Genomic DNA, 89,075 nt, shown 5'->3' on the forward strand with positions numbered 1-89,075 from the left:
CGCCCCGACCACGGCGGCGAGTACCTGAGCGAAGCGCTGCGCGTCACCCGGACCCTGCACGTCGATCGCCCACGTGCCGTCTCGCTCGTCCACGGCGACCGATACTGTGCCACCAAAAGCGTCGTCACCGAGGGCGGCGTCACCGTGGGCGTCCCACTGCTCCACCACGGCGACGGCACCCTCGCCGAGGCGCTCGACGCCGAGCGGTTCCCGGATCCCGCCCGCCACCGACCACAGGTCCGCCGGACCGCTGTCGGACGCGGCGAGGAAGCGGTGTCTCCGGGACCGCCGAAGCTGCAGTCCGACCTGCCGTGTCAGTGCGTCGAACGTGAGTTGCGTTGTGAGGGAACACCTGACGGGCGTGGTCGCCCCATGCTCCCGGTGTCCGAGTACCAACTCGTCGACATCGGTGAGGCTCTGCCAGTACACCGCGACCGCGGCGAGCAGGACCGCGGCCGCGCCGCCGCCGCTGCGGCGCGCGAGCCGCAGGAGTCGGCCGTCGGCGGGAACGGTCACCCGGCGCGGGTTCTCCCCCGCGGCGACCGGACCGGCCGGTGCCTGCCGGTCCGGAGCCCCGGCGAGCAGGTGTTCCCAATAACGCCGGTCTTCGGGCCACGCATCGCTTTCGCGGTAGCGTGCGTCGGACGTCAGTGGGACGGTGGGCGTCACGAACGGCCAGGACGCCGGCGGCGCGCCGGTGTCCCCCGACTCGTAGGTCTCGGCGGTACGACGGACGATCGCCGTCATGCCCGGCTCGTCGTTGACCAGGCGGTGACAACGCTGGAACCAGCCGTAGCGGCCGTGCGGCAGGCGGAACAGCACGTGCACGGAGAGCGGCCCGGTGGTCACGTCCATCGGACGCACCAGTTCGTCGTCGATCCACGCCCGTACGAAGTGCTGGGGATCTTCGGTCTCCATGGCGTCGACGATGTCGGGGCCGGCCGGCGCGGCCCCGGCGATCTGTCCGGGTTCCGGGCCGTCGAGAACGAAAGTGGTGTGCAGGCATCCGCATTCGGTCAGTGTCTGCCGCAGTGCCCGGCAGAGCCGGTCTTCGTCGAGCGGTCCGTCGAGTTCGAGATACTGGGAAAGCGTGGCGTCCGGGCCGGTGCGGAGCGTTGCGAGCTGATCGAAGGTGAGCGGCAGCACCTCACCGCTAGCCGGCACCTCACCGGTAGTCATGGAAGCCTTGTCCGGTCTTACGCCCGAGGTGACCGGCCTCGACCAGAGTGACGAGCGACGTTGGTGGGCGGTAGTGATCGTCGCCGGTCAGTTCGCGCAGCGCGGTCATGGTGTCGTGGACGTTGTCCAGACCGATCAGGTCGGCCGTTCGCAGCGGCCCCATCGGATGGCCGAGGCAGCCTTCGAACAGTGCATCGGTGGTCTCCGCGTCGGCCACTCCGTCGTCGAGAGCGGCCGCTGCCTCGGCGATGCACAGCATGAGGACGCGGTTCAGCACGAAGCCGGGTCCGTCGCCGACGACGATGCCGGTCTTGTTCAGCGACGCGAGCAGGGCCAGCGCACGGTCCAGCGTGTGCGGCGACGTCCTGGGCCCTCGCACCACCTCGACCGTGTCCTTGAGCGGCGCGGGGTTCATGAAGTGCAGCCCGACGACCTGTTCCGGCCGGGTGGTGCTCGCCGCGATCCGGTCGACGGGGATGCCCGACGTGCAGGTCGCGAGAATCGTCTCGGGTCCGCAGAGGCGGTCGAGTTCGGCGAAGAGCTTCTCCTTGAGATCGATTCGTTCGGGGGCGCATTCGACGACGAACGTGGTGTCGCGCAGATCGGTCATCTCCCCCGTCCACCGCACCCGCGCGCTCACTTCGGCGGGTTTCGGACCTCCCGTCCGCCCGAGCAGGATCGCCAGGCGCAGCGAGTCGCGCATCCGCGCGCGGGCCCTGTCGACCGCCTGCGGGTCGGGATCGACGACGGTCACGTCGTGACCGGCCTGTGCGAGGCATTCGGCCACCCCGGCGCCCATGGTTCCCGCCCCCACCACACCGACTCTCATCGCATTGCCTCTCTCATTGCACGGCCTCCGAGGAGAATCCGGTGTCGTCCTGATGGACGTATTCCGTCGCCACCTCCTGGGCGGGCAGGTCGGGACGAGCCGCGAGTGCCGTCAGCAACCGGCGGAGATCTGCGAGCATCGCGGCGGCGGTGCCGCGGTCGAAGAGGTCGGTGGCGTAGTCGAGTTCGAGGGTGAGCGCGGTGGGGCCGCGGGTCCACGACAGCCCGAGTTCGACTGGCGACGGGCCGGCCGGCTCGGCGGTACCGTCGCGTTCCCCGGTGCAGCGCACCGGGAAGGGCGGTGCTGCCGGGCCGACCGCGGCGGTCTCAGCGGACAGCTCCCGGCGGACGGCCGCCACGAGGTCCGGGAAGGTGGGGTCCTCGGACATGTCCACGGCCACGAGCCGTGGCGGCACTCCCAGTGCCGGGACGGTGTCGACCGCCACCTCGTCCTGCGCGGTGTACCAGGCGAGGAGCGTGAGCCAGGCGGCGAGCAGTTCCGGGAGGCCCGGGGTGCCGTCGAACGGGGCCGTCACCCGCGCCGTCGAGTAGGTCGGTGCCGCGCTTGCCGGAGTGTGTCGGGGCCGGTCGGCGGGGACGTACGGGGGCGACACGGTGCGGGCCGCCGGGACAGCGGATGCGTCGGTGAGGAACACGCCGATCTGCTGTGTGCGAGGGGAATCCGCTATTCCTTGGAGGATGTGGACGTACTCGGCGCACAGCGCGGCCGCGGTCTGTTCGGTGAACAGTTCCGCGCTGAACTCGAGGCCCGCGGCCATGTCGTCCTCGCCGCCCCGTTCGGTGGTGACGAGGGTGAGATCGAATTTGGCCGTGCCGGACGGCACCCCGCCGAACGCGATGGCCGCGGGATCCTCCTGATCGAACAGCGTCTCGGTGAGTCCCTGCTGCGATTGCAGCGCCGGCAGTTCCTGGTGGACGTGGCAGACGTCGAACAGGGGTGTCCGGCTCAGGTCGCGGTCGCCGGTGAGCGCGGTGACGACGCGGTCGAACGGGATCTCCTGGTGTTCGAGGGCGCCCAGCACGACATCCCGTACGCGGGCGCACAGTTCGGTGATGCTCGGCTCCCCGGACAGGTCGGCGCGCAGGGCCACGGTGCTGTTGAAGTACCCGATCATGCCGGCGAGTTCGGACCGGTTGCGTCCGGTCGTCGGTGTCCCGACCACCAGGTCGCGCTGGTTGCTCCGGCTCGCCATGAGGAGGTAGAACGCGGAGAGCAGCACCACGAACAATGACACCGACTCCCGACGCGCCACCGCCCGCAGGCTCGTCGTCAGTTCCTCCGAGATCGTGAACGTGTGGAACGCGCCGGTGAAGTTCTTCCGCTCCGGCCGCGGGAAGTCCGTGGGCAGCCGCAGCAGCGGAACGTCGTCCAGAACCCCGCGCCAGTACTCCAGTTCGGGGGCGAGCACGGCGCTCGCGATCAACTCCCGCTGCCACAGTGCGTAGTCCCAGTACTGGACGGGCAGCGGCGTGAGGTCTGCGGGACGCCCGGACCGGCGGGCGGCGTACAGGGCGGGCAATTCCTGCTCGAAGATCCGCGGGGAACCCCCGTCGTTGACGGAGTGGTGGGTGGTGACCTGCAGGACGTGCTCGTCCGGGCCTATCTTGACGAGCAGCGCGCGGACGAGCGGGTCGGTGGCCAGATCGAACGGCGCGATGGCCGCCTCGTGCACGAGGGCACGCGCCGCGGTCACCGGATCCGGTTCGCCCGACACGTCGGCGGTCCGGAAGAAGTCGCCGAGGGATTCCCGGATCCGGAGTTCGGGCTCCCCGTCGACGTCGACGTAGTTGGACAGCAGCACCCGGTGCCGGGCGGCCAGGTCGTCCCACATTCCCCGGACCGCGGACTCGTCGATCGGCCCGTGGAGTTCGCTGACCATCGGCAGGTTGTAGATGGTCGTCGCCGCGTCGAGTTGGTGGTGGAACCACATGCGTGCCTGCCCGAACGACATCACGTACTGCCCGCGCGGGGTGATCGGCGGCAGTCCGCCCGTCGCGGATGTGCCGTCGTCGAGGAGGGCGGCGAAATCGGCGACCCTGGGTCGCTCGTAGAGGTCGATCAGCTTGGGCCGCATCCCGTACTGCTCGGCCACCCGGTCGACGAGTTGCATGGCGATGAGCGAGTTTCCGCCGAGGTCGAAGTAGTCGTCTTCGGCGCCGACGTCGCTCTCCGTGTGGAGCAACTCCCGCAGGGTCGCCTGCAACCAGTCGAGGCTGTCTTCCGGGGCCACGGCGGTGGATGCCGGGTTCGGCGCGGGCAGGAGCACGTCCGGGGCGTCGTCCCATTCGGGTTGGTCCGGGAGATCGAACCAGCAGCGCGAGCCGCCCATCGGGTGACCGGGTAGCCGGACCCGCCAGGCGGTGTCGGCGGCGAGGTCGACGGCCGCCCAGTCGAGGTCGATTCCGCGCTCGTACAGCCCGGCCAGGAGGTGGGTGACGGCCCAGGACGTGTCCGGTGCCCGGACGATCTCGGCGTCCGGCCGGTCGCCGAGTGCGTCGGCGAGCAGCGTGCCGAGGCGTCCCTGCGGGCTCGGTTCCACGAAGACGACGGGTCCGTCCGACAGCATGCCCTTCGCGACGGCGACGAGCCGATCCGCGTCGATCGACGGGTCAGCGGCCGCGGCGGCGATGTCGGCGGCACCGACCGCCGAGAGGGTTTCGCGCAGATACCGGGCCGCGTAGCGGGACACTCCGCCGCTGAGGACGGCGTCGACGGTGACGCCTGCGGCGCGCAGTTCCCGGTGGACGGCGATCTGACCGGCGAGGAGATCTGCCACGTCGCCGGTGGCGGGGAGCTCCGGCGGGAGGGCGCGGCCACGCAGTCCGGCGGGCATCCGGTCGGGCGACAGCAGGAGAGCCACGGCGGGTGCGCGCCGGGTCGCGGGAGCGGATTGCCCACCGCGGGTGTCGAGTTCGGCGGCGCGCACGCGGAGTGCGTCCGACAGCTCGGCGATGGTGCGCGCCTGCACCGCCACCCGGTGGTCGTGATGCGGGCGGCCGCGGTTGAGGGTGAACGCGACGTCGTCGAGGTCGACCCCGCGCACCGCGGTCGCGAGTTCGGCGCACAGGACGGCCAGCGCGCCGGCGCTCTTCGCCGACACCCCGACGAGTCGCGGTGCGTCCTCGGCTGCGGATCGGGATACCGGGGCGCGCTTCGGCGGCTGCTCCACCACGCAGTGCGCGTTGATTCCGCCGAGACTGAACGAACTCACCCCCGCCCGCCGGGGACCGCTCTCGTCGCTCCACGTCCGGGCCCCGGTGAGCACCTCGATCCCGGTGCGGCCGAGGTCGACACCGCCGGTGGGGTGTTCGAAGTGCAGCGACGGGTACAGCTCGCCGTGCTCCACCCCGAGGATCGCTTTCACGAGACCGGACACTCCGGCGGCGTGGTCGAGGTGACCGATGTTCGTCTTCACCGAGCCGATGGGCAGGGCGCCGGGACGATCCTGGAACGCTGCCGCGATCCCTTCGAGTTCGACCGCGTCGCCGAGCGGGGTTCCGGATCCGTGGGCCTCGAGGTATCCGGCGGCGCTCGGGGCGAGCCCCGCGTTCCGCCAGGCCCGGGAGATGACGGCCACCTGCGCCCGGGCGCTCGGGGAGCTGATGGTTGCGGACGAGTGACCACTGGACACCGTTGCGGTGCCGCGAATCACGGCATGGACGGGGACGCGGTCGGCGCGTGCCCGGGCCATCGTCGTGAGGAGAAGCACCGCGCCGCCCTCACCGACCGCCGTTCCGTCCGCGCTCGCGTCGAACGCCCGGCAGCGTCCGCCGGGTGACATCAGTTCGGCGGATCCCCCCGCCATGTCGGCGCGGATTCCGTTCACGCGCAGACTGACACCGCCCGCCAGGGCGAAGTCGGCGTCGCCGGACCGCAGTTCCCGGCAGGCGTGGTGCACCGCGATCAGCGACCCGTTGCATCCCGAATCGACGGCATAGCAGGGCCCGGTGAGCCCGAGGTGGTACGCGATCCGCGCCGGGACGGCGAACGGGACGTTGCCCAGTGTGCTGAGCACACCCGGTTCCGCCCACATCGCCGGATATGTCGAGGTGGCCCCGCTGAACACCACCGCGGTCGCGCTGTCACGGAAGTCTGCGACGGAGTAGCCGGCGTCCTCGACCGCCTGATGCGCGAGGACGAGGGCGAGGCGCTGCTGCGGGTCGATCAGCGACGCTTCGCGTTTCGACAGGGTGAAGTACGAGTAGTCGAATGTGGCGATGTCTTCGACGAATCCCATCGCGTGGTACTGCGACGGTGGGCCCAGCCCGGTCGCCTTCGCCCGGGACCGCGACAGTGGGCGCACCGAATCCCGGCCGGCGGCGAGGTTGGCGCGGAATTCCGCGAGGTTCGCGGCCTCGGGGTAGCGCGCGGCGATGCCGATCACGGCGATGGCGTCGTCGTCCGGTGTCGGGTGTCGCACCGTCACTGTTGCCTCCTCCCTGCTGGGTCAGAACTCGTAGGTGGCGGGCGTGGACGCGTCACCTGTCCGGGTGGGGTTAGAGATCGCCTCTGCCTGCGCTGCCACTGTGACGAGGTCGAACAGCTGGCCGACCCGCAGAGTCCCGGGCCACCGCTCCTCTAGGCGTCGCTGCAGTTCCACGACGCGGTGCGAGTTGCCGCCGACGTCGAAGAACCCGTCTTCGGGGCCGAAGTCGTCGTGTCCCAGCACCGCAGCCCAGGCCTCTGCCACCGACCGCTCCAGCGCGGTCCACCGTTGCCGCGAACCTCCACCCACAGGTTCGGTTCCGGCGACGAGTGCGCGCAGGGCGTCCTCGTCCACCGCGCCGTCGGCCGATCGCGGGACGGCGCCGAGTGCGACGAACCGTGCGGGCACGAGCCGGGCGTCGAGCCGCTCGGCGCTGAACTCCCGCAGGTCGTCCGCCATCGGAAGCACCGCCGCGGCGGCCGCTGGGACCCAGAAGGCGGTGACCCCGGCCGTGGTCGTGAGCACGACCGCTTCGCGGACCGCAGGGTGGCGTGCCACGACTTCCGTGACCGACCGCGTCGGCGTGTCGGGTGCGGTGACGTTCACCAGCTGCCCGGATCGGTTCCACCGGGCGAGGCCGCCGGTCCGGACCATCCGCGTGCCGGGGGCACCGAACGGGTTCGCGACGAACGTGGTGGCCGCCGCCCGCGCCGAGGTGTGGGGCTCCCGCGTGTCGGCGACGTACACCGCCCCGGTCACGCCCTCGGAGGCCATCCGCAGCCGCGGGTCGAGGACGACAGTATCCGCCGCCGCGCTCCATTCGCGGAGCCGGATCCGCTCGTCCGGGGCGAGCACGTCGATGTCGCCTACGGCTCCGTGCGGATCGGTGACGACCGCGGCGAGGATCCTGGTGAACCGATCGGCGAGCGCCTGGGCCGTCGCCGCATCGAAAAGATCCGTGGAATAGGTGAATCCGGCCGTCATCCCCTCCGGCGTGCCGGACTCGTCGTACCGCTCGCGCACCGTCAACTGCAGGTCGAAGAGGGATACCTCGACGTCGGGTTCGAGCACTTCGGCGTGCAGGTGCGGGAGGGCAAGATCGGGATGTTCGGTGTTCCGGAATTCGAGCAGCACCTGGAACAGTGGTGAATACGACTGGGAGCGCGGGGGGTTCAGCGCCTCCACCACCCGTTCGAACGGCACGTCGGCGTGCGCGTAGGCCGCGAGGTCGGTGTCGCGGACCTGTTCGAGGAGTTCCTCGGCGGTCCCCGACACCCGGGTCCGGAGCACGAGGGTGTTGACGAACATCCCCACCACGTCGTCGAGGACGGCGTCGCCGCGGCCCGCCACCGGTGACCCGATCACCACGTCGCCGGAACCGCCCGACCGCGACAGCAGCACGGCGAGGGCCGTGTGCACGACCATGAATACGGTGCACCGCCGGGTCCTCGCCAGCGCCACCACATCCCGGTGCAGGTCGGCCCCGATGGAGAACTCCACGCGGTCGCCGGAGGGGGAACGACGCTGCGGGCGCTCACGGTCCGCAGGCAACTCGGTCACGGCCGGCGCACCGGCGAGGGTGGAACGCCAGTAGTCGAGTTGCCGCGAGACCAACGATTCGGGGTCGTCCTCCGAGCCGAGAAGTTCCCGCTGCCACAGCGTGTAGTCGGCGTACTGCACCGGCAGCGGCTCCCAGCCCGGCGCGCGACCCTCGGATCGGGCCGGGTAGGCCGTCATCACGTCCCGGGCCAATGGAACCATCGAGAACCCGTCCGCCGCGATGTGGTGCACCACGACGACGAGGACGTGCTCCCGCTCGCCGAGTGCGAACAGCCGCGCCCGCATCGGGACCTCGGCGGCGACGTCGAATCCCGTCGTCACGAGATCGGAGATCTGGTCGCGAACAGGCGCCTCATCCGTCGACACCGTGAGTTGCGCGACGTGACCCGCGCCGACGACGACCTGGGTGGGCTCCGCGTCTCCATACGGGTACCGGGTGCGGAGCGATTCGTGCCGGTCCACCACGTCGCCGAGGGCGGCGGTCAGCGCGTCGATGTCCAATTCACCCGACAGCCGGACGATCATCGCCACGTTGTAGGCGGGCGAGGACGGATCGAATTGATTGAGGAGCCACATCCGGCGCTGCGCCCACGACAGGGGAACCGTATCCGGGCGCCGCGACGCGACCGCCGCGGGCCGGGCCTCCCCACCGGCGGTCTCACGCGCGATCCGCGCTGCGAGGGCCCGCACGGTCGGGGATTCGAAGATCTCGCGGACACCGACGTCCGCGCCGAGAGCGGCCCCCAACCGCGCGACCACCTGCGTCGCGGTCAGGGAGTTGCCGCCGGACGCGAAGAAGTCGTCGTCGGCACCGACCGCACCGATCCCGAGGACCTCGGAGAACACCTCCGCCACCGCCGATTCGAACGGTGTCTCGGGTGGGCGGAAGATGCGGGGCGCGAATTCCGGCTCCGGCAGCGCATGCCGGTCGACCTTGCCGTTGGCGCCGAGCGGGAGGTGTTCGAGGACGGTCACGGACGCCGGCACCATGAACGGGGCCAGCACCGACGCGGCGAACCCCAGCACCTCGGCGGTGTCGAGGTCCGCACCCTCCTCCGCCGTCACGTATCCGGCGAGAACCGCCTCGGCGGCAGGTGTCCGGCGGACCACGACCACGGCCTGCGCGACTCCAGGGCAGCCGGTGAGCGCGGCCTCGACCTCCCCCGGCTCCACCCGCTGACCACGCAGCTTCACCTGGAAATCGTTGCGGCCCAGATACTCCAATCGCCCGTCGCGCGTCCACCGCATGAGATCGCCGGTGCGGTACATGCGGGAACCGGCCTGGTCGAACGGGTTCGCGACGAACGAGGCGGCGGTCGACCCGGACCGCCGGTGGTAGCCGCGCGCCAGACCCTCGCCCAGCACGTACAGCTCACCCACCACACCGACCGGAACCGGGCGCAGCCACTCGTCGAGGACGAGTTCGCGGACACCCCGCATCGGGTGGCCGATGCGCACGGGGTCGCCGGGTGCCATCGGGTCACCGACGTTCGACATCACCGTCGTCTCCGTCGGCCCGTACCCGACGAGCAGGGTCCGCCCGGACGCCCAGCGGGCCAGCAACTCCGGCGGGCAGCGTTCGCCACCGACGACGAGTGCCCGCAACAGGCGTAAGCCGCGCGGGTCGATCGTGGCCAGGACCGCCGGTGTGACGAATGCGTGCGTGATCCGCTCTGCCGCCAGTAGTTCCGTCAGTGCGGCACCGCCGTATACCTGTGGCGCCGCGATGACCAGACGCGCACCGGCACCGAAGGCCATGAGGTACTCGAGTATCGTCGCGTCGAATCCGGGCGACGCGAGATTCAGGACGCGCGACGCATTCGTCGTGGCATACCGGGTGCGCTGCTCGATCGTGAAGTTCTGCAACCCGGCGTGCGGGATCACGACGCCCTTCGGCGTGCCCGTCGACCCGGACGTGTACATCAGGTACGCCGGATGGTCCGGCCGCAGTGGCACCACGCGGTCTGCGTCGGTGATCGCCTTGGACTCCCATCTCCGCGTCGGCCCGGGGTAGTCGAGGAGCAGCCACTCCACCCCGTCGGGCATCCGCTCACGCTGTTCGGCGACGGTGAGTCCCGCCGCCGCCCCGGAGTCGGCGAGGATGTCGGCGATCCTTCCGGGCGGGAGGCTGGGGTCCACCGGCACGAACGACGCACCCGACTTCGCCACCGCCCACACCGACACCACCAGTTCCACGGATCGGAAGAGTCCGATCGCCACGTGGTCTTCGGGTCCGATTCCGCGGCGGATCAGCACCCAGGCCAGGCGGTTCGACCAGTCGTCGAGTTCGCGATACGACATCACCGCGTTGCCGTAGGACAGGGCGACGGCGTGCGGATCCCGCGAAGCCGCGGCCGAGAGGATCTCGGGGAGCAGCCGTGTCGTGCCGCCGGGCCGGCCGCGCACCGGGACGAGTGCGTCGCGTTCCGCGGCGCCCAGGAGATCGATGCGCGCGAGCGGCACCTGAGGGTCGGCGACCACCGTCTCGAGGAGCCGCAGGAACCGTTCGGCGAAGGTCCGGACGGTGGCGGCGTCGAAGATGTCGGTGGCATAGGTGAATCCGGCTCCGATCCCGGCCGGTCCGCCGTCCGCCGCGAATCGTTCGGCCAGTGTCAGCTGCAGGTCGAAGGTGGAGACGGACACACCGAGGTCGATCTCCTCCACCCCCACTTCCGGCAGGCTCGGGGTCGGCCTCGTCACGTCCTGGAACTCGAACAGCACCTGGAACAGCGGCGCGTGCGCGGTGGTACGGGGGAGGTCCAGGGCCTCGACCACCCGCTCGAACGGCACCTCCGCGTGTGCGAATGCCTCCAGATCGCGGTCCCGCACTGCGGTGAGGACGGTGGCGAAGGAGTCGGCGCCGTGCACCGGCGTGCGCAGGGCCAGGGTGTTGACGAACATGCCGACCACGTCGTCGAGTGCGGCCTCCCCGCGCCCCGCCACCGCTGATCCGATCACCACGTCGTTCGTGCTCCCCAGGCGCGACACCAGCACCGCGAGCGCCGCGTGCGCGACCATGAACACCGTCGCGTCGTGTTCTCGTGCAAGGGCGACCACGGCCCGGTGCAGACGGTCCCCGATCTCGAACGACTCCCGCGCCCCGGCGAGCGAGCGGTGTTCGGGGCGGGCGCGATCCATCGGCAGATCCGTCACCACCGGTGCGTCGGCGAGCGCGGACCGCCAGTACCCGAGTTGGCGGGACATCAGCGATCCGGGATCGTCCTCCGATCCGAGTAGTGCCCGTTGCCAGTTGCTGTAGTCGGCGTACTGGACCGGCAGCGGCACCCAGTCCGGCGCGTGCCCGTGCACCCGGGCGGTGTACGCGGCCGTCACGTCCCGGGCGAGCGGGGCCAGCGACAACGCGTCCGCCGCGATGTGGTGCACCACCAGGGCCAGGACGTGTTCACGCGGACCGACCTCGAACAGGTGCGCCCGCAGCGGAACCTCGGTGGTCACCTCGAAGCCCGCCGACAGCGCTCCCGCGAGCCGGTCGCGGAGGTCGCGCTCCCCCGCCACCGCCACCGCACGGAGGGCAGGCACCGCGTCCGCCGCCGGGATCACCGACTGCACAGGCGTGTCCTCCCGCATCGGGAAGACCGTCCGCAGCGCCTCGTGCCGGTCCACCACGTCCGTCAACGCGGCGTGCAGCGCTGCGACGTCGAGTGAGCCGTGCAGCCGGAACGCCGCCGCGATGTTGTAGGCGGGTGACGTCGTGTCGAACTGGTCGAGGAACCACATCCGCGTCTGCGCGAGCGACACCGGGGCGGGTGTGGAGCGATCGGTCGCCACCAGCGGCGGCCGGCCCGTCGCATCCGCCCGGCCCACCCGGGTCGCCAGCGACCGCACCGTCCGCGCCTCGAAAACGTCGCGCACACCCACACCCGCGCCGAGCGCCTGGTGGATCCGCGCCACGACCTTCGCCGCGATCAGCGAGTTGCCCCCGAGCGCGAAGAAGTCGTCGTCGACACCGACGGCGGGCACGCCGAGCAGCGCGGCGAAGATGACCGTGAGCGACTCCTCGACGGCGGTGCCCGGTGCCGCGAATGCGGCACGGGAGTCGGTCAGCGGCGCCGGGAGTGCCGCGCGGTCCAGCTTCCCGTTGACGGTGAGCGGCAGCCGGTCGAGAACGGTCAGCGAGTTCGGAATCATGTACGACGGCAGTGCCGTTCGCGCGTACTCCAGAACCCTGTCCGTCACAGCGATCGCACCCGCGTCGGGAACGACGTACGCGGCCAGTGCCGGACCGGTCACGGGATCGTCGCGCATCGTCACGACCACCTGAGCGACCCCGTCGCACCGGCCCAGCACCCACTCCACCTCGCCGAGTTCCACCCGGAATCCCCGGATCTCGACCTGGAAGTCTTCGCGCCCGAGGTATTCGAGGCTGCCGTCTCGCCGCCACCGCACGATGTCCCCGGTCCGATACATCCGGGTTCCGGCCTCGTCCGCGACGAAGCGTGCTGCCGTGAGCGCGGCGCGGCCGAGGTAGCCACGCGCCACTTGTGTTCCGGCCACGTACAGTTCGCCCGCCACACCGACCGGCACCGGATGCAGGCGCGGGTCCCGCACCGACACGTGCAGCCCGGGGATCGCCCGCCCGATCACGCTCGTCCAGGCGGCGACCGCGAGTCCGCGGTCGAGCCGCAGGTGACTCACGTGCACCGTCGTCTCGGTGATGCCGTACATGTTCACGAGCACGGGCGCGTCCTCGTCGTGCCGGGAGTACCAGCGTTCAAGCTGCCCGAGGTCGAGCGCCTCGCCGCCGAGCACGACGTAGCGCAGCGGCAGGGCGTCGGCACCGTCGTCGGTGGAGGTGGCGTCGATCAGCTGGAAGAACGCGGTCGGGGTCTGGCTCAGCACCGTCACCCGTTCGCGGCGCAGCAGTTCGAGGAACGCGACGGGCGACCGGGTGGTGTCGAAGTCGACGACGACGAGGGTCCCGCCGTGCAGCAGCGCGCCCCACAGTTCCCAGACGGAGAAGTCGAACGCCGGGGAGTGGAACATCGTCCACACGTCGGTGTCCCGGAACCGGAACAGGTCCCGGGTGCTGGTGAACAGAGCGACGACGTTGCGGTGCGACACCGCGACGCCCTTCGGCCGTCCCGTCGACCCCGACGTGTAGACGACGTACGCCAGTGCGCCCGGGTCGATCGGCGCCCGGTCCGCGTCGGTCAGCGGCGTCGCGGGGAGGTTTCCGAGATCGTCGGTCACCGAATCGAGCAGCAGGACGGGAATGTCCGACGTCGGCAACGACGGCGCGGTGTCCCCGGTGGCCAGGACGCACGCCGGGCGGGCGTCGTCGAGCACCAGGGCGGAGCGCTCACCGGGGTGGTCGGCGTCGATCGGGACATACGCCGCCCCTGCCTTGACGACGGCGACGAGCGCGACGACCAGCACCGCCGATCGTGGCAGCGCGACCGCGACCGTCGACTCCGGACCGACGCCCCACGAGAGGAGTTGGCGTGCAAGACGGTTCGACCGGGCGTCGAGTTCCCCGTAGCTCAGCCGCTCGCCACCCGACACGACGGCGGTGGCGCCGGGGGTCCGCGCCGCCCGGGCCGCGAACAGTGCGCCGAGCGTCGTGTCCTGGGCGGGGCCCGCGTGCCGGGTCGACCACTCCCGCAGCAGCGCGTGTTCGGCCGGTTCGACCAGGTCGATGTCCCCGATCACGACGGACGGGTCCGTGGCTGCGGTGTGGGCGGCGCGCACGAAGCGGCGAGTGATTGCCTGGGCGGTGTCGGCGTCGAACAGGTCTGTCGCATAGGTGAATCGGACCGACTCCGCCGACACCGTCACCTGCAGGTCGAGGTCGCCGAGTTCGTGGGGCCGGTCCGAGAATTCGAGCAGCACCTGGAACAGCGGCGCGTGGGACACCGACCGCGGCGGGTCCAGCGCATCCACGATCCGCGAGGCGGGTACGCCGCGGTGAGCGAACGCCTCCGCCTCCGCGTCGCGCACCGCGTCGACGAACTCGGTGAATCGGTCGGCGGCGCGGACGCGGGTCCGCAGCACCACGACGTCCGCGTCCGTCCTCGCCCCGAGGACGATGTCGTCCGTTCGGGCCGAACGAGACAGCACCACCGCGAGCAGCGCGTGCGTCACGGTGGCGACGTCCGTCCGGTGTTCTGCCGCGAATGCCCCCAGGGTGCGGTGCACTTCCGGATCGAGCACGGCGTCGACGACGGCGCTGCGGCCGGACGGCCGGGCCGGACGCGGCCGGTCGGTGGGCAGGTCCAGCACCGGGGGCGCGTCGGCGAGTGTGCGCGTCCAGAAGTCGAGCCGGGCCGTCTCCTCGTGGACGGCGCCGACCGCGTTGTCCGCGTCGGCTGCGAGGAAGTCGCCGAGCAGTTCCACGAACCGCCGGTGGTGCGCGCCGACCTCGTCGGCGTCGTACCGGTTGGGGTTGGCCAGGAAGTGGACGAAGGTCCGGACCGGGGCGCCGCTCTGGTACACGTTGACGAGCAGGTCCTCGACCGGGCCGGACGTGACGATGTGGTACTCGCCGACGAGCTGCCCCAGGGCGAGTTCCTGATGGAAGAGCATCACATTGACCATCGGACCCGACAGCGACTCCGCCGCAGCGGCCCCCGCGTCGCGCCGGATGTCGCCGAGCCCGAGACGCTGGTGCCGCAGCGCACCTAACAGGTCGAGTTGCACCCGCTCGACCAACTCCCCCACCGTGTCCTCGGGACGGATCTGCACGGGAAGCGGCACGATGCCCGCCACCATGCCCCCGGACCGTCGCAGGGTCGCGGTGGTCCTCGCCGACACCGGAATCTTCACGAGCACATCCCGGCGCCCGGTCATCCTCGACAGGTAGCAGGCGAACGCGGCGATGATCTCCGCCGTCCCGTGGGTGCCGGCCTCGCCGAGGGCACGTTCCGCCGCGTCCGGGAGCGGTGCGGCGGCGTCGGTGCTCGTGGCGACCGCGGGACCGGTCCTCCGCGCGAGGCTCGATCCGGGCCCGAGACCGTCGATCCGGTCCGCCCAGAACTGCCGGTCCGCGGCGAAGCGACTCGACGACCGGTACTGCTGATCGACGTCGTACAGGTGTCGGGGGTCTGCGGCCTCGTTCGCCGGCAGGTCCCGGCCGAGGACCGCCGCGGTGTACCGGGCCGCGATGCGGTTGAGCATCGTCATCGCGCCGTAGCCGTCGAGGGCGACGTGGTGAATCTTGCTGTACCACAGGTAGTGTTGGTCACCGACGCGGAGAATCGAGGATTCGACGAGGCGGTCGCGAGTGAGATCCAGCGGCGTCTCGCAGTCTGCGTGCATCCACCGCCGGGCCGCGGCCACCGGCTCGGTGTCTCCGCGGAAGTCGACCAGCCCGATCGACCGGTCCGTGGCCGGGTCGACCAACTGGAACGGCTGACCCTCCCGGTCGATCAACCGCAGGAACGGCGAGCCGAATTCGTCCGCGGTGGCCACGGTGGCCTCACGCAGGAGGTCGACGTCCAGGTCGCCGTGCACCTCGACGTACTGGGCGATGCACAGCGGCACGTCGGGGGCCAGCTGCTGGGCCAGCCACGCCTCGTACTGCGCGGACGACAGCGGGAACGGCAGTTCCTCGTGCTCGGTGGCGGCGTGGTCGGTGGCGCCGGAACGCTCGTCACTCACCGTCACCACCTCCGCCCGGGAGCAGCATCCGGCGCAACGCCGCCTCGTCGACCTTGCTGCTCGGTGCCAGCGGCAACGCGCCCAACGCGAGAAACCGGTCGGGCACTGCCTGCGCGACGAGGCGTTCGGCGCAATGGGCGATCAGGTCGCGCGGTGTGGGCAGCAGGGTCGCCGCGGCCGCGGGTACCCAGAACGCGGTCAGCGCCGCCTCCCCGTACTCGTTGGCGGTCGCGAGGACCACGGCCTGGTGCACCGCGGGGTGGCTCTCCAGGGCGGCCTCCACCGCGTGCCTCTCCACCCGGGCGCCGCGCACCTTCACCTGTCCGTCGCACCGTCCACAGAATTCGATGTCGCCGTGCGGATCCACGCGGGCCAGGTCACCCGTGTGGTACATCCGGGCACCCGTCCCCGCCGCGAACAGGTCGGCGACGAAGCGGGCTGCCGTGGCCGCCGGCCGGGACGCGTACCCCTCGGAGATCTGGGGACCCCCGACGTACAGGTCACCCACCGTCCCGTCGGGCACCACCCCCAGTTTCGCGTCGAGGACGTAGGCGGTGCTCGCCCCGAGCGGTCTGCCGATCGGGGCGATCGAGGCGGGCACTTCGCGCACCGGGTGAGCCAGGCAGCTGACGGTCGTCTCCGTCGGACCGTACTCGTTGCTCAGGGGGACCCCGGGCAGCACCGCGCGGTGCTGTTCGACGAGTGTGCCCGGAAGCGCTTCGCCCGCAAGGGTCACCAACCGCAGATGCCCGCGCAGCGGGGCGAGGTGCGGCAGCAGCAGCCGGTAGAAGGAGGGGGTCGCGACCAGGTGGGTGGTCCGCCACTTCCGTGCGAGTGCGGCCACGGCGTCGGCGTCCATCAGTTCGTGCGCGTCCGGGAGCACACTGGTGCCGCCGGTGCACAGCGCCCACAGGGTCTTCAGCAGGGATCCGTCCCACGTGAGCCGGAACGCGGAGAACGTGACCAGGTCGTCCTCGTCGTAGTCGTAGTTGCGGCCGTCGACCATGCTCGCGAGGTTGGCCCGGCTCGCGACGACGGCCTTGGGGATGCCGGTCGACCCGGACGTGGTGATCACGTACGCAGGGGTGGCGGCAGGCACGTCCTCAGGGAGATCGGCGGACGGTTCGGCGTCGGGTGGGTGGCCGGTGGCCCGGTCGTGCAGCGCCGGAACGTGTTCGCCCGCACTGCGGGCCAGCGTCCGGACCGATTCGGTGGGTGTCTGCGGGTCCGCGGATCCGAAGACGATCGCACCGCAGTCGATGTCGTCGAGGAGGGTACGAAGCAGAGCCGCCGGATGTCCGGGCTCGATCACACACCACGCCGCGCCCACCCGCAGCGCGGCGATCATCGCCACCACCGTGTCGGCACTCTGCCGCTGATGGACAAGCACGACCTGACCGGGCCGCACCCCCTCGGCGCGGAGTTGCCGCGCCAGTGCCGCACTCGCCGAATCGAGTTCGCGGTACGTCAGCGACCGATCGCCCACCACGATCGCGATCCGGTCGGGAACCCGCAGGCACTGGCGAAGGATCTCGGCTGCCACTCCGCCTCGCGCGACCACGTCCGTCATGGGAGCGCACCCTCTCCGAGAACCCGGACGTGACCGGCGCCGGCCGTCGCCCCTCGGGAATCGTCGAACACCAGCATCGTCCGCTCGGCGGCCGAGTCGAGCACCTCGAAGCCCGCGAAACGCAGGGTCACCAGCATGACCCGGTTGACATCGGTGGGCACGAACTCGGCGAGGGCCCGTCTACCGTGGGCACGCGCCCGGTCGACGACGTGCCGGATCAGCGCCGTGCCCACGCCACGGGACATCACCCGGCACGACATCAGCAGCAATTGCAGGACGGAGTTCTCGCCGCGTATCTCCGACACCGCGAGCCCGATCGTGCCGTACCCGCCGAACCGGTCGCCGAGGGACGCGACGAGCACCTCGTGGTCGTCCGACGCACACAGGCGGCGCAGTTCGTCGATGTCGAAAGTTCTTCCCGTCGTGTTGAGTTGGTGTGAACGGACGGTCAGCTCGTGGGCACGGTCGAGGTCGTCCTCGGTCGCTCTGCGGACCGTCATGACCAGGTCGAGGGAGGCCAGGAACTCGGAGTTCGAACCCGGAAAAACCTGTTCGCTCGCCTGCCGGACCCGCTCGGCGTGATACAGCGACCTGCGCTGCCGGGCCTCCGCCGTGACGGCGGGCGGCGTCAGCTCGGGAAGGTCCGGGAACGACGCGATCTGCTCGGCCCGGTAGCAACGCACGGGGGGCAGCGCCTCGGACACCTCGGCACGCTCGACGGGATCGTTGTCGACGAAGGCGATGGTGTCGAGGCCGACGTTCAACATCTCCGAGATGCGGCGCACGGCCTCCGACTTCGGCCCCCAGCCGACGTCGATCGCGCAGAACAGTTCCTCGAGTCCGTGCAGGCGCAGATGCGCGGCGGCGGGTTCGAACTCCCCGCGGCTCGCCACCGCGTGCAGGATCCCCCGGCGGTCGAGCACGTCCAGTGCCCGCAGGGCGTCCGCGTTCGGGACGGGGGCATCCTGTTCGAGGACGACACCGTCCCACAGGGTGTCGTCCAGATCCCAGACCATGCACTTGACCGTCTGCTCCACCGCGATCACGCCCCGTCCCGCGGCGTGTCCGGCAGCCGTCGGAGCAATGCGCTGCTCCACGCCGCGACCGGGCTGCTGTTCATGATCACGCAGTAGTCGCCGGGCATCTGGGACGGCGCCACGCGCTCCAGGTTCGCCGCGACGTCCACGGATCCGAGGTGGCCGAACCGCGCGAGGTTGTCGCCGCACACGGGATCGATGGTGACGTCGAGTGCCTCCTGCCAGAACGCGAACGCACCGACCGACAGGTTCTGCATGAGAAAGACGCCGATCGCGTCCTGCTGCAGTCCGTTCCGGGCCAGCAGTTCGGCGTTGATCTCCGTGAACCGCTTCCGGCTTTCGACCGCGAGGCGAAACGAGTACGTCGGCTCGTCGGCGCATACCTCGGCCCACTCGGCCTCGCGGACGTCGCGGTAGTCGATACGGAAGAGGTCGGCGTATTTCCCGTCGCTGCGGATTATCTGGTCGACGAGTTCGTACCGGCCGGTCCCCGACGTCGTCAGCAGCAGCGCCGCGGCGCCGTCGCCCAGCAACGTCATCGGCGACCGGTACCGCGACCGGGTCGGGGTCTTCGCCGCCGCCACGACGAGCACGTTCCGGCACCGGGGGTCGCCACGGAGCAGCGCCGATGCCAGCGTGAACGCCGCCGACACGGACACACACCCCAGATCCCCCACCCCGGTGGTGAACGCCTGGCTCGCACCGAGCCGGTGTTGCAACCGGGTGGACTCGGACGCGAGCAGATACTGCGGAACCCGGCCCTGGACGAGGAGCAGTGCGTCGAGTTGCGTCGCGTCGAGACCCGACTTCGTCAGCGCATCTTCCGCCGCCGCGTGGGCCAGATCCGCCTCGGCGAGACCGATTCCGATCCGCACCGTGTCGATTCCCAGCGACAGTGCGTGCTCGCGCTGCGCGATCGGCAGTTCGTCGAGTTCCGGCAGGCCCGCCACGGTCACCTCGTCGTCCGGGAACCAGAGCGCGACCGATTCGATCGTGACCGGTCGGTCGGCCGTCATCGCGCACCTCCCCCGAGCACGTAGTCACCGATCTGGAGTTCGGCGACCTCCGTCGCGCCCTCGATGATCTCCATGACCTTGGCGTCCCGGAAGAAACGCCCCACCCGGCTACCGGGGGCGCACCCGGCGGCGCCGAGCACCTGAACGGCCTGCCGGCTCACCGACCCGGCGACCCGGGCCGCGGCGTACTTCGCGGCGATCGTGGCGAACAGCGCGCTCGGCTCACGCGCGTCGCGTTGTTCGGCGGCGCGTTCGCACAGGGCGCGGGCGCCGGCGGCATCCACCCAGCTACGACCGAGGATCGCGCGAACCGAGTCGTGCTCGGACAACACGGCGCTCCCCTGCACCCGGGTGGACGCGTGCGCGACGGTGTCGGCGAGGCACGCGCGCGTCATCCCGGCACACCCCCACGCGATGGTGTACCGGCCGTGGTCCAGGGCCGTGCCCACCACGTGGGACAGTCCGAAACCCGGCGGTGCGATCAGGTGATCCGCGGGGACGACCACGTCGTCGAACGCGATGTGCGCGATCCTCGCGCCGCGCATGCCCAGCTGTCCGTGGATCGGTTCGACGGAGACTCCGGGTGAGTCGGTCTCGACGAGTGCGGTCGTCAGCCCCGCCGGCGATCGGCCGAGGACGAGCAGCACGTCCGCCACCTCACCGAACGTGACCCACAGCTTCCGGCCCGAGATCCGGTGGTCGGAGCCGTGCGGCTCGAAACCGGTACTCACAGACGAGAGGTCGCTGCCGGCACCGGTTTCGGTGGCGGCGAAACCGGCGAGGAGTTCGCCGGTGGTCAGGGCCGGCAGCCACTGAGCCCGCTGTTCCGCGGTACCCCACCGATCGACCGTGGCGTTGACCATCCCCTGCACGGTCAGCAGTGACCGCAGCGACGTGCAGACCGCCCCGAGTCTTTCTGCGACCGAGCCGAGTTCGGCCGCGGTCAGGCCGAGCCCACGGCAGTCCTTCGTCCGGTCGAGGCCGAGGACACCGGCCCGCGCGGCAGCCCCGATGACGTCGACCGGCAGTCCGGTCTCGTCCCAGTTGGCGGCGTCGGTCTCGGCAGAGGCGACGAGCGTGTCGATCCCGATCACGGCGACGCCCCGTCCGTCGCACGAAGCTGCTCGCCCCGCTTTCTCCGTATGAACCCCGCCACCCGGGCCGCGGTGCGGAAGTTGTCGAGGTCGAGATCTTCGACCTCGACCACGACGTCGTGGGAGCCCTCGATGTACGTGACGATCTCCAGGGCCCGCAACGAACTCACCAATCCCAGGGTGAAGTAGTCGTCGTCGGGTCCGAGTTCCGTCGACGTGATCGAGCTCAGGTACTGCCGTAGCTGCTCGACCAGCTCGTCACGGGACTCGGGCACAGGGGCATTTGCTGTGTCCATGAGCCTGGGATTCCCAATTGGACCAGCGTTCAATCATCTCGATCTCAGGCGGCGAGCAGACGTGGCAGTCCCCACTCCGCGGCCAGCAACTCGTACGAGCGCAACCGGTCGCCGTGATCGTGGGTGACGCTGGTGATCACCAGTTCGTCGGCGTCGGTGAGCGTTCGCAGACTGTCGAGTCGGTGCGCGACCGTGGAGGGCGCCCCCACGAACTGGGTGATCAGCCGATCCTCGACCGCGGCGCGTTCCGTCTCACCGAGCGGCGCGGTGTGCGCCGGGTCGGGGTACGGGATGGCACCGTGCCCGCTGCGGATGCTGTGCGTCCAGTGCCCGAACGTCGACGCCAGTTCCTGCGCGGTCGCATCGTCCTCCGCCACGACAGTGTCGGCGGAGACGACGACGTACGGCCTCTGCAGCGTCGCCGACGGGCGGAACGCGGCACGGTAGGCCTCGACCGCTTCGATCGTCGTCGACGGGCTGACGTGGTAGTTCGCACCGAAGGGCAGCCCCAACCGGCCGGCGAGTTCGGCGCTCGGCCCCGCACTGCTGCCGAACACCCACACCTCGACGTCCGCGCCCTCCCCGGGGCTCGCGTGGAGTTCGATCCCGTCCGGAGTGCGGTAGGTGCCGCCGAGCAGGGCCAGGATGTCGTCGACCTGCCCGTCGAACGCGGGTGACAACGCACCCGGCTGCTGCAGGACCGACTGCGCCGCGGTGAGCCGCGGAGACAGCAGGAGACCGGACGGGTCGAACGGCGCCGGGATCACGACACCCTCCCGGATCTCGGTCTCCCGGCGGGGCGCGACCGGCTGGTTGTTGCGATCCGCAACCGCTTTCAACGCCTCGGCCCGCCGCTGACCCGACCGTCCGAGCCCGAGGTCCAGCCGACCCGGATACAGCGCGTCGACCGTGCCGAACGCCTCGACCACGGCCGCAGCGGTGGTATGCCCCAGCTGCACCGCGGCGGCGCCGATCCGGAGCCTGCTCGTCGCCGCGGCCAGGATCCCGACGAGCACGGCCGGTGAGGAGCTGGCGACGCCCACGAAGTGGTGCTCGGCAACCCAGTACCGCTTGTATCCCCACGATTCGGCGTGCTGGGCGAGGTCGACGGTGTTCCGCAGCGCCGTGCGCGCGGTGGCGCCTTCACTGACGGGCGACAGATCGAGGACGGACAGCGGAGTGGTCATGAGGGCACCTTCTGGAGAGAGCGGGGATTGACAGCGCGGTGGCTGCGGGGTGCACCGAGTCCGAGGTGCTGCCGCAGCGTGGGGGTGGTGTAGTCGATGCGCAGAACGCCACGGTCCTGGAGCAGCGGCACCACCGTGTCGACGAACTCGTCGAGCCCGGCCGGGGTGGCGTCGGAGGAGAGGACGAACCCGTCCACCGCCTCCCCGTGGACCCACCGGACGATCCGGTCCGCGACGGACGCGGCAGTACCGGCCGTCGTGTCGAGGAGAATCTGCATCGATGCGGCGGCGAGGACCTTCACCGCGCCGGCGGGCCGGCCGGCATCGACCGTCCGGCGCTCGAGGTCGGCGTGGAACGCGCGGGCGTCCTCGAACGTGGCGAGCGGAGCGATGATGACGTCGCCGTGGCGGGCGGCGAGATCCCGGTCGGCCGGGCGCTCACCCGAGACGATCACCACCGGCTGCGCCTGCGGGCTGCGCGGCACGGTGAACCGTCCGCCGATGCCGAAGTGCCTGCCCCGGTGATAGAACGCGCCGGCGGTGGGATCCGAGACGAACCTTCCCGCGCCGCGGTCGACGGTCACGACGCCCTCGGCCCAGGAATCCCACAGGGTGCGGGCGGTGTCGACTAACTCCGTCGCCCGCTCGTCCGCGGCCGTCACGACGTTCCATGCCGCCCTGCCACCGGACAGGTGATCGAGCGAGGCCAACCGCCGCGCCACGTCGTACGGTTCGGCGGAGGTTGTGCCCAGAGTCGCCGCGAGCCCCACCGTGTCGGTGAACCCGGCGAGCGCGTTCGCCGCGGTGACGCTGTCGGCGAGGAAGAAGTCGAATCTCCCCCGCTCCGCGGTGCGGGCGGCATCCGCCAGGACGGCGAAGTCCGTCCGGCCCGCGGGCGCCGCCGCCCCGAGCACGACCTGCTTCTCGGCCATGCCTACCGCGGGTTCTTCTCGCCGGCCTCGACCGCGAGCGTCAACCGGTTCTCGGCGGGCGCGACCGGGCAGGTGGCGTAGTCGGTAAACGCGCACGGCAGGTTGGCCGCCCGGTTGAAATCGAGGATCACCCGGCCGTCGGCGGCGGGCACGTCCACAGCCAGGGACCGCGCCGCGGGGTACGTGCTGACGCCGCTGGTGGCATCGGTGAACAGTACGTGCAGGCCCCCGTTCTTGCCTGCGAACGCGACGAGTTCGTGTGCGGCGCCGTCGTACTCGAATGCGAGTGAGCCCAGCGCTGTGTGGTGGTGCTCGAGTCCCTCGACGACCGCACCCGTCGTCACGACGCGGGACTGCGGGAACGGGGTGAACGTTGCCGGCACGGCCCACTGCCGCGCGGGCAGGAACGTCGGGATGCCGGTGAACGCGGCGAGGGTGCCTGCCTCGGGATCATGGATCCGCAGGGCGACGTCACCGGTCCTCCGGATCACCTCGATGTTGCGGCTCCCGTGCCGCACGAGCAGACCGGGTGCACCCTCCAGATGTGCGAGGGTCGCCGTGCCGTCGACCGCGTCGCCGTCGATCTCGAGACCGGCGTCGGCGGTGGCCGTGATCACCACCCCGTCCGCGTCGGCCCGCCACTTCCCGGGCAGGTCGGGGAACGTGGTGTCGGTCTCGACGAGCCAGTGCAGGGCAGTGAGGCTCAGCCAGCCCAGCGGGTCGCGGAAAACTTCCTCGCGTGCCGAATGCCAGTCCTGCCAGTCCTGCTCGAATGTCGCGGTGTCGGTGGCTGCGGTCATGATGCCCGAACTCCTTCTGTCTGGTGGTGCGGATGGCGCAGTCCGAGATGGCTGCGCAGGGTCGTCCCCGAGTACTCGATGCGGAAGCTGCCGCGGTTCTGCAACTCCGGGACCACCTTCTCGACGAATTCGTCGAGTCCTGCCGGGGTGAGGTGCGGCACCAGGATGAATCCGTCGCACGCGTCAGCCTGCACGTAACGGTCGATCTCCTCGGCCACCTGGGTGGCGGTGCCGACGAACTGCTGGCGGGTGGTGACGGCGATGATCAGTTCGCGGATGCTGAGTTTCTCGGCCTCCGCCTTGGCCCGCCACTGACCGGCGATCTCACGCGGGTCCTTCGCGTGCCGGACCCGGCCGCGGGTGATGTTCGAGTCCTCGGCCGGTTCGACGTCCGGCAACGGGCCGTCCGGGTCGTACGCGGACAGGTCCCGTCCCCACACCTGTTCGAGGAACGCGATCGCGGTCTGGGGACCCACCTGCTGGTGCCGGATGTGGTCGGCGCGTTCGGCCGCGTCTGCCGCGGAATCCCCCAGCACGAAGGTCGCGGCGGGCAGCACCTTGAGATCGTCGTGGCCGCGTCCGTACTTCGCGAGCCTGCCCTTGACGTCCGAGTAGAACTTCTGGCCGTCCTCGAGGGATCCGTGGATGGTGAAGATCGCGTCTGCCTGCGCCGCACCGAATTCGCGGCCCTCGTCGGAATCGCCGGCCTGCAGCAGGACCGGATGCCCCTGCGGGCTCCGGGGAATCGTAAATCGTCCCCGGATGTCGAATTGCGAACCGGAATGGGTGACTTCGCGGATCGACGCATCCGGGGCGAACACGCCCCGTGCGCGGTCGATCTGCAGCGCAGTCGGATCCCAGCTGTCCCAGAACTTGCGGGCGCCGTCGATCAGTTCGCCCGCGCGGACGTATCGGTCGTTCCAGTCGAGGTAGCCGCCGCGCCGAAAGTTCTCCCCCGTGAACGCGTCCGAGGACGTCACCATGTTCCAGGCGGCCCGGCCGTCCGACAGGTGATCGAGTGAGGCGAATTGCCGTGCCAGCTCGTACGGTTCGTTGAACGTCGTGTTGATGGTCCCGGCGAGGCCCAGGTGTGTGGTCACTCCGGCGAGCGCACCGAGCACCGTCAGCGTGTCGGGGCGGCCGACGACGTCGAGATCGTGGATGCGGCCCCGGTGCTCACGCAGGCGCAGACCCTCGGCCAGGAAGAAGAAGTCGAACAATCCGCGTTCCGCGGTCTCGGCGAGATGCACGAACGAATCGAAGTCGATCTGGCTCTTCGAGGCGGGGTCGCTCCACACGGTGGTGTTGTTGACTCCGGGAAAGTGCGCGGCGAGGTGAATCTGCTTGCGCTGGTTGCTCATGACGTCAGTCCTGTCCGGCGAAGTGGTGGGCGGGACGGCCGAGGCCGAGCCGGTCCCGGAGTAGCCCGCTGCCCTGTTTCGGGTCGCCGGACCGCAGCAGGGGCAGGACGTGCTCGGTGATCGCGTCCAGTCCGGACGGCACCGTGAGCGGGCGGAGCGTGACGCCGTCGACGTCCCCGGCCGTCACGTCGGTGATCAGCCGGGCCAGCCCCGGCGCGGCGCCGCGGTAGAGGACCGACTCCGGCTCGTACCGGCTGCCGGACCAGTTCTCCAGCTGCGCGAGGTCGTGTTCGGCGGCGTCGGCGGACTCGGCGATCACCACCTCGACGTCGAGAAGGATGCGAATCGAACCGGGGTCACGGCCCGCCTCCTCGGCAGCTGTGCGCACCTGCGCAGCCCGCTGACGTGCGACGTCCACGCCGGATGCACCGATGCGGATCACGTCGGCGTGCGCGGCGGCGATCCGGGTGGAGTGCTCGTCCCGGGCACCGATCACGACGAGGGACTGCCCCTGCGGCGACCGGGGCGTGATCGAAGGTCCCTTCACGGTGAAGTGGGTTCCCTCGAAATCGATGTAGTGCAGCTTGTCCCGGTCGACGAAGCGTCCGGTGGCCGCGTCGCGGATTTCGGCGTCGTCCTCCCAACTGTCCCACAGCAGGCTCACGACCTCGATCGCGTCGGCCGCCTCCGCCCACAGACTCTCCGCATCCTGGGCATCCTTGCGCCCGAACAGATTCGCCTGGGTCTGACCGGCCGACACGTCCACCTGCCACCCCGCGCGACCGAGCGACGCGTGGTCGAGGCTCGCGATCGCCTTGGAGACGTGGAACGGTTCGGTGTGGGTGACGGTCACCGTGGGAACCAGGCCGATGCGGTCGGTGGCGGCGACGGCGCGTGCCGCGATCGCCACGGCGTCCAGGTGCCCGCGTTGATCGGCGTGCCCCGTCGTGGCGATCGCGAAGGAATCACCGAGAAACGCGAGGTCCACTCCGGCCGAGTCGGCCTGTCCGAGCAGTCCGGTCCAGTAACCGGCGGTGAAGAGGTCCTCGGCGCGCGAGTCCGGTCGACGCCAGGACTGCGGATGAATTCCCGTGCCGTACAGATCGACGGCGACGAGTGGGAAGCGTGGCTCAGGCATGAATCGATTCCTTCGGCTGTGCGGAACGTGGGCGTACGACGGATCGTCCCGGGATCGCGTCGAGCAGCTGCCGGGTGTAGTCGTGGCGGGGATTGTCGAAAATTTCTGCCGCGGTCCCGAATTCGACGATCCGCCCGGAACGCATCACGGCGACCGTGTCGCTGATCTGCCGGACCACGGCGAGGTCGTGCGAGATGAACAGATAGCTCAGGCCGAGTTCCTGCTGCAGGTCCTCGAGCAGACCGAGGATCTGCGACTGTACCGAGACGTCGAGGGCCGACACCGGTTCGTCGAGCACCACGAGTTCGGGGTGCAGGGCCAGTGCGCGTGCGATGGCGACCCGCTGACGTTGCCCGCCGGACAGTTCGGCGGGTCTGCGGTCCAGGAAGGTGCGGGGCAACGCCACCTGTTCGAGCAGTTCAGCTACCCGCGCCGCGCGTTCCGTCCTGCTTCCGACACCGAACGCACCGAGTGGTTCCGCCACGATGTCGGCGACGGCGAGTTTCGGGTCGAGGGAGGCGTACGGGTTCTGGTACACGATCTGCACCCGCCGGCGCAGGGCACGCAGGGCGCCGCCGCGCAGGGTGGTGATGTCCCGGCCGTCGAACTCGACGCGTCCCCCGGTAGGCGTCTCGAGCCGGATGGCGATCCGCGCCACCGTGGACTTCCCCGACCCGGACTCTCCGACCAGCGACAGCGTGCGTCCACGCGGGACCTCGAACGAGACGTCCTGGACGGCATCGAGGGTCGTGCGCCGATCGATCCGGAACGTCCGGGACACGCCGGACACGCGCAGAAGGGCGTCGGGGACGACTCCCGCGTCATCCTCGTCGCGGTCACGTCTCCGCTCCACCGAGAGGCTCGGTGCGGCGGCCAGCAGGGAGCGGGTGTACTCGTGCTGCGGGTTCTCGAGGATCTCGCGGGCAGGTCCCGACTCGACCACCTCGCCCTGGCTCATCACCACGATCCGGTCGGCCCGGTCGGCGGCAACGCCCAGGTCGTGCGTGATCAGCAGGACCGCGGTGCCGGTTTCGGCGATCCGCGCGTCGAGATGATCCAGAATCCGGCGCTGGACGGTGACGTCGAGCGCGCTGGTCGGTTCGTCGGCGATCACGAGTTCCGGGCTGCACGCCAGTGCGATCCCGATCAGGACACGTTGCCGTTGCCCGCCCGACAGGTCCTGCGGGTACTGCCGCGCGCGCACTTCGGGGCTGTCGATCCCGGCCTCGGCGAGGATGCGCACCGCCTCGAGATGGGCGGTCCGCCGGTCGGCGAGGCCGTGGATCCGCAGGACCTCCGCCACCTGTGCACCGACCCGCTGGACGGGGTTGAGCGACGTCGTCGGGTCCTGGGGAACGAGGCCGATCCGGGCGCCGCGGATCCGGCCCAGCGCGCGCTCCGACTTGGTGTCGAGGCGTTCCCCGTCGAACGTGACGGTGCCGCCGACGGCGCGTCCGTTCCCGGCGAGCAGTCCGAGGATCGCGTGCGCCGTGGTGGATTTTCCGGAGCCGGACTCGCCGACCACGGCCACCACCTCTCCTCGCCCGACCGTCAGGTCGACGCCCTTCACGGCCACGACGGGATCGTTCAGGCTCCCGTATGCCACCCGCAGTCCGGAGACCTGCAGCAGCGGGGTGTCGTTCGCGCTCATCGCACTTCCCTCCGTTCGAGTGCATGCCCGAGGCGGTGCGCCGACAGCACGACGGCCACGATCACCAGCCCGGGCAGGGTCGTCATCCACCACGCGGTGGCGAGGTAGTTGCGGCCCTCCGAGATCAGCGAGCCCCATTCCGGGGTGGGCGGCACCGCGCCGAACCCGAGGAAGCTCAGCGACGACACGGCGAGCACCGCCATGCCGAATTCGACCGCCGCCAGGGCGACGACAGGTGCGTACGAGTTCCGCAGGATGTGGCGACGCAGCACCGTGTGCCAGCGGACGCCCGACGCGAACGCCGCCTCGACGTACAGCGACCGGCGGACGCGCAGCACCTCCGACCGCATCACCCGGGCGAAGTTCGCGATCAGCGACACTCCCACGGCGATGGCCACGTTGACCGTGCCGAACCCCAGTGCGGTCACCAGCGCGAGCGACAGCAGCAGCGCGGGTATCGACAGGAGGACGTCGACGATCCGCATCAGGACGGCGTCCAGGGCCCCTCCGGCCGCACCCGACAGCAGACCGATCAGCGAACCCACGACCAGTGCGATGCCGACGGCCAGCAGCGTCGCGGTCAGCGACAGTCCGGCCCCGTGGACGACGCGGGTGTACACGTCACGTCCGATGTTGTCGGTCCCGAACCAGTGTGCGGCGCTGGGCGCCTGCAGTTTCTGGGCGGGCACGCCGACCAGCGGGTCACCGCTCGCGAACACCGACGGCGCCACCGCGAACCCGACCGCCACGAGGAGCACGGCGGCCGAGGCCACGAGTACGAGATTGCGGCGCAGCCACTCCGTCACGCCGTGTCCGCGGCGGTGCGGCCGGGGCGTGATCGAGGGCCGCGGTTCGTTCGGCGCGCCGTCGAAACCCTCGACCTCGTCGATCAGTTCCCTGGTCAGGATGTCAGACATGAACCTTCTCCTCCACATCCGCGGTGGCGCTGGTGTCAGAACTGCGTCTGCCCTCGACGATCCTGGGGTCGATCAGCGGGTAGAGCAGATCGACCGCGAGATTGACGAGCACGTAGACGAGCGAGCTCAGCACCACGATTCCCTGGACCACCGGAATGTCCTGCGCCATCACGGAAGTCTGCGTGAGCCGCCCGACACCGGCCCGCGAGAACACCGTCTCCACGACGACCGATCCGGCCAGTAGATTGCCCACGAGCACACCGGCGATGGTGAACGCGGGAATGCTCGACAACCGCAGAGCGTGCCGCGTCTGGATCTGCCAGCGGGACGCGCCCTTCGCCCGTGCCGCCTCGATGAACGGTTGCCGCCACGTGGTCTGCAGACTCGCCGCGAGCACCTGGGCGATCACCGCGCCGGTCGGCAACGCGAGCGTCACCGCGGGGAGCACCAGTGTGGCGACCCCCTGGTCACCGAACGCCGGGAATGCCTTCAGCCGGAACGAGAACACCTGCAGCAGAATCAGACCCACCCAGAACGTCGGCACCGCGACACCGAGGGGCGGCAGCGAGAACAGCAGGTTTCGCAGCCACCGGACCCCGGTGTAGGTGGCGAGGAACGCGACCGATGTCCCGAACACTACGGCGAGGACCAGCGCCGCGCACGCCAGCGCAAGGGTGCTGGGCAGCGCGTTGCCGATCGCCTCGGTCACCGATTGCCCGGTGGCGATCGAGTACCCGAAGTCGCCGCGCACGGCGTGGCTCAGCGAATTCCAGTACTGCACCCACACCGGCTGGTCCAGCCCGTACCGCGCCTGCAGTTCCGCGACGGCGGCCGCGTCGACCGTCGTTCCGGCGGTCGCCGAGTCGACGGCGATGCTCACCGGGTCGGACGGCAGCAGGAAGAGCACGGCGAACGACACGGTGAACGTCGCCCACAGGACGGCGACCGCCTGCAGAACCCGTAGTCCGAGGTAGCGAATCATGGGTCAGCGTCCGCTGATCCAGGTGTCGAAGAACTGGAGCCGGGCCGAGGCCTCGAACTTCAGATCCTGCACGTTCGGACCGGCTCCGATCGCCTGCGACAGCTCCACCGTGGGGATCCACAGGCCGTTGTCGAGCACCTGCTGCTGAGCGTCGGCGACCAGCGCGCTCCGCTCGGCGGTGTCGGTGGTGGCGAGCTGCTTCGCGAGCACGTCGTCGAGCGCGGGAATCGGTCCGCGGTTGTTCAGGTTGCGGCCCTCGAGGCCGAACTGGGTGCGGAGGATGTCACCGTCGGCGCGGGTGCTGTTGTAGTAGGTGGCGTCGAAGTCCTTGGAATTCTGGCGGGCGGTGGCCTCCGGGGTGGACACGAGATTCAGCTGCAGATCCACTCCCACCTCTTTGAGCTGCTGCTGCACCAGCTCGAGGATGGCCTGGTTGCCGGCGAACACGGAGCTGAACAGCACGGGGAAGCTCAGCCTCTGACCACCCTTCTCCCGGATGCCGTCGGCACCGGGAACCCAGCCCGCCTGATCGAGGATCGACTTCGCCTTCTCCGGGTCGTACGTGACGTCCGGCAGCGCCACGTAGCCGGGGGTGCGGCTGGCCAGCGTGCTGGTGGCGGGCCTGAAGTTGGGCCCGAGCACGGTGTCGACCAGTTCCTGCCGGTTGATCGCCGGGACCAGCGCGCTGCGCACGACGGGATCCACGAGCGGTCCGCGAGTCACGTTGGGCTGGAAGCCGAACGGCGTCCCGGGGTTCGACGTGGTGAGCACCTGCCCGCCCGCGCCTTCGATCTGCGGGGCGTCCTGCGGCAACGCGTCGCTGATCGCGTCCAGCTGTCCCGAAGACAGGCTGCCCGTGCGGACACCGGATTCGGGGACGACACTGAACTCGATGGTGTCGAGGTAGGCCTCGCCGTCGTGGCCGAACACGTCCGAGCCCCAGTTGTATCCGGCGCGCTTGGCGAGGGTCACCGACTTGTCCTGCTGGTAGTCGGCGTACGTGAACGGCCCGGTGCCCGAGATGGTGCCGGTGCACCGCTCTTCGGCGGACTTCGCGACGGACGCATCCGACAGGATGCCGAGCTGCGGGGTGGACGACGCCTGCAGGAACTGCGCGTTGGGTGCGGCGAAGTCGACCTGCGCGGTCAGCGGGTCGATCACGGTGGTTCCGGTGTAGCCGGTGAGGTAGCTGGCACCGAGCGCGGCCTTGGCTCCGGTCAGGGTGTTCACGATGGCGTCGAGGTTCTTCTTCACCGACTCCGCGGTGAAAGGTGTTCCGTCACTGAATGTCACCCCGTCCTTCAGGCGGAACGTGAAGGAGGACGCGTCGGCGTCCGTTTCCCAGCTCTCGGCCAGCCACGGCTTCAGTTCGCCCGTTGCCGGGTCCTGGTCGGTGAGCGAGTCCACCACCTGACGAGCCACGTAGATCGTCTGGTTCGTGCCCGACTGTGCGGGGTCGGCGCACGTGGGTGCCTGGGAGAGGCCGTAGCGGAGCGTGCCGCCCGGCTGCGCGGGGCCCGCATCCGCGGAGGAACTGCTGGAACCGCCACCGCAGGCGGTGAGCGCCGTGGCCAGCACGGCGGCGGCGCCGATACCCGCTGCGATGCGGAAACCACCGCGGTGGGGCGAGGACAAAAGCACTGATGGCACCGAGAACTCCGTGATCTCGAAGAGTGCCGTGTGCACTGCCCGTCGAATCGGCAGTGCTCACGCGCACAGGAAGGTGAGGGACACCGGATCCGACGCGGATGCGGTGTGAAGAGCCGGAACCCCGAGGTGACGGGGTGTCAGGTCAGCTGTGACAGATCGAGGTGGACAGCCGGCAGAGATCGACGTGGAGACGCCCCCAGGCGCTCACGAAACCTTCGGTCAACATCGTTCCTCCATCGATCCCGGCGGTAGCACCCGCACCCGCAGGGCGGGGGGTTGCTGCGACGTCAACGAGCCAGGTCTCTCGGTCGCTCTGGATGGTCGTTACCGAGTGTAAGAGATCGCCGGTCGCCGCGCCACACGGACCCCCGTCACCCCACGGCCTGCCGGGGCGGGAGTTCCCGTCGCGACAGGGCGGGCCGGAGACCGAGATGCTCGCGCAGGGTGGAGCCTTCGTATTCCGTTCGGTACGAGCCTCGCTCCTGCAGTTCGGGCACCAGCAGGTCGACGATCTCGTCGAGACCGGTGGGCACCAGGTACGGCGAGATGTTGAATCCGTCCGTCGCTCCGCTGCGAACCCACCGGGTGAGTTCGTCGGCGACCTGACCGGGCGTGCCGGCGAAGCCGGACCGCTGGGTGGTCGCGATCGCGACCTGCCGCAGCGACAGGTTCTGCGCCTCCGCCAGTGCCCGCCATTCCCGGGCGATGGCGAGCGGATCCTTCCCGTCGCGCGCAGCCCCGCGAGTGACGGAGATCGGCGCGGGCACCGGATCGAATTCGGGCAGTGGCCCGTCCGGGTCGCGATCGGACAGATCACGGCCCCACACCTGCCCCACCAGAGACAACGCCGTCTGCCCGGTGTACTGGCCTTCGAGGACCCAACGGACCTTCTCCTCGACCTCGGACTCGTTCTCCGCGAGCACGATCTGCGTGCCCGGCAGAATCTTGACGTCGTCCTCGGGGCGCCCGGCACGACGCAGTCTGGCCCGGATGTCGTCGGCGAACGCGAGTGCCTCGTCGAAATGGGTTCCGTGCCGCGAGAAGATCACATCGGCGTGAGTGGCCGCGAAGTCGCGGCCCGCCGGTGAGTCCCCGGCCTGGAAGATGACGGGATGCCCCTGGGCGCTGCGCGGGAGGGTCGGGGTGATCGTGACGTCGAACTGCGACGTCCGCCGGGACACCTCCTGCACACCGTCCGGGGTCGACCACGACGGCGCGTCGGTGCTCGTCGCCACCGCGTCGTCCGCCCACGCATCCCAGATCGCGCGGGCGGTGTCGAGGAACTGTCCAGCCCGCTCGTACCTGTCCGCGTGGTCGAGAAAGCCGCCGCGCCGGAAGTTCTCCCCGGTCCACGCGTTGTCCGTGGTGACAGCGTTCCACCCGGCCCGGCCACCGGAAAGCAGGTCCAGCCCGGACAGCCGCCGGGCGAGGTCGGCCGGCTCGTTGTAGGTCGTGTTCTGGGTGGCCACCAACCCGATGTGCCGGGTGATGCCGGCGAGCGCGGAGAGTTGGGTGATCGCGTCCGGCCTGCCCACGATGTCGAGATCGAGGATCTTGCCTTCCTGTTCCCGCAGGCGCAGGCCCTCGCCGAGGAAGAAGGCGTCGAACAGGCCACGCTCGGCGGTCAGTACCACCCGCCGGAACGTTTCGAAGTCGATCTGCGACCCGCTCGACGGATCCGACCAGATCGTCGTGTGGTTGACGCCCTGGAAGAAGACACCGAAGTGCACCTGGGCGCCGGGCCTGGCGTACGAGTTGTCGGTCATGGTCTCCACAACCTTTCAGCGAGAAGAGTCTTCGAGGCGCTCGGCCTGGAATCGGGTGACAGGACGGTCCAGGCCCAGCGTGCTGCGCAGGGTCGAACCGGGGACGGGACGGTGAGCGATGCCGGCGCGCAGGAGGGCCGGGACGACGTGCCGCGCCAGCACCGGAAGGTCCTCGTCGACGACGGCGGGATGCAGTCGCACGCCGTCGGCGTGCGAGTCCAGGGCGCGCAGTAGTTCCACCAGCCCGGGGGCATCGCCGGTGAACGACAGCCGTCCGCCGGGCGGGGCAGGCGTGGACGAGCCGAGTGCCACATCGAGTTCGGCGAACACGAGCGTCGCCCCGCCGGCCTTCGCGCGCCCGGCGGCCTCGACGGTGTCCTCGAGGGTCGGCCCGGACACCAGCACCACGTCGACCAGCGACGGATCGGTATCGCCTTCGCGGCCGAACACCACCAGTTGCCCCTGTGGCGGCCGCGGCACGATGGCGGGCCCCTTCACCGAATACGTCTCGCCCTGGAAGTCGATGTAGTGCAATCGGTCGCGGTCGACGAAACGTCCGGTCGCGTAGTCGCGGATCACCGCGTCGTCCTCCCAGGAGTCCCACAGGTCCCGGACCACGGTGAGCGCGTCCCGTTCCTCCCGCGCGAAGTCGGCGGGGGCCGTGACCTCGGTCCGTCCCAATGCGCGCGCAACCCGGGGGTCGGTGTCGCGGGTTGCGATCCAGCCGCCGCGTCCGCGCGAAGCGTAGTCGAGCGTCGCGAGCTGGGAGGACGTGTGGAACGGCTCGGCGTACGTGGTGCCGACCACCGGGACCAGGCCAATCGTGCTGGTGGTCGCGGCGACGAACGCGGCGCGGTTCACCGCGTCGATCCGGCCGGCCGGTCCCCCGTCGGCGCCGGGAGGCAGCAGCGAGTCGTCGAACGAGGCAAACGTGAAACCGGCGTTCTCCGCCGCCGCGACACGGTCCGCCACCGTGCGCCCGGTCAGCAACCGGTCGGGCGCGTGAGCGGCTCGCCGCCACGCGTCGGGACGGGCACCCTCACCGTCGAGTTCGATGCCCAGAAAGAGGCTCATGCGTGTCCCTCCACAGTGTCCGCCGCGAGAGGGCGGCTCGGAATGGTTGCGCGCAGCGCCGGCGCCACCTCGGCCTGGAACAGCTCGAGGCTTTCGCGGTGTTGCTTGTCGGTGCCGACACGGTCGGCGCTGAGGTGGATCACCTCGTGGCCGAACTGCTCGTGATAACGCTGCACCTTGTCGATCACCTGCTGCGGGCTGCCGATCAGGGCGGAACTGCGGTCGACGAAGTCCTCGACGGTCTCGAACACCACCGGAAGGCCGGCCCTGCGCGCGAAGTCGAGGCGGGCGGCATGGATCGGCCGCCACACGTCCAGCGCATCCTGCGAGTTCGGCGTCACGTAGAACCCGGCGGTGCCCGCACCGACGAGGGCGTCGGCGGGGTCGTGACCGTAATGGGCCCACCGTTCGCGGTAGTGCCGGACGAGTTCCGCGTACGAATCGATGGGGTAAGTGACGTTGGCCGAGAAGATCGGATCCCCGTAGCGGGCAGCGAGATCCACCGATTCCCTACTGGTCGCGCTGCCGTGCCAGATCCGGATCCGCGGCTGCAGGGGCCGGGGCAGGGCGACGGCGTGCTCGAGTGACGGCCGGAACGTGCCCTCCCACGTCACGTCCTCGCTCTCCCACAACTGCCGGAACAGTTCGTAGCCTTCGCGGTTGCGGTCCCACTGGTCGTCCGGGGTGACGTGGAACAGTGCCGCCTGCGCCGAGCCGTTCCCCTTGCCGATGATGAGTTGCAGCCGGCCGCCCGACAGGTTGTCCAGCGTCGAGTAGTCCTCGAACGCCCGGACCGGGTCGAGCAGGCTCAGCGTCGTCACCGCGGTCCACAACTGGAGCGTGCTGGTGCGAGCCGCGATGGCGCTGAGCACCACGGGCGGAGACGAGGACAGGAACGGATGTTCGTGGCGCTCCCCCACCGCGAACCCGTGGTATCCCAGTTGTTCGGCGAGCACTGCGGAATCCACGACCTCCTGCAGCCGGGTCGCGGTGCCGATCTTCTCCCCCGTCACCGGATCCGGTTGATGCGTGATGAGGCTCATCAGCAGAAACTTCATACGGACTCGTACTCCTTTGCGGCCCATCCGGAGGGCAGAGTGGTGGCGGTGGGCAGGGCCTTCTCGAATCCGTGAATTCCGACGTCCTGCGGTGGGAGGGAGCGGTCGAACAGCGGGGTGTAGCCGGCGGCCAGGTAGAGGGCCACCGCCTCGGGCTGCCGCGGTCCCGTGGTCAGGAAGATGCGTGAGTAGCCGGCCCGGAGGATTTCGGCCTCGAGGTCGCGCAGCACGATTCGGCCGAGTCCGCGGCGGCGGTGTGACGCCGAGGTCCAGATCCGCTTGAGTTCGGCAGTGTCCTCGTCGTATCGGCGGAACGCCCCGCCCGCCACCGACGTCCCGTTCTCGACGACGACGAGCAGCGCGCCTCCCGGGGCGGCGAACTCCTCGGCCGGATAGGTGGTGAGGTCTTCGTAGATCTCGTCGCGGGTGCGGCCGTACCGGGTGCTGTATTCGATCGCCAGTTCCTCGAGCAGCGGTGCGGCCAGTGGATCGGTCTGGTCGACGAACACGGTGTGCACGGAGTCGGTCCTCTCGGTCACGGTTCCTCCTGTCAGCTGGTCTTGGGAAGCCCGGGCGGGTTGACGATCGACGTGTCGACGGCCTCGCTCGCGATGTTCCAGCGGTCGAGAACCTGTGCGTACGTTCCGTTCTCGATGATGTGGTTGACGGCCTCGTTGACGGCGGTCACGAGCCCGTTGTCCTTCTTGGTGAGGACGGCGATCTCACCCTGGAGTGCATCGCCCGCCCCCGAGAACGTTCCGGCGATCTCGCTCTCCCCCGCCTGCGCGACGTGGAACGACGAGGACGGGTTGGGACCGAAGTAGGCGTCGATCCGGCCCGAGGCGAGCGGCAGGTAGTAGTCGGTGGCGTTCTGGTAGTAGGTGATGTCGGTGGGTTCGAGTCCCGCAGCGACGTTCTGCTCGCTCCACTTCACCAGTAGCGCTTCCTGATTGGTGCCGGAGGAGACCGCAATCTTCAGGCCCGCGACGTCCTTGGGCTCCTTGATCTGGATTCCGCTGTCCTTCTTCGTCTCGAACGCGACCGTGTCGAGGCGGTACGTCGAGAAGTCGTACTTCTCCTTCCGCTCCTCGGTGACGGTGACGTTGGAGATGAAGGCGTCGGCCTCACCGGAATCGATCCGGACGAAGTTCTGCGCCCAGTCGGCGGTCTGGAGATCGACCTTCAGCCCGAGAACGTCGCCGATCAGGTACGCGAAGTCCGTCTCCGAGCCGATGAGCGTCTTGTCGTCGTCGGCGTAGAAACGCAGGGGCGGAGCGGACCCGGCGCTTCCGGTGACGACGAGCGTGCCGCGGTCGCGGATCTGCTGGGGCACCTTCGCGGCGATCGCGTCGACCTCGTCGGTGGTGATGCGATTCTGGTCGGCGGTGAGGTTGTAGCCGGCGGCCGAGGTGGGTCCCGACCCCTCGTCCTCGACGTCGCCGCCACCGCACGCGGTGGCGAGGAACGCGACGGTGATGAGGGCCGAGGCCAGGATCTTCGTACGGAACCGTGCGCTGGACATGTCTGCCTTTCGGGGATCCACACCGGGGTGCGGAAGGTTCAGAGAACTCGGGAGAGAAATGCTGTGGTGCGCTCGTGCCGGGGGTTGTCGATGACCTGCGAAGGCGGCCCCTGTTCGACCACGACGCCGGCGTCCATGAATACGGCGGTGTCGGCGACCTCGCGGGCGAAACCCACCTCGTGGGTGACGATCACGAGGGTGGCGCCGTCGCGTGCCAGTTGTTTGATGACGGCGAGGACCTCACCGACCAGTTCGGGGTCGAGCGCCGAGGTGGGCTCGTCGAACAGGATCACCGCCGGACGCAATGCGAGTGCCCGCGCGATCGCGACTCGCTGCTGCTGGCCTCCGGACAGTTGTCGCGGGTATTCGTGGGCCTTGTCGCCCACGCCGACGCGTTCCAGGAGTGCTGTCGCCTCCGTTTCGACCTCGGTGCGGTCGCGGCCCTGCGCCGACACCGGCGCCTCGATCACGTTCTCCAGCACCGTGAGATGCGGGAACAGATTGAAGTTCTGGAACACGAATCCGATCCGGGAGCGCTGCTTCAGGATGTCGCGTTCACGCAGTTCGTGGAGTTTGTCGCCCTTGCGCCGGTATCCGATGAGGTCGCCGTCGATGCGGATGGTGCCCCGGTCGACCTTCTCCAGGTGGTTGAGAGTGCGCAGCAAGGTGGACTTGCCGGAACCCGACGGACCCAGGATCACCGTCACCTCGCCCTTGCGGACCAGCAGGTCCACACCCTGGAGCACGTCGAGGGTGCCGAAGGATTTGTGGACTCCGCGCACTTCCACCGCGAACTCCGTCGTGGAGGCGTCGGTTGTCATTTCGTGGCACCTCTCGGTACGGAGACACCGGCGTCGCGGATCTCGGCGAACTTCCGGGTGAGCTTCTGCCACGGAGTCGGCGGCAGCGCTCGGGCCGATCCGCGTGCGTAGTGCCGCTCGACGTAGTACTGGCCGATCGACAACAGCGTGGTCAGGATGATGTACCAGATCGTGGCAACCATCAGCAGCGGCACGACGCGACCGTTGCGGCCGAAGATCACCTGCACCTGGTAGAACAGCTCGGCGATCGCCATCGTCGACACGATCGAGGTGCCCTTGAACAGGCTGATCACCTCGTTCGCGGCGTTCGGCAGGATGCCGCGCATCGCCTGCGGCAGAACGATCTTGAAGAACTGGCGGCGGCGCGGAATGCCCAGCGACTGCGCCGCCTCGATCTGCCCGTGGTCCACGGAGATGATGCCGGAGCGGATGATCTCGGCCGAATACGCGGCCTGATGCAGGGCCAATCCGATGACGGCGGCGGTGAAGCCGCTGATGACGCCGTTGACCTCGAACGTGAAGAAGCCCGGACCGAACGGAATACCAAGCGACAGAGTCTGATACAGGTACGTGATGTTGAACCAGAACAGCAACTGCACGATCAGCGGGATCGATCGGAACGCCCAGATGTACACCCAGGCGATGACCTGCAGCACCGGATTGTGTGACAGGCGGCTGACGGCCAGCACGACGCCGAGCGCGAATCCGAGGACCGTTCCCCACAGCGTCAGCTTCACCGTCATCCACAGCGCCTGCAGAACGGACCCGGCGGTGAAGTACTTAGCGAACGTCGCCCAGTCCCATCCGGGATTGGTCGCGAGGCCGTGGACGAACTGAGCGAGCAGTACCAGGACGACGGCGCTGATCGCCCACCGCCACGGATGCCACTTCCTCGCCACTTCCAGCGCGGCGTCCTCCGGCCGGTCACCGGCGGTACCTGAATTCTGAGGCGCGGTCGAACGCGCCCGGACGGGTGCGCTCACGCTCCCTCACCACTTATGACGGACATCACCGATGCGGCCTTTCACCTGGAACGAGACGAGTGGAGGCGCGCGACAACCGCGGAATGCGGGCGCGCGTCAGACACTCACCGGGCGTAATGCCTGGTGAGCGTGTTGCGACGCCTCGTCAACAGTGGCAGGAGGTGGTCCGGCACAGGTCGATGTGCCGTCTGCGCCATGCTGGGCGCGCAAGGTAGTTCATGTGCTGCCTTCCATCGATCCCGGCGGTAGCACCCGCACCCGAAGGATTCGGAAGGGTTGCTGCGACGTCAACGAGCCAGGTCTCTCGGTCGCTCTGGATGGTTGAAGCGAACACTAGCCGCGTTCTCACACCTCGTCAACACGGGGTATTCCCCTGCAACACAGGGGAAATGGTGTCGAATCCGTGCAAGAATCACGGTGCGCGGAAGTGCTGACACACGAGCATCGATGCGGTTGGATGGAGCGGGCAGCCCCTGTCCACGGCGGTCGACCGACCCGGCTGCCGGGCCTCGCGAGGCCCTTGTAACGTCGCCTCGGTGACACCACTCGAAGTCATCGCGATCCTGGTCGCCGGCGTAGGCGCCGGCGCGATCAACGCCATCGTCGGCAGCGGCACGCTCATCACCTTCCCCACTCTGGTGGCCTTCGGGTTCCCTCCGGTGACCGCCACGATGTCGAATGCGATCGGCCTGGTCGCCGGCGGTGTGTCCGGCACGTGGGGGTACCGGCGGGAGCTGGCCGGCCAGGGCTCGCGGCTGCGGTGGCAGATCCCGGCGTCGCTGTGTGGCGCGGTTCTCGGCTCGTGGCTACTGCTGCACCTGCCCGAAACTGTGTTCGAACTGGTCGTCCCGGTACTGCTGATCCTCGCGCTGATCCTGGTGGTGTTGCAGCCGAAGATCCAGGCCTGGGCCAAGCAGCGCGGTAGCCACGAGGCCGGTCTGAGCCCGACGCGCCTCGCCCTGCTGACGGTGGGCACGTTCGCCGTCGGCGTGTACGGCGGATACTTCACCGCCGCGCAGGGCATCCTCCTGATGGGAGTGATGGGGGCGATCCTGCCCGAGAGTCTTCAGCGGATGAACGGCGCGAAGAATCTGCTCTCGCTGATCGTCAACGTCGTGGCCGCGACCGCCTACACCCTCGTGGCCTTCGACCGGATCAGCTGGGCAGCCGCCGGCCTGATCGCGGTGGGCTCGCTGCTCGGCGGCGTCCTCGGCGCCCGCTACGGTCGCCGCCTGTCGCCGACCGCGCTGCGCGGAACCATCGTCGTCGTCGGCCTCATCGGACTGTTCCGGCTGCTCGCATAGTCGCGCACGCCCACTCCTGCTCCCTCATACTGGGTCGGTGAGCAACGACGTAGAGCACCCGGGCTGGACCTACCTGATGGACATGGACGGCGTCCTCGTCCACGAAGAGCACCTGGTCCCCGGGGCCGATCTGTTCCTGGCCGAACTCCGGGAGTCCGGCACCCCGTTCATCGTCCTGACCAACAATTCGATCCGGACTCCACGCGATCTCCGCGCCCGATTGCTCCGCACCGGCCTGGACATTCCCGAGGAATCGATCTGGACGTCCGCCCTGGCCACCGCAACGTTCCTCGCGAACCAACGGCCGGGTGGCAGCGCCTACGTCGTCGGCGAGTCGGGGCTCACCACCGCACTGCACGACATCGGGTACGTCCTCACCGAGAACGATCCCGACTACGTGGTCCTCGGCGAGACCCGCACCTACTCCTTCGAGGCCATCACCACCGCAATTCGCTTGGTGGAGAGGGGCGCTCGCTTCATCGCCACCAACCCCGACCCCACCGGCCCCTCGCGGGAGGGTTCGCTCCCCGCCACGGGATCCGTTGCGGCACTGATCAGCAGGGCCACCGGCCGCGACCCGTACTACGTGGGCAAGCCCAATGCGCTGATGATGCGCTCGGCACTGCGGGCCATCGGTGCGCACTCCGCGAACACGTTGATGATCGGCGACCGCATGGACACCGACATCGTCTGCGGCCTCGAGGCCGGACTGCAGACCATCCTCGTCCTCACCGGCATCTCGACGCGCGATTCAGTGGAACTGTTCCCCTATCGCCCCACCGCGGTGCTCAAATCGGTCGCCGATCTCGTCGGCCGCACGTCGGACCCGTTTGCGGCTCCGCCGCCCGTGAGTACTTCTTAACCGCGGGAGGTTGACAAGTACTCACGGGTGGCGGCAGCCGGTAATGCCCCTGATGGTCGCTGCCCTGTAGGTCGCGAACGTGATCCGGTTCCCGTCCTCGCTGGACAGCGTGACGTCGTGGTGCCCGGGCCGGTCGACGTGAACGTCGACTCGGCTCATTCCGGCGTCGGTGGCGATCTCCCGGGCCGCCGCCAGTACGGCCGGCCACTCGGCGTCGCCGATGGGGGTGTCGGACAGCAGCGCCTGCGTGGTGACGGAGAGCCCGTCCGTGTACGCATACGGTCCGGGGCATCCTCCGCCCTGGCTGCGTTCACGGTGCCACCGCCACTGCGTATCCGGGGCAATCGTCCCGGCGGCTTCGCTGATCCGCACGACCGCGTGGGTGACTTGGCGCTCGGCGTCCGCGAGAGAGGGCCGTCCGCGGAGGTCTGCTGCGGCCGCCGCGATCTCCTCGTCGCCGAAGTTGTACGGGTTGTCGGTCATGCCACCACATCCGCTCGTCAGGATTGCCACGCCGATCACGGCGACTGCCTTCGTCGTCCATTCGCCCCGGACCGTCACCGGACTGCCAGATCCGGCAGGCCCGCCACGATCACGGCCATGTTGTAGCCGGACGTCCGCAATTCGCCGGTGCCGCTGGGCCGTGGGTACTCGCTGTGCCCGTCGGCGTCTTCCCGCCGCACGCCGTCGGGGTCGTCGCCTCCCGCACCGACAGTTGTTCGAGGTCGGTCTGCACCGGGTCGGGTCCGAGCGTGTCGAACCCGTCGACCACGGCGATCGGGTCGTCGTGCGCGCGCATCACGAATCCGTGGCCGGGCGCCAACCCGAGGTCCGATTCGTCGTTCGCGTGGAACCCGGGCGAGCCGTAGAACACGGCGTCGTCGACGGGCTGTCCCGGTCCCGGATCCTGCAACGCCAGGCCCTGGGTGAACGAACCGTACGAATGCCCGAGGGCGGTGATGTGCGGGTCGGGCTTCTGCGAGGCGACGTCGAGACCGTCGTAGAACGACGCGAGTTTCGGGGCGCCCGCCGTCGCGCGGTCGGACTGCCAGGAGTCGAGGAGCCATCCGCGGCCGAGATTCTGGTCGAGGAACGGCACGTCGTAGTTGCCGGGACCGGTGGTGGTCGGCGGCTGATACCCCAGCCACGCGATGGTCGACACCGTCTCACCGGTGCGGCCGGCGATGTCCAGCTGCCGTTCGGTCTCCGACTTCAGCGCCTTCGCCTCCTCGGTCATGCCGCCGAGCGACGCGACGGTGGTGTCGATGCCCGGTGTGGTGACGGAGATGTGGTCGGCGGTGTCCGGGTCGCCGAGCGCGAACGCGGCCATGGTCCGCTCCCCCGACTGCAGGTCGAGCAGTATCAGTCGGCCGTCCGGGTTATCGCGCACGAGTTTCTCCAGATCGCCCAGGTCCCGCAGCTTCTGCTCGGCATACCACAGCGCCGCATCGTCGTCGGTGAATGCTCCACCGAATCCGTTGTGGTCCAGACTTTCCCGGAGCCGGTCGCGCTCCGCCTCCCACCGCGACCGCTCGTCGTCGAACCGGCCGACGTTCGCCTCGTGGCGCACGGCCGACGGGATGCCGTCACGATTGCCGATCCAGTCGGGGTGCCGTTCGATCACCTCGCGCCGCTGCGCGTCCGGCAGGGCGTCCCAGTATTCGCGATTGTCGAGCGGGGAGCCATTCGACGGCGGCGCCGGGGCGGACAGTCCGCTTCCCGCATGCTCGACCTCACCGGGTTCGAGCTCGCCGTCCGCTGCCCGCGTCAGGACCGCTGCCGCGTCAGCGACGAGGTCCTCCGCCTGGAGGATCAACGCACGCGCTGCGGCTCGGAGTTCATCACGCCGCGCTGCCGCCGAGGCGTCGACGGCCGGTCCGGGCACATCGGCGACGTCCCCGTTGTCCGACAAGGCCATACCGTGGGCGACAGCCGCTTCGCGGAGGCCGTCGAGCTCGGTTTGCAGGTGCGTGACCGCATCGACCATCTCACGGGTCAACCGCTCTACGACGGCGATCGCGGCGGCCTCGCCGGTCAGATCATCCGCGGCGATCCGAAACCGTCGACGTGCGGCGTCGGCGGCGTCGGCGTGCCACGTCGGCAACCGGCCGATGTCGGCGAGACGGTCCTGCACGAAACCGATCGTGGCCAGTCGCGCAGACAGCGACCGTTGCACGGCCTGCAGCGCACCGGTGTCCCACCGGGCGATATCCCTCAGATTCACGATCCCCCCCAGGATGCATAATGCCCGTACCCTAACGGATCGATCGCGTCCGCGGGAGTCCGATCTCGTCTCGACCGACTCAAAGGATCGAAAATGAGCGAATCCACCCACGTCGACACAGCGGCCCTCCGCGCAGCGGCCGGTCAGCTCGACAGCCTGTTCGACGAGGCGTCCTCACAGCTGAACACCACCGACGCGGCCCTCACCGATTCGGGCGCGGCGTGGCCGGATGCGACCGGTGCCGCGTTCGGCCGGTTCGCGTGCTACCTGGACGGTCGTCGGGAGTCGTTGCAGCGCACCCTGGCCGAGGTGTCGACGACCCTCGTCGAGTGCGCGCACCGCTACCACGAGCAGGACGAGGCCACGTCGGCGCGCCTCGATGCGGTCGCGCCGACCACGAGCCTCAACCTGTAGGCGCTTCGCGCCCGTGCGCCTTTGTGGTTGCGGGAACAACCAGAAAGGCGCACGAGCGGCGGAGCCGCCTATCCGGCCGGTCGGAGCTCCGCCTCGGCGGCGGCCCAGAAGGCTACGATCTCCGCGGCCATCTCTTCGGGGCACTCCTCGGGAAGATGGTGTCCGATTCCCTCGAATACGCGGTCGCGGACGTCGGTACTGAACTGACGCATCGTATGGAACAGGTTGTCGGCGTCAGCGTACGAACCGCCGAGAGTCAGGATGGGCATGGTGAGCTGCTTCTGTCTGCGAGCTTCGCCGGCGGCTCGGCCTCGCGGGCTGAATACCTCGCGGTAATAGTTCAGACCCGCCCGAACCGCCCCGGGCTTGGAGAACACACGGAGGTACTCTTCGAATGCCTCCGAATCGATAACCCATGTGCGCGCAAGCTTCGACGGGCCGAAGAACCAGCTGAGGAACTCACGTTCCCGGCCGTGAATGAGAGCCTCCGACAGTCCTTCGACTCGGTTGAAGTAGAAGTGCCACTGACGCGCATTCAGACTGTCGTCGGGATAGCCGCGCTCGGGCAGAGGCGACACCCAGGGGATGTGAGCGTCCGACAGGACCAGAGTGCGTACATCCTGCGGATAGGCCGCGGCGTGCGCATGTGCGATCCAGCTCCCCGTGTCGTGGCTGACGATGTCGAGACCGTCCGGACCCGCGAGTCCGAGTTGCTCGATCAAGACGTGTATGTCCTCGGCGACGTTGTCCAAACCATATCCCTCACTGGGCATATCGCTGTCGCCGAATCCGCGGGGGTCGATGGCATAGACGCGACGCCCTGCCTCGACGAGAAGGGGAATGATGAAGCGCCACGCATACCAGCTCTGCGGCCAACCCGGTATCAGCAGGACCGGATCGCCCTCACCCGCAACGACGTAGTGCAGTCGTACTCCCTCGGCGACAGGGACGAGGCCGTGCTTCAGGTCATGCATCTGGACGCTCATGTGGCCCTGCTTCGGCACTGGATACGGTGGGGTTGCGGTTCCGAACCGTGACGAAGCCGACGGGGTCGATGTAGTGGCTCTGTCAGTCATGACAGCGTGTTACCTCCGCTTTGAGTGTGTATGGGTTGCCGAGTCGTATGTTCGCGAACGCGTCGCACGGCTATTTGATGAAGCTGTATCGGCTTCTGTCGATCGTCAGTGCGACCGACGCCACCACTACGAGGCCTTTCACGATCTCCTGGGTGAAGTTGTTCACGCCGGTGAGGTCCATACCGTTCGACAACAGTGCGATGACGATGACGCCCAGAACCGTCCGATGCGCTCCTCCCAGTCCACCCGACAGGGCTGTCCCGCCCATGACGACCGCTGCAATGGAGTCCAGCAGCAGCGCATCGCCGGCGCTGGGCGAGCCGGCTTGAACCTGACCGGTGAGAATGACGCCACCCAAACCACACAATGCTCCGCCGAGAACGAAGGCGAGAATCTTGTACCTGCGCAGATTGATTCCGGACAGTACGGCGACCGGCTCACCGCCTCCGATCGCATACAGGTACCGCCCGAACTTGGTTCGGAACGACACGGCGGTCAGAAGAGCCGCTACGGCCAGCACGATGAAAATCACATTGGGTATCCCCAGGAGCGATTTCGAATTCACGAAATCGGGAAGCGCTGTGCTCGAGTACACGATCGCACTACCGCCGGACACATGTCCGGCAACACCGGCACATACCGACATGGTTCCCAGCGTGACGAGAAACGAGGGCACCTTCAGTCCCGTGTAGATGGCGCCGTTGGTGAAACCGATTGCCGCACCGGCCAGCACGCCGGCGACGATGGCGCCCAGAAGCCCGATCCGATCAACCGCTGCTGCGGTGACCAGCCCCGACAGGGTGACGTTTGCACCGACCGAGAGGTCGATCGATCCGATCAGAATGACGATCGTCCCAGCCAATGCGACGAGAAGGAGTACCGCAGCTTGCCTTCCGATATTCGTCGCGTTGTCGAATGTCAGGAACTGTGGGCTGGTGATCGTGAAGTACGCGATGATCGCAAACACCGAAACGAACGGGTACACGAGAGTACTGTTCTTCCGCAGCGTTTCCGAAATGTCGAGTGTGGTTCGTTCGAGAGTCGCACTTGTCATGATCAGACCATCTCCTTGACGATATCTCGCTCATCGGGCTTCGCGCTCGACGGGCTCTTCAGCGACGCAGTGATTGCACCCGATCGCATTACCAGAATCTTGTTGGACAGCCCGATGATCTCCGGAAGGTTGTCCGACACGAGGATCACGCTTCCGCCTGATTCCGTGAACGAGCGGACCAGTTCGTACAGTTCTTCTTTGGCACCGACGTCCAGGCCGCGACACGGATCGTCGAGTACCAGAATCGTGGGCTCCCGTTCGAGGCACCGGCCGAAGACCACCTTTTGCTGGTTGCCCCCAGACAGTCGTCCGATCAGCGCGTCCGGGCCTGGCGCCTTGATTCGCAGCCTGGCGATCCAGCGCTCTGTCACGGCGCGACTTCTCCGCAGGTTCAGGACTGCGGTGCCGCGGTATCTGAGCTTGTCGAGCACCGTGAGCGTCAGGTTCTTCTCGACGCTGTGCGACAGGATGACGCCTTCGGTGGTCCGCTCCGCGGGAACATACTGGATTCCCTGGCTGATCGCGTGGGAGATAGAGCCATTCCGTAGGGGCACGCCCGCGATCTCGATGGCTCCCCGGTCCGACTTCTGGATACCCGCCACGGCACGTGCGAGATCGGATTTCCCGGAGCCGAGCACGCCGGCCAGTCCAATGATCTCTCCCTGGCGAAGTTGGAATTCCACATCCCGGAATCGTCCCGCGCTCGCGAGACCGGAGACGTCGAGAACCACCGGACCGAGGGTGTCCCGTTGGGCAGCCTCTTTGTAGTACTCGATATCCCGCTTGCGGCCGACCATCAACTCGTGCAACTGATCGTCCGTGGTCTCGGAGATCGGCAACTGTGCGATCAGGGAGCCGTCTCGGAGTACCGCAACGTCGTCGCAGAGCGCCTGAAGATCCGATAGTCGATGCGAAACGAGCACGAAGGTGGCGCGATCTCGCCACCTTCGCACGTTGTCGAAGAGGAGATCCGTTTCCACGGCCGACAGAGCGCTGGTCGGCTCGTCCAGGAGGATGATCGGATGTGCATCGTGCGCAGCCGTGGTCGCGAAGGCTTTGCCGATCTCCACCAGCTGCCTCTGCCCGAAGGAAAGGTTCTGGGTTGCCACGGTGGGATCGACTTCCACACCGAGATCGTGAAGCACCTTCGCAGACTCGTCGATCATCCGGCGGCGACGCAGAATCCCGTGGTGGATGAATCGCTTCTCCCGCCCGAGGAACATGTTTTCGTATACCGGTAGCGAGGGGATGAGCCCTTGTTCCTGAAAGACAGTCGCAACGCCGTGCTCGGCGGCCTCGAGCGGATGCCCATAGCCCACGACCGAGCCGGCGATTTCGAGAGTGCCGCTGTCAGGTCGGTTCGTTCCGTTGATAATCGACAGAATCGTCGACTTTCCGGCTCCATTCTCGCCGACGAGTCCCAGAACTGTGTTGCGACGTACGCTGAGGTCGACGTTGTCGACTGCTGTGAACGATCCATACCTCTTGGTAATTCCGGACATCCGGAGAGCAAGAGTCCCAGGAGCGTCGTGCGTCGAATCGAGCGAGTCGGAAAGGGTCCGACTGAGTGGTGATTCCACGGTTCCTCCTTCAGGACTTGAAAGGGCCGGATTTGTAACGATCCGCGTATTCTGCTGCTACTCGGTCGAACTCGGCCTCAGCACCCGGCTCCGAGTACGCGCCGTTGAGGGAACGACCGGCCTTGTCGATACCCCGCCAGTGCAGTTCCGGATCGATAGGAATCATCAGGTTCTGGGGATCCCAGTCTCTCGGATTCAGTGTGCGACTCATCTTCGCGACGTCATAGGGAAGTCGGCCTCGGTAGACCTTGTCGTATGCAGCTTCCGCGTTCTCATGGGTGATCAGGGTCGATTCCTGGTACATCATCCGCTCCGGCAGTGCGGGTTTCCACCCGTTGAGCGCATCGAAAACCGCCACCGCCGAGTAGGCCGCCAGGTGCGGCGGAACGGACATGTGGGTGACCGCCATATTGGGGCCGGTCATGATCTTCTGCAGGTTCTCCTTGTTGCCGTCGATACCGGAGACCTTGACGTGCCGCATGTTCCGCTCCTCGAGCACACTGAGGACACCGTTGGCTTGTGCGTCACTCTGAGCGAACACCGCAACCATGTCCGGATACGCAGTGACCATGTTCAGCATCACGGATCGCGACTTCTCGCGATCCCACTCTCCGTACAGTCCGCCGACAAGTTCGATTCCGGGGTTTTCGGCAACGGCGCGAGCCAGCCCCGCACTCCGGTAGAGATCGGGTGTCGAGCCCCTCAGACCGGCGATATGCACGACCTTTCCCGCGTTACCGATCTGCCGGAAGAGTTCGGTCGCCACCTCGTACGCGATCTTCTCCGAGGGCGGCGTGACGTGGGTGACCAAGAAGTCCCCCACGTCGCTCGGAGTCAGCCACGGCTGGATTTCCCACGAAGGCACCCAGTAGGTCTGATTTTCTTGGATGGTCCGGGCCATCGCTGGAACGATCCCGGCGGTCGCGGGTGCCCCGATCAGCATCCGGCTACCGGTCGCCTTCACGGTCTGCAGTTGTCCGACCTGCTTTGCAGGATCGTTGTCGTGGTAGAACTGGCGGGCGTTGCACTGCAACGCCTCCGTGGCTGCCTCGTATCCAGCGTTCCAGCTGTTCCAGTAGTCGTTGGTGAGACCGTAGATCTGTTGCGAGATTCGCCCGGTCTGAAGATCGACGCCGGTCGCCGACTGGATCGTACCGCTCGTGGCGGCCGACTCCCGAGTACAGGCGGCGAGAAGGGGAGCAGCCGCAATGCCCGCGCCTGCCAAGGTCGCGAGCTTCAGAAATGACCGTCGGGCAAGAGGATCCCTGAGACCCGATGCCGCGTTGACGAGCTTCTGCTCGTCGGAGACCCTACGCATCGGACATCCTTACCGCCGCGTCGTAGATGGTCCCATTGAACGCGCGGACCCGGTTGACGAGATCGCCGTAAGGCTCGTCCTCATGGTCTTTCAGTCCCCAGCCACGGGCGTCGTTCTCGATATATCCGCACCAGTGCCAGCCAACCAGCCACGGCTCGCCGAGCACGCGGCCGAGACTCTGGACATAGTCGTCACCACGTGCCGCATGATCGGGGAATGCGGTGCGATCCGGGTTCAGCACAGTGGGGGCACAGTTCCCGATGTCCGCGATGAGGACGGGCTTGTCGATGCCGGCGGACCACCTCGCGAGGTCGTTGCGCATGACATCGTGGTTCTGGCGCTCATCCGTGAAGTACTGAATCGACAGGACGTCGATGAACGGCCGCGCGGCGTCGAGGACCGGCTGCGGAATACCTTTGTTTCCGTTATATCTGTCGCCCAGAATCAGGTGATTCGGGTCGTGCGCTTTGATGTGACGGGTCACCGTCTCGTAGTACTTGTGCGCGACCTGATACAGCCGTTCGTCGCGCTCCCGGGGACCGAGGCCCTGCAACGACGGGAAATCACTTCCGGACGCATGGGGTAGCCAAGCCGGGATGTCCACCATGAAGTATCCGAGCAACTTCTCGTTGTCGGCCTGGTCGAAGCACACCCGGCGTGCCTGGTACTCGACGAAGTCTTCCCATTCGGACGAGAAGACGTCCGGATGGATCGGGTTGCCGTTCCAGTCCTCGATCTGCGCCACCCGCAAGTTCTGCACGAAGGGCATCCCCGCGGTCTCGTGGTCCGCCGCGCTGAATCCCTGTGAGTGCTGCAAGTCGAAGGTTTTGTTCCAGTCGGTGATCAGCTCCCCACCACCGCTGACCCACTGTTGTGTCCATCCGAGAGTGTTGAAGCCCCACTCCCTCAGATCGTGTACAACGCCTTCTCGGATCCAGGTCTCGCGGTCGCCGTACTTCTCCCGCCAGATGTGTGCGTTGTAATGGTGCTTGAGGTCTGTGTCCTCCGCGTGATTGACACCTGCCGAGAGGAATCCCTTCCCCGCCGGGTCGATGAACCACCATCGACCGTTGATCCTCTCGACTCGGAAGAATCCTGTGGCCCTCGAGGAGACCTCGGTGGTACCGCCCCACCGATTGAGACGCCTAGGCGCACGTGCACTCATGTTGTTCCTTTTCTGGTGATCCAATTTGCCGGACCTCGACGAAGCGCAGAATTACTCGAGACGTTTACTCTCGGCGAGGTCCGTTCTGGGAGAATTGGGTAATCCCCAACATTGCGATGCGTGCAAGAGTGCTACGTCACAGGTGAATTGTCAACGGCCAATCGAGAATGGACGCGAAAGTGTCCGATACACGGGAATCGTAGGCATTAATTGGGCACCTCACCTGCATAGATACCGCAACTGGCCGATCAGAAGAGATATTCAGAATACCCATTCAGATGCACTAATCAGAATCACCGTTCAGGGCGTGAACCAAATTCCGAAAAAGGAACTTCTCCATTTCCTCTTCAGCCGCACACACCATTTGACATCAGGGAAATCCGCCAAGGAAACTGAGACTGGTCGCCGATGAAGAGGATCCTGTCCGAGCCGATCCGGATTACGCGTTCACCACGACGACAGGATCGAATCGACAAGGTCACGTAGCTCGTGCCTGCTCGTGCCAAGTTTCGCCTGAACGGCCATCCCCTGGACCACGGTCGATACGTAGAAGGCAGCCCTCGCCGGCGTCATGCTCGGAGGCAGCGGCCCCTGGCGCATCGTCTCGGCGAACCGCACTTCGAGCGAAGACATGGTCCGATCGCGGCTTCGAATCAGTTCCAGCCGAACATCGTTCGACTCCGGCGAGCACGACTGTGCGGAATTGGTTTCGAGACACCCTGGAGGTGTGCTGAGATCTGTGTGCAGATCGGCCAACCCATAGAGCAGCTTCTCGACAATTCTCCGCGGTGTGGGTTCGGCCAACGCATCGTCGCGGAAGGCAAGATACTTCTGCTGGTAGCGTTCGACCGCGCGCGTGAACAGATCTTCTTTGCTGTCGAACACGCGATAGAAACTGGCGCGGTTCAATCCAGTCGCACAGAGGAGTTCGGCGAGAGAAGCGCCTTCGTATCCACGGAGCCAGAACAAGCGCAGAGCCCCGTCGAGTGCACGGTCCTCGTCAAATCCCCGCGGCGCGCCCATCAGAAGACCCACATGGTTGCTGCGACACACGCGGTTCGACTGACCAGCAGGGACATCGGTATCTCCAGAGAAGGACGCCACAACACGACTAGTACGTTCTAGTCCAGAAGACTAGATGTTTGGACGGGGCTCGGTCAAGGTCGCCGGAACGCCGATGTCGAACCGGCGAACCGACTTCGGCGGCAGATCACCGATCAGCCGGTTGATCCGCCGCCGAAGCGGGCTACTCCTCCAACATCGACACAGCCAGAGCGCGACGCGACGCCGTCACACGCTGCGCATCGTTCCACCGTCGATTGCGTACTCGGCTCCGATGATGGAGGGGCACCGATCAGACACCAGAAAGCCGACGAGCTCCGCCACTTCAGTGGTCTTGGCCACGTCTCCCAGCGGAACTCCGCCGAAGAGGCCCATCAGTTCCGCTTTCCCGTCATCCAGAGAGTCTGCGAAGTTTTGTGACATCTCCGTCTCGACGATCCCCGGCGCGATGCTGTTGACCCGGACTCCGTACGGTGCCACCTCGACTGCGAGCGCCTTACTGTATGCGGTCAGCGCCGCCTTGCTCGTCGCGTACGGCACGGAGGCGCCGAGGGCGAATCTCCTTTGGATGGAACTGATGTGGACAACTGCACCAGAGCCCTGGCTCTTCATGGCGGGAATGAGCTCTCGGTCCACCCGGACCGCCGCCATCAGGTTCGTTTCCAACGCAACGCCCCAGTCGTGTTCCCCCATGGACAGAACTCCCTCGTCCGACAAGGTCGCCGCACCGGCCGAGTGGACGACGATGTCGATACCACCCAGCCGGTCCAGCACTGCGTGTGACACGCGCTCGGCTTCGGCGGGTTGCGTGAGGTCACCGATGACGAGGTCCGGAAGCGATGGGTTCTGCGGGGGCTGAGAGCGGGCCACCGTCGCCACTCGTGCGCCGCGTTCACGCAGATAGTGCGAGATCGCGGCCCCGATACCCCGTGAACCTCCGGTGACGAGGACACGCTTTCCGTCGAACTCGCCGTCAGGCACCGACTCGGGTGCGATGCCCCGGGCCCCGTTGTCCGATGAGGACATGAATACTCCTTTTCCACGTGCGCCCGAGGGTGCGCGATCAGACGCACCACTGGCCGTACTACTTACGCCGGTACCTCTTTGAGGAACAGCTGGACGGACTCGAGGAACTCGGCAGGTCGCTCCTCCGGGAGCCAGTGACCGCACTTCGGCACCACTACGCCGTGCACGTTCTCGGCCACTGCCTCCATGGAGCTGACACACAGATCCCGAATGCTGTTCTCGCCGCCGAGTGCGAGGACCGGGATGGTCAGCTTGGTCTTCGACAGCTCGGCATTGTCGATACCGTCCTGGTAGAAGGCCCTGTAGAGCTCGAGCCGCAGACCGCCCGGGCCCGAGTAGCTACGAGCATAGACGTCGATGTCCTCGTCGGTGATGCCGTCGAGGTTGTACATCTGCATGCGGTAGAACCACCGGAGGTACTCGCGTTCTTTGCCACTGATCAGCATTTCGGCCACGTGGCTGGCTGCGTGGAACGACAAGTGCCACAGTCGAAGCTCGTCGCGCTGATCCATGAAGTACTCGATGCCCTTGTCCCCTGCGACGCCCTTGAGCGCCATCTCGCAGAAGACGAGGCTGCGGACCTCGTCGCGGTGAGTCGCCGCGTATGCGTAGGCAACGGCGGCGCCGTGGTCATGGCCTGCGACGTGGACGGGGCCCAACTCGAGCTTCTCCACGAGTTGGTGGATGTCCTGAGCCACAGTCTTCTTGTCGTACCCCGACAGCGGCTTTTCGGGGACGCCGGAGTCGCCCAGACCCCGCAGATCGGGAACGATGACCGTGTAGTGATCGGCCAGCTGAGACATGACCTTGCGCCACATGTACCACGTCGAACCCCAACCGTGCAGGAGCACCAGCGGCGGTCCGTCGCCTCCGCGAACGTAGTGCAACCGGACCTCGTCGAGGTCGATCATGTGGTGTGCGAATCGTGGGTCCAGTTCGTATGGCATGGTGATTCCTTTGAGGAGAGTGTGTTTCAGCGGAACAACACGCCACCGTTGACGTCGATGGACGCCCCGGTGACATAACGTGCTTCGTCGGATGTGAGGAACAGAACGGCGTTGGCGATGTCGACGGGATCGGCCGAACGCCCCAGCGGGATGTGGGCGTACTCCTGATCGCGGAACTCTTCGAAAGTGATCGATCTCTTGGCGGCCTCCTCGGCCAGCGCCTGTCGGTGCAGATCGGTGTTTGTCATACCCGGCGCGACGGTGTTGACGGTGATGCCGTCTCCCGCGACCTCGGCGGCAAGGGATTGCGCCAGGACGATAATTGCTGCCTTCGAGGCGCAGTAGGCCGAGAACAGTGCCTGGCCGACGCGTCCCCAGAAGGAGGCGATCAACACGATTCGTCCGTGGCCCTGCCCCTTGAGCACCGGCAACGCGGCCTTGGCGAACAGGAATGGTCCTGTGACATTGATGGCGAAGACCCGGTTCCATTCGGCCTCGGACAGCGTCACGACGTCTGCGGGGTTGTTCACGACGCCGGCAGCGATGACGACGCTGTCGAACGCGCCGAACTGTGCGGTTGTCTCGGATACGACACGTTCGCAGTCTGCGAGCGAGGTGATGTCGGCGACGGTGCCGACCACGGTGACGGAGGGGTACTCGGCCGCCAGAGTGGCCGCCGTTTCGGTGACGCCCGGGTCGATGTCGGCGATGACGACGTTCGATCCCTCCTGAGCGAGGCGCTCCGCGGTGGACTTCCCGATCCCTTTCGATCCCCCGACGACGATGGAAGTGTGACCGTTGAAGCGGGCCGTGGCGGACGGCTTCAACTCGTGTGCGGCCGCATCAAGCGACATTGTCGAACTCCTCTGGTGTGAATTGCATATTCGAAATTTGGTCCTCGGCGCGGCTCTGTATCACAGGATGCTGCCGATCGAGCCACCGTCGACGCCGTACACACTCGACGTGACATAGGAAGCCAAGTCCGAGGCGAGGAACACCACGACGTTGGCTACCTCGGCGGGCGTGCCGATCCTCGCCAACGGGAGATGCCGTGACTTCATCTCGGCCTCGATGGATTCTGTTCGGTCGACGCCGTGCACTGCCGCGAACGTGTCTGCGAGTCCGCCTTCGCGCTCCCACATCGGTGACATGATCGCGCCGGGTGCCACCGCGTTGACCCGGATGTCGGGTCCTTCAGCCTTCGCCAACGAGGTCGTGAGAGACAGGATCGCTGCTTTCGATGCTGCATAGTCGGGACCGCCGATGATGGGCTGCCGACCGAGGTCGGAGGCATTGTTGACGATTACCCCGCTCCCGGCGGCACGCATGAGTGGAAGTACATATGAGATCGCACGAACCTGGCTCATGAAGTTCAGTTCCATGGTGTTGATCCAGTCGGCGTCGGAGAGCGTGTCGAAGACACCGAGACTGCCGGCTCCCACGTTGTTGAACAGCACATCGACCTGGTTTCCGAACGGTTGCAATACCTCGTCGAATCCGCTCTTCACGCCGCTCGTACTCGCGAGGTCCGCGACGGCGTGGTGCACCTCGGTCCGGTCGAGTTCGTCTGACAGTGCCTTCAATCCGGTTTCGTCGCGGTCGACCAATGCCAGGCGCGCTCCCTCGGCGGCAAAGGATCTCGCGGCTGCGGCTCCGATACCTGATGCGGCGCCGGTGATCAGAACGATCTTGCCGCTGAGCCCAGTATCCATTTCCTATCGCCTCTCTTGGTTCTTGCTTGGTGGGGGCCACCCCGTGTCGGCGGCGTCCGCACTACTTCCACGGAGCGGAGTCGGCTGATACGCGAGCAGTTGCCATCCCGAGTTCGAGTACTTCCACACGGCGAGGCAGCGGTTTCGCAGCGTCTTCGGTCTGCCGCCAGCCGTGATTCGGGCGTTCATTTCTCCGACGACGAGTGCTACATCGCCGATGACTCGGACGAAGTCGATGGGGTGCTCGATTTCGTGGTAGATGTAGAAGCCGCTGCGGATCTTCTCGAGATAGGTTTCGAGGGTGTCCGTGTCGCCGGACGAGTGCGAGTAGGCGAGATCGGGATGACACAGTCCTTCGAATGTGTCGTAATCCTGGCTGATCACCGCGTCGTATCGTGCGTCTTCCAGCTCGCGGATCGTGAGTGTGTCTGTGGCGGTTGCCATGTACAGCTCCTGGCTTGACGGCACAACTAACGTGCCGATTCGGTTCGACGGTCGGAAACAGTGGGCCGGCGGCCGGCCAGCGCATCCTGCAGAAGGCTCCGAAGGCCTTCCTCGGTCACCTCACGCGGATTCGCGTAGGGATTCTTCAGCGCCTGCTCGACGACGATGTCGATATCGCTGCCGGCCATGCCGATCTGCTCGAGAGCGTGCGGGATGGGGAGTTTCTGTGCGAGTTCCCACAGCGCTACCGCTGCCGAGGTGTCGACGTGCAGGGCGTGCTGCACTGCGGCCTTCGCCGCTGGAGCGCTCGACTCGTTGTACGCCAGCGAATAGGGCAGGACAATCGCGTGTGTTTGCGCGTGGGGCAAGTTCAGGGATCCGCCGAGCGCGTGGCAGAGCTTGTGGTGCAGCGACATGGTGGTGGCACCGAGGCTCGCGCCGCACAACCACGCGCCATAGAGAGCTCGAGTGCGGTGGTCGATGTTCTGTGGATCCGCGACCACTCGTGGAAGTGCCTCGGCGAACGCACGAATTCCCTCCTCGGCCATCAGCGAGATGATGGGCGACGCGTCCGGTGCGTAGAGGGCTTCGACCGCGTGAGCCATTGCATTCATCCCACTTGCCGCTGACAGGCCGACAGGAAGTGTGGTGGTGAGGCCCGGGTCGTACAGGACGAGCGCGGGGAGCACGGACGGGCTTGTGCCAGTCTGCTTGTGCCCGTCGCGAGTCAGGCCCCATACCGGTGTCATCTCCGAGCCCGCGTACGTTGTCGGGATCGCGATGATGGGCATCTGATGTTTGAGCGCAATCGCCTTGCCCAGACCGACCGATGAGCCACCGCCGACCACGACGCACCCGTCCGCGCCTCGGTCGAGTGCGAACTGCAGGGCAGCGTCGGCCACTTCGACCGGGACGTGCATCTCGGCCCTGTCGAAGATTCCGGCGCCGCGGTCGCCGAGATGCGCGAGGATCGACTCCGCCAGTGTTCGTTGCTCGGGCGTGCAGACGACGATCGCTCGCTGCATACCCAGCTCTGCGATATGCGAGTGAAGTTGGCCGAGCACATCGATACCGAAGCGAACTCGCATCGGAAGGGCGGTGTATCCGAATTCGGACGAGTAGCTCATGACGAAGCCACCGTCCGGTCGCTGTCCTGACCGAGCGTCACATCGAAATGCACTGCACGGAACGGGTTGTCGAACCCCAATTCCTTCGCCCGATCCGGAGCGTCTATTGCGACGAACTGGCGGATGAGGCTCTCCTTCACACCGAACACGACGTCGGAGTCGATGTAGGGACTCTCGTCGACGAAAAGATGAGTGGTCACGGGCTGGTGCCCCTCGGCGGCGACGATGAAATGCATGTGCGCAGGCCTGTTCGGATGACGGCCGGTGTGCTCGAGGAGCGTACCCACTGGTCCGTCGTCCGGAATCGGATAGAAGCGTGGGACGATCGTCCGGAACCAGAATCGACCGTCCGCGTCGGTGCGGAACAGTCCCCTGAGGTTGCGATGCGGTTGAATGTCCGGTTGCTGGACATCGTAGAAGCCATCCGCATTGGCCTGCCACACGTCGACGGTCGCGCCGGCGACGGGCTTGCCGTCCTGCCCCGTCACCCGTCCTGTCACGAGACATTGTTCGCCGCCGCCATCGAGCGCGATGTTCGCGCCGAGTGCGCGATCTGGGGACTCCACCATATGAAACGGTCCCAGCACGGTCTGCTCTGTCGCGTCGTCGAGAGCCCGGTGGTTGATGGTCTCCACCAGCATCGACACACCCAGCACATCTGACAACAGGATGAATTCCTGCCTCACGTCGTTGCAGCTCTGACCGGTGGCGGTCAAGAAGTCGACGCCAGTTCTCCACTCCTCGTCGGTGAGCTGAACCTCCTTCACGAAAGCATGGAGATGAGTCACCAGCGAACTCAGGATTTCGTGCAGCCGCGGATCAGTGTCGGTGCCGAAGCTGTCCACGACTACCTCGGCGGAGCGATCCTCACTGAACAATCCTCTACGGCTCATGATGGCCGTCCTTCCGTCAACGTTCTCGATACTTCAACCGGCTCCACGCCGTTCAGTGCGGTCGATTCCTCGGGGGCGCCGCCCTCCGTCCGTTGCGTTCGGCGAGAACGGACCCGAGCTCAATTTCACTCACACTGAATATTGTGACATGGAGCATGCCGATTTGGGAAGTGTTTGTCAACCTCGCTGAAATTTGCGGGGTCCGACTCCCCCGCGAACGGCCTATCCAGGGCGCGCTTGCGTCGGACGCTGCGGTCCGTTCGGTCTGGTTCCGTTGCCCGGAGCCTGCAGCCCCCGCGACGTCGGTTCGAGCATTGATCGCGGAAACGGTGCAGTTCAACGGGCTAGCGGCGTTGCACGTGAAGCGAGTCCACGCCGGTCCTGCGGCGCAGCACACTGGTGATTGACAACCTCGCCGTTCTGCGTGCATGATCGGATTCACAGCATTAAGTGACAGTGAATTCGGTGTCCGCTGACTGAACTGGCGTCACAAGACTCGAACAGCCGTCGCTTCACAATCACCCGCCAAACAGGAGAATCATGTTCATCAAGCGTGCCGACCAGCTGGAGCCGGAGATCGTCCACGACACCGGGGCTGTCTACTGGATCGTCCCCGAAGGGTCCATGCGCGACGAGACCGAAGGGGCATCCTTCTTCGACTTCGTCTCCGAATTCACCGTGCAGCCCGGTGCCCAACTCCAGCCGCACTACCACGACACTTTCGAGTTCTACTACATCCTCTCCGGTCGGGCGATCATGCAGATCGAAGACGAGGCCAACCATGTCACGCGGGGTGACCTCGTCAAGATCCCGCGAAATGCTCGGCACACCATCTGGCCGACCGGCGACGAGGAGATCCGCGCACTCTGCTTCTCGACGTCCTTCCAGGCCTCGGGCGAGCGATTCGTCCCCTGCGATCTGCCGCGGGTCGAACCCGAGCAGAGCCCCGAACCCGTTCGGCCCTGATGAATTCATCTACACTGAATTATCAATCACACTGATGTGTGATTCATGCAGTCTCATTGACGAGACTCTGCTTCAGCAGGCTCGCCTCGCGAGAGCATGAAGTGATGGTGGACAGTGCGTCAGCGAGAACGGGGCCGGGAGTGGACGAAGCAATTGGTGTTGCCTTCAAGCAGGCGCGTCTGCAGAAGAAGATGTCCCTGCGCCAGGTAGCGGAGCAGCTCGGAATTTCGACCAGTTTGCTCTCGCAGGTCGAGAATCAGAAGACTCAACCCTCCGTCAAGACGCTGTTCGGACTGGCCGCGGTGCTCGGAGTGTCACTCGACGAGATCGCAACTGGTGGTATCGGATTGGACGGCGCAGAGGTCAGACTCGCGCAGAACCAGGACGCGGCCGCCGGTATCCAGCGCGCAACCGACAACCCCGTTCTGGAGATGGAGAAGGGGGTCCGTTGGGAGCGCCTGGCGACAGCCGGACGCACCGACATCGAACCCCTCTTCGTCACGTACGAACCGGGCGCTTCGAGTTCTGTGGACGGCAAGCTGATGCGGCATGCAGGGGTGGAGTTCGCTTACGTCCTCGAGGGCACTCTGCGGCTCAAACTGGATTTCGACGAGCACGAACTCCGAGCTGGAGATTCGTTCTGTTTCAATTCGTGCCGGCCACATCTCTTCTACAACGCCGGCGATGTTGCTGCACGCGGTGTCTGGTTCGTCTTCGACAGTGCGAGTCAATCGAGTGATGTGAACGCGCTGAACGGCGCGTTGCGGCCCACCGGCACCGATGCCACCCGAAGCACGTCGCCCCACGCACCGCTTTTCGGCGGCCTGTAGGCGCTTCGCGCTCGTGCGCCTTTGTGGTTGCGGGAACAACCAGAAAGGCGCACGAGCGCCGAAGGCGCCTACGCCAGTGCCTGCTCCAGGTCGGTCAGCAGGTCGGCGGTGTCCTCGAGCCCCACGGACAGTCGGACGACACCGTCGGTGATGCCCACTGCCGCACGACCTTCCGGGCCCATCGCCCGGTGGGTGGTGGTGGCCGGATGGGTGATCAGCGACTTGGAGTCGCCGAGGTTGTTGGAGATGTTGACCAGGTTCAGACCGTCGAGCAGTTCGAAGGCCCGCTTCTTCGCTTCGCCCTCGGAGGCGTTGAGAGCGAACGTGACGACGGTGCCGCCGCCGCTCATCTGCCGCGTGGCGAGGTCGTGCTGGGGGTGCGATTCGAGGAACGGGTACTTCACCCAGTCGACGGCGGAGTGGCCTTCGAGGAACTGGGCGATCTCGAGTGCGGAGCCGACGGAGTGCCGCACCCGGATCGGCATCGTCTCGAGTCCCTTGAGGAGCGTCCACGCGTTGAACGGGCTCAGCGCCGGCCCGGTGTGGCGCATGAGGTTCTGGACGGGACCCTCGATGTAGTCCTTCGGCCCGAGGATCGCCCCGCCGAGCACCCGGCCCTGGCCGTCGATGTGCTTGGTTCCGGAGTACACGACGATGTCGGCACCCAGCTCCAGGCTGTGCTGCAGCAGGGGGGTCGCGAACACGTTGTCCAGCACGACCTTTGCGCCGGCGGCGTGCGCGAGTTCCGCCACCCGGGGAACGTCGACGAGCGTCTGCATCGGGTTCGACGGCGTCTCGAAGAACACCACGGTGGTGGGCTCGGACAGAGCCTTCTCCCACTGGTCGAGGTCTTCACCGTCGACGAACACGGTCTCCACACCCCAGCGGGGCAGGATCTCGTTGCACACCACGAAGCAGGAGCCGAACAGGCTGCGCGCGGCGACCAGACGGTCACCCGCCTTCAGCAGTGCGCCGAGCGCGGTGAACACCGCGGACATTCCGCTGGCGGTGCCGAAGCATGCCTCCGCGCCTTCGATCAGGCGGAGCCGCTCCTCGAACATCTTCACGGTGGGGTTGCCGTACCGCGAGTAGACGAAGTGGTCGATGTCGCCGGTGAACGACGCCTCGGCCGCTCCCGCGCTCTCGAACACGAAGCCGGAGTTCAGGAAGATCGCTTCGGACGTCTCCTCGAAGCCGGAACGCAGGGTTCCTCCGCGCACACTGATCGTGCCCTGGCCGATGTCGTCCGGCAGCGCCTTCTGAAACGCGCCACCTTGAGGGATTGCACTCACCACTGCCTCCACGGCAGGCCCAGCGCCCGCCAGCCGACCGCCCCACGATGTCCTTCGGCGTCCAAGGCGCCTTCGAAACCGTCGAGCACGTTGTACGACGGGCCGATGCCCGCCGCTGTCGCGGCTTCCGCCGCACCGATGGACCGCTGTCCGGAGCGACACAGGAAGATCACCGGGGCGTCCTCGCCACCCGCGATCCCGGCCTCCTTCAGCTGGTCCACGAAGTTGTCGTTACGAGTGCCCGCCGGGTAGCTGACCCATTCGATCAGCACGGTCTTCCGCCCGAGCGAGGAGGTGTCGGGGACTCCGACGTACTTCCACTCGGCGTCCGTCCGCACGTCGACCAGCACCGCGTCGGGATTCTCGCGGAGCAGCTCCCAGGCATGCTCCGGCGTTATGTCGCCTGCGTAACTCACCATGTCAGCTTTTCACAACCCCGTTCGGTGTGCCCTCCCGGGCAACGGTCAGTCGCAGACGACCCATGTCTCGCCGTCCCGCGTCAATTGCCAGGTGTCCGTCGTCTCGCCCTTGCCGTCGTCGGCGCTGACCCGGACCTCCGCCCGGGCCCGGTCACCGTTGACCTCGGACGACTCGACCCCCTTCAGCGTGACCTCGCCTTGCCGGTCCCGGAGCACCGACCGATCGTCGGACCAGGTCGAACAGACGAGAGCCTTCTGCAGATCGGCGTCGTCGTGGTTGTGGGCCTGGATGAAGTCGGCGACCGAACGGTTGATGCGGTCGGCTTCCGTGACGTTCTCGTCGGCGGGCGAGAGCAGGCTGGACACGACGATGGCGACCAGGATGACGACGATGACGGTGACGGCGGCGATGAACGGCACCGCCGTGGTGCGCCGGGGATCCACCGGATCTTCTGCGCCTCCCGCGTCGCGCTGAGGCGATTCGCTCGAACCGGACATGACTTCCCTTCGATCTCGGCGTGGCCACGAGTGTATAGAGCAGCCCCTACAAATCGTGTTTGTGACCCCCCAACGTGAAGGCGACTACCCTCTACAGGCGTGCGTCCCGAGAATGGGCTCTGCCCTGTCTGCCGCACCTCGGCCACCCGATTAGGCTGGGCTTAATTTAAGCTGAGGTTTCGTTGTCCGCCCATCAGAAGGTAGTTCGCTCCAGATGACTGATCAGACACGTCCGTTGCGCGTTGCGATCGTGGGTGCCGGCCCCGCCGGTATCTACGCAGCCGACGCTCTCATGAAATCCGATGCCGCGTCTGACGGCGGGATCAGCATCGACCTCTTCGAGCGGATGCCGGCCCCCTTCGGTCTGATCCGGTACGGCGTCGCCCCGGACCACCCGCGCATCAAGGGCATCATCACCGCCCTGCACAAGGTGCTCGACAAGCCGTCGGTCCGCCTGCTGGGCAACATCGACTACGGCAGCGACATCACCCTCGAAGACCTGCACAACTTCTACGACGCGGTGATCTTCTCCACCGGCGCCAACGCCGACCGCGCCCTCAACATCCCGGGCATCGAACTCGACGGCAGCTACGGCGCCGCCGACTTCGTGTCCTGGTACGACGGCCACCCCGACGTGCCGCGCACCTGGCCGCTCGAGGCCGAGAAGGTCGCCGTCCTCGGCGTCGGCAACGTCGCCCTCGACATCGCGCGCGTCCTCGCCAAGACCGGCGACGAACTGCTGCCGACGGAGATCCCCGCCAACGTCTACGAGGGACTCAAGGGCAACAAGGCCGTCGAGGTCCACGTGTTCGGTCGCCGCGGTCCCGCGCAGGCCAAGTTCACCCCCCTCGAGCTGCGTGAACTCGACCACTCGCCGACCATCGAGGTCATCGTCGATCCCGAGGACATCGATTACGACGAGGGCTCCGAGCAGGCGCGCCGCAACTCCAAGCAGGTCGACATGGTCGCCAACACCCTGCAGGACTGGGCCATCCGCGACGTGGGCAACCGCCCGCACAAGCTGTTCCTGCACTTCTTCGAGTCGCCCACCGAGGTGCTCGGCGAAGACGGCAAGGTCGTCGGTCTGCGCACCGAGCGCACTCAGCTCGACGGCACCGGCAACGTCAAGGGCACCGGCAAGTTCAACGACTGGGACGTGCAGGCCGTGTACCGCGCCGTGGGGTACCTGTCGCAGAACATCGCCAAACTCCCGTTCGACGAGCAGGCCGGCACCGTCCCGAACGAGGCCGGGCGCGTCATCTCCGACGACACCGCCGAGGGCAACGACCGGTTCATGCCGGCCACCTACGTCACCGGCTGGATCAAGCGTGGCCCCGTCGGCCTGATCGGCCACACCAAGGGCGACGCCAACGAGACCGTCGCGAACCTGCTCGAGGACCGGGCCGGTTTCCCCGAGCCCGCCAACCCGGGTGAGGACGCGATCATCGACTTCCTCGAGGGCAAGCAGGTCCCCTACACCACCTGGCAGGGCTGGTATCGCCTGGACGCGCACGAGCGCAGCCTGGGCGAGCCCGAGGGCCGTGAGCGGATCAAGGTCGTCGAGCGCGAGGACATGCTCAAGGCCAGCGAGCCCGACAAGGCCTGATCTTCCGAATCGGCGCGAAGGGAACCTCCTGCGGGGAGGTTCCCTTCCGTCGTCTCAGACCAGGTGCGCGTCTCAGACCAGGTGCGCCGACAGCGCACGCAACGCCGTGAGCAGTTCCTCGGCCGACATCGCGTTGTCAGGGTCCACCAGCCACTGCTCGGCGACCCCGAGCAACAACGCCTGATACAGCGCGCCCAGCGTGTGCGCCCGGCCGGGCGCGATCCCCGCGTCGCCGAACAGTTCGACCAGGCCGTCGCGGGCATCGGCGGTGGACGCCACCAGGTTCTTTCTCAATTCCGGCAGGGAGTCCAGGTGCCCGAGCAGCTCGAACTGCAGCATCCACAAGCGACGATGGGCGGTGAACGACTCGATGACACCGCTCCAGATGGCCTCGAACCGTTCCGCCGGACTCATGCCGGGTTCGATCTTCTTCGCCGCGGCGGCCGCGAGGTCGTCGCCCCAGCGTGCCATCTCCCGGTACAGGACGGCATGCAGCAGCGCGTCCTTGGTGCCGAAGTGGTAGCCGATTGCCGCGAGGCTCACCCCGGACGCCGATGCGATGTCCCGGGCCGTCGTGCGCGAGTACCCCTTCTCGTACAGGCTGCGCGTGGCGCCGTCGATCAGGTCCTCGCGATTTCCCATGACGCCAGCCTAGAGAGTGCCGGACGGGCGTGTACGACGCTCGTACCAGCACTCGTGGACGGCTCCGGCACGCGGCCGGTGCCCCGGACAAGGCAGGATATAAGTCGTGTTTGACGCCCACGTTCACATCATCGATCCCCGGTTCCCGGTGGTCGAGAACCACGGCTACCTCCCGGAACCCTTCACGATCACCGACTACCGGTCGCGCACGGAAGGCTTCGGGGTGGACGGCGGCGCCGTCGTCACCGCGTCGTATCAGGGCACCGATCAGAACTATCTGAAGGCGGCGCTCGAGGAGCTCGGCCCCAGCTGGGTCGGTGTGACGCAGATGGAGCCCGACGCCACCGACGAGAGCATCCTCGAACTCGACCGCGCCGGGGTCCGGGCGGTCCGGTTCAACCTCCGGCGCAGTGCGACCGACGTCAAGCTCCTCACCAAGCAGGCTCTGCGGGCGTACGAGCTGGCCGGCTGGCACGCCGAGTTCTACGTGGACGCCACCCTGCTGCTGTCGCTCGAGCCGGTGTTCGCCAAGCTCCCCGCCGTGTGCATCGACCACCTCGGAATGTCGACGCGGGGTCTGCCGTACCTACTCGATCTCGTCGATCGAGGTGTGCGGGTCAAGGCCACCGGGTTCGGGCGGACCACCATCGAGAACGTCGGCGACGTGCTCCGCAAGATTCACGCCGTCAACCCGGAGGCGCTGATGTTCGGCACCGACCTGCCGGGCAGCCGGTCCCGAAGAGTGTTCCAGGACAGCGACATCGACATCGTCGCGCAGGCGGTGGGCGACGACTTCGACACAGTCATGGGCGGCAACGCGCGCGCCTGGTACCGCTGCGACACACCCGCAGGAACCTGTTAGCAGCCGTCCATCTGCACGCTGTTCATCGACGCCATCTCGACCACCGGCGGCGTCTGCGGCTGCGACACCAGCCACATGTTGTAGTTCTGCATCTCGTCGCAGTCCAACTGTTCGCGGCGTTCCTGCCGCCGCTCACGCTGCCGATCGTCCATCTGGTCTTCATTCCGGTCGACGGCGATGGCCCCGGTGGACGATCCGTTGGCCTGCCGTTCGAGCCCGCGGACGCCGTCGTTGGTCATGATCCAGCCGAGGGTGTAGTCGGCACCGTCGCGGTTGGTGGTGGCGCGGAACATGCCTTCCTCGGCAGCGGCCGGGTGGGCCTGGAACGCCCTGTCGGGCATACCCGGCGCGCTGACCTGCCCCGTCACGGTGCCGTCACTCATCGACGCGGTGAGTGTCGCCCCGTCCGGCGAGGACAGCGTCGCTTTGTCGCCGTCCATCGTGCCGGTCATCCACGTCCACATCTGGTCTCCGTCGCACAGGAAGGCGATCATGTCGTCCCCGGACCTGGCCAGCGCGATGTACGCGTCGGTTCCGTCGACCGAACCGACGTAGGTCGGTTCCACCTGCGGGGTCATCACGAAGGGGGACGGAACCTTCTCCATCATGTTCGACGCGGGCGCCGCTTCACCGCTACTCGTGGCCTCGGCGGCGCTCGTCGTACTGGCTGCGCTGGTCGCCGAAGAGTCGGACGAGTTGTCGCCGCAGCCGCTCAGTGCGAGGGTCGCGGCAGCGAGGGGCGCCAGGATCCAGGTCGTCTTCTTGTTCACGGCGCATTCCTCCGCTAGCCGGGAAGATCAACATCCGCATTTCATCATCGCAGGTGGAGGACACTTCTGGATACCCCTCGGCGACGATTTCGCGTGACCTACGTTGCGACCACCGCAGCGAGCCACACCCCGGCGGCGATCAGGGCGCCCAGCAGTTCGATGAGCATCGACAGCCCGACGGCCTTGCAGGCGTGCCACGTCGACGCCCACGCGCGGTTGTGCGAACGCAACCGGTAGATCTCGGCCACATACGTTCCCGCGATGAACCCGAGGAACAACCCGACCACGGGAACGACGAAGAACCCCACGATCCCGACCAGGCCGCCGACGATCAACGACGTGTTGGGCACTCCTGCGGTGCGCATCCGCTTGCCCGGCCAGGTGTATTTGACGACACCGCTGACCACAAGGAAGACCGTGGCCACCGCAAACACCGTCCACGCTGTCGCACCGCCGGTCATGATGGTCCACACCAGGATTGCGGCGAAGATGAGGATGGTGCCGGGCAGGATCGGGACGACGATTCCGACGAGCCCCACGGCGATGGCCAGGCCGACGAGGACTTCTGCGCCCGGACTCACGCGACCGGCGTGACGCGCGAGGCCGCATCCCGCGCGCGACTACGCGCGGTCTCGACGTCCGGTCCGGTGGACACGGCGACGCCCATCCGCCTGCGCACGAAGCTCTCCGGTTTGCCGAACAGCCGCAGGTCCGTCTCGGGCACGGCCATTGCGTCGGCGACGCCCTCGAAGCCGATGCCGACCGCGTCGACGCCGCCGTAGATCACCGCGGACGCACCGGGCGAGGTCAGGGTGGTGTCGACCGGCAGTCCGAGGATGGCGCGGGCGTGCAGTTCGAACTCCGAGAGCCGTTGCGTCCGAAGGGTTACCAAACCGGTGTCGTGGGGGCGCGGGCTGACCTCCGAGAAGTACACGTCGTCACCCTTCACGAACAATTCGACCCCGAAGATCCCGCGGCCGCCGAGCGCCGACGTCACCTTCTCGGCCACCTCCCGCGACCGGGCGAGCGCCGTGTCACTCATCCGCTGCGGCTGCCACGACTCCACGTAGTCACCCGAATCCTGCAGGTGCCCGATGGGTTCGCAGAAGAAGGTGCCCACCTCGCCGTCGGCCCCGAGTGCCCGGACGGTGAGTTGCGTGATCTCGTAGTCGAAGTCGACGAATCCTTCCACGATGACGCGGCCGTGGTTGATGCGGCCGCCCGCGAGTGCGTAGTCCCAGGCCTTCTCGACCTCGCCGGCGCCGCGCACCGTCGACTGTCCCTTGCCGGACGACGACATCACCGGCTTGATCACGCAGGGAAAGCCGATGCGGTCGGTGGCCGCCCGGACCTCCCCGAGCGATTCGGCGAACTCGTAGGGCGACGTCGGCAGCCCCAGTTCCTCCGCCGCGAGGCGCCTGATGCCCTCGCGGTTCATGGTCAGCTGCGTAGCCCGCGCGGTGGGGATGACCACCGCGGTGCCGCGTTCCTCGACCGTCGCCAGCGCATCGGTCGCGATGGCCTCGATCTCGGGAACCACGAAGTGCGGCTGTTCCGCCTCGACGAGACGCAACAGCGCATCCGGGTCGCTCATGTCGATCGTGTGCGCACGGTGCGCCACCTGGTGGCCGGGCGCGTTGTCGTAGCGGTCGACGGCGATGACCTCGACCCCGAGCCGTTGCAGGGCGATGATCACTTCTTTGCCCAGCTCACCCGACCCGAGCAGCATGACGCGGGTCGCGCCTGCCGTCAGAGGAGTACCGAACCGTCCGGGTGCCTGTTCACGCATGGTCACAACTATATGCGGGCGCCGCTGCGGGTCGGCGCCTACTTCAGCAGGCGCGACATCCGGCGGTCGGCGAGCACCTTGCCTCCGGTCTGACACGTCGCGCAGTACTGAAAAGACTTCTCCGCGAACGACACTTCCCGGACGGTGTCGCCGCAGACCGGGCAGGGCAGGCCGGTCCGGGCGTGCACGCGCATCCCGGATCGCTTCTCCCCCTTCAGCCGCGCCGCGTCCTGGCCGAGCGACCGCTGGACGGCGTCGGCCAGCACGGAGCGCATCGCGTCGTACAGCACGTGCACCTGGTCTTCCGGCAACGTCCGGGACGTGGCGAACGGGGAAATCTTTGCGGTGTGCAGGATTTCGTCGGAGTACGCATTGCCCACACCCGCGAGCAGCGACTGGTCGACGAGCGCATTCTTGATCCGCGCCGACGTGGTCGACAGCAGCGCCGCGAACTCGGGTTCGGCGACGGCGAGCGCGTCGGGTCCGAGCCGGGCTATCCCTTCGACCTCCTGTGGGTCGTGCACCACCCACACGGCGAGCCGCTTCTTGGTGCCCGCCTCGGTCAGGTCGAACGCCGGGGTCGCGCCCTCGGGGGTGAAGAAGTGGACCCGCAGCGCCAGCGGGCCCTTCCCGGGTTTCGGCGGTGCCGCGGACGGGTTGTCGGTCCAGCGCAGCCAGCCCCCGCGCGACAGGTGCGTGACGAGCCACAACCCGGCGCAGTCGAGTGCGAGGTGTTTGCCGAACCGGGCCGCGCCGGTCACGTCGCGGCCCTGGAGCGCCGTGATCGGGGGGTCGAACGTCTTCAGCACGCTCAGCGCCGCCACGTCCACGCGGCCGACGACCGCTCCCACGGCGTGTGCACGCAGGAACTCGGCTAACGCCTCCACCTCGGGCAGCTCGGGCATGGTCCCAGGCTAACGGTAGGTGAGTGGCAAAGTGTGCTCCTCCACACTTTCCCACTCACCTGCGGAGGAGGTAGGTGTCCATGATCCAGCCCTTGCGTTCACGCAGTTCGGCGCGCACCCGCTGGATCTCGTCCTCGACGTCGCGCAGGCGGCCGGAGATCAGCACCTCGTCGGGGGTGCCGAGGTAGGCGCCCCACCAGATCTGGACGTCGTCGCCGGGGACCTGTGTGAACGTGCAGTGGGCGTCGAGCATGACCACGGCGTTGTCGACGCCGTCGGGCAGTCCCTCGGCGAGGCGACGCCCGGTGGTGACGTGGACGGGTTCGCCGATCCGGTTGAGCACGATCCGGTGCTGCGCGGCGAGCGACTGCACGCTGGTGACGCCCGGGATCACCGAGTAGTCGAACGACACGTTGCCGCGGGCGAGCACGCGTTCGACGATCCGCAGTGTGCTGTCGTACAGCGACGGGTCGCCCCACACGAGGATCGCCCCGACCCCCGGCTCGGACGCGAACTCCGCCTCGAACAGTGCCGCCCGCCGCTCGTGCCAGACGTCCACGACGCCCTCGTAGTCGGACGGTGTGCGGTCGCGGGGCGGATCGACGATGTCCACGACCCGGTACGGGCCGGTGACGTGCTCCGCGAGGATGCCGGTGCGCAGGTCTACGAGGTCCTGCTTCTCGTCGCCCTTGCCGATGACGAAGAACACATCGGCCTTGTTCATCGCCTTGATCGCCTGCACCGTCACCTGGTCGGGGTCGCCGGCGCCGATGCCGATCACGAAGAGTTCACGCATGTGCGCAGGCTATCGCTCGTGCGTGCTCGAGGAGTCCCTGGACCCGCAAACCACGCACGGGCGGCGGAGCCGCCTAAACTGGTCGGCGTGACTGTGCCGACCCCGTACGAAGACCTGCTCCGACTCGTCATGGACACGGGCACCCCGAAGGCCGATCGCACCGGCACCGGCACGAAGAGCGTCTTCGGTCATCAGATGCGCTGGAACCTCGCGGACGGGTTTCCGCTGATCACCACCAAGAAGGTGCACCTCAAGTCCATCGTCTACGAGCTGCTGTGGTTCCTGCGCGGCGACTCCAACGTGAAGTGGCTCCAGGACAACGGCGTCACGATCTGGGACGAGTGGGCGGATGCGGGCGGCGAACTGGGACCCGTCTACGGCGTGCAGTGGCGCAGTTGGCCGACGCCGTCGGGCGAGCACATCGACCAGATCACCCAGACGATCGAGACGCTGACGTCGAACCCGGACTCGCGGCGCATCATCGTGTCGGCATGGAATGTCAGCGACATCCCGCAGATGGCGCTGGCGCCGTGCCACGCGTTCTTCCAGTTCTACGTCGCGGACGGCAAGCTGTCGTGCCAGCTGTACCAGCGCAGCGCCGACCTGTTCCTGGGCGTGCCGTTCAACGTCGCGAGCTACGCGCTGCTCACCCACATGGTGGCGCAGCAGACGGGGCTCGAGCCGGGTGACTTCATCTGGACGGGCGGTGACTGCCACATCTACGACAACCACGTCGACCAGGTCACCGAGCAGTTGAGCCGGGAACCGTTGCCGTATCCCACGTTGAAGCTGACCAAGCGCGATTCGATCTTCGACTACACGTTCGAGGACGTGGAGATCGTCGACTACCGCCACCATCCCGCCATCAAGGCGCCGGTGGCCGTCTAGTGGCGTCCCGGCAGGTCACACTGGTGTGGGCCCAGGGCGTCGACGGGGTCATCGGCCGCGACAACACCATCCCGTGGCACGTCCCCGAGGACATGGCGTACTTCAAGAGGGTCACCGAGGGGCATCCGGTGGTGATGGGCCGCCGGACGTGGGATTCGCTGCCCCGGCGGTTCCGTCCCCTGCCCGGGCGACGCAACATCGTGATCAGTCGTCAGGCCGACTGGACCGCGGAGGGGGCCGAATCCGCCGACGGGATCGAATCCGCGCTCGCCCTCACCGACGAGGACGTGTGCGTCATCGGCGGTGCCCAGATCTACACGGCGGCAATGCCGTTCGCCACCCGACTGTCGGTCAGCGAGATCGACGTCGCGGTCGAGGGCGACGCGTGGGCGCCGCCCATCGACGACTCCTGGCGTGCGCAGGACACCGGTGAGTGGCTCACGTCGGCGAAGAACGGCACCCGCTACCGATGGATCACCTACACGAGGGCATTACCTCCGAGGTAATTGAGAGCATTCGGCTTCGGCGCGACTCTGGGTGACGTACCCGTTCACTCGTCTCACGTGAGGATCGCCGACATGATCGCCGCACTCGAATCCCGCACCGCTCTCTCCCCACTGCGCCTCGTCCTCCGCGTAGACGCCGCCGTCACCGGCGCCAACGGCATCGCCTACGTGGCCGCTGCCACCGTCCTCGACGACGTCCTCGGCCCGACCGCCGGCTTCCTGCACGCCATCGGAATCTTCCTGCTCGTGTTCTCGGCCGCCGTGTGGGCGGTGAGCGTGCCGGACCGACCCGCGCCGGCCGCGGTGGAGGCCCTCGTCCTCTCGAACCTCGCCTGGGTGGGCGCGAGCGTGGCGCTGGTGCTGACGGAGTGGCAGCCTCTCACCACGGTGGGTGTCGTCTGGGTGCTGCTGCAGGCCGTCGTGGTCGGCGCCTTCGCCGCAGCCCAGGGCTGGGCCCTCACCCGGCGCTGAAAGCACACCTTTGCCGCCGCACCGTTACCCCATTCGACGGGTGACGGTGCGCGCAGTGGTTCATACTCACCTCATGGACAAGAAGTCACTGACCGCCCTTGCCCGTCAGCAACTGAAGTTGGCAGGCGGGACGTCCAGCGGCCGCAGTTCGCAGACCGTGTACGGCGGGCATCGGCGCAGCCTCCGACAGACCGTCATCGCCTTGGCCGCGGGTCAGAAGATGGCCGAGCACGAGAGCCCGGGCGAGGCCACCCTGTTCATCCTGAGCGGCAAGTTGAACCTCGTGTCCGGGGAGGACTCGTGGAAGGGTTCCACCGGCGATCTGCTGGTCCTACCGACCGATCGGCACAGTGTCGAGGCGATCGAGGACGTCGCGTTCCTGCTCACCGTCGCCATGTGACGGCCGGGCCATCCACCGCTCGCCGGTATCGTCGAGACCGGCACGCACAGCAGTGGAGACGCAGGAGAACAGATGACCGAATCTCAGCCCGTGCTCGAGGTGTCCATCGCAGCGGCGCCCGCGGTGGTGTGGCAGGCCCTGCGCGACCCTGAGTTGATTCGACGCTGGCACGGCTGGGACTACGACGGCCTGGCCGACGAGATCCGTCAGATCTACTTCGACGACGTCACGGAGGACGCCGCCCACTTCGTCCTCGCCCTCGACAAGGCCGATCGGTTCAGCCTGCACGAGCGCGAGGGAACCACCGTGGTGCGGGTAACCCGGCCACCCCGCACGGGGGACCCCGCCGCGGACGACTGGTACGACGACATCACCGAGGGCTGGACCACGTTCCTGCAGTCCCTCAAGTTCGGCATCGAGCGGCACGGGCTCGACGAGCGTCGCACGTTGTTCCTGGAAGGCCCGGTCGCTGAGGGTGATTCGGCGCGTCATCTGCTCGGGCTCGACAAGCTGGAGGGCTTGAAGGTCGGCGATCACTACAACGTGGTCGCCGAGACGGGCGACCTGCTGCGCGGAGTGGTGTGTTCCGTCGGGGAACACCAGACCGCGGTGAGCGTGGACGACCTGGGCCCGGGACTGCTGCAGTTCGGTGAGCAGCCCGTCAACGCGGCCCGGCCGAACGGCGGTGCGCAGATCCTGCTGGTCGCGTACGACCTGGACGACGAGGAGTGGGTCGAACTCGAAGAGCGCTGGACAGAGTGGTGGCAGGCCCGGCCGGGAGCCGAACCTGCCACCTGAGTTCGCGAACGGTCAGGCGAGCACGGTACCCAGGGTGGGCCACCAGATGGTGCTCTTGACGACGTCCGGCCCCACCTGGTGGTTCAGCGACCCGTACACGGCTGCCACCACCAGTCCGCTGCCGAGTCCGGCGACCGGCGCCGTGGAGACGACCGTGGGAACCGCGACATTGTTCTTGTCCAGCTTCACGATGCCGCTGGCACCGGTGGCGAAGCTGTAGTAGACGACGTCGAGTTCGGCGCCGGTCTGGTCGCTCGCGATGACGCCCGGTCCGCCGAAGAATCCGAAGCGGAATTCGTTGCTCATGTCGGTCGCCACGCCCGCGCCGTACAGCTGTCCGAGCACCGGACCGCCCTGCCCGGTGTCGGAGTACGCGGGAACCTGGAAGATCTGTCCCGGCAGGGCGATGTTCGTCGCGGCCGTGTCCGTCGGGGACGCGGCGAGTCGCTCGATGGCGGCCTCCGCCTCGGGGTTTCCGGCGGCCACGGTGCGCAGCTTCGCAATCGCGGTCGCCGGGTCGACGGCGGGAGCCGAGTCCGCGGGCTGCGCCGACACGGCACCGGTGAACATCATCGTCGCTGCCACTGCTGCGGTCAGACCCGCCGCTACCCGTCGTCCGAAGTGCCGTCGATTCATTCTTCTTCTCCCTCGTCACACGAATGAGTAAGCATTAGTTCGGATGAGTAAACACTCGAGCCCTTATCGACGCGGCGGTTCGCGGCGTTACGCCCGCTGCGGACCTTATGCTGCAGGCATGGGATCGGACGGAGGGCACGGGGCGAGGTTCAGTGAGTTTCGGGAGGGGCTCACCGATGTGGTGCCCACCCGCCGAAGTCTGCAGCGACTGTTCGAGGCGGTCCTCGTGGTCGGGTCCGGACTCGAACTGGATTCCACCCTGCAGCGCATCGTCAATTCGGCCACCTCCCTGCTCGACGCCCGGTACGGCGCCCTCGGGGTCCATGCGCCCGACGGCGGGCTGTCGGAGTTCGTCTACGAGGGCATCACCGCGGACGAGCGGGCGCACATGGGACATCTGCCCGAAGGCCGTGGCCTGCTGGGACTGTTGATCCACGACCCCCGGCCGGTGCGCCTCGCCAACCTCGCCGACCATCCGGGATCGATCGGTTTCCCGCCCAACCACCCGCCGATGAAGAGCTTCCTGGGCATGCCGATCATGATGCGGGACAAGGTGTTCGGCAGCATCTACCTCACCGAGAAACTCAGCGGACCCGAGTTCACCGACGAGGACGAGGTGATCCTGCGTGCGCTCGCGACGTCGGCCGGTGTGGCCGTGGAGAACGCCCGGCTGTTCGAGGAATCACGGACGCGGGAGCGGTGGCTGACGGCGGTCGCAACGATCACGTCCCGGCTGATGGTCGGCGGATCCCTCGACGAGACACTCCACACGCTTGCCGATCAGGTGCGCGAGCTGTCCAGCGGTGACGAGGTTTTCATCGTGGTCACACTCGGCGAAGGCGCGGTGGTGGGTGCCGACACGACCGCGCGACCGCTGCGCAATGCATTCCGGAACGCCACCCGAACGGAGCCTCTCGCCGAGGTACTGCACTCCCGCACTCCGGCGCTGCTGACCGGACTCGACGGTCTCGTACCGTTCTCCGCCGAGGCGGGCCGCGCGGCGGTGCTGCCGCTGTCGACGGCGTCGGGAGTCGGCGGGGTACTGGTCGTCACGGCGCGGGGCAACGCCCCGTGGGATCCCGACGAGGTCGTCCGCCTCGAGTCGGTGGCCGACCTGGCCGCCGTCGCGGTGGAATTCTCCGATCAGCAGAGCAAGCAACGCCTGCTGTCGGTGCTCGCCGACCGCGATCGGATCGCCCGCGACCTGCACGACAACGTCATTCAGCGGTTGTTCGCCACCGGAATGAGTCTGCAGAGCACCCACGCGGTCGGGGACGTTCCGGACGGTGTGCGCGGGGTCGTGGCCACCGCGGTCGAGCAGCTCGATCGCACAGTGCGTGAGATCCGCACCACCATCTTCGATCTGCAGGCCACCGGAGTCGCGTCGGCGACGAGTCTGCGCCGCCGTCTCCTCGACGTGATCGGCGACCTCACCTCGCAGTCGCCGATCGCGCCCAATGTCCAGTTCTCCGGCGCCATCGACACTCTCGTGCCCGCCCGCATCCACCAGCACGCGGAGGCGGTCCTGCGGGAGGCCCTGAGCAATGCACTGCGGCACGCACGCGCCACCACCATCGACATCTCGGTGGCCGCCGACGACGACCTCACCGTGACAGTCACGGACGACGGCATCGGGATCGCCGACGGCGCCCGGCGCAGCGGACTCGACAACCTCGATCGTCGCGCCGAGCAGTGCGGCGGCACCTGCACCGTCGACGCCACCGGCGGCGGAACCGTTGTCAGCTGGCGGGTTCCGCTGGCGTGAAGACGATTCAGCGCTGGTTGCGTAGCTCGGTGGCCAGCACGGCCGCCTGAGTGCGTCGTTGCATCCCGAGTTTGGACAGCAGCCGGGACACGTAGTTCTTGATCGTCTTCTCCGCAAGGAACAGCCGCTCGGCGATCTCCCGGTTGGTGAGCCCCTCGCCGATCAGATCGAACACGGCCCGTTCCTGCTCGGACAGTTCCGCCAGCGGGTCGTCCCGGCGTGACGACCTGATCCGGTTCATCAGAGCCGACGTCGCCCGGCTGTCGAGCAGCGAACCACCCGCCCCCACGGTCCGCACGGCCGCGACCAGGTCGGTGCCGAGGATCTGTTTGAGGACGAATCCGGACGCGCCGGCCATAATGGCGTCGAACAGCGCCTCGTCGTCGGAGAACGACGTGAGCATCAGGCACCGCAGTTCGGGCAGGGCGGCGCGCAGGTCGCGGCACAGCTCGACGCCGTTGCCGTCGGGCAATCGGACGTCGAGGACGGCGACGTCGGCGCCGCTGCCCGGGATCCGCGCCATCGCCTCGCCCACGGACGCGGCCTCCCCGACCACCTCGAGGTCGGGCACGCTGCCGAGTAGATCGACCAGGCCTCGTCGCACGATCTCGTGGTCGTCGACCAGGAACACCCGCGTGGTCATGTGTGCACCTCCACCGTCTCTCCTCGAACCGTACCGCGCCGGCGAAGGGTTGCGACCCGTCCGGGACCTCTCCCCACGCATTCGGGACCTTCGACCCCAGCGCGGACGGCGCGGCTCGCGGAATGCTGAGCGTGCGGGGGAACACCCGGACACCACAACTGGAGGTCGCGATGAACAGCTGGTCGCTCAGCGACATCGAGGTGGTCTCCCGCGCCATCGTCTCGGCTCCGTCGGTCCACGACACGCAGCCGTGGGATCTGCGGCTCGACGGCACATACGCGGAGATCACCGAACGCCGCGGGTTCACGGACACGCCGCGCGCCGACCGCGTGATCTCCTGCGGTGCGGGTGTCGCGAACGTGGAGCTCGCGTTGCGGGCACTCGGCAGGCAGATCGAGACGGATCTGCTGCCCGATCCGCGTCGACCCGAACTCGTCGCGACGGTGCGGTCCGTGGGCACGACTTCCCCGTCGAGCACCGATCTGAGGCTCTTCTCCGCCATGGCCCGCCGCCGGAGTCATCGGGAAGCATTCGCCGACATCCCTGTTCCGGCGGCCACCATCGCCGACATCGTCTCCGCGGCGGAGACGACGGGTGTCCGTGCTCGTCTGCTCGCCGCGGACGAGGCGCCTGCGCTCGCCGACGTGCTCCTCTATTCGGCGGACCGCGTTCGACACGATCCCCGCCACCAGCGCGACCTCTTCCCCTGGACGTCGCACTGGCTGCCCCGGGTCGGTCACGAGTCGGTCGACACGATCCACACCGTGGTCACCCGCGGCGTCCCCGATTCGGCGCGCCTCGCCGCGGCCATCGAGGGCGAGACCGTTCTCGTGTTCGCATCGGGCACGCAGGAGTCGATCGACCTGGTGCGCACCGGAATCGCCGTCGAGCGGGCGTGGCTGACGGCCGTCGACGCCCGGCTCGGCGCCTCCATCCTCTCCTACCCGCTGCGCGTCGACGATACAGCGCAGCGGCTGGCTCGGCGACTGAACTTGCCCGGCAATCCACAGCTGATACTGCGAATCGGATACTGACAGAACAGAAACGGAGCTCTATTGCGGGCCGCGTACTCACGGATCGCGAAGGGCGGCATCTACGATCTGCGCCAGCGCCTCGACGACGTCGTCCTGCCCGTGTTGCGTTAGTGGAACATGTTCGAGCGTAACGATTTCGGCCCGGAAGGCGAACGCGTCGCGGCTCGCTAGCGCACCTCGAAGACGAGCGGGAATCGCGACGCGGCATCGTCGAGTTCGGGTGCCGGCGCCCCCTTCAGGAAACGGTCGAACATCGCTGCCACGAGGTCGTTCGTCGTGTGGACCACTTCCCGGCGGGGAGCCGTGCCGAGGCTGAAGCCGGCGGGCACATCCATTCCGGGGGGATCGGGGATCGCCTGCGGGACGTGGTGCTCGGCGTCGGTGAAGCTGAAGTGCCCGGTGTCCCGGAGCGCGTAGACCTTGCTCCAGGACCGGGGCGTCGCAAAGTATTGCCCCCAGAACCTGTCCCGGCCTTCGGGGCTCTCCGCATGACGCGAGTTGAGCACGCTGAGCAGTGGGGTGCCGGGATCCTCGGAGACGATCGGGCTCGCCGTGTTCGCATACAGGAGCGCTCCGTCGAGATTGACCCCGGCGTCCACGCGCGGGTCGTCGAGGAGGACCTGCGTGGTGGTGGCTCCGCCGATCGAATGACCGAACATCCCGATCCGGTCGGGATCGACGGCCTCGGGGAGACCGTCCGGCAGCAGCGGGCCGATCCCGTCGGGGTCGTCACCGCGGGAGAGGGATTCGACGGTGTCGACGACGAAACTCGCGTCCGCCACCCGGGTGTCGAGCGCCTTCTTCTGGGTGTCGGCGGAGTACGGGTCGGTGATCTGTGACGGGACGACGCGGCCGTCCGGAAACACCGTTGCGAGGGCCTCACCCGTATGATCCATGCCGATCACCACGTAGCCGCGGCCGGCGAGATCCTCGGCGGCGAGCGTATACAGCGTCCGCGGCACGTAGAACCCGGGTGAGAAGAGGACGACGGGCAGCGATCGGGTTCCGCCCGTGGCAAATCCGGCGGGGTAGGTCACCGTCACCGGGATGGTCCGCGGACTGCCCGGCGTCCACGGATCGTCGCGATCGTGATCCACCAGTTCGAGGGTGCTGACGCCGACGTTCGCACCGTTCGCAGGCAGGCGCAGGAGCGTCCCGGTCTCGGCACTCGCCGTCGCCGGCTGGACGGACGTTGCCGCGCCGAAAACCACTGCGACGGCGACCAGTCCCCGGAGAATGAGGGTTGCCTTCACTCGTACCTCCTCTGCGGAGTCGAGCGAAGGCTACCGCAGAGTCGTCGTGATCGGGGGTGCTAGCTCTGCGGCCGGACGATCATCACCGGGCAGTCCGCGGTGTGGAGCAGCGCATTGCTCGTGGAGCCCAGCAGCATTCCCTTGAAACCACCCCGGCCGCGGCTGCCGACGACGATCAGCTGCGCCTTCTCCGCGAATTCGCTGAGCACGCGCACCGGACGGTCACGCGCCACGACGCGTTCGACGGTCACGTCGGGATACCGCTCCTGATATCCGGCGAGACGCTCCGACAGCACCACTTCTTCGCCGGTCTGGATGCTGCTCCACAGCGGGTCTTCCGGAGAGGCGCCGAGCGACGGCTGCACACTGACATCGCTCCAGACGTTCACCGCGACCAGGCTCGCACCGCGGGCTGCGGCCTGCTCGAAAGCCACCTCCACCGCCGCCTTGCTGCTCTCCGAACCGTCGACGCCGACCACGATCGGCCCTTCGGTCGGCGGCTGCCCGTCCATGGTGCGGCCCCGCACGACGATGAGTGGGCAATGTCCGTGTGCTGCGACCGCGGACGTGGTCGAACCGACCAGCAGTCCGGTGAACTCACCGTGCCCGCGCGAGCCGAGCACGACCATGTGCGCATTCGCGGACAGCTCGATGAGCGTCTGGCTCACCTTGCCCTCGTGCTGTTCGGTGGTGATGTCGAGCGGCTCGTCCACCGTCTGCTTGGCGTGCACCCGCGCACTGCCCAGCCGGGCCTTCGCCGTGTCTTCGAGTTCTTCCTTGAAGCTCTCGGCGAGATACGGCTCGGTGTAATAGAAGGCAGGAATGTGCACCACTGTCACGATGTGCAGCGGGAGCGACAGTGCGGCGGCTGCGCGGGCGGCCCACGCCACGGCGGCGGAGGCCGACTCGGATCCGTCCACACCCACGACGATCGGCTTGATTCCGGTCATGGTCACCTTTCCTGATTCTTCCGGCTGGGCATTGCTGGTTTCGCGGTGTTACCCGCAGATCTTGCGGAGCTTCTCGACCAACGCGACGCGTCCCGCACGATCCGCGGCGAGCGGTGTGACGGTGAGGGTGGTGACCCCGGACTCGGCGAAGGCGGCCACCCGTTCTGCGACGTAACTCTCCGGACCGATCAGGGACACGGCGCGCACCAGGTCGTCCGGCACCGCGGCGGCGGCCTCGTCCTTCTTGCCCGACAGGTAGAGGTCCTGGATGGTCGCGGCTTCCTTCTCGTAGCCGTACCGGACGGCGAGGTCGTTGTAGAAGTTCTTGCCCTTCGCGCCCATGCCGCCGATGTACAGCGCGAGGCTGGGACGGACCCAGTCGAGCATGTGCTCGACGTCGTCACCGATGGCGAGCGCGGGTGAGGCGAAGACCTGCAGGTCACCGAGGCTCGGGTCGCGCTTCGCCTTGCCCTTCGCGAGGGGCTCGCCCCACACACTCGCGGCCTTCTCGGGGTGGTAGAAGATCGGCTCCCAGCCTTCGGCGATCTCGGCCGTCATCTCTACGTTCTTGGGCCCGAGCGAGGCGATGACGATCGGGATGCGATCACGCACAGGGTGGTTGATGATCTTCAGCGGCTTGCCCAGCCCGGTGCCCTTTTCGGCGGGCAGCGGAATCTGGTAGTACTTGCCCTGGAATTCGACCTTCTCCCGGCGCCACACCTTGCGGCAGATCTCGACGACCTCGCGGGTGCGGCCGAGCGGGGCGTCGTACTTGACGCCGTGGAAGCCCTCGATCACCTGCGGGCCGGACGCGCCGAGGCCCATGACGAAGCGCCCGTTCGACACGAAGTCGAGGCCGGCTGCCGTCATGGCCGTCAGGCTCGGCGTGCGCGTGTAGATCTGGAAGATGCCCGACGCGAGTTCGATCGTCGTGGTCTTGGCGGCGAGGTAGCCGATCTGGCTGACCGCGTCGAACGAGTAGGCCTCGGGCACGAACGCGATGTCGAGCCCGGCTTTCTCCAGGTCGGCGACCTCGTCGACCGTCTCGGCGAAACCGCCGCTGTAGTTCAAGCCCATACCTATGCGCACGTCGTTCCCCAATCCTGGCGTTACCTGCAACCTGTTCTTCTTCAATCCAGAACACTACTGCGAGCAATCGCGTCAGGGGCGTGCAGGCCTCACGACGACGACCGGGCAGTGCGCACCACCGACCAGGCTGTTGCTGGTCGATCCGAGCAGCATTCCCTTGAATCCGCCGCGGCCCCGGCTGCCCACCACCAGAAGTTGCGCCTTCTTCGACCACTCGAGCAGCCGCGCCCGCGGATTGTCGATGTACACCTCTCGGGTGACCAGCACGTCGGGGTATTTCTCCTGCCAGCCGGCGAGGCTCTCGGCGAGGACTGCGTGTTCGTCCTCCTCGAGCCCCTGCGGGACCAGGGCCGCGGCCCGGGGGTCCTCGAACGCCGTCGGCCCGAGGTCGCTCCACACGTGGACGGCCACCAACGGCGCGTTCCGCAGGGACGCCTCCTGGAAGGCCACCGAGATCGCCCGCTCGCTGGTGAGGCTGCCGTCGACGCCGACGACGACGGGCCCGCCCTCGTGGGCGTCACCGCGGACCACGACGACCGGGCAGTGCGCGTGGCTGGTGACGTTGATGGCCGTGTTCCCGAGCAGGGCGGTGGCTGCGGCGCCGACCCCGGATGCCCCGACCACCACGACCCTGGCGTTTTCGGACAGGTCGACGAGCCACTGGGCGCTGCTCCCGATCGACAGTTCGGTGTGGACGTCGATGATGGGATTGACCGCGAACGCCTGCTCCTGCGCCTCGGCGAGAATCGCCTTGCCACTCGCCTCGACCCATTCGTACACGCCGCCCGAATCCATGTAGGGGCCGCCGAACCCGTAGGGCGCAAAGTCGAGGGCGTGGATGATCTTCAGGTTCAGGCCGCGTTCGGTGGCCAGTTCGGCCGCCACCCGTACCGCGGACTTCGAGCTGTCCGATCCGTCGACACCGACGACGACGCTGTTGCGGTCCCGTGTGCTCATGGCTTCACACTATCCCCGGTGTCCGGTTCGCGTCTGCCGCCCTTCGTCTTTGGAACCGGGACTTAAGTCCCCACCGATTCGGGTTCTCCGCCCGTAGCCGCGGCGGCCGACTTCCGCAAAGATGAGAAACTGGACCCGTCCGTTTCTTACGAATAGGACTGGGGTGCTTCGCTTTCCGTGCATCACCCACAGGAAGCGACGTCGCTCACAAATTTGGTATCTTGAATGAGAATTAAAGTACGTTGGGGTCATGCAACTCACACAGTTCACCGACCTCGGACTGCGGGTCGTCATGCGACTGGCCGTCACCGGGGACGGCGAACGGCCGGGGAGCCGGGCGATCGCCGAGGAACTGTCGGTGTCGTACACCCACGCCGCCAAGGTGATCACCCGGCTGGGTGAGCTGGGCATCGTCGACGCACGCCGCGGACGCGGAGGCGGTCTCGCCATCACCGAACTCGGGCGTACCGCGTCCGTCGGCTGGCTCGCACGCCGGCTCGAGGGCGACGCGGAGGTCGTCGACTGCGACGGCGCCCAACCCTGCCCGCTGCGGTCGAACTGCCTGTTGCGGTCGGCGCTGCGACGCGCGCAGGACGCGTTCTTCGAATCGCTGGACGCCCTCACCATCGAAGACCTCACCCGGACCCCCACCGGAACCGTGCTGCTCGCCCTCCCCCGGGTAGCCGCCACAACTTCCCAGATTTCTCGAACGATCGGAGAATGACATGCTCTCACCCACCTCGACGGACGTCATCCGCGCCACCCTGCCCGTGGTCGGCGCCGCGATCTCGGACATCACGACGCTGTTCTACCGCAAGATGTTCGACGCACACCCCGAACTCGAGCGGGATCTGTTCAACCGCGGCAACCAGAAGCAGGGCGAACAACAGAAAGCGCTGGCCGGGGCCATCGCCGCGTTCGCCGCTCTCCAACTCGAACCCGATCAGGCGCGCGTCGACCTCATCCTGTCGAGGATCGCGAACAAGCACGCCTCACTGGGAATCGAACCCGCGCAGTACGCGATCGTGCACACGCACCTGTTCGCGGCCATCGTCGAGGTACTCGGTGACGCCGTCACCCCGGAGGTCGCCGCCGCCTGGGACGAGGTGTACTGGCTGATGGCCGAGACCCTGATCTCGATGGAGGCCGGTCTGTACGCCTCGGCGGGAGTGGCGGCCGGCGACGTGTGGCGCGACGTGCGGGTGCGTGAGCGCAGGCACGAGTCCGCGGACACCGTGTCGTTCGTACTCACGTCCGTGGACGGCAGTCCGCTTCCCACGTTCGCGCCGGGACAGTACCTCTCCGTCGCGGTTCGCCTGCCGGACGGGGCGCGCCAGATCCGCCAGTACAGCCTGTCGTCGGCACCGTCCAGCGGCGACTGGCGGATCTCCGTGAAACGGTCGGGTGAGGTGTCGAACTTTCTGTACCACAACGTGTTCGAGGAAGACATCGTGTCGGTGTCGACACCGTTCGGCGATCTCGTCCTGCAGGACGACGACGCACCGCTGCTCCTCGTGTCCGCGGGCATCGGCTGCACACCGATGATCGGGATACTCAGCCACCTCGCCGACACCGAGGACAACCGCCGGATCTCGGTGCTCCACGCCGACCGCTCCGCCAGCAGCCACGCGCACCGCGCGGAGCTGACCGAACTCGTGGAACGTCTGCCGTTCGCGGTGATGCACCGCTGGTACGAGGACCTGGGTGCGCGCCGCCCCGAGGGCAGCCTCCGGGAGGGACGGGCCGACCTCGGGGAGGTGACGATCGCGCCCGGCACCCGCGCCTACCTGTGCGGTCCGCTGCCGTTCATGCTCGGAATGCGCGAGGCGCTGCTCGCGAAGGATGTGCCCGCCGAGAACATCCACTACGAGGTGTTCGGCCCCGACAGCTGGTCGGCCGCCGGCGTATGAGGATCGCCGCGCCCGTTCACACCGGCCAGGTGTGAACGGGACTCCCCTCCCGCATGTTCTCCACGTACTGACGCAGCATGGCGGCCAGGGCTTCCGGGCGGCGCAGACCGGCGTTCTCGTGCCGGACCACCTGCGCACGCTGCCACGACGCCCCGGTCTGCCGGGTGACGCATCGCCCCTCGATGACGCTGAGGTAGCGGTCGCGGGCCTTCGCGGACAGCCCGAATGCGGCGAGGCCCTCGTCGGCGATCGGCAGCAGCCGGCGCAGGACGAGTTCGTCGGCGCCCGTGGACCCGACACCGGGCCAGTACAGTTCGGCGTCCATGCCGTACTTCGCGCCGGCGTGCAGGTTCTCCTCGGCGGCATTGAACGACATCCGCGACCAGACCGGCCGATCCGCCTCGACGAGCCCGCGTAGCGCACCGTAATAGAACGCGGCATTCGCCATCGTGTCGAGCACGGTCGGGCCCGCGGGCAGCACCCGATTCTCGATCCGCAGGTGCGGCTTGCCGTCGTGGCTGTCGTACACCGGCCGGTTCCACCGGTAGATGGTGCCGTTGTGCATCTGCAGTTCGCTGAGGTCCGGCACCCGGCCCGCGTCGAATTCGGCGGACGGGTCGACGTCGGACAGCTCGGGCAGCAGAGCCGGGAAGTACCGGGAGTTCTCCTCGAACAGGTCGAACACCGACGTGATCCACCGCTCGCCGAACCACACACGCGGCCGCACACCCTGGTTCTTCAGCTCCAACGGCCGGGTGTCGGTGGCCTGCTCGAAGATCGGGATGCGGGACTCGTGCCACAACGCCTTGCCCGCCATGAACGGCGAGTTCGCCGCGAGTGCCACCTGGGCACCCGCCAGGCACTGCGCGGCATTCCAGTGGGCGGCGAACTCGTCCGGCGCCACGCGCAGGTGCAGTTGCAGGGAGGTGCACGCGGCCTCCGGGAGCACCGAATTGGCGTCCAACTTCAGCTGTTCGGAGAGCCGCCCCTCGAGCGGCACACCCTCGAGGTCGAGTTCGATGTCCTCACCGCGAGCGGCGAAGATCTGTTCGTTGAGCTGCTCGTAGCGGGGATTCGCGGTGATCCACTCGCGGCCCAGGTGCTCGAGCCGCAGCGTCGGCAGCATGCCGATCATCACCAGCTGCGCGTCCTGCCCGTGGATACGCGCGTCGGCGACGTGCAGCGACGCCCGCAGTGTGCGTTCGAGCTCGAATGTGCCCTCACCGACCAGGGGACCCGGCCGCACGTTCATCTCGACGTTGAACTGGCCGAGCTCGGTCTGGAACACGGCGTCGTCGTCGATCGACTCGAGTACAGCGAGATTCGACATCGCGGGCGTCATGTCGGCGTGGACGAGGTTGAACTCGATCTCCATGCCCAGCATGGGCCGCGGCGGGTCGACGTCGTCGGCGAACGCACCCTCCCGAAGCATCCGCTCGAGCACGTCGGCGCACAGGAGCACCTTCTGCCGGAACAGGCGCCGATCTGCCCGGGTGAATGTCCGAGACGTCACTTCGCGACCCATACCACTCCCCAACTGCGCGTCGACCTGCGCTCACGGGGGAGCATATCCGTTCATCCCGCGCGAATGCGGGATGGCGGACTAACCTCGAACCAGACGCTGGTGAGCGGAAGGACCTGAGATGACCCCTCAAACCGACTCCAAGAAGAAACCAGAGTTCTCCGTGGGCACACGGGTGAAAACCCGGCATTCGGCCGATCACGAACTGGCCGAGAAGAAATGGCCCCTGGAGGCCGGCGTCATCGTCGACGATTTCGCCGGCGTCCAGGACATCAGCAACGATTCCTACGGCCGCGACTGGGCCGTCTCACGTCGCTGGGCGATCGCCCTCGACAGCGGACCACTCGTGTTCCGCAACGACGACGACCTCGAGCCGGAATAGGCCCTTACGCGTTCGCGCCAGCGTTGCCCCAGGTGACGGACACGCCGCGTTCCTGCAGCCAGCGTCCGGGATCGATCTTGCTTCCGTTCGCGTCGTGCACCTCGAAGTGCAGGTGCGGTCCGGTGGACTGGCCGCGGTTACCGACGTGGGCGATTTCCTGCCCGGCGGTGACGCGCTGCCCCACGCTCACCGTGTAGTCGTTGACGTGTCCGTAGATCGTGACGGTTCCGTCGTCGTGCAGCAGCCGGACCCACAGTCCGAAGCCGGACGCGGGGCCGGCGTCGATGACCTGTCCGTCCGCAGCAGCGAGCACCGAGGTGCCGATCGGTGCGGCGATGTCGATGCCGCCGTGGTGCGCTCCCCAGCGGGAACCGAAGTCGGAGGTCAGCTTGCCCGACACCGGCTGCACCGTGTGCTGCTTGACCGGGTTGACGGTGTTCAGCCACTGCTGTGCCTGTGCGCCCAGGTCGGGGCCGCCGAGGTTCTGGGCCGCGGCGCCGAGGTCGGCGGGCAACTCGAAACCGGCGGGAAGGACACCGGCCGGGATCTCGAACGGAAGACCCGGCAGGCTCTGCGGGCCGCTCGTCTCGTGCGACTCGACGGGGGCGGCAGCAGCGTTTCCGGCGCCCAGCTGGGCTGCGCCGACCACGAGGGCACCGGTGGCGGCCGCAACAGTGGCTGCCTTGATGCCCACACCCGCTCCGGTCTGCTGATTGCGATGGCGCCCACGCGCCGCGTCCGGATCGATCTCGAAGCGAAGGGAAGACCCGTTCGCCCGGTGGTGGGAACCCACAGTTGATACCTCGTCAGTCGTCGGATTGCAGCTCTCCCCATCCGGGGCGGGCTCCTCTGTCTGGCGACGAATGTAACAAAACGATATAGGTCCGCGCCACCGTTACCGAACGTTTATGTTTGGCGCTCCTCGAGCTCGGCCTTGAACGCGGCGTACCGAGCGCGGTGCGGGGCGCGCCGGCGGATCACCGCCCACGCGATCCCGAGCACGACGAACCATACCGGGGTGACCAGAAGCGCCTCGAGGGTGTCGTCCTCCTGGGTCAACGCCCAGATCAGGAATACGAAGAAGGCCAGGACGATCCAGCACATCACCACACCACCGGGCATCTTGAACTTGGACGCCTCATGCAGTTCGGGGCGACGCTTCCGGTACACGATGTAGCTGGCCAGGATCATCGTCCACACGAACATGAACAACACCGATGAGATTGTCGTCACAGTCGTGAAGGCCTCGATCACCGAGTCGCCGGAGAACAGCAGCGCGATCGCGGAGAGCAGGAAGGCGCAGGAGAACATCAGCGCGTTGGCCGGGACCTTGCGGGAACTGAGCTTGCCGAGCCGGGCCGGTGCGTCACCCTCCTGCGCGAGGCCGTAGACCATCCGGGACGTCGAGTAGATCCCCGAGTTCGCCGACGACGCCGCCGACGTCAACACCACGAACTGGATGACTCCGGCCGCGACCCCCAGGCCCGCCAGGGTGAACATCGCGGTGAACGGGCTCTCGCCGGGCACGACCTCACGCCACGGCGTGACCGAGATGATCACAATCAGCGACACCACATAGAACAGCAGGATTCGGATCGGGATCGAGTTGATCGCCTTGGGCAGATTCTTCTCCGGGTCCTTCGCCTCGGCCGCGGTGGTGCCGACGAGTTCGATCCCGACGAAGGCGAAGACCGCGATCTGGAAGCCGGCGACGAAGCCCATCGCGCCGGTCGGGAACATGCCGCCGTCGTTCCACAGGTTGTCGAAGCCGGCCTCCGCCCCGTTGGGCGACGTGAAGTGGGTGAACACCATCACGAGTCCGACGACGATGAGGCTGAGGATGGCGATGATCTTGATCAGCGCGAACCAGAACTCGGTTTCACCGAACGCCCGCACGGTCGGCAGGTTCAGCAACAGCAGCGCCGCGATCGCCACGAGCGCGGGGATCCACAACTGGAGGTCGGGCCACCAGTACCGCACATAGCCGGATATCGCGATGATGTCGGCGATGCCGGTGACGATCCAGCAGAACCAGTACGTCCACCCGGTGAAGAAACCGGCCCAGGGGCCGAGCAGATCGGCCGTGAAGTCGGAGAACGACTTGTACTGCAGATTGGAGAGAAGCAATTCGCCCATCGCCCGCATCACGAAGAACAGCATGAAGCCGATGATCATGTAGACGAAGATCACGGACGGTCCGGCCAGCGAGATCGTCTTCCCCGACCCCATGAAGAGGCCCGTTCCGATTGCACCGCCGATCGCGATCAGCTGGATGTGCCGGTTGGCGAGCTGCCGGGAGAGATGCGGCTCCCCCGCCGACGCCGTCCCCGAGTCGTCACCCGGTCCCGATCCGATCGAGCCCGTCGAGGAAGTTCGGTCAGCCATGGAACACCTGCAACCCTTCTCAGTCCTTGCCGTCACCGTCCGAAAGCGTGGGTCACGTTACGCCGGGATGGCTGCGGACCACCGTCGAGGAGGGAATCCTGAGCGGAGGGACTTGACAGAAACCGCATAGCTAAGGCTAACCTCAGTCCGTTACTTCGAGGCGAGGAGCCTGCACATGATCGACGACCTGATCGAGATCGCGTACGCCCAGGGCGCTGTCACCTGTGTGGCTCAGGCCGCCGACGGCGTCGACGAGTACGAGCTCGCCCGGGTCGACTCCGTCACATCCAGCGTCACCGTCGCGGTACGCGCCGACGGCAAATTCGCGAAGGCAACCAGCGACGAGGGATACCTCAGCCTCGGGCAGGTAGTGCGCGCATGCGGGCTGGACTACCGGCACGCCACCTCCAGCGCCCGCCAGTTCATTCACTGATCAACCCAGGTGCTCCCCGAAGAACCTGTCGATCCTCGTCCACGCATCGGCAGCCGCCTCCGGGTTCGGCACCATCCCCGTCACCTTCACCAGAGGACGCAGCACCTTCGGTCCGGCCAATTCGTCGTTCATGAACGCGTGCCCCGCCGCCGGATACTCCTTCACATCGTGAACCACACCGGCCTGCGTCAGAGCCGCATCCAGCTTGGCTGACGCGTTCCGCAACGCGAGATCCTTCCCGCCGTAACTCGCCACCACCGGGCACGCACCCGCCACCGCCGCATCCAGGTCGCGCGGCAGAATCCCGTAGTTCGGCGCCGCCGCGTCGAACCCCGTGCGCAACGTCATCAGAGCGAACCCGCCGCCCATGCAGAACCCGATGACACCGATCTTCCCCGTGCACTGCGACGAGCCGGCCAGCCACTGACGCGCGGCCTCGATATCCCCGTACGCCCGCCCCTTCCCCGAGAGCATCGCCCGCATCGTCGACACCAGACAGCGCCTCGCACCGCCCGCACTGAACAAATCCGGCGCCAACGTCAGAAACCCCGACTCCGCCAGCCTGTCGGCCTGCCGGCGCATCACATCGTCCAAACCGAACGCCTCGTGCACCATCACCACCCCCGGCCACGGGCCCTCACCCGACGGCCTCGCCAGATAGCCGTGCAAATTCAGCGAACCGTCGTGCCGCGCAGCGAGGTCGGTCAAGTCGATCTCGGACATGTGCGTCTCCCGTTCCGTCGTCAATTCCAGAACATCTGCGACAACCATGCCCTCCCCATCGCGGGCGCACCACCGTTCCCGCTACACTCACCTCGGTGTGCGCCCAGCGCGTGCACCGCGCCCTCGTAGCTCAGGGGATAGAGCAACCCTCTCCTAAAGGGTAGGTCGCAGGTTCGAATCCTGCCGAGGGCACTTTTCGACTTTGGGGCCATTAGCTCAGGGTCCTCAATGTGCACTATCCGTGCCTCGCGTTGTTGTCCGTGCCTCCGAGGGTGTTACCCACCGATTCCAGAACCATCGACGCAGTGAAGTCGACCCGTCCTGAACCTGCGTTGGAGAAGTGCTGCATACGGTGGGCGCGAACGAGCCACAACCCCTCCCTTCGCTCCCATGCTGGCCGTCTGCGCTTACGTCTCGAGGTTGTTTTCGTGTCCTAGAACACCTCTCGTAGCGTTGCCCGCTGCCCACAGCCGAGAACTGGAAACAGACCACTTCACCATCGATCAGGTGCACGAGACCTCCACGCTGATCGGCCACAGCCGGGGATGGTGATTCTTCGCCACGCGGGGGTGGAATTCATCTGATCTCCGATTTCCCGTCGAGGCGATGCGACCTCGGACGGCCGATCGCAATAGAAACAAATAGGGGCCTTGCGTCGGCGCTGCGATACGACGCCATTCGTTCCGCCCCACTCAGGCCGCGAGGCAAGTCCTGGAATCCGTGACATGAACACGCAAGCAGGCGCCCGCCCCGTCCAGCGTTCGGTCCGTCACACAATGAGATGGGGCGCCCACAAAGAGTGGACGCCCCGCGCGAATCGAATTGGTTGGGCTAACTTGGTTAGCCCCCGATCCCAACGCTGCTCAACACGTCGAGAAGGTGTACCAACGCGACGCTCGTTCCCGCTAGTACTGCAACGGCACTTATGGCAGGTGGCCGCGGGTTCGGTAATGACAGATGCGGGCCTGGTGTTGTCGGCGTCTCCGCCAGTGTGACCAGGACCAGACGTGTTCGTCGGGGTGGGCGTGTCGCAGGATCAGATACACGAGTAGGCGGCGGATCTCGGGTACCGTGTAGCCGATCATGCCCTGATCATCGGTCCCGATTCCCCCTTTACTGCTTCGGTTTTCGTTCCTGCGAGCCAGGCGAGGGCGAGCATCGACAGGGTGGTGTGCGCGTACCAGGCCCGGTAGGTGCGCACCTGATACTGGTCCAACCCCGCCTCGTTCTTGGCCTGCTGGAAGCATTCCTCGACCCGCCACCGCGAGCCGGCGATCGTGGCGAGTTCGGTGAGCGTGGTGCGCCGGGGTCCGGCGCAGATGTAGTACGCGATCTCGGTCGGGTCCGACAGGGATCGGCGGGCGAGGAGCCAGTGCCCGCGGCCGGGTGCCCAGGCGATCCTGATGGGCACCCGCACCCAGGAATACTCGCGCGGGCCGTGAGCGCCGTCTCCGGCGGAGATTCGGCGCCACTGCTTCGGCGGGACCGCGGCGATCATCTCGTCGGCACGACCGGAGCGGCCGTCCGGCGTGAACACATCGTCGTTGCACCGGGTGGCCAACACATACGAGACATCGCGTTCCTCGAGCCAGACCCGCAGGTACTTCACCTGACCGTAGGCCTCGTCCGCGGTGAGCCAGGAGAAGGGCACCTGTGCGTCGAGGGCGCGTTCGATCATGTGTTGCGCCAGTCTCGGTTTGGTCGCGAACTCCACCTCGTCACCGATCCCGGCGGCGCGGCACCGGTCGCGGTCGGAGGTCCAGGACTCGGGCAGGTACAGCTCCCGGTCGATGAGCGCGTGCCCGGCCGAGCTCGCGTAGGCGAGGAAGACCCCGATCTGGCAATTTTCCACCCGACCGGCGGTGCCCGAGTACTGGCGTTGCACCCCGGCCGAGCGGGTGCCCTTCTTGAGGAATCCGGTGTCATCGACGATCAACACCCCGGCGCGGTCACCGAGCCGTTCGACCACATAATCACGCACATCGTCGCGCACCCCGTCGACGTCCCAGTCCGCCCGCCGCAGCAACCGTTGCATCCCGTCCGGGCTCACCTCGCCGGCCCGCTCGGCGAGGGTCCACCCGTTCTTGCGTTCCAGACCCGCAACCAGACCCGTCACATATTCACGGACCCGGGACCGCGGCTCTGACCGGGCGAACCGACCGGAGATCCGCTCATGCAACGCTTCCAACTCGGCAACAACCAGATCGAGGACCACACAACCAGTATCGTCTACCTGTCAAGCAAGTGCCGTTGCAGTACT

At 67.5% G+C, this 89,075-nt stretch carries 79 protein-coding genes, 1 tRNA gene, 1 pseudogene and 2 riboswitches; of the genes and pseudogenes, 19 read left to right on the forward strand and 62 right to left on the reverse strand.

The annotated features are described in order from the left end of the window. From RJ1_RS23590 to RJ1_RS48890, 27 genes are all read right to left on the reverse strand, one after another. Positions 1-1,179: condensation domain-containing protein (locus RJ1_RS23590; RefSeq protein WP_255284900.1), on the reverse strand; the 1,179-nt coding region annotated here is incomplete at its 3' end. Continuing rightward, complete coding sequence (locus RJ1_RS23595; protein WP_073364444.1) at positions 1,166-2,008, reverse strand: 3-hydroxyacyl-CoA dehydrogenase family protein; 843 nt, start codon at positions 2,006-2,008, stop codon at positions 1,166-1,168. The genes RJ1_RS23590 and RJ1_RS23595, both read right to left, overlap by 14 nt. A gap of 13 nt (positions 2,009-2,021) precedes the next feature. Then, positions 2,022-6,455, reverse strand: a complete 4,434-nt coding sequence (locus tag RJ1_RS23600) for a condensation domain-containing protein (protein WP_073364445.1) — start codon at positions 6,453-6,455, stop codon at positions 2,022-2,024. Between the two features lie 21 nt (positions 6,456-6,476). Further along, positions 6,477-15,632 (reverse strand): non-ribosomal peptide synthetase, encoded by a 9,156-nt coding sequence (locus tag RJ1_RS23605; protein WP_073364537.1) that lies wholly within the window; start codon positions 15,630-15,632, stop codon positions 6,477-6,479. Further along, the gene (locus RJ1_RS23610; protein WP_073364447.1) at positions 15,625-17,202 is read right to left on the reverse strand and encodes an amino acid adenylation domain-containing protein; all 1,578 of its coding nucleotides are present in this window, start codon (positions 17,200-17,202) and stop codon (positions 15,625-15,627) included. Before RJ1_RS23610 ends, RJ1_RS23605 begins: the two co-directional genes overlap by 8 nt. Then, a complete protein-coding gene (locus RJ1_RS23615; protein ID WP_073364548.1) occupies positions 17,199-18,248 on the reverse strand; it encodes an HAD-IIIC family phosphatase in 1,050 nt (349 codons plus the stop codon). Before RJ1_RS23615 ends, RJ1_RS23610 begins: the two co-directional genes overlap by 4 nt. Beyond that, entirely contained in the window at positions 18,245-19,255 is a 1,011-nt protein-coding gene (locus RJ1_RS23620; protein ID WP_073364448.1) for a 3-oxoacyl-ACP synthase, read from the reverse strand. The genes RJ1_RS23615 and RJ1_RS23620 overlap by 4 nt, the downstream gene beginning before the upstream one ends. After that, positions 19,252-20,349 carry an acyl-CoA dehydrogenase family protein gene (locus RJ1_RS23625; RefSeq protein WP_073364450.1) on the reverse strand — a complete coding sequence of 366 codons (1,098 nt, stop codon included), beginning with the start codon at positions 20,347-20,349 and terminating at the stop codon, positions 19,252-19,254. The genes RJ1_RS23620 and RJ1_RS23625 overlap by 4 nt, the downstream gene beginning before the upstream one ends. Next, positions 20,346-20,645, reverse strand: coding sequence for an acyl carrier protein (locus tag RJ1_RS23630; RefSeq protein ID WP_009474881.1), 300 nt, complete (start codon positions 20,643-20,645; stop codon positions 20,346-20,348). Before RJ1_RS23630 ends, RJ1_RS23625 begins: the two co-directional genes overlap by 4 nt. A gap of 44 nt (positions 20,646-20,689) precedes the next feature. Further along, positions 20,690-21,832, reverse strand: coding sequence for an LLM class flavin-dependent oxidoreductase (locus tag RJ1_RS23635; RefSeq protein ID WP_073364451.1), 1,143 nt, complete (start codon positions 21,830-21,832; stop codon positions 20,690-20,692). Then, complete coding sequence (locus tag RJ1_RS23640; protein ID WP_073364453.1) at positions 21,829-22,764, reverse strand: LLM class flavin-dependent oxidoreductase; 936 nt, start codon at positions 22,762-22,764, stop codon at positions 21,829-21,831. Before RJ1_RS23640 ends, RJ1_RS23635 begins: the two co-directional genes overlap by 4 nt. Before the next feature lie 2 nt (positions 22,765-22,766). Further along, positions 22,767-23,564, reverse strand: a complete 798-nt coding sequence (locus RJ1_RS23645; RefSeq protein ID WP_073364455.1) for a DUF1684 domain-containing protein — start codon at positions 23,562-23,564, stop codon at positions 22,767-22,769. Then, complete coding sequence (locus tag RJ1_RS23650; RefSeq protein ID WP_073364456.1) at positions 23,561-24,925, reverse strand: NtaA/DmoA family FMN-dependent monooxygenase; 1,365 nt, start codon at positions 24,923-24,925, stop codon at positions 23,561-23,563. The genes RJ1_RS23645 and RJ1_RS23650 overlap by 4 nt, the downstream gene beginning before the upstream one ends. Before the next feature lie 4 nt (positions 24,926-24,929). Further along, positions 24,930-26,063 carry an LLM class flavin-dependent oxidoreductase gene (locus RJ1_RS23655; RefSeq protein WP_073364458.1) on the reverse strand — a complete coding sequence of 378 codons (1,134 nt, stop codon included), beginning with the start codon at positions 26,061-26,063 and terminating at the stop codon, positions 24,930-24,932. Continuing rightward, the gene (locus RJ1_RS23660; protein ID WP_073364459.1) at positions 26,056-27,714 is read right to left on the reverse strand and encodes a dipeptide ABC transporter ATP-binding protein; all 1,659 of its coding nucleotides are present in this window, start codon (positions 27,712-27,714) and stop codon (positions 26,056-26,058) included. The genes RJ1_RS23655 and RJ1_RS23660 overlap by 8 nt, the downstream gene beginning before the upstream one ends. Continuing rightward, positions 27,711-28,631: an ABC transporter permease gene (locus tag RJ1_RS23665; protein ID WP_073364461.1), complete on the reverse strand. Its 921-nt coding sequence runs from the start codon at positions 28,629-28,631 to the stop codon at positions 27,711-27,713. The genes RJ1_RS23660 and RJ1_RS23665 overlap by 4 nt, the downstream gene beginning before the upstream one ends. Then, on the reverse strand, positions 28,624-29,613 hold the full coding sequence (locus RJ1_RS23670) for an ABC transporter permease (RefSeq protein WP_073364462.1): 990 nt from the start codon (positions 29,611-29,613) through the stop codon (positions 28,624-28,626). Before RJ1_RS23670 ends, RJ1_RS23665 begins: the two co-directional genes overlap by 8 nt. Before the next feature lie 3 nt (positions 29,614-29,616). Then, positions 29,617-31,254 carry an ABC transporter substrate-binding protein gene (locus tag RJ1_RS23675; RefSeq protein WP_073364550.1) on the reverse strand — a complete coding sequence of 546 codons (1,638 nt, stop codon included), beginning with the start codon at positions 31,252-31,254 and terminating at the stop codon, positions 29,617-29,619. Between the two features lie 151 nt (positions 31,255-31,405). Then, on the reverse strand, positions 31,406-31,489 hold the full coding sequence (locus tag RJ1_RS48885; protein ID WP_310794466.1) for a putative leader peptide: 84 nt from the start codon (positions 31,487-31,489) through the stop codon (positions 31,406-31,408). A 4-nt stretch (positions 31,490-31,493) separates the two neighbouring features. Next, positions 31,494-31,587: riboswitch (SAM riboswitch) on the reverse strand. A 47-nt stretch (positions 31,588-31,634) separates the two neighbouring features. Then, positions 31,635-33,029: an NtaA/DmoA family FMN-dependent monooxygenase gene (locus RJ1_RS23680; protein WP_073364552.1), complete on the reverse strand. Its 1,395-nt coding sequence runs from the start codon at positions 33,027-33,029 to the stop codon at positions 31,635-31,637. Positions 33,030-33,044: 15 nt separating this feature from the next. Further along, positions 33,045-34,103: an LLM class flavin-dependent oxidoreductase gene (locus RJ1_RS23685; protein ID WP_073364464.1), complete on the reverse strand. Its 1,059-nt coding sequence runs from the start codon at positions 34,101-34,103 to the stop codon at positions 33,045-33,047. Then, positions 34,100-35,161 (reverse strand): LLM class flavin-dependent oxidoreductase, encoded by a 1,062-nt coding sequence (locus tag RJ1_RS23690; protein WP_073364465.1) that lies wholly within the window; start codon positions 35,159-35,161, stop codon positions 34,100-34,102. Before RJ1_RS23690 ends, RJ1_RS23685 begins: the two co-directional genes overlap by 4 nt. Continuing rightward, positions 35,158-35,700 (reverse strand): GNAT family N-acetyltransferase, encoded by a 543-nt coding sequence (locus RJ1_RS23695; protein ID WP_073364467.1) that lies wholly within the window; start codon positions 35,698-35,700, stop codon positions 35,158-35,160. Before RJ1_RS23695 ends, RJ1_RS23690 begins: the two co-directional genes overlap by 4 nt. A gap of 11 nt (positions 35,701-35,711) precedes the next feature. Next, the gene (locus tag RJ1_RS23700; protein ID WP_073364469.1) at positions 35,712-36,683 is read right to left on the reverse strand and encodes an ABC transporter substrate-binding protein; all 972 of its coding nucleotides are present in this window, start codon (positions 36,681-36,683) and stop codon (positions 35,712-35,714) included. Between the two features lie 38 nt (positions 36,684-36,721). Further along, a complete protein-coding gene (locus RJ1_RS23705) occupies positions 36,722-37,504 on the reverse strand; it encodes an amino acid ABC transporter ATP-binding protein (RefSeq protein ID WP_073364471.1) in 783 nt (260 codons plus the stop codon). Continuing rightward, positions 37,501-38,409: an amino acid ABC transporter permease gene (locus tag RJ1_RS23710; RefSeq protein WP_240320007.1), complete on the reverse strand. Its 909-nt coding sequence runs from the start codon at positions 38,407-38,409 to the stop codon at positions 37,501-37,503. The genes RJ1_RS23705 and RJ1_RS23710 overlap by 4 nt, the downstream gene beginning before the upstream one ends. Before the next feature lie 223 nt (positions 38,410-38,632). Continuing rightward, on the reverse strand, positions 38,633-38,707 hold the full coding sequence (locus tag RJ1_RS48890; protein ID WP_368681154.1) for a putative leader peptide: 75 nt from the start codon (positions 38,705-38,707) through the stop codon (positions 38,633-38,635). 7 nt (positions 38,708-38,714) lie between these two features. Continuing rightward, a riboswitch (SAM riboswitch) is annotated at positions 38,715-38,811 on the reverse strand. Between the two features lie 212 nt (positions 38,812-39,023). On the opposite strand from RJ1_RS48890, the gene RJ1_RS23715 reads away from it, so the two are divergent. Together RJ1_RS23715 and RJ1_RS23720 are read left to right on the forward strand one after the other, a co-directional pair. After that, positions 39,024-39,791 (forward strand): sulfite exporter TauE/SafE family protein, encoded by a 768-nt coding sequence (locus tag RJ1_RS23715; RefSeq protein ID WP_073364474.1) that lies wholly within the window; start codon positions 39,024-39,026, stop codon positions 39,789-39,791. A gap of 76 nt (positions 39,792-39,867) precedes the next feature. After that, positions 39,868-40,653 (forward strand): HAD-IIA family hydrolase, encoded by a 786-nt coding sequence (locus tag RJ1_RS23720; RefSeq protein WP_073364476.1) that lies wholly within the window; start codon positions 39,868-39,870, stop codon positions 40,651-40,653. Positions 40,654-40,674: 21 nt separating this feature from the next. On the opposite strand, the gene RJ1_RS23725 is transcribed toward RJ1_RS23720, so the two are convergent. Together RJ1_RS23725 and RJ1_RS23730 are read right to left on the reverse strand one after the other, a co-directional pair. After that, positions 40,675-41,136 (reverse strand): LppA family lipoprotein, encoded by a 462-nt coding sequence (locus tag RJ1_RS23725; protein ID WP_240319772.1) that lies wholly within the window; start codon positions 41,134-41,136, stop codon positions 40,675-40,677. Positions 41,137-41,210: 74 nt separating this feature from the next. Then, positions 41,211-42,877: pseudogene (locus RJ1_RS23730) on the reverse strand (alpha/beta hydrolase). 93 nt (positions 42,878-42,970) lie between these two features. Between RJ1_RS23730 and RJ1_RS23735 the strand changes: the two are divergent. After that, entirely contained in the window at positions 42,971-43,291 is a 321-nt protein-coding gene (locus RJ1_RS23735) for a WXG100 family type VII secretion target (protein ID WP_073364479.1), read from the forward strand. Positions 43,292-43,359: 68 nt separating this feature from the next. Here RJ1_RS23735 and RJ1_RS23740 read toward each other — a convergent pair whose 3' ends face one another. The 13 genes from RJ1_RS23740 to RJ1_RS23800 form a co-directional block, all read right to left on the reverse strand. Next, the gene (locus tag RJ1_RS23740) at positions 43,360-44,277 is read right to left on the reverse strand and encodes an alpha/beta fold hydrolase (protein WP_073364480.1); all 918 of its coding nucleotides are present in this window, start codon (positions 44,275-44,277) and stop codon (positions 43,360-43,362) included. Between the two features lie 160 nt (positions 44,278-44,437). Next, entirely contained in the window at positions 44,438-45,421 is a 984-nt protein-coding gene (locus RJ1_RS23745; RefSeq protein ID WP_083400492.1) for an ABC transporter permease, read from the reverse strand. A 2-nt stretch (positions 45,422-45,423) separates the two neighbouring features. Then, a complete protein-coding gene (locus RJ1_RS23750; RefSeq protein ID WP_218026507.1) occupies positions 45,424-47,001 on the reverse strand; it encodes a sugar ABC transporter ATP-binding protein in 1,578 nt (525 codons plus the stop codon). A 10-nt stretch (positions 47,002-47,011) separates the two neighbouring features. Further along, positions 47,012-48,319: a sugar ABC transporter substrate-binding protein gene (locus tag RJ1_RS23755; protein WP_073364483.1), complete on the reverse strand. Its 1,308-nt coding sequence runs from the start codon at positions 48,317-48,319 to the stop codon at positions 47,012-47,014. Continuing rightward, positions 48,312-49,484 carry an agarase gene (locus tag RJ1_RS23760; RefSeq protein WP_205415360.1) on the reverse strand — a complete coding sequence of 391 codons (1,173 nt, stop codon included), beginning with the start codon at positions 49,482-49,484 and terminating at the stop codon, positions 48,312-48,314. Before RJ1_RS23760 ends, RJ1_RS23755 begins: the two co-directional genes overlap by 8 nt. A 447-nt stretch (positions 49,485-49,931) precedes the next feature. Then, entirely contained in the window at positions 49,932-50,588 is a 657-nt protein-coding gene (locus RJ1_RS23765) for a TetR/AcrR family transcriptional regulator (protein WP_205415361.1), read from the reverse strand. 186 nt (positions 50,589-50,774) lie between these two features. Then, positions 50,775-51,572, reverse strand: a complete 798-nt coding sequence (locus RJ1_RS23770; RefSeq protein ID WP_083400493.1) for an oxidoreductase — start codon at positions 51,570-51,572, stop codon at positions 50,775-50,777. Positions 51,573-51,634: 62 nt separating this feature from the next. Continuing rightward, positions 51,635-52,519, reverse strand: coding sequence for an alpha/beta fold hydrolase (locus RJ1_RS23775; RefSeq protein ID WP_073364486.1), 885 nt, complete (start codon positions 52,517-52,519; stop codon positions 51,635-51,637). A gap of 26 nt (positions 52,520-52,545) precedes the next feature. Beyond that, entirely contained in the window at positions 52,546-53,373 is an 828-nt protein-coding gene (locus tag RJ1_RS23780; RefSeq protein ID WP_083400494.1) for an SDR family NAD(P)-dependent oxidoreductase, read from the reverse strand. 60 nt (positions 53,374-53,433) lie between these two features. Next, positions 53,434-54,231: an SDR family NAD(P)-dependent oxidoreductase gene (locus RJ1_RS23785; protein WP_073364488.1), complete on the reverse strand. Its 798-nt coding sequence runs from the start codon at positions 54,229-54,231 to the stop codon at positions 53,434-53,436. 3 nt (positions 54,232-54,234) lie between these two features. Continuing rightward, positions 54,235-54,675 carry a nuclear transport factor 2 family protein gene (locus tag RJ1_RS23790; protein ID WP_073364490.1) on the reverse strand — a complete coding sequence of 147 codons (441 nt, stop codon included), beginning with the start codon at positions 54,673-54,675 and terminating at the stop codon, positions 54,235-54,237. A 26-nt stretch (positions 54,676-54,701) separates the two neighbouring features. Further along, entirely contained in the window at positions 54,702-55,802 is a 1,101-nt protein-coding gene (locus RJ1_RS23795) for a maleylacetate reductase (RefSeq protein ID WP_073364491.1), read from the reverse strand. Continuing rightward, a complete protein-coding gene (locus RJ1_RS23800) occupies positions 55,799-56,695 on the reverse strand; it encodes an intradiol ring-cleavage dioxygenase (protein WP_073364493.1) in 897 nt (298 codons plus the stop codon). The genes RJ1_RS23795 and RJ1_RS23800 overlap by 4 nt, the downstream gene beginning before the upstream one ends. Before the next feature lie 540 nt (positions 56,696-57,235). On the opposite strand from RJ1_RS23800, the gene RJ1_RS23805 reads away from it, so the two are divergent. Further along, on the forward strand, positions 57,236-57,661 hold the full coding sequence (locus tag RJ1_RS23805) for a cupin domain-containing protein (protein WP_073364494.1): 426 nt from the start codon (positions 57,236-57,238) through the stop codon (positions 57,659-57,661). 140 nt (positions 57,662-57,801) lie between these two features. Beyond that, the gene (locus RJ1_RS23810; protein WP_240319773.1) at positions 57,802-58,491 is read left to right on the forward strand and encodes a helix-turn-helix domain-containing protein; all 690 of its coding nucleotides are present in this window, start codon (positions 57,802-57,804) and stop codon (positions 58,489-58,491) included. Positions 58,492-58,559: 68 nt separating this feature from the next. Here RJ1_RS23810 and RJ1_RS23815 read toward each other — a convergent pair whose 3' ends face one another. The 3 genes from RJ1_RS23815 to RJ1_RS23825 are packed head-to-tail and all read right to left on the reverse strand — an operon-like array spanning position 58,560 to position 60,700. Next, positions 58,560-59,783 carry an O-succinylhomoserine sulfhydrylase gene (locus RJ1_RS23815; RefSeq protein ID WP_083400725.1) on the reverse strand — a complete coding sequence of 408 codons (1,224 nt, stop codon included), beginning with the start codon at positions 59,781-59,783 and terminating at the stop codon, positions 58,560-58,562. Continuing rightward, a complete protein-coding gene (locus tag RJ1_RS23820) occupies positions 59,780-60,199 on the reverse strand; it encodes a rhodanese-like domain-containing protein (protein WP_073364559.1) in 420 nt (139 codons plus the stop codon). The genes RJ1_RS23815 and RJ1_RS23820 overlap by 4 nt, the downstream gene beginning before the upstream one ends. A gap of 48 nt (positions 60,200-60,247) precedes the next feature. Further along, positions 60,248-60,700 (reverse strand): Rv0361 family membrane protein, encoded by a 453-nt coding sequence (locus RJ1_RS23825; RefSeq protein ID WP_073364497.1) that lies wholly within the window; start codon positions 60,698-60,700, stop codon positions 60,248-60,250. Between the two features lie 214 nt (positions 60,701-60,914). On the opposite strand from RJ1_RS23825, the gene RJ1_RS23830 reads away from it, so the two are divergent. Beyond that, complete coding sequence (locus RJ1_RS23830) at positions 60,915-62,306, forward strand: FAD-dependent oxidoreductase (protein ID WP_073364498.1); 1,392 nt, start codon at positions 60,915-60,917, stop codon at positions 62,304-62,306. 72 nt (positions 62,307-62,378) lie between these two features. On the opposite strand, the gene RJ1_RS23835 is transcribed toward RJ1_RS23830, so the two are convergent. After that, a complete protein-coding gene (locus RJ1_RS23835; RefSeq protein ID WP_073364500.1) occupies positions 62,379-62,948 on the reverse strand; it encodes a TetR/AcrR family transcriptional regulator in 570 nt (189 codons plus the stop codon). Between the two features lie 106 nt (positions 62,949-63,054). Between RJ1_RS23835 and RJ1_RS23840 the strand changes: the two genes are divergently transcribed. Next, entirely contained in the window at positions 63,055-63,810 is a 756-nt protein-coding gene (locus RJ1_RS23840; protein ID WP_073364501.1) for an amidohydrolase family protein, read from the forward strand. Here RJ1_RS23840 and RJ1_RS23845 read toward each other — a convergent pair. The 5 genes from RJ1_RS23845 to cobF form a co-directional block, all read right to left on the reverse strand. Further along, positions 63,807-64,580: a hypothetical protein gene (locus tag RJ1_RS23845; protein ID WP_073364503.1), complete on the reverse strand. Its 774-nt coding sequence runs from the start codon at positions 64,578-64,580 to the stop codon at positions 63,807-63,809. The genes RJ1_RS23840 and RJ1_RS23845 overlap by 4 nt on opposite strands. 98 nt (positions 64,581-64,678) lie before the next feature. After that, the gene (locus RJ1_RS23850) at positions 64,679-65,161 is read right to left on the reverse strand and encodes a DUF456 domain-containing protein (protein WP_073364505.1); all 483 of its coding nucleotides are present in this window, start codon (positions 65,159-65,161) and stop codon (positions 64,679-64,681) included. Further along, positions 65,158-66,369 carry a formate-dependent phosphoribosylglycinamide formyltransferase gene (purT, locus tag RJ1_RS23855; protein ID WP_073364506.1) on the reverse strand — a complete coding sequence of 404 codons (1,212 nt, stop codon included), beginning with the start codon at positions 66,367-66,369 and terminating at the stop codon, positions 65,158-65,160. The genes RJ1_RS23850 and purT overlap by 4 nt, the downstream gene beginning before the upstream one ends. A gap of 38 nt (positions 66,370-66,407) precedes the next feature. After that, a complete protein-coding gene (locus RJ1_RS23860) occupies positions 66,408-67,274 on the reverse strand; it encodes an Fpg/Nei family DNA glycosylase (RefSeq protein WP_073364508.1) in 867 nt (288 codons plus the stop codon). 55 nt (positions 67,275-67,329) lie between these two features. Next, positions 67,330-68,070: a precorrin-6A synthase (deacetylating) gene (gene cobF / locus RJ1_RS23865; protein ID WP_073364509.1), complete on the reverse strand. Its 741-nt coding sequence runs from the start codon at positions 68,068-68,070 to the stop codon at positions 67,330-67,332. A gap of 87 nt (positions 68,071-68,157) precedes the next feature. On the opposite strand from cobF, the gene RJ1_RS23870 reads away from it, so the two are divergent. From RJ1_RS23870 to RJ1_RS23890, 5 genes are all read left to right on the forward strand, one after another. Next, complete coding sequence (locus tag RJ1_RS23870; RefSeq protein WP_073364511.1) at positions 68,158-68,958, forward strand: thymidylate synthase; 801 nt, start codon at positions 68,158-68,160, stop codon at positions 68,956-68,958. Next, positions 68,958-69,464 carry a dihydrofolate reductase gene (locus RJ1_RS23875; RefSeq protein WP_073364513.1) on the forward strand — a complete coding sequence of 169 codons (507 nt, stop codon included), beginning with the start codon at positions 68,958-68,960 and terminating at the stop codon, positions 69,462-69,464. The genes RJ1_RS23870 and RJ1_RS23875 overlap by 1 nt, the downstream gene beginning before the upstream one ends. A 72-nt stretch (positions 69,465-69,536) precedes the next feature. Continuing rightward, a complete protein-coding gene (locus RJ1_RS23880) occupies positions 69,537-69,935 on the forward strand; it encodes a hypothetical protein (RefSeq protein WP_073364561.1) in 399 nt (132 codons plus the stop codon). Between the two features lie 73 nt (positions 69,936-70,008). Then, on the forward strand, positions 70,009-70,335 hold the full coding sequence (locus RJ1_RS23885; RefSeq protein WP_005254209.1) for a cupin domain-containing protein: 327 nt from the start codon (positions 70,009-70,011) through the stop codon (positions 70,333-70,335). 72 nt (positions 70,336-70,407) lie between these two features. Next, positions 70,408-71,133 (forward strand): SRPBCC family protein, encoded by a 726-nt coding sequence (locus RJ1_RS23890; protein ID WP_073364514.1) that lies wholly within the window; start codon positions 70,408-70,410, stop codon positions 71,131-71,133. Positions 71,134-71,145: 12 nt separating this feature from the next. Here RJ1_RS23890 and RJ1_RS23895 read toward each other — a convergent pair whose 3' ends face one another. Further along, positions 71,146-71,769: a Tat pathway signal protein gene (locus RJ1_RS23895; protein ID WP_073364516.1), complete on the reverse strand. Its 624-nt coding sequence runs from the start codon at positions 71,767-71,769 to the stop codon at positions 71,146-71,148. Positions 71,770-71,887: 118 nt separating this feature from the next. On the opposite strand from RJ1_RS23895, the gene RJ1_RS23900 reads away from it, so the two are divergent. Further along, positions 71,888-73,534, forward strand: coding sequence for a sensor histidine kinase (locus tag RJ1_RS23900; RefSeq protein ID WP_073364517.1), 1,647 nt, complete (start codon positions 71,888-71,890; stop codon positions 73,532-73,534). Positions 73,535-73,541: 7 nt separating this feature from the next. On the opposite strand, the gene RJ1_RS23905 is transcribed toward RJ1_RS23900, so the two are convergent. After that, entirely contained in the window at positions 73,542-74,177 is a 636-nt protein-coding gene (locus RJ1_RS23905; RefSeq protein ID WP_073364519.1) for a response regulator transcription factor, read from the reverse strand. Positions 74,178-74,347: 170 nt separating this feature from the next. On the opposite strand from RJ1_RS23905, the gene RJ1_RS23910 reads away from it, so the two are divergent. Beyond that, entirely contained in the window at positions 74,348-75,211 is an 864-nt protein-coding gene (locus RJ1_RS23910; protein ID WP_073364562.1) for a nitroreductase family protein, read from the forward strand. Between the two features lie 167 nt (positions 75,212-75,378). On the opposite strand, the gene RJ1_RS23915 is transcribed toward RJ1_RS23910, so the two are convergent. The 4 genes from RJ1_RS23915 to RJ1_RS23930 form a co-directional block, all read right to left on the reverse strand. Next, positions 75,379-76,464 (reverse strand): alpha/beta hydrolase family protein, encoded by a 1,086-nt coding sequence (locus tag RJ1_RS23915; RefSeq protein ID WP_073364520.1) that lies wholly within the window; start codon positions 76,462-76,464, stop codon positions 75,379-75,381. Positions 76,465-76,523: 59 nt separating this feature from the next. Continuing rightward, positions 76,524-77,414, reverse strand: coding sequence for a universal stress protein (locus tag RJ1_RS23920; protein ID WP_073364522.1), 891 nt, complete (start codon positions 77,412-77,414; stop codon positions 76,524-76,526). Positions 77,415-77,462: 48 nt separating this feature from the next. Next, positions 77,463-78,503: an LLM class F420-dependent oxidoreductase gene (locus tag RJ1_RS23925; RefSeq protein ID WP_073364564.1), complete on the reverse strand. Its 1,041-nt coding sequence runs from the start codon at positions 78,501-78,503 to the stop codon at positions 77,463-77,465. 72 nt (positions 78,504-78,575) lie between these two features. After that, entirely contained in the window at positions 78,576-79,460 is an 885-nt protein-coding gene (locus tag RJ1_RS23930; RefSeq protein ID WP_073364523.1) for a universal stress protein, read from the reverse strand. Positions 79,461-79,710: 250 nt separating this feature from the next. Between RJ1_RS23930 and RJ1_RS23935 the strand changes: the two genes are divergently transcribed. After that, positions 79,711-80,184: an RrF2 family transcriptional regulator gene (locus RJ1_RS23935; protein WP_073364525.1), complete on the forward strand. Its 474-nt coding sequence runs from the start codon at positions 79,711-79,713 to the stop codon at positions 80,182-80,184. A gap of 1 nt (position 80,185) precedes the next feature. Next, positions 80,186-81,370, forward strand: a complete 1,185-nt coding sequence (locus RJ1_RS23940; RefSeq protein ID WP_073364526.1) for a globin domain-containing protein — start codon at positions 80,186-80,188, stop codon at positions 81,368-81,370. Positions 81,371-81,386: 16 nt separating this feature from the next. Here the strand turns inward: RJ1_RS23940 and RJ1_RS23945 are convergent, their stop codons facing one another. Continuing rightward, positions 81,387-82,895 (reverse strand): glutamate-cysteine ligase family protein, encoded by a 1,509-nt coding sequence (locus tag RJ1_RS23945; RefSeq protein ID WP_073364528.1) that lies wholly within the window; start codon positions 82,893-82,895, stop codon positions 81,387-81,389. Positions 82,896-83,013: 118 nt separating this feature from the next. Here RJ1_RS23945 and RJ1_RS23950 point away from each other — a divergent pair, with 118 nt between their 5' ends. Continuing rightward, a complete protein-coding gene (locus tag RJ1_RS23950; RefSeq protein WP_073364529.1) occupies positions 83,014-83,274 on the forward strand; it encodes a hypothetical protein in 261 nt (86 codons plus the stop codon). Positions 83,275-83,278: 4 nt separating this feature from the next. On the opposite strand, the gene RJ1_RS23955 is transcribed toward RJ1_RS23950, so the two are convergent. Next, a complete protein-coding gene (locus tag RJ1_RS23955) occupies positions 83,279-84,067 on the reverse strand; it encodes a M23 family metallopeptidase (protein ID WP_073364531.1) in 789 nt (262 codons plus the stop codon). A gap of 113 nt (positions 84,068-84,180) precedes the next feature. Beyond that, a complete protein-coding gene (gene cycA, locus RJ1_RS23960; protein ID WP_073364532.1) occupies positions 84,181-85,659 on the reverse strand; it encodes a D-serine/D-alanine/glycine transporter in 1,479 nt (492 codons plus the stop codon). A 175-nt stretch (positions 85,660-85,834) separates the two neighbouring features. Between cycA and RJ1_RS23965 the strand changes: the two genes are divergently transcribed. Beyond that, positions 85,835-86,092, forward strand: coding sequence for a hypothetical protein (locus RJ1_RS23965; protein WP_073364534.1), 258 nt, complete (start codon positions 85,835-85,837; stop codon positions 86,090-86,092). On the opposite strand, the gene RJ1_RS23970 is transcribed toward RJ1_RS23965, so the two are convergent. Further along, entirely contained in the window at positions 86,093-86,863 is a 771-nt protein-coding gene (locus tag RJ1_RS23970; RefSeq protein WP_073364535.1) for a dienelactone hydrolase family protein, read from the reverse strand. Positions 86,864-86,934: 71 nt separating this feature from the next. Here RJ1_RS23970 and RJ1_RS23975 point away from each other — a divergent pair. Beyond that, positions 86,935-87,007 (forward strand) — tRNA-Arg (locus RJ1_RS23975). 889 nt (positions 87,008-87,896) lie between these two features. On the opposite strand, the gene RJ1_RS23980 is transcribed toward RJ1_RS23975, so the two are convergent. Continuing rightward, on the reverse strand, positions 87,897-89,030 hold the full coding sequence (locus tag RJ1_RS23980) for an IS701 family transposase (protein ID WP_083400496.1): 1,134 nt from the start codon (positions 89,028-89,030) through the stop codon (positions 87,897-87,899). Positions 89,031-89,075 lie beyond the last annotated feature (45 nt).

Origin of the sequence: Rhodococcus jostii NBRC 16295 (assembly GCF_001894825.1) — a bacterium.
Classification (GTDB): Bacteria; Actinomycetota; Actinomycetes; order Mycobacteriales; family Mycobacteriaceae; genus Rhodococcus_F; species Rhodococcus_F jostii.

Bases quoted from the DNA above. Each gene is read 5' to 3' on its own strand.
- RJ1_RS23860 (WP_073364508.1), bottom strand. From the start codon at position 67,274: ATGCCCGAGCTGCCCGAGGTGGAGGCGTTAGCCGAGTTCCTGCGTGCA.
- RJ1_RS23650 (WP_073364456.1), bottom strand. From the start codon at position 24,925: ATGAGCAACCAGCGCAAGCAGATTCACCTCGCCGCGCACTTTCCCGGA.
- RJ1_RS23905 (WP_073364519.1), bottom strand. From the start codon at position 74,177: ATGACCACGCGGGTGTTCCTGGTCGACGACCACGAGATCGTGCGACGA.
- RJ1_RS23690 (WP_073364465.1), bottom strand. From the start codon at position 35,161: ATGAAGTTTCTGCTGATGAGCCTCATCACGCATCAACCGGATCCGGTG.
- RJ1_RS23630 (WP_009474881.1), bottom strand. From the start codon at position 20,645: ATGGACACAGCAAATGCCCCTGTGCCCGAGTCCCGTGACGAGCTGGTC.
- RJ1_RS23910 (WP_073364562.1), top strand. From the start codon at position 74,348: ATGAACAGCTGGTCGCTCAGCGACATCGAGGTGGTCTCCCGCGCCATC.
- RJ1_RS23735 (WP_073364479.1), top strand. From the start codon at position 42,971: ATGAGCGAATCCACCCACGTCGACACAGCGGCCCTCCGCGCAGCGGCC.
- RJ1_RS23965 (WP_073364534.1), top strand. From the start codon at position 85,835: ATGATCGACGACCTGATCGAGATCGCGTACGCCCAGGGCGCTGTCACC.
- RJ1_RS23795 (WP_073364491.1), bottom strand. From the start codon at position 55,802: ATGAGCTACTCGTCCGAATTCGGATACACCGCCCTTCCGATGCGAGTT.
- RJ1_RS23760 (WP_205415360.1), bottom strand. From the start codon at position 49,484: ATGAGTGCACGTGCGCCTAGGCGTCTCAATCGGTGGGGCGGTACCACC.
- RJ1_RS23740 (WP_073364480.1), bottom strand. From the start codon at position 44,277: ATGAGCGTCCAGATGCATGACCTGAAGCACGGCCTCGTCCCTGTCGCC.
- RJ1_RS23835 (WP_073364500.1), bottom strand. From the start codon at position 62,948: ATGGGAAATCGCGAGGACCTGATCGACGGCGCCACGCGCAGCCTGTAC.
- RJ1_RS23880 (WP_073364561.1), top strand. From the start codon at position 69,537: ATGATCGCCGCACTCGAATCCCGCACCGCTCTCTCCCCACTGCGCCTC.
- RJ1_RS23755 (WP_073364483.1), bottom strand. From the start codon at position 48,319: ATGCGTAGGGTCTCCGACGAGCAGAAGCTCGTCAACGCGGCATCGGGT.
- RJ1_RS23680 (WP_073364552.1), bottom strand. From the start codon at position 33,029: ATGACCGACAACTCGTACGCCAGGCCCGGCGCCCAGGTGCACTTCGGT.
- RJ1_RS23775 (WP_073364486.1), bottom strand. From the start codon at position 52,519: ATGCCATACGAACTGGACCCACGATTCGCACACCACATGATCGACCTC.
- RJ1_RS23660 (WP_073364459.1), bottom strand. From the start codon at position 27,714: ATGAGCGCGAACGACACCCCGCTGCTGCAGGTCTCCGGACTGCGGGTG.
- cycA (WP_073364532.1), bottom strand. From the start codon at position 85,659: ATGGCTGACCGAACTTCCTCGACGGGCTCGATCGGATCGGGACCGGGT.
- RJ1_RS23655 (WP_073364458.1), bottom strand. From the start codon at position 26,063: ATGCCTGAGCCACGCTTCCCACTCGTCGCCGTCGATCTGTACGGCACG.
- RJ1_RS23895 (WP_073364516.1), bottom strand. From the start codon at position 71,769: ATGAATCGACGGCACTTCGGACGACGGGTAGCGGCGGGTCTGACCGCA.
- RJ1_RS23890 (WP_073364514.1), top strand. From the start codon at position 70,408: ATGACCGAATCTCAGCCCGTGCTCGAGGTGTCCATCGCAGCGGCGCCC.
- RJ1_RS23665 (WP_073364461.1), bottom strand. From the start codon at position 28,631: ATGTCTGACATCCTGACCAGGGAACTGATCGACGAGGTCGAGGGTTTC.
- RJ1_RS23785 (WP_073364488.1), bottom strand. From the start codon at position 54,231: ATGGATACTGGGCTCAGCGGCAAGATCGTTCTGATCACCGGCGCCGCA.
- RJ1_RS23885 (WP_005254209.1), top strand. From the start codon at position 70,009: ATGGACAAGAAGTCACTGACCGCCCTTGCCCGTCAGCAACTGAAGTTG.
- RJ1_RS23900 (WP_073364517.1), top strand. From the start codon at position 71,888: ATGGGATCGGACGGAGGGCACGGGGCGAGGTTCAGTGAGTTTCGGGAG.
- RJ1_RS23970 (WP_073364535.1), bottom strand. From the start codon at position 86,863: ATGGTTGTCGCAGATGTTCTGGAATTGACGACGGAACGGGAGACGCAC.
- RJ1_RS23805 (WP_073364494.1), top strand. From the start codon at position 57,236: ATGTTCATCAAGCGTGCCGACCAGCTGGAGCCGGAGATCGTCCACGAC.
- RJ1_RS23770 (WP_083400493.1), bottom strand. From the start codon at position 51,572: ATGTCCTCATCGGACAACGGGGCCCGGGGCATCGCACCCGAGTCGGTG.
- RJ1_RS23640 (WP_073364453.1), bottom strand. From the start codon at position 22,764: ATGGCCGAGAAGCAGGTCGTGCTCGGGGCGGCGGCGCCCGCGGGCCGG.
- RJ1_RS48885 (WP_310794466.1), bottom strand. From the start codon at position 31,489: ATGTTGACCGAAGGTTTCGTGAGCGCCTGGGGGCGTCTCCACGTCGAT.
- RJ1_RS23635 (WP_073364451.1), bottom strand. From the start codon at position 21,832: ATGACCACTCCGCTGTCCGTCCTCGATCTGTCGCCCGTCAGTGAAGGC.
- RJ1_RS23595 (WP_073364444.1), bottom strand. From the start codon at position 2,008: ATGAGAGTCGGTGTGGTGGGGGCGGGAACCATGGGCGCCGGGGTGGCC.
- RJ1_RS23830 (WP_073364498.1), top strand. From the start codon at position 60,915: ATGACTGATCAGACACGTCCGTTGCGCGTTGCGATCGTGGGTGCCGGC.
- RJ1_RS23685 (WP_073364464.1), bottom strand. From the start codon at position 34,103: ATGAGCCTCTTTCTGGGCATCGAACTCGACGGTGAGGGTGCCCGTCCC.
- RJ1_RS23645 (WP_073364455.1), bottom strand. From the start codon at position 23,564: ATGACCGCAGCCACCGACACCGCGACATTCGAGCAGGACTGGCAGGAC.
- cobF (WP_073364509.1), bottom strand. From the start codon at position 68,070: ATGCGTGAACTCTTCGTGATCGGCATCGGCGCCGGCGACCCCGACCAG.
- RJ1_RS23700 (WP_073364469.1), bottom strand. From the start codon at position 36,683: ATGTCCAGCGCACGGTTCCGTACGAAGATCCTGGCCTCGGCCCTCATC.
- RJ1_RS23825 (WP_073364497.1), bottom strand. From the start codon at position 60,700: ATGTCCGGTTCGAGCGAATCGCCTCAGCGCGACGCGGGAGGCGCAGAA.
- RJ1_RS23705 (WP_073364471.1), bottom strand. From the start codon at position 37,504: ATGACAACCGACGCCTCCACGACGGAGTTCGCGGTGGAAGTGCGCGGA.
- RJ1_RS23800 (WP_073364493.1), bottom strand. From the start codon at position 56,695: ATGAGCCGTAGAGGATTGTTCAGTGAGGATCGCTCCGCCGAGGTAGTC.
- RJ1_RS23920 (WP_073364522.1), bottom strand. From the start codon at position 77,414: ATGACCGGAATCAAGCCGATCGTCGTGGGTGTGGACGGATCCGAGTCG.
- RJ1_RS23935 (WP_073364525.1), top strand. From the start codon at position 79,711: ATGCAACTCACACAGTTCACCGACCTCGGACTGCGGGTCGTCATGCGA.
- RJ1_RS23725 (WP_240319772.1), bottom strand. From the start codon at position 41,136: ATGACCGACAACCCGTACAACTTCGGCGACGAGGAGATCGCGGCGGCC.
- RJ1_RS23780 (WP_083400494.1), bottom strand. From the start codon at position 53,373: ATGTCGCTTGATGCGGCCGCACACGAGTTGAAGCCGTCCGCCACGGCC.
- RJ1_RS23945 (WP_073364528.1), bottom strand. From the start codon at position 82,895: ATGGGTCGCGAAGTGACGTCTCGGACATTCACCCGGGCAGATCGGCGC.
- RJ1_RS23720 (WP_073364476.1), top strand. From the start codon at position 39,868: ATGGACATGGACGGCGTCCTCGTCCACGAAGAGCACCTGGTCCCCGGG.
- RJ1_RS23670 (WP_073364462.1), bottom strand. From the start codon at position 29,613: ATGATTCGCTACCTCGGACTACGGGTTCTGCAGGCGGTCGCCGTCCTG.
- RJ1_RS23610 (WP_073364447.1), bottom strand. From the start codon at position 17,202: ATGACGGACGTGGTCGCGCGAGGCGGAGTGGCAGCCGAGATCCTTCGC.
- RJ1_RS23745 (WP_083400492.1), bottom strand. From the start codon at position 45,421: ATGACAAGTGCGACTCTCGAACGAACCACACTCGACATTTCGGAAACG.
- RJ1_RS23930 (WP_073364523.1), bottom strand. From the start codon at position 79,460: ATGAGCACACGGGACCGCAACAGCGTCGTCGTCGGTGTCGACGGATCG.
- RJ1_RS23620 (WP_073364448.1), bottom strand. From the start codon at position 19,255: ATGACGGCCGACCGACCGGTCACGATCGAATCGGTCGCGCTCTGGTTC.
- purT (WP_073364506.1), bottom strand. From the start codon at position 66,369: ATGCGTGAACAGGCACCCGGACGGTTCGGTACTCCTCTGACGGCAGGC.
- RJ1_RS23790 (WP_073364490.1), bottom strand. From the start codon at position 54,675: ATGGCAACCGCCACAGACACACTCACGATCCGCGAGCTGGAAGACGCA.
- RJ1_RS23940 (WP_073364526.1), top strand. From the start codon at position 80,186: ATGCTCTCACCCACCTCGACGGACGTCATCCGCGCCACCCTGCCCGTG.
- RJ1_RS23950 (WP_073364529.1), top strand. From the start codon at position 83,014: ATGACCCCTCAAACCGACTCCAAGAAGAAACCAGAGTTCTCCGTGGGC.